This is a genomic window from Candidatus Clostridium eludens (assembly GCF_045310515.1).
Classification (GTDB): domain Bacteria; phylum Bacillota; class Clostridia; order Clostridiales; family Clostridiaceae; genus Clostridium_B; species Clostridium_B eludens.
In genome coordinates this window covers 57672-145657 of record NZ_JBJHZX010000007.1, presented here as the reverse complement: position 1 = coordinate 145657, position 87986 = coordinate 57672, and the positions used below count along the sequence as shown (strand labels likewise).

81 protein-coding genes, 1 pseudogene and 7 riboswitches (1 of these 89 only partly in view) are annotated in these 87986 nt (G+C 32.1%); of the genes and pseudogenes, 60 read left to right on the top strand and 22 right to left on the bottom strand.

Going from position 1 to position 87986, the window contains the following annotated elements; translation table 11 throughout:
• The first annotated feature begins 353 nt into the window (after positions 1-353).
• The 4 genes and pseudogenes from ACJDU8_RS06910 (at position 354) to ACJDU8_RS06895 (ending at position 2966) form a co-directional block, all read left to right on the top strand.
• Positions 354-713 (top strand): hypothetical protein, encoded by a 360-nt coding sequence (locus ACJDU8_RS06910; protein ID WP_406791419.1) that lies wholly within the window; start codon positions 354-356, stop codon positions 711-713.
• Between the two features lie 577 nt (positions 714-1290).
• Positions 1291-1488: a cold-shock protein gene (locus tag ACJDU8_RS06905; RefSeq protein WP_406791418.1), complete on the top strand. Its 198-nt coding sequence runs from the start codon at positions 1291-1293 to the stop codon at positions 1486-1488.
• A gap of 828 nt (positions 1489-2316) precedes the next feature.
• Positions 2317-2514: pseudogene (locus ACJDU8_RS06900) on the top strand (alpha/beta-type small acid-soluble spore protein).
• 317 nt (positions 2515-2831) lie between these two features.
• Entirely contained in the window at positions 2832-2966 is a 135-nt protein-coding gene (locus ACJDU8_RS06895) for a hypothetical protein (protein WP_406791417.1), read from the top strand.
• A gap of 308 nt (positions 2967-3274) precedes the next feature.
• Here ACJDU8_RS06895 and ACJDU8_RS06890 read toward each other — a convergent pair whose 3' ends face one another.
• The 9 genes from ACJDU8_RS06890 to thiS form a co-directional block, all read right to left on the bottom strand.
• Complete coding sequence (locus ACJDU8_RS06890) at positions 3275-3445, bottom strand: hypothetical protein (protein ID WP_406791416.1); 171 nt, start codon at positions 3443-3445, stop codon at positions 3275-3277.
• Between the two features lie 47 nt (positions 3446-3492).
• On the bottom strand, positions 3493-4461 hold the full coding sequence (locus ACJDU8_RS06885; RefSeq protein ID WP_406791415.1) for a P1 family peptidase: 969 nt from the start codon (positions 4459-4461) through the stop codon (positions 3493-3495).
• An 867-nt stretch (positions 4462-5328) separates the two neighbouring features.
• Positions 5329-6294, bottom strand: a complete 966-nt coding sequence (locus ACJDU8_RS06880; protein WP_406791414.1) for a sulfide/dihydroorotate dehydrogenase-like FAD/NAD-binding protein — start codon at positions 6292-6294, stop codon at positions 5329-5331.
• Between the two features lie 312 nt (positions 6295-6606).
• Complete coding sequence (locus ACJDU8_RS06875) at positions 6607-6807, bottom strand: hypothetical protein (protein ID WP_406791413.1); 201 nt, start codon at positions 6805-6807, stop codon at positions 6607-6609.
• 239 nt (positions 6808-7046) lie between these two features.
• Positions 7047-8276, bottom strand: a complete 1230-nt coding sequence (locus tag ACJDU8_RS06870) for an O-acetylhomoserine aminocarboxypropyltransferase/cysteine synthase family protein (protein WP_406791412.1) — start codon at positions 8274-8276, stop codon at positions 7047-7049.
• Positions 8277-8539: 263 nt separating this feature from the next.
• Positions 8540-10855 carry a sulfurtransferase TusA family protein gene (locus tag ACJDU8_RS06865; protein ID WP_406791411.1) on the bottom strand — a complete coding sequence of 772 codons (2316 nt, stop codon included), beginning with the start codon at positions 10853-10855 and terminating at the stop codon, positions 8540-8542.
• A gap of 27 nt (positions 10856-10882) precedes the next feature.
• Positions 10883-11302 (bottom strand): M67 family metallopeptidase, encoded by a 420-nt coding sequence (locus ACJDU8_RS06860; RefSeq protein ID WP_406791410.1) that lies wholly within the window; start codon positions 11300-11302, stop codon positions 10883-10885.
• Between the two features lie 4 nt (positions 11303-11306).
• Positions 11307-12137, bottom strand: a complete 831-nt coding sequence (locus tag ACJDU8_RS06855; protein WP_406791409.1) for a HesA/MoeB/ThiF family protein — start codon at positions 12135-12137, stop codon at positions 11307-11309.
• Positions 12124-12342, bottom strand: coding sequence for a sulfur carrier protein ThiS (thiS, locus tag ACJDU8_RS06850; protein ID WP_406791408.1), 219 nt, complete (start codon positions 12340-12342; stop codon positions 12124-12126). The genes ACJDU8_RS06855 and thiS overlap by 14 nt, the downstream gene beginning before the upstream one ends.
• A gap of 151 nt (positions 12343-12493) precedes the next feature.
• Positions 12494-12597: riboswitch (SAM riboswitch) on the bottom strand.
• A gap of 355 nt (positions 12598-12952) precedes the next feature.
• On the opposite strand from thiS, the gene ACJDU8_RS06845 reads away from it, so the two are divergent.
• The 31 genes from ACJDU8_RS06845 to ACJDU8_RS06695 all read left to right on the top strand — a co-directional run bounded on the left by ACJDU8_RS06845 (position 12953) and on the right by ACJDU8_RS06695 (position 45907).
• On the top strand, positions 12953-13969 hold the full coding sequence (locus tag ACJDU8_RS06845) for an ROK family protein (protein WP_406791407.1): 1017 nt from the start codon (positions 12953-12955) through the stop codon (positions 13967-13969).
• 96 nt (positions 13970-14065) lie between these two features.
• A riboswitch (SAM riboswitch) is annotated at positions 14066-14167 on the top strand.
• A 365-nt stretch (positions 14168-14532) separates the two neighbouring features.
• Positions 14533-15405: a nucleotide-binding protein gene (locus ACJDU8_RS06840; protein WP_406791406.1), complete on the top strand. Its 873-nt coding sequence runs from the start codon at positions 14533-14535 to the stop codon at positions 15403-15405.
• Between the two features lie 82 nt (positions 15406-15487).
• A complete protein-coding gene (locus ACJDU8_RS06835) occupies positions 15488-16507 on the top strand; it encodes an ABC transporter substrate-binding protein (RefSeq protein ID WP_406791405.1) in 1020 nt (339 codons plus the stop codon).
• A 266-nt stretch (positions 16508-16773) separates the two neighbouring features.
• A complete protein-coding gene (locus ACJDU8_RS06830; protein WP_406791404.1) occupies positions 16774-17190 on the top strand; it encodes a GNAT family N-acetyltransferase in 417 nt (138 codons plus the stop codon).
• Positions 17191-17343: 153 nt separating this feature from the next.
• A complete protein-coding gene (locus ACJDU8_RS06825; protein ID WP_406791403.1) occupies positions 17344-18345 on the top strand; it encodes an ABC transporter substrate-binding protein in 1002 nt (333 codons plus the stop codon).
• 45 nt (positions 18346-18390) lie between these two features.
• Entirely contained in the window at positions 18391-19200 is an 810-nt protein-coding gene (locus tag ACJDU8_RS06820; RefSeq protein WP_406791402.1) for an ABC transporter permease, read from the top strand.
• A 16-nt stretch (positions 19201-19216) separates the two neighbouring features.
• Positions 19217-20008, top strand: coding sequence for an ABC transporter ATP-binding protein (locus ACJDU8_RS06815; protein ID WP_406791401.1), 792 nt, complete (start codon positions 19217-19219; stop codon positions 20006-20008).
• A gap of 30 nt (positions 20009-20038) precedes the next feature.
• Complete coding sequence (locus ACJDU8_RS06810) at positions 20039-21454, top strand: nitrogenase component 1 (RefSeq protein WP_406791400.1); 1416 nt, start codon at positions 20039-20041, stop codon at positions 21452-21454.
• Between the two features lie 3 nt (positions 21455-21457).
• On the top strand, positions 21458-22774 hold the full coding sequence (locus tag ACJDU8_RS06805) for a nitrogenase component 1 (protein WP_406791399.1): 1317 nt from the start codon (positions 21458-21460) through the stop codon (positions 22772-22774).
• Between the two features lie 104 nt (positions 22775-22878).
• Positions 22879-24141 (top strand): MFS transporter, encoded by a 1263-nt coding sequence (locus ACJDU8_RS06800; protein WP_406791398.1) that lies wholly within the window; start codon positions 22879-22881, stop codon positions 24139-24141.
• Positions 24142-24220: 79 nt separating this feature from the next.
• Complete coding sequence (locus ACJDU8_RS06795; protein WP_406791397.1) at positions 24221-24676, top strand: pyridoxamine 5'-phosphate oxidase family protein; 456 nt, start codon at positions 24221-24223, stop codon at positions 24674-24676.
• 175 nt (positions 24677-24851) lie between these two features.
• Positions 24852-24960: riboswitch (SAM riboswitch) on the top strand.
• 300 nt (positions 24961-25260) lie between these two features.
• Positions 25261-26457: a methionine adenosyltransferase gene (gene metK, locus ACJDU8_RS06790; protein WP_406791396.1), complete on the top strand. Its 1197-nt coding sequence runs from the start codon at positions 25261-25263 to the stop codon at positions 26455-26457.
• Between the two features lie 28 nt (positions 26458-26485).
• On the top strand, positions 26486-27667 hold the full coding sequence (locus ACJDU8_RS06785) for a radical SAM protein (RefSeq protein WP_406791395.1): 1182 nt from the start codon (positions 26486-26488) through the stop codon (positions 27665-27667).
• A 65-nt stretch (positions 27668-27732) separates the two neighbouring features.
• Positions 27733-28497, top strand: coding sequence for an SDR family NAD(P)-dependent oxidoreductase (locus ACJDU8_RS06780; RefSeq protein WP_406791394.1), 765 nt, complete (start codon positions 27733-27735; stop codon positions 28495-28497).
• Positions 28498-28542: 45 nt separating this feature from the next.
• Entirely contained in the window at positions 28543-28668 is a 126-nt protein-coding gene (locus ACJDU8_RS06775; protein WP_406791393.1) for a hypothetical protein, read from the top strand.
• 263 nt (positions 28669-28931) lie between these two features.
• Positions 28932-29951, top strand: a complete 1020-nt coding sequence (locus ACJDU8_RS06770; RefSeq protein WP_406791392.1) for an ABC transporter substrate-binding protein — start codon at positions 28932-28934, stop codon at positions 29949-29951.
• A 29-nt stretch (positions 29952-29980) separates the two neighbouring features.
• The gene (locus tag ACJDU8_RS06765) at positions 29981-30769 is read left to right on the top strand and encodes an ABC transporter ATP-binding protein (protein ID WP_406791391.1); all 789 of its coding nucleotides are present in this window, start codon (positions 29981-29983) and stop codon (positions 30767-30769) included.
• 13 nt (positions 30770-30782) lie between these two features.
• The gene (locus ACJDU8_RS06760) at positions 30783-31568 is read left to right on the top strand and encodes an ABC transporter permease (protein WP_406791390.1); all 786 of its coding nucleotides are present in this window, start codon (positions 30783-30785) and stop codon (positions 31566-31568) included.
• Positions 31569-31645: 77 nt separating this feature from the next.
• Positions 31646-33106 (top strand): aryl-sulfate sulfotransferase, encoded by a 1461-nt coding sequence (locus tag ACJDU8_RS06755; RefSeq protein ID WP_406791389.1) that lies wholly within the window; start codon positions 31646-31648, stop codon positions 33104-33106.
• 153 nt (positions 33107-33259) lie between these two features.
• Positions 33260-33372, top strand: a riboswitch (SAM riboswitch).
• Between the two features lie 366 nt (positions 33373-33738).
• Entirely contained in the window at positions 33739-34320 is a 582-nt protein-coding gene (gene cysC / locus ACJDU8_RS06750; protein ID WP_406791422.1) for an adenylyl-sulfate kinase, read from the top strand.
• A 37-nt stretch (positions 34321-34357) separates the two neighbouring features.
• Entirely contained in the window at positions 34358-36049 is a 1692-nt protein-coding gene (locus tag ACJDU8_RS06745) for an adenylyl-sulfate reductase subunit alpha (RefSeq protein ID WP_406791388.1), read from the top strand.
• The gene (locus ACJDU8_RS06740; protein ID WP_406791387.1) at positions 36030-36344 is read left to right on the top strand and encodes a 4Fe-4S dicluster domain-containing protein; all 315 of its coding nucleotides are present in this window, start codon (positions 36030-36032) and stop codon (positions 36342-36344) included. The genes ACJDU8_RS06745 and ACJDU8_RS06740 overlap by 20 nt, the downstream gene beginning before the upstream one ends.
• A gap of 24 nt (positions 36345-36368) precedes the next feature.
• Positions 36369-37403, top strand: coding sequence for an aliphatic sulfonate ABC transporter substrate-binding protein (locus tag ACJDU8_RS06735; RefSeq protein ID WP_406791386.1), 1035 nt, complete (start codon positions 36369-36371; stop codon positions 37401-37403).
• Between the two features lie 191 nt (positions 37404-37594).
• Positions 37595-38434, top strand: a complete 840-nt coding sequence (locus ACJDU8_RS06730) for an ABC transporter ATP-binding protein (RefSeq protein WP_406791385.1) — start codon at positions 37595-37597, stop codon at positions 38432-38434.
• Positions 38367-39143: an ABC transporter permease gene (locus tag ACJDU8_RS06725; RefSeq protein WP_406791421.1), complete on the top strand. Its 777-nt coding sequence runs from the start codon at positions 38367-38369 to the stop codon at positions 39141-39143. The genes ACJDU8_RS06730 and ACJDU8_RS06725 overlap by 68 nt, the downstream gene beginning before the upstream one ends.
• Before the next feature lie 44 nt (positions 39144-39187).
• Positions 39188-39988: a sulfate adenylyltransferase subunit CysD gene (gene cysD / locus ACJDU8_RS06720; RefSeq protein ID WP_406791384.1), complete on the top strand. Its 801-nt coding sequence runs from the start codon at positions 39188-39190 to the stop codon at positions 39986-39988.
• Between the two features lie 63 nt (positions 39989-40051).
• On the top strand, positions 40052-41884 hold the full coding sequence (locus ACJDU8_RS06715; protein ID WP_406791383.1) for a GTP-binding protein: 1833 nt from the start codon (positions 40052-40054) through the stop codon (positions 41882-41884).
• A gap of 331 nt (positions 41885-42215) precedes the next feature.
• Positions 42216-42713: a hypothetical protein gene (locus ACJDU8_RS06710; protein WP_406791382.1), complete on the top strand. Its 498-nt coding sequence runs from the start codon at positions 42216-42218 to the stop codon at positions 42711-42713.
• 27 nt (positions 42714-42740) lie between these two features.
• The gene (locus tag ACJDU8_RS06705) at positions 42741-43469 is read left to right on the top strand and encodes a hypothetical protein (RefSeq protein WP_406791381.1); all 729 of its coding nucleotides are present in this window, start codon (positions 42741-42743) and stop codon (positions 43467-43469) included.
• Positions 43470-43485: 16 nt separating this feature from the next.
• The gene (locus tag ACJDU8_RS06700) at positions 43486-43944 is read left to right on the top strand and encodes a pyridoxamine 5'-phosphate oxidase family protein (protein WP_406791380.1); all 459 of its coding nucleotides are present in this window, start codon (positions 43486-43488) and stop codon (positions 43942-43944) included.
• Between the two features lie 141 nt (positions 43945-44085).
• A riboswitch (SAM riboswitch) is annotated at positions 44086-44188 on the top strand.
• A gap of 81 nt (positions 44189-44269) precedes the next feature.
• The gene (locus ACJDU8_RS06695) at positions 44270-45907 is read left to right on the top strand and encodes a methyl-accepting chemotaxis protein (protein ID WP_406791379.1); all 1638 of its coding nucleotides are present in this window, start codon (positions 44270-44272) and stop codon (positions 45905-45907) included.
• Between the two features lie 54 nt (positions 45908-45961).
• Here ACJDU8_RS06695 and ACJDU8_RS06690 read toward each other — a convergent pair whose 3' ends face one another.
• The 4 genes from ACJDU8_RS06690 to ACJDU8_RS06675 all read right to left on the bottom strand — a co-directional run bounded on the left by ACJDU8_RS06690 (position 45962) and on the right by ACJDU8_RS06675 (position 49423).
• Positions 45962-47665: a GMC family oxidoreductase N-terminal domain-containing protein gene (locus ACJDU8_RS06690; protein ID WP_406791378.1), complete on the bottom strand. Its 1704-nt coding sequence runs from the start codon at positions 47663-47665 to the stop codon at positions 45962-45964.
• Positions 47666-47684: 19 nt separating this feature from the next.
• Positions 47685-48356 carry a hypothetical protein gene (locus ACJDU8_RS06685; RefSeq protein ID WP_406791377.1) on the bottom strand — a complete coding sequence of 224 codons (672 nt, stop codon included), beginning with the start codon at positions 48354-48356 and terminating at the stop codon, positions 47685-47687.
• Positions 48357-48537: 181 nt separating this feature from the next.
• Entirely contained in the window at positions 48538-49026 is a 489-nt protein-coding gene (locus tag ACJDU8_RS06680; protein ID WP_406791376.1) for a DUF6803 family protein, read from the bottom strand.
• 265 nt (positions 49027-49291) lie between these two features.
• The gene (locus tag ACJDU8_RS06675) at positions 49292-49423 is read right to left on the bottom strand and encodes a hypothetical protein (RefSeq protein ID WP_406791375.1); all 132 of its coding nucleotides are present in this window, start codon (positions 49421-49423) and stop codon (positions 49292-49294) included.
• A gap of 394 nt (positions 49424-49817) precedes the next feature.
• Here ACJDU8_RS06675 and ACJDU8_RS06670 point away from each other — a divergent pair, with 394 nt between their 5' ends.
• From ACJDU8_RS06670 to ACJDU8_RS06660, 3 genes are all read left to right on the top strand, one after another.
• Positions 49818-50465 (top strand): HAD family hydrolase, encoded by a 648-nt coding sequence (locus tag ACJDU8_RS06670; protein ID WP_406791374.1) that lies wholly within the window; start codon positions 49818-49820, stop codon positions 50463-50465.
• Positions 50466-50657: 192 nt separating this feature from the next.
• Positions 50658-51527, top strand: a complete 870-nt coding sequence (locus ACJDU8_RS06665; protein ID WP_406791373.1) for a GGDEF domain-containing protein — start codon at positions 50658-50660, stop codon at positions 51525-51527.
• Between the two features lie 232 nt (positions 51528-51759).
• Positions 51760-53622 carry an APC family permease gene (locus ACJDU8_RS06660; protein WP_406791372.1) on the top strand — a complete coding sequence of 621 codons (1863 nt, stop codon included), beginning with the start codon at positions 51760-51762 and terminating at the stop codon, positions 53620-53622.
• Between the two features lie 91 nt (positions 53623-53713).
• Here ACJDU8_RS06660 and ACJDU8_RS06655 read toward each other — a convergent pair whose 3' ends face one another.
• Positions 53714-54445, bottom strand: a complete 732-nt coding sequence (locus ACJDU8_RS06655) for a LysE family translocator (protein ID WP_406791371.1) — start codon at positions 54443-54445, stop codon at positions 53714-53716.
• 278 nt (positions 54446-54723) lie between these two features.
• Here ACJDU8_RS06655 and ACJDU8_RS06650 point away from each other — a divergent pair, with 278 nt between their 5' ends.
• From ACJDU8_RS06650 to ACJDU8_RS06640, 3 genes are read left to right on the top strand one after another with little or no spacing between them, the layout of a single operon-like run.
• Positions 54724-55161, top strand: coding sequence for a MarR family winged helix-turn-helix transcriptional regulator (locus tag ACJDU8_RS06650; RefSeq protein ID WP_406791370.1), 438 nt, complete (start codon positions 54724-54726; stop codon positions 55159-55161).
• 41 nt (positions 55162-55202) lie between these two features.
• Complete coding sequence (locus tag ACJDU8_RS06645; RefSeq protein ID WP_406791369.1) at positions 55203-57428, top strand: ABC transporter ATP-binding protein; 2226 nt, start codon at positions 55203-55205, stop codon at positions 57426-57428.
• Positions 57425-59284 (top strand): ABC transporter ATP-binding protein, encoded by a 1860-nt coding sequence (locus tag ACJDU8_RS06640; protein ID WP_406791368.1) that lies wholly within the window; start codon positions 57425-57427, stop codon positions 59282-59284. Before ACJDU8_RS06645 ends, ACJDU8_RS06640 begins: the two co-directional genes overlap by 4 nt.
• A gap of 97 nt (positions 59285-59381) precedes the next feature.
• Here ACJDU8_RS06640 and ACJDU8_RS06635 read toward each other — a convergent pair whose 3' ends face one another.
• From ACJDU8_RS06635 to ACJDU8_RS06620, 4 genes are all read right to left on the bottom strand, one after another.
• Complete coding sequence (locus tag ACJDU8_RS06635; protein ID WP_406791367.1) at positions 59382-60764, bottom strand: FAD-binding oxidoreductase; 1383 nt, start codon at positions 60762-60764, stop codon at positions 59382-59384.
• Between the two features lie 94 nt (positions 60765-60858).
• Positions 60859-61734, bottom strand: a complete 876-nt coding sequence (locus ACJDU8_RS06630; RefSeq protein ID WP_406791366.1) for a DMT family transporter — start codon at positions 61732-61734, stop codon at positions 60859-60861.
• 132 nt (positions 61735-61866) lie between these two features.
• Positions 61867-62469 (bottom strand): hypothetical protein, encoded by a 603-nt coding sequence (locus tag ACJDU8_RS06625; protein WP_406791365.1) that lies wholly within the window; start codon positions 62467-62469, stop codon positions 61867-61869.
• Positions 62470-62481: 12 nt separating this feature from the next.
• The gene (locus tag ACJDU8_RS06620) at positions 62482-62778 is read right to left on the bottom strand and encodes a hypothetical protein (protein WP_406791364.1); all 297 of its coding nucleotides are present in this window, start codon (positions 62776-62778) and stop codon (positions 62482-62484) included.
• Positions 62779-62972: 194 nt separating this feature from the next.
• On the opposite strand from ACJDU8_RS06620, the gene ACJDU8_RS06615 reads away from it, so the two are divergent.
• The 19 genes from ACJDU8_RS06615 (at position 62973) to ACJDU8_RS06525 (ending at position 84925) form a co-directional block, all read left to right on the top strand.
• The gene (locus ACJDU8_RS06615; RefSeq protein WP_406791363.1) at positions 62973-63665 is read left to right on the top strand and encodes a response regulator transcription factor; all 693 of its coding nucleotides are present in this window, start codon (positions 62973-62975) and stop codon (positions 63663-63665) included.
• Positions 63666-63684: 19 nt separating this feature from the next.
• Complete coding sequence (locus ACJDU8_RS06610; RefSeq protein WP_406791362.1) at positions 63685-65106, top strand: sensor histidine kinase; 1422 nt, start codon at positions 63685-63687, stop codon at positions 65104-65106.
• A gap of 99 nt (positions 65107-65205) precedes the next feature.
• Positions 65206-65403, top strand: a complete 198-nt coding sequence (locus ACJDU8_RS06605; RefSeq protein WP_406791361.1) for a hypothetical protein — start codon at positions 65206-65208, stop codon at positions 65401-65403.
• 352 nt (positions 65404-65755) lie between these two features.
• Positions 65756-67363, top strand: a complete 1608-nt coding sequence (gene glgP, locus ACJDU8_RS06600; RefSeq protein WP_406791360.1) for an alpha-glucan family phosphorylase — start codon at positions 65756-65758, stop codon at positions 67361-67363.
• A 149-nt stretch (positions 67364-67512) separates the two neighbouring features.
• Positions 67513-69003, top strand: a complete 1491-nt coding sequence (locus ACJDU8_RS06595; RefSeq protein ID WP_406791359.1) for a glycosyltransferase family 4 protein — start codon at positions 67513-67515, stop codon at positions 69001-69003.
• Positions 69004-69033: 30 nt separating this feature from the next.
• Positions 69034-71478: a sugar phosphate nucleotidyltransferase gene (locus tag ACJDU8_RS06590; RefSeq protein ID WP_406791358.1), complete on the top strand. Its 2445-nt coding sequence runs from the start codon at positions 69034-69036 to the stop codon at positions 71476-71478.
• A gap of 95 nt (positions 71479-71573) precedes the next feature.
• The gene (locus tag ACJDU8_RS06585) at positions 71574-71831 is read left to right on the top strand and encodes a hypothetical protein (protein ID WP_406791357.1); all 258 of its coding nucleotides are present in this window, start codon (positions 71574-71576) and stop codon (positions 71829-71831) included.
• A gap of 215 nt (positions 71832-72046) precedes the next feature.
• Entirely contained in the window at positions 72047-73765 is a 1719-nt protein-coding gene (locus tag ACJDU8_RS06580; RefSeq protein WP_406791356.1) for a methyl-accepting chemotaxis protein, read from the top strand.
• A 63-nt stretch (positions 73766-73828) separates the two neighbouring features.
• Positions 73829-73936, top strand: a riboswitch (TPP riboswitch).
• Between the two features lie 90 nt (positions 73937-74026).
• Positions 74027-75340 carry a phosphomethylpyrimidine synthase ThiC gene (gene thiC, locus ACJDU8_RS06575; RefSeq protein WP_406791355.1) on the top strand — a complete coding sequence of 438 codons (1314 nt, stop codon included), beginning with the start codon at positions 74027-74029 and terminating at the stop codon, positions 75338-75340.
• 229 nt (positions 75341-75569) lie between these two features.
• A complete protein-coding gene (locus ACJDU8_RS06570) occupies positions 75570-76820 on the top strand; it encodes an EAL domain-containing protein (RefSeq protein ID WP_406791354.1) in 1251 nt (416 codons plus the stop codon).
• A 166-nt stretch (positions 76821-76986) separates the two neighbouring features.
• Positions 76987-77075, top strand: a riboswitch (glycine riboswitch).
• Positions 77076-77194: 119 nt separating this feature from the next.
• On the top strand, positions 77195-78280 hold the full coding sequence (gene gcvT, locus ACJDU8_RS06565) for a glycine cleavage system aminomethyltransferase GcvT (protein WP_406791353.1): 1086 nt from the start codon (positions 77195-77197) through the stop codon (positions 78278-78280).
• Positions 78281-78292: 12 nt separating this feature from the next.
• Positions 78293-78673 carry a glycine cleavage system protein GcvH gene (gene gcvH / locus ACJDU8_RS06560; protein ID WP_406791352.1) on the top strand — a complete coding sequence of 127 codons (381 nt, stop codon included), beginning with the start codon at positions 78293-78295 and terminating at the stop codon, positions 78671-78673.
• Between the two features lie 17 nt (positions 78674-78690).
• Positions 78691-80010, top strand: a complete 1320-nt coding sequence (gene gcvPA, locus ACJDU8_RS06555; protein ID WP_406791351.1) for an aminomethyl-transferring glycine dehydrogenase subunit GcvPA — start codon at positions 78691-78693, stop codon at positions 80008-80010.
• On the top strand, positions 80007-81470 hold the full coding sequence (gcvPB, locus tag ACJDU8_RS06550) for an aminomethyl-transferring glycine dehydrogenase subunit GcvPB (RefSeq protein WP_406791350.1): 1464 nt from the start codon (positions 80007-80009) through the stop codon (positions 81468-81470). Before gcvPA ends, gcvPB begins: the two co-directional genes overlap by 4 nt.
• On the top strand, positions 81471-82466 hold the full coding sequence (gene lplA, locus ACJDU8_RS06545; protein ID WP_406791349.1) for a lipoate--protein ligase: 996 nt from the start codon (positions 81471-81473) through the stop codon (positions 82464-82466). It begins immediately after the preceding gene.
• 12 nt (positions 82467-82478) lie between these two features.
• Positions 82479-83849 carry a dihydrolipoyl dehydrogenase gene (gene lpdA / locus ACJDU8_RS06540; RefSeq protein ID WP_406791348.1) on the top strand — a complete coding sequence of 457 codons (1371 nt, stop codon included), beginning with the start codon at positions 82479-82481 and terminating at the stop codon, positions 83847-83849.
• 52 nt (positions 83850-83901) lie between these two features.
• On the top strand, positions 83902-84039 hold the full coding sequence (locus tag ACJDU8_RS06535) for a hypothetical protein (RefSeq protein ID WP_406791347.1): 138 nt from the start codon (positions 83902-83904) through the stop codon (positions 84037-84039).
• Between the two features lie 56 nt (positions 84040-84095).
• Positions 84096-84455, top strand: coding sequence for a LexA family protein (locus tag ACJDU8_RS06530; RefSeq protein ID WP_406791346.1), 360 nt, complete (start codon positions 84096-84098; stop codon positions 84453-84455).
• Between the two features lie 38 nt (positions 84456-84493).
• Positions 84494-84925, top strand: coding sequence for a GTP pyrophosphokinase (locus tag ACJDU8_RS06525; RefSeq protein ID WP_406791345.1), 432 nt, complete (start codon positions 84494-84496; stop codon positions 84923-84925).
• Positions 84926-84936: 11 nt separating this feature from the next.
• On the opposite strand, the gene clpP is transcribed toward ACJDU8_RS06525, so the two are convergent.
• From clpP to ACJDU8_RS06505, 4 genes are all read right to left on the bottom strand, one after another.
• On the bottom strand, positions 84937-85521 hold the full coding sequence (clpP, locus tag ACJDU8_RS06520) for an ATP-dependent Clp endopeptidase proteolytic subunit ClpP (RefSeq protein WP_406791344.1): 585 nt from the start codon (positions 85519-85521) through the stop codon (positions 84937-84939).
• Between the two features lie 37 nt (positions 85522-85558).
• Positions 85559-85936 carry a helix-turn-helix transcriptional regulator gene (locus ACJDU8_RS06515; protein ID WP_406791343.1) on the bottom strand — a complete coding sequence of 126 codons (378 nt, stop codon included), beginning with the start codon at positions 85934-85936 and terminating at the stop codon, positions 85559-85561.
• A gap of 185 nt (positions 85937-86121) precedes the next feature.
• On the bottom strand, positions 86122-87708 hold the full coding sequence (locus ACJDU8_RS06510) for a serpin family protein (RefSeq protein WP_406791342.1): 1587 nt from the start codon (positions 87706-87708) through the stop codon (positions 86122-86124).
• Positions 87709-87849: 141 nt separating this feature from the next.
• Positions 87850-87986, bottom strand: the 3' portion of a protein-coding gene (locus ACJDU8_RS06505; protein ID WP_406791341.1) for a multidrug effflux MFS transporter. The gene runs 1090 nt beyond the window's last position; 137 of the gene's 1227 nt are visible here — the last part of the coding sequence; its start codon lies beyond the right edge, outside the window; it ends in the stop codon at positions 87850-87852.

The following is an 87986-nucleotide window of genomic DNA, read 5'->3' as shown; positions in this document are numbered from 1 at the left end:
GAAGGTACAGGGTAAAGAACATAAGTATAGTGAGTTGATTATTATGAATCATTAGGAAAAGAGTAGGACCTGCTGGGATTTTTCTGACAGGTCTTATTTTTATTGTCAGTACTTGTCCTTTTTGGTAAGATGTAAATGATTATTCAGATTTTATATTAAGTTCTATATATAATATATATTATAGGAATAATAAAATTAATATAGTATTTAATATCGAACGGGAAAAAGATATAGATGCCATTGAGCTTTCAAAGTTTATTTATAATGCCTCCAGTCTTATAAATTTATTTGATAATGATATTAGGGTATATACAAAAACAAATTTGAATTCTCCAGGAGATTTAAGTTTAATATTGCAACAATATTCAAATCATGCAATAAATCTTTTGAATTCTCATAATACATTAATAGGAGTTGTGTTTATTTGGTGTGCAGCATTTGCTAATAGGATTGGAAAAGTTAAGGTTTGTAGTATTATTGATATGATAATTAAATTCAGAGAGCACAGCTCTAAACTAAAAAATGAAAAATTAGATAGGGAATTAAAAAAGATTCAAATTGAGGAAGAAAAGTTAAAATTAGAAGAACAACGAGCTAAATTGATGAAATATCAAGAGGAAATAAGTTCATCAGCCTCAAATTTAGAAATAAATTCAGATAATGCAAAAAATATTATTGATTTTAATAAGTATCATCAAAAAGATGATAAGTAGGTGGTTTGTAGTATTTTACAGTAATGTATATTGCAAATAGAATATTAGAAGCTAATAGAACTATATTAATATATCCATAAAACATAATAGTTCACTTATTAAAAAAAATTTTTAATAAGTGAACTATTAAAAAGGTACTTAAAGATAGAAGCATTAAAAATGTAATTATATATGAAAATATTATATATAGTTTTCTTATATATTTTTTCATTTCAACTTCCTCCTTATTCTAAGTATATTATCAATAATCAAAAAGATCAATACATTAATTTGTATATAAGTATAAATATACCAACACAAACGCGAGTTTACATTAAGAACATGCCTAATAAGCATTAAAATACCTAAGCATAGTTTCAAACCCCCCTAAAAAAGCCCTTGCCAACCCAAGGCTTTTATCAATTAAAACATATTGAGGAACCAATATGAGTATTCTTATGAGCATTAATCATTATGCCAACTTACTATATTTATTTTCCAGGCATTCATACAATTACCTAGAATATCTTTTACACAAATGTACAAACTTATTACAGAGAGTTTAAGAAAAATAAAATTTCGGAGGCGTACATTATATATGAATGGTATAGTTAAATGGTTTAATGAAGGTAAAGGATTTGGATTTATTACAGGAGAAGATGGAAGGGATATTTTTGCACATTTTTCTCAGATAAATGCAGATGGTTACAAATCACTTCAAGAAGGCCAAAGAGTTTCCTATAATATAGCTAAAGGCCAAAAAGGACCTCAAGCAGAAAATATTACTGTTCTTTAATTAGTGAATTTCATTCCTTAGATATCATAACTATTTAAGGAGCTTTCAGGCGTTTAAAATTAAAATTGTGATTATAATAGATATTTTTATATAAAACAATGCTGTAATAGATTCACTCCTAACAAAAATATGAGGAGGAAAATATACAAAAGTCCTCCTTAAACATATTGTGTCCTTTGTTAGGGGTTTATTTATTTTAAGTTATTAATATAACTATTATTAGCAAAAAAGCTGACCAAAGGCCAGCTAAAAAAATTTTGAAAGGAATAAAGTTACTTAATAGTATAACCAAAATTTTAAAATTGCATACAGTATATATAATAATTAGATGTAGTATATAGTGATAAGGTTATAGTAAAAAGCCCTGAAATTAACCAGGGCTTTTTACTGTGTATGCACTATGCTAAATGTTATATAATAACTTAGGCTCCTAGTTAATGTTATGCCAATCTAATTTATTTTATGAATGGTTTTTACACAAAAAAGCTGCCCTATGGACAGCTAAAAAGAAATTATGAGAGACGATTGTATTTATATTGTATCCAAAATTTACAAATTACATACAATATAAATGAAAGCAAATTTATTCCTCAAATCCTAGATAAAAACCTTTATGATAAAAGCCCTGGCTAATTCCAGAGCTTTTATCAATTAAAACATATTGAGGAACCAATATGAGTATTCTTATGAGCATTAACCATTATATCCAATTTACTATATTCTATATTTATTTTCCAAATGTTCATCCAATTGACTAGAGTATTTTTTATAGAACTGCACAAACTTTAAATGTAGCATTAAAAATTGCTCTAAAAAGAGGTGTCGATTATGCCAGGTGACAGTAATAGATTACTAGTACCAGATGCTAAGGAAGCTTTAGGTAAGCTTAAAATAGAATCAGCCCGGGAAATTGGAGTGAATTTAAAAAAAGGCTACAATTGAGATTTAACTACTAAAGAAGCTGGCTCTGTAGGTGGGAATATGGTTAAGAAAATGGTCAAAGCTTACGAGCAGGATTTAAAGTAAAATATGATAAGGAGCTTAGGGTGGGTAAAACTGTCCTAAGCTCTATTTTTATTTTTTTGTAAAATATTAGAAGGGATATTAAAACTTATATAGAAATAAATACATAAGCTAAAGTTGAAATATCAAAGATATAGGAAAGTAGACATGTAAGTTCAAAGGATCAAATAAAATTAAAACAAAAAAGCCCTGGTTAATTCCAGAGCTTTTATTGTACTAAGGTAAAACTATTTAAGGTATTAAAATATTTTTATGGTATTAATCATTATATCCAATTTACTGTATTTTATATTGACATAGACACGGCTAAAAGAATAATTATGGCTGTAGAGCAGATGGACAAAGAATATAACTGGGAAGGAGCTGTTAAACATAGCAAGGCTGTAGAGAAAATTACAGCTCAAATTGGACTAAGTTCTGGAGATATATTTGATATTATAAAGGCTACTGTTTAAGAGACAAGTAAAGATAAGAAAGCTTCAGCTACGCAAACCGTATAGTAATAATTTTAAGCTTAAAAAAGCAGTTGAAACTATTTTGGAGGTATATGATTAAAGCTATAAAAAATTTGAATTGCGGCAGAAACACTATAAAATTCAAATTTGAATAGTATAGTGTTCTAGCAAATCGTTCGTTTTTCTAATTGTGGCACTAAATAAGAATAATGTGATATTTTAAACTTATCAATATAAAGAAATTTACCAATTATAAATTTTCAAAAATAACTTAGCAATAGATTTATGATTAATATATTACATCTGAACTAGTCGTTTTCCCAACTCAACGCATTTTTGCAATCTTGTGGAAATACTTTTTTCCTACATTTTAACTTTTTATTAGCATCAAAGGCTGTTGCAACATATTTTGAATAATCATCAAATTGATAAGTATCAGTTACAAAAAGTGATTCTACCTTTCCAAGAATTCTTTCCATTAGAAATTCAGTATCCTTTTTGTAAACTGCTTTTAGTTCAAAATAATTTATAAATAATGGTATATTTGGGGTTGTGCCGCTAATGCTCCACGTACAATGGCTTCCTCAAGTACTACAGCAGCAACTGTACCTACCTGCGTAATGAGTTCGTCACTTGTTAGATTGCTGGTATAGGAACCCGTGGAGAGGCAGAAAATAGTGTCACCATCCCATTGGGTGTGGTCAGGGGAGATGGCCCTAGCCATCCCATCTTCAGCGAGCATTACTACGCGGTTGGCTTCTGTCTTTGTTAGTCGCGCTGTTGTAGCTACTACAGCGATTGTGGTGTTCAGAGTTTGTTTGGTTTGCGGTACAGGAACGCCCTCCAGAATCGCCCGAGTCTGATTGACAAAGCATCCATCAGGTCGCAGAGCTCCGACAACAATATGCCCTTTATCCCATACGTCTCCGAGGGGATTAACTACTGCTAAAGCTGCCACAATGGGACCGCCGGGAATGTGATGGGAGGCAGTGCCCAGTCCAGACTTCATAGGCCTTCCGTAGATTTTTCCAGCTGTTGCTCCGGCTCCGGCTCCTACATTTCCTTCTGCAACGGGACCATCATTTGCAGCCTGGCAAGCGGCATACGCTAGTGCTGCATTAGGCGGGGGTGAGCCCTTGGCGTAGAGAAGGTCGTTAATTACTGCAACAGGCACGAGAGGTAAATCGGTAATCTTTTTCTCAACAAGCCAGCGCATCACTCCGCCCGCTGCTGGTAGTCCGAAATAACTGCCACCTGTGAGGAGTAGGCCATATACAGGATACTCTAAGGTACCGGGGCGAATGGCATCGGTATTTTGAGTACCAGGGTTACCTCCTGTTACGGATACACCGGGGACTGCTCCATCCGGACAGAGAATCACCGTGCATCCCGTGCGGCCACTTTTGTCTACAGCATTTCCCACCAGGATACCATGAACATCGGTAAGTCCTCCTTTTTTTGATTCTTTCACTTCATTAAATATTCCATTATTCAATTATCTCACTCCCGTTATTAAAGGTTTAAGAAAAGAAGAGTTTTTTCTATTTCAAATTAGTACATTACATAATATTCTTAAAATAAAAATAGTGTGCAATTGAGAAAATCAACAGTAGAAAGCATTTATGGGAAATAATATAATATCGGATATTTGGAGGTGAAACATAAAAAATAATCATGTTGAAGGACTTCGGATAAATAGTATTTAATAAGAGAAGATTATCCAATTTTGCGAAAATGTATAAACTCATGACCCCTCCCGACCACCTAGAAGACCCCCTTATAAAAACTCAATAATTGCGCGTTACAGTATTATCTCAATGCAACAACACATGTTGAGTGTGTGGTAAGGATAGAGCGGAAATAGCTTGATATCAAAGGTTTTAAAGGGTTTTAAGTAAATATTGAAGTGTGTTTTATGTTTTCTCAGATACCCCCTGTTGAACCTTAACACAATAACTAGAAACATGGTTAAAAAATGATTGAATCATATGAATAGGGATTAAGATAAGAGCATGATGAGGGCCTGTACCTTTTTATAAGGTGCAGGCTTTTAAATGGTAAAAATATAGGAACATTTCGCATTTATCTTCCAAATATTTGTGATATAATGTAAAAAAGGTTTTCAGAAGCTAGCCGTGGAAATTATAATCAAACTAAGAATGGTTTTTGACCTCTGAAATAGGGTGGATTATTTTATTGTGTACCTAGATTTTAGGCTCCCTATAGGGAAAATATAAAAACTCCAGCTAAAATAAAGCTGGAATTTTGCTATTTATTACATAAATAAATAGAGGTTATTTTAACTGTACTGTACATCCAGACCAACCGGAACCAATTATTATTACTTTCATGAAAGTACCTCCTATATAAATTTTCTGTTTTTAAATAAATCTCGTGGATCCATCTGGAGCTTGCATAACCGCTTAATTTCATTATTTCCATGGCTGTTAGCACAGCTTGCACATATTCCTTCACCACAGTTCATTTTAGCATTATTACAACAGGAAAAATTTATAGAATCATCTACTGAATCAATAATTTTATAAGTTAATATGTCAGAACCACCACAGTGAATTATATTTACATTTTGAGCATCCATGACTTCCTTTAAGATGGATTTAAATTCTTTTGTGAGGTTTCCCTCATCTAGTATAGTGCAATGTGTCATTTCAGAACTGTAATTTTTAAAGTATTCTTTGCTAAAATCATCTTGAAATTGTGTATCTAAAATGGATATAATTTTGTTATTATTGTAATATAGTTTTTTCATAACAGGAATTGAAGGTGAGATACCTATGCCGCGAGCTATAATTAAAGATGTACCTCCTTTAGCATTATAAATATTTGATAATCCCATTATTCCATTTGAAAAAGGGCCTCTAAGTAGTATTTTTTGATTTTTATTTAATTCAAATAGTTTTTTAGTTTTTATACCAATTAATTTTATTGCAACTTTTAAGAAAATTTCATCTGTATTAGCTTCCATTATTGATATTGGAACATCATAGTAACTTATACTTTCTTCACTTCTCATAAATACAAAGCTCCCAGGAGAAGTTAATTCTTTTACCAGGTTTTCAGGAGCTTTTAGTGTAAATATACATAAATCATCTTGGAATACTTCTTTTTTCAATATATATGAGGTATAAGTCTCTCTTAAATTTTGTGCTTTATTTCCATTTGATATATATTGTTCGTATATACATATACCATGCCAATTTTTACATTGACAGAATTTTTCACCACAAAGTTGAGAACAGGCCACGCAGTCAAGAGTTTCTGCAAGATGACATGGACAATAATTACTTCCAGCATCAATACAATACATGTAAACAACCTCCGTCTATTATTTATTGTGAATTTCTATTTTTTATAAAACTGTGTATAATATTAGGTTATTTTTTAATATAATGTTTTGTTACTTTAAAATACATAAGAATAGTAATTTGTTTAACTTGAGCATGTATTAGGAAGATTATTTAATTGTATTTAAATGTTTTGGGGGATAAATGAGAGATTTTTAAAGAAATATTTTAGAAGAATTATAATATGAAAAATAAGCACTGGTATAAACTAGTGCTTATCTTTTATACTATTCTAAACTAAGTAAATTTTATGGAGTGAGCAGTATTTTTTAGTATTAATACCAATCGTCGTAGCCGTCATATGGCAGTACTACTGGCAGAATGAATGCCATAGAGTAAGGCATGTGATGGATTCTACGTCTACGTCTGCGTCTACGCCTGCGTCTTCTAGGACCTTTAGGACCTTTAGGGTTTTTTCGCCTATATCCGGCATCAAAATCATCATCAAAGTCATCATCATCTGGAGCTAGGTCCATATATTCATCCTCCATTGATCGATCATAGGGCATTGAGTAGTATGGACAATATATAGGGGGGTCAAAGTCATAGGAATCTTCAAAATTTTCTTTACTAATGTTGTCATTAGAATCGCTAATGCTCATTAGGTACCTCCGTAAATTTATTTACAATGTATACTATGAATAAAATAGTATATTTGTGAATAAAAGTAAAGAAATATTTAAAAGAAAACACCAGTGTGAAAATAAAAGAAATTTCAAATATATTTTAAGGCATTTTCAATGTCTTCAACTATATCCTCAGAATCGTCTATTCCAACGGATAAACGGAGTAAATCATTATAAACTCCCATTTGTTCTTTTTCTTCTTGAGTGTTGTTAGCACATATAGTGGATGAAGGGTGAATTATTATGGACTTAGTATCACCTATATTTGTAAGATTTAAAATGAGATTTAAATTATTTACAAACTTAAAAGCCTTTTCTTTACTTTCAAGTCTAAAGGTCAAAATACCGCCGCTTCCATTTTTGTAGTATTTTTCAATTAAATTATAGTATCTGGAACTTTTTAGGCCAGGATAACTTACATCAACTACTTTATTATTTTGGCTTAAATACTCAGCAACAATTAAAGCATTTTTACAATGTTCTTTCATTCTAAGGGAAAGAGTTTCTATTCCTGTAAGATTTAAAAATGCATTAAAAGGGGAGAGGGCGGGACCTATGTCTCTTTCTATTGTCTCTTTTAGCTTAGCTGTAAATGCCATTTTTCCATATTTTTTAGTGTAATTTTTAAAGTTTTTGTAATTTGAAGCACTATATTTATCACTACCACCATCTACTATAATCCCTCCTATGGAATTAGAAGTACCATTTATATATTTAGATGTTGAATGTATTACAATATCAGCACCATACTCTAAAGGTTTTATAAGATAAGGGGTAGTCATAGTAGAATCTACAATTAGAATTATGTTATTTTCTTTGCAAACTCTTGATACGGTTTCTATATCTAGAACATCCAATTTAGGATTACCTATGGTTTCTGTGAAAACTAATTTGGTATCTTTATTTATAGCATCTTTTAAGGTTACTTCATTTATATTTTCTAAAAACTGTACTTTTATTCCTAACAACTTTAAGTTTCTTATTAATGTATAGGTACCTCCATAAAGACCAGTAGATGCAATTATTTCATCTCCAGGTTCTACTATGTTCATTATTGAAAGATAGATGGCACTCATACCGGATGCAGTAGATGTAGCAATTAATCCATTTTCTATGCTGGCAATCCTTCTTTCAAAAGAAGTAACTGTGGGATTTGATATTCTCGTATAAGAATAACCCATTTCTTTGCCTTTAAATATGTTCTCAAGCCTTTCTGCACTATTATGTGCATAAGCATTTGATAGATATACAGGAACATTTGTGGCTCCTGTTGTGTCTGTTTTTAAGTTTCCGTGTATAAGTTTAGTATTAAATTTCATAGTTTCACCTCAATTTATTACAACTGACATAATCAAGTGATTCTAAGATTCAGGTAGAGTTTTCCCATACTAAATGTTTTTCTCCATCTGAATCTTATTAACAGTATTCTTAGTGTCCTTAGCACTTAGAATACGCTATCCCTTAGGGGAAGAACTTATCCCAGGTACGCAGCAGTTCTTATCTCCCACTTTGAATGGGAGTGTTAGAAGTGGTAGCGTTCAGATAAAAACACAATTACGTCAGCTGATTGTGAACTTAGATATTATTTTTCTACAACTAAAAGGTTATAACCATCATAATTTGTATCTATGGAAATTATTTTGTGTCCTTCCTTCTTGATACTTTCTGGAACATTTTTTATTGGATCACCATCATCTATATAAAAGCCTCTTTTTTCACCTGGCTTAATTTTAGATAATTCAATTTTAACTTTTACAAAATTCATAGGGCATTTTACACCTCTAAAGTCTATGATCTCATAATTATCTTTTTCCTTAATTTGTTTCTTGTCATGAGATGTTGCATCTGTTTGTTCTTCTTTAGGAAGTGTTATTTCAAGTTTTCCATCTAAGGACTGATACAGTGCATCAACTTTCTTATATAAATATTCTATTTCAGAAAATTTATCAGATATATCTTCTAAATCACCAAGTTTATAATCTATCAGATTTTCAAATAGTTCCTTTACTGAAGATTTAACATAGCCTGTATCTATAAAGGCCTTCTGAAATTCTTTAAATATTTCCCTAGGCTTATTTGTGTCTATTCCCCTAAGTACCAGAAGTGTCCTGGCAGAGGATACTGCGGATGCATAAAGGTCTTCAATTTTTTTAGATTTTATATATTTATCCAGAGAAGATTTAGCATTTGATAAATCTAGTTTAATTACATCCATTACTCCGCTGCTGCATTCACCAGGTCCACGATCTTTTAGGGAAAATTTCTCACAAGCTCCGAAATCAAAGAAAATATCTGATTCATTAATGAATTTTTCAACATTTGTGTATTGACTTATCAGTTTTTTTATGTCAGAAGATTTGTAGGTTAAAAATTCGTAAAAATCCTCATAATTTGAAGCAATCTTTAATTTGGATAACTCATGGAGAAATGCAGGAACCTTTTTAGCTGGAATGTCTCCAAAGGCATCGCCCATCTTAGCACATCCCGAACCCACTTTTCCGCCTAGAGAAACGGAATACATAGGTATAAGTCCTCCTTCAGTTCTCCTGGCTCTTCCATGAAGTCCTATCTGTCCTTTTTCGTGTTGGGCACAAGAGTTAGGACATCCTGATATATATAATCTTGGAAGAGATGATTTTATTTCTGGAGAAGTATTTTTGAATTCTTCTTTTATGGCAGTTAAGAGATTTTGTGAAAGACAAAGTCCTAACTGGCAAGTGGAAGCTCCAACGCAGGTGAGGGAGTTATCTATATTATAAATGGAAGTAAAATCTTTAATTATATCCACTAACTTTTTAGCATCATCTTCTTTAAGATCTCTTATAAAAAACCCTTGAGTATTTGTTACTCTAATGGATGTTTTGTAATTCAAATTTTTTACAAATTTAAGCATACTGTCTAAATTATCTGTGCTTAAATGACCACTTTGTGGATGTATATAAACAGAATAATACCCTGACTGTTTTTGAGGAAACAATATATTTTCAAGTTCCTTAGACACACTCACCTCTTTTACTATATTAGCTGAGGTATTTAATAAAAACTCATTTTCGTCCACGTCTACATCTAGATTTACAGATGATTTTAATTTGGCTACTTCTTCGCTAAATAATTCAATGAATTTTTCCTGTCCCAGCCGTTTAACTATAAATCTTATTCTGGCTTTGCTTTTATTGGTTCTGTCTCCTTCCTTTTCAAAGAGATTTTTCATGGCTTGTATATAATAGAGAATATCTTTTGCTTCTATAAAATCCTTTAATTTTAAAGACACTGAGGGGCTTCCTCCAAATCCACCGCCTCCATATAGTTCAAATCCTTTTTTATTATTTAATATTTTAGCTATAAATCCAAGATCTGATACTGTAGCATTTGCGGTGTCTTCATTACTATTTGAGAAAGCTATTTTATATTTTCTAGGAAGATTCATTGTAGTTGGATCTTTTATTAAATAATTAGTAGCAGCCTTTACATAAGGAGTTACGTCAAATACATCATCTAATGAAACCCCGGAAAGAGGGGAACATGCTATATTTCTTACAGTATTTCCTCCAGTACCTTTTGTAATAATTCCTACTTCTATAAGGGATTTCATTATAGGGTATATATCTTCTAAATTGACACTTTGAAATTGAATATCCTGTCTTGAAGTAAATCTGATTTTACCTTGGGAATATTTTTTTCCCAGCTCACTTATATGCTTAAATTGATCTAAGTTTATAACACCACCGGGTATTCTGGTTCTTACCATATAAGTTTCCTTTGTTCTTTGCTCATATACCCCCATAGAAACTCTAAAAGCCTTGAATCTTAAAGGGTCTATTGTACCCGACTTATATTGTTCTGATTTATCCTTAATGTCTTCTATAGATTTATAGTTATCTTCATTTATAGCTATCATATAAATATCACTCCCACTAATTTACTTTTAAAAATGTGAAACAATTTTATATTGAAGTTTTTCCACATTTTTGTCTTTGTCTATTTTAAATAGATTAAATACATGCTCAGGTTTTTCAAGTGATAAAATTCCATATAATATTTCAGTATCGAAAGCAAGTCTTTTATCTTCTTCAGAAGGTCTGGAGGGGGAATAAGGATGTGAGTGATAATTCCCGACGATCTTAAGTCCCGCATTATTTATAGATTTTAAAGCATTGAACTGTTCTTTGGGATCCATGGAAAAATGTTCACTGCTTTTATCTGTATTTGTTAAAGGATATATTTTTTTTATAAATATATCCTCTTCGGATGTACTTCCTGCCAAGTATCCGCAGCATTCATTAGGAAATTCATTTTTTGCTTGTTCTACAACTTTTTCATATTCTAATTTATCTATATAAATCATATAATCACCCTTTTAGCTGACCTGTCTTTAAGTCACAGGCTGCTTGTTCATAATCTATAAGATTTTTTATGGTAGGATGTTGTCCACATACTCCACAGCTTTTATTTTTGCCTAGTTTTATTTTTCTAAATTCCATAGTAAGTGCATTATAAGTTAAAAGATATCCAGCCAGAGTATTTCCAAGATTAAGCAAATATTTAATTGCTTCCGTTGCTTGGAGAGTGCCTATTACACCCCCCATAACACCTAGCACACCTGCTTCTCTGCAGGTAGGTACTACTCCAGCAGGTGGCGGCGATTGAAAAATACATCTATAGCAAGGTGTACCATTGTTTGGTATGTATGTGGTGAGTTGTCCGTTAAATCTTATTATTCCTGCATGAGAAAAGGGTTTTTCTGCAAGAACACAAGCATCGTTTATTAAAAATTTAGCTGGAAAATTGTCGGTACCATCTATAATAAAATCGTAATTTTGATCTTTTATAATATCTAAGATATTATGAGAGTCTACCAATTCGTTATAAGTAATTACATTTACATCAGGATTTAGGCGGTTTACAGTCTCTTTACCTGATTGAACTTTAGGTTTTCCTACATCGTTGGTTTCATGTATTATCTGTCTTTGAAGATTGGAAAGATCTACGACATCTCCATCTACAAGACCTAGGGTTCCTATTCCTGCAGCTGCAAGATACATGGCCGCAGGTGCTCCAAGACCTCCAGTTCCAATTATAAGTATTTTGGAATTAAGAAGTTTTTCTTGACCTTCTACGCCAACCTCTGATAAGATTATGTGTCTTGAGTATCTTTCTATTTGTTCTTCACTGTAATTCAAAAGTTCCACCACCCATAAAATATAAGAAATCTATTTTGTCATTTTCTTTTAATACAGTACTTGAAAAGTTATCCCTGTCCACAAATTCATCATTCAATTGTACTGAAACCATATCTGGCATTTCCACATTTTCAATTTTTAAAATTTCTGTTACTGTTAATTCATCTTTTATTTCTTTAGGTTCTCCATTTATTTTTATATTCATGACGTCCTCCTCATTTATTTTTGATGTTAAATAGCATAAGAAAATTTATACCATTTAATGTTTTGACTATTTTGGTAAAAAGAAAACATAAACTTATAACTAAAATAAAAACCTTCTTGCCATGAGCTACAAGAAAGTCTTTCATTCAAGTTTCTCATCTGTCAAGCAAATACATGCCTGCTGGAATTAGCACCATTGAAATAATCAGGTTGCCGGGTATCACAGGGCCAGTCCCTCTACCTCTCTTGATAAGAATTTAATATTTAATTATTTAAATACTAACATACTTAAATTAATATTGTCAATAATATATATTTAGGGGGTTATAGTAAAAATTTATATTGAGAAATATCGTTTTTAAAATGAATAGGTTTCTATTCTGAAATATATCAAATTCTTGAAATTTTACACTATTAAGAGTGTTTTTCATTAAAAAAGTACTATACTATTGACATAGATCCATATTTCAGTTTATTATAATGATAAGTTTTTTTGTGCTTAATTTTTATAATTATATTTAAAATCCAATATTTTTAATAGTTTAGATATAATTTTGTAGGATGTTATTTTGTATGATAAAATAGTAAAAAGTATAAGATGTTAATAAGGTATGATTATTATGGTGGACAGTTATAAATTATTTAAAGATTTAAACTCTGATGAAAAAGATCTATTTAATTTAATTCAAAAAAATGGAGCTATGACTAAGAATGAAATTTTGCTTAGAACAGGAATGAAGTTGACTTCATTGAATCGAATGATGGCTCCTCTAGAAAAAAAACGTATGATAGTACAGAAATGTATAGGAGAATCTACAGGAGGTAGAAAACCTGTTCTATATGATATAAACATATGTAGATTTTATATCATAGGGATAGACATATCTAAAACTTATGTACAAGTTTCTATAGTGAATTTAAGGATGGAAATTTTTTATAAAAAAAGTTTTTATACTAATGCTCCTAATTCATATGATGAGGTTGTGGAAGAAGTTGTAAAAATTATAAGGAATGCTTATGTAGAGCTAAATTTGGAGTTTGTTGACCTTATTGGAGTGGGACTTGGAATTGAAACAGACATATGGAATGATATAGATATAGGTGAAATGATTGAAAAGAGATTAGAATGTAGTATAGTTAGTGAAAGTGGCGCAAATTCGGCTGCTATTGCAGAGTATTTGTATGGTACTGGAAAGCAATTCAAAAATTTAGCTTATTTTAATTGTGGATTGAGAGTAAGAGAAGGGACAATTTTACAAGGGAGAATTATAAGAACAGCAGATGATAATGAATATGCTTTTGAACATATGCTTATCAATACAAATCAAGATGTTGATTTTAATAAGGTGTGCTCTGCAGCCCAAAAGAATGATGAACTGTCTGAAAAGATAATTTTTGATGCTGCATATAAGTTTGGAAAAAGCATAGAACTTTATATCAACTTATTAGATTTGGATTGTATTATATTAAGTGGAGCTTTAATTAATTTTGATCTGTTTTATGAAACATGTGTAAAATGTGTTCCTAAAAAAGTCACATTTAAAAGAGAAGGGTATTTCAAAAAGGATGCAATTTCAATAGGAGCCGCGGCTGTACTTTTGGAAAAATGCATTGATAGTAAAATATGATGAAAATAAAAAATAAACTGATAAATAAAAATTTTATGTTGACAAGGTATTTTAAAAGTTATATTATGTATGTAAATTAAAAATGAATTAAATAATTTCTTATCAAGAGCGGCAGAGGGACTGGCCCTATGATGCCCGGCAACCTGATTATTATATTCAACGGTGCCAATTCCAGCAGGAATATCCTGAAGATGAGAAACAATAAGGATACAACTTCCTGTGGTTTCTCCATAGGAAGTTTTTTAATTGACTGACTGGAAAACTAGAGGTCAAGCTAACTTATAATGGGTTATGCTTGACCTCTTTTTATGTATTCAGTAGATAATAAATAAGAATATGGGAGGTATAGATAAAGGGATTATGTATATATCATATAAGATTTTGGATATAAAGTTAAAAAATTGAGAAATAGAAACAAATATACTTCACACCAAAAAAGTGAAAAGTATAGTAATGATAAAATTAAGCACACATTACAATAAATTAATAAAAATAATAATTTAAACATTTAAAAACATAATTACTAAATTGATATTATTTGAGATGAGAAAGGAAAATTTATTATGAGTAAAAAGACAAAGCATATAGCTATCTATGGCAAAGGTGGAATAGGAAAGTCTACCACTACTTCAAATATCAGTGCTGCTCTAGCTGAATTAGGATATAGAGTAATACAAATTGGATGTGATCCAAAAAGTGATTCCACTAACACTCTAAGAGGAGGAAATTATCTTACTACAGTGTTAGATAGTTTAAGAGGAAGTAATGATGTTAAGTTAAGAGATATTTCTGAAGTGGGATTTGGCGGAGTTCTATGTATTGAAGCTGGGGGACCAGTTCCGGGGGTAGGTTGTGCAGGTAGGGGAATTAATGCAGCAGTTTCACTTCTACAGGAATTAGATTTGTTTGAGAAATATAAAGCAGATTATGTATTATATGACGTTTTAGGAGATGTTGTATGTGGTGGATTTGCAGTACCAATAAGAGATGGCATTACCGATAGAGCATATGTTGTGACATCATCAGATTTTATGGCCATTTATGCTGCAAATAATCTTTTTAAGGCAATAAATAAATATGCACCCACTGGAGGCGCAAAACTCGGCGGGATAATTGGAAATGGATTAAGTGCAAGCTATTCTAGTGCCATAGTAAATGACTTTGCTAAAAGAACAGGTACTAAAGTAGTAGGATATGTTCCAAGGTCACTGATAGTGTCTCAAAGTGAATTTTATGGAAAAACTGTAATTGAAGCTAATCCTAAATCCGAACATGCTGATATTTACAGAAAACTAGCAAAATTTATAGCAGAAGACGAGGATTTAAGCATACCTAATCCATTAAATGTTAATGAACTTAGAGATTGGGCTAGAGATTGGGGGGATAAAATATATAAGTTTGACCCTAAAATTGTAGAAAGTCCTGCATCCATTTAATAAGTTAGGACAGTGTTAGTTATTCTTATATAAAATTTAAGTAGGAGGATTTTTGAAATTAATATAAAAGGGGTAGATATTAGTGAAAATTAAAAAATTATCTTTAATCATTTTATTTATTATTGCAATAATGGTTACGGTTACTGGATGCGGCAGCAGTTCACAAAATGGAGGGGCATCAGGTTCAGCAAAGAAGGAAGTGACAGTTAGAATTGGAGCAGATTCCAGTGCCTTTTCAACTGCCTTTTATGTTGCTAGAGATAAAGGATATTTCAAAAAATATGGTATTGATGCTCAAATAAATCCATATTCCTTTGGAATTGATACTATAGATGCTGTGCTCACTAATCAGGTTGATATTGGATTAGCAATGGATTTTGCAGCACTTTCTAGGTTAAGCAGTGGAGATTTAAAAATTTTTAGCTTTATCCAACAAGTTGATTCAAGTAAAGAAAAGATGGTGACTCGTGATGGAATAAATTCTCCTGAAGAGTTAAAAGGAAAGTCCATTGGAGTTAAAAGAGGTACTGTAGATGAGTATGCTATAGTGAGGTATTTAGAAAGATATAACATAAAAATCGGTGAAGTGAAAAAACAGGGATTTAGTTCAGATGCAGAAATTCTCTCGGCATTTGAAAAAGGAGATGTTCAAGCAACATTTTTCTCTGGAAACCTGTTAAATAAAGCTTTAACTGTAAAAGGAGCTAAAGTTATAGGAAGTAAGGCAGATATACCATTTGCATCCCGTGGATTTTTAGTTGCTAATAGTAAATTACTGGCACAGAAAGATGTGGTAAAGAACATACTACTAGCATTGAATGATGCTAACAAATATATAAATGAAGACCCATCAGGGTCAGCTGAAGTAATGGCTAAAGCTTTAAAAGCTCCAAAGGATAGCTTAGAAAAAGATATTAAATCACGTTCAAATGATATAAGATTAAATGACGATGATGTTAAACAGCTGCAGGATGTGTATAAATATTCTTCAACTAATAAATTGATTAAAGCTGGGTTTAATTTAAAAGATAAAATAGATACAGATGCTTTAAAAGAAGCACTTCCACAAAAACTTACATATAAACCTGAAAATATCAAGTGATTCTAAGGTATAAATTAAAAATCAACTTTGTATTGGTTAAGGAGGTAAAAAATATTTAAATAGTATGTAGGGTAAATCTAATATCTTAGTTGGCCGACTAGAAAAACTGGAGGTCAAATTGAACTTATCTGTAGAAACTGAATTTTGAGGTAGGTGAGATTTGACTTCTTTTTGTGGAATAAATCTTCAGTAGCATTAGATAAAAGCTACCTAAGTCATAGGCATAAATTGGGAATAAACTTTATTCGAGGCAGGAGATGGTTCTAATGGATAATTTACATATTGTTCACAAAATACCTACCGTAGAAGAATTTATTTATATAAGAAAAGAAACTGGTTGGGACACATATGATTTTAAAGCAGCTGAAATAAGCTTGAAGAATTCTCTTATTGGTGTTTGTGCAAATTATAATGAGAAATTAGTTGGATTCGGACGAATAGTTGGTGACAAAGGGATGTATTTTTATATCCAGAATATGATTGTAATTCCTGAATTTCAAGGTAGAGGAATAGGAAAACTTATAATGATTGAACTGATGGATTATATAGATAAAAATTGTCCTAAGGGTTCATTTATAGGATTAATGGCTAGTAGAGGCAAGGAAAAATTTTATGAAAAATTTGATTTCATAATAAGACCTAAAGGAAAATATGGAGCAGGTATGTTTATGGTGAAACATTAGAACTAAAATATATTAAAAATATAAATATTATCCTGTAAAAAATAACAATGAAACATTATCAAAGCGGAGTATAAAGTATGAAATTTATTCCACCTTCAAGATAAGAAGTAAAATAAATTTTTATAAAATATAAGTAGAGGTAGGGCGATTACAATGAGAAAAAATCTATTAAGTAGAATTTTAGTTGGGGTTTTATCAATTTCCCTAGTGACAATTACAGCATGCTCCAACAAGCAAAGTAGTAATAAGCAAGAGACTGGAGGCAAGCAAAATATAGTTATAAAATATGGATATCAACTAGGACATACCCAAATTATAGTAGCAAGGGATAAAGGATGGCTTAAAGATGAATTTGAAAAAGATGGCATAACATTTCAACTACAAAAATTTTCTTCAGGCCCACCGATGATTGAAGCAATGACTGGTAAAAGGTTAGATTTTGGCCAAGTTGGAGATCAACCCGCCATTCAGGCAAGGGCAAATAATGTGGATATTAAAGTCATAGCAGCTTATGGGACAAGTGAAAAAGCCGATGCACTAATTGCAACAAAGAAATCTGGGATAAATAAAATATCGGATTTAAAAGGCAAAAAAGTAGGTGTTACTATTGGTTCTGTGGCTCAGCAGCTTTTATATATATATTTAAAATCAGTTGGTTTAAAACCCGGTGATATTCAACAGGTAAATCTTCAACCTGCAGATATAAAATCAAGTTTATTATCCAACAATATTGATGCGGCAGTCATTTGGGAACCCGTTGTTACACAGACCGTAAGTACGGGTACGGTGGACCAGATAGCTGACGGCACGGGATATAAAAAAGAAGTTGATGTGATTATTGCCCAAAATTCATTTTTAAAACAGCATTCTGATATAGCTGTGCGACTGTTAAAAGTTCTGAATAAGACAGCAAAGTGGATAGAAGCGAATCCAGAGGAGACTATAAAGATAATTTCTAAGGATACCGGGGTAGCAGAAGATGTTTTGAAACCTGGATTTGATAAAACCTCACATAGCCTTAATATTACAGATGAAGGTATACAATCAGTAAAGGATACAGCTAAATTTTTAAGGGAAAACAAGATTATAAGAAAAGATGTAAATGTTGATGATTTAATAGATTTAAGTTATGCAAAGAAAGCAGGTATACAATAGGCAAGTTTTTTATAAAGGCATAGTTAAAAAAGGAGGGCCACTGTATTGATAGAGATAAAACTAAAGCCTAAGAAAGTTAAAAAAATTAAAGGAAGTATAAGTGGAATTTCAGACTACATTTTGATGCTGTTAATACCAGTATTTATTTTAATAATATGGCAGATCTACAGCAGCAAAGGTTTAATTAACATATCCGTATTGCCGTCACCGAGTATAATTTTTAGCACCATAGTAGATTTGACTAAAGGTGGAGATCTATTTAGGGATTTAGGAATAAGTTTATTAAGGGTAATAAAGGGCTATGTTTTTGGCTGTGTATTTGGTATAACACTTGGAACATTGCTTGGGTTGAGCAAAAAACTTGATAAAGCATTAGTTGTTTTGATAGGAATCTTGAGACCTATACCAGTAATTGCCTGGGTGCCAGTGCTTATATTGTGGCTGGGTATAGGAGAAACATCTAAAGTTGTAGTTATATGTATAGGTACATTCTGGCCAGTCCTTCTCAATACAATTCACGGAATTAAAAATGTGGACAAGAAATATATGGAAGTAGGGAGTATACTTGAAAAAAAGAGATTTATAATTCTTACTAAAATTATATTTCCATCAGCTCTTCCTTCTATATTTACAGGCCTTAGAATAGGAATAGGAAGTGCATGGATGAGCGTAGTTGGAGCTGAACTTATTGCGGCATCTTCAGGTATAGGTTATTTGATTTCTTATGCCAGAGAGCTGTCCCAGCCGGATGTAATGCTTGTTGGGGTGTTTTCAATAGGTATTATAGGACTCCTTATTGATACATTTATAAAAATAGTGGAAAAAAGAGTTTTGAAATGGAATATTAATTCATAGGGTTAGGAGTGATCTCATGAGCTCGAAAAATACTTCCAATGGTGTTTTGAAAATTCAAAATCTATATAAAAGATTTATTATAGATTCAGGAAATATAGAAGTTCTCAATAATATAAACTTGGAAGTTTATAAGAATGAATTTATATGTATTATTGGGGCAAGCGGGTGCGGCAAGAGTACCTTGCTTAGAATAATCGGCGGACTTGAACGGGAATATGAAGGGAAAGTATATTCTAAAGATAAACTAATAGAAAAACCCGGTGTTGATAGAGGAATAATTTTTCAGGAATCAAGACTTTTTCCATGGCTTAATATTGAAAAAAATGTTGAATTCGGACTGCAGGAAAAATTAAATCATCATAAAAAAGATAATATTATTAAAAGGCATTTGGAACTGGTGGGATTAGAAAAATTTGCAAGAGCATATCCTCACCAATTGTCAGGTGGGATGCAGCAGCGTGCAAGTATAGCTAGGGCATTAGTTAATAATCCTGATATATTATTACTGGATGAGCCATTTAGTGCCCTGGATGCATTTACTAGGATGAGTATGCAGCAGGAGATATTGAAAATCTGGAAAAAGGAGAAAACCACAATGATTCTGGTTACCCACGATATTGATGAGGCTGTTTTTCTAGCTGATCGTGTAGTCATCCTATCAAGCCGTCCTGGTACTATAAAAAAAATTGTAAAAGTTGAAGTGCCAAGATCAAAAAAGCGCAGTGACTATGACTATATAAAGATTAGAAATGAAATATATAATGAGTTTTTCGGAGAGTTTAAGGATGATGTTGAGTACTATATTTAAATTTGGAATTGAAAGGTAGGAGGAGTTTGAATGGGATTATTGAATAAGAGAAAACCTCAAATAAGAGAAAAAAGGTTGAATACTTTAAGTGCATATTATGGAGATATCAACCAAGTTTTAAATAGTATAGAAGAAGGAAAAACAAATCAAAAAATAAGAACATTTTCTCAAGCCTCATTTGATGAAATTATATATATTCTTCAGGCACTTAACGGTATTGAGGATGCAGGTATAATAATTCATGGACCACTTGGCTGCAGTTCAGTTCAATTGAATATCTTATCTAAACGTAATTCTAGAAGATGGATTGTTACTAATCTAAATGAAAAAGATTCAATTTTGGGCAGTGGTGAAAAATTAGAATTGGCAATAAGAAAGTTATATAAAAGTTATAAACCTAATGTAATCTTTATAGTGGCCACACCTGTAATAGCCATAAATAATGATGATATTTTATCTCCTATAATTGAACTTGAGGATGTATTAAATATAAAAATTGTTCCTATTTTTTCTGATGGTTTTAAATCTAAAACTAGAATATATGGAAGTGATATTGTATTTCATGCCATTTGTAAATATTTAGTTACAAGTAAAAAAGAAGAAACTCAATCTAATCTTATAAATTTAATTTCCATATCTGAAAGTGAAAAAGAATTAGATGAAATTAAAAATTTGTTAAATAAAATAGGTATTGAAGTAAATGTATTACCACAATTTTCAACATTAGAAAATATATATAAAATACCTAAAGCAGCACTTTCTGTTAGCATAGACAAGGATCAGGGAGATTATTTTGTTAAATCATTAGAAGAAAAATATCAAATACCATTTTTGCTAAATTTATATCCTATGGGTATACAAGGGACAAGCAACTGGCTTATAAGTATAGGAAAAGCTTTAGGATTAGAAAAAAATGTAGAAACTGTGATCTTCGAATATTCTGATGATTTAAAAGAATATATAAATAAAAATAAATTAAATGGATTGAGAGTATATATAAATTTACCTACTTCTAAAGCATTTTCAGTTGTAAAGCTAATAAAAGAATTGGAAGGAAGTTTAGCAGGAATAACCGTGGATCATATAGATGATTTGAATAAAGAAGATTTAATTTATATTGAAAAATTAGATGAAAACATAAAATTTCATGTGGCAAATGGGCAGCCTTTTGAAGAAGAAAGTATTTTAAGTAAATTGAATCCTGATTTATATATAGGATTAAGTCATCATAGTGTTTTAGCCGGAAAGCTTGGAATCCCTTCTGTTGCTATAGATAATCTAGATATATTAGGGTTTAATGGCATTAAAAATCTTGTAAAGACCATTAATAAAGCAATTAAAAATAAAAAATTTGTGGAGAAACTTGCCAAAGCAGATAGATTACCTTATAACAAAAATTGGTATAATAGAAGCATTAATTGGTATATAAAACAGGAGGTAAAATAAGGTATGGATATAAATAATACTAGTATAATTGACGCTTCTAGAAATAGCTGCGCATTGTCTGGAGCACTTCAGACAGTTGAAAATATAGAAAAAGCTGTACCCATCGTACATTCAACGGCAGGTTGCGCAGTTCAGCAATATTTAGGAGTAAACAAAGTAAGCGGTAATAGAGGTTCAGGATATACCGGTGGTATTCAGGTGTCTTCTAGCAATGTCATCGAAAAACAGGTGATCTTCGGAGGAACATCCAGATTAAGGGAACAGATAAAAAATACTATTAAAGTGCTAGATGCTGATTTATATGTAGTTTTAAGTGGATGTGCTACTGAATTAGTAGGTGATGATATACCAGCTATGACGAAAGAAGCTCAGGAACAGAGGTATCCTGTTATAAATGTACAAACTCCTGGATTTAAAGGAGATATACACTATGGATATGAAATTACAGTAAGAACCTTAATTGAACAGTTACCTAAAATTTATGATATATCTTCTAAAAGGCAAAAAGAGCTTGTAAATATATTTGGAATTATTCCAAATCAAGATGTATTTTGGCAGGGAAATTTATTTGAATTAAAAAGAATTTTAGAATCTATAGGATTAAAAGTAAACACTTTATTGGGATTTCAACAAGATATCGCAAAATGGCAGCAGATTCCTAATGCCGGATTAAATTTAGTATTTTCATCTCGAGGAATAAAAGCAGTAGAATATTTAAAAGATAAATATAATATACCTTATTTAAATTTTAACAGTTTGCCTGTGGGTTTCAATACAGGTTCTTTTATAAAAAAGGTCGGTAAACAGCTTAATATAGATAAAAAGGTATTAGATGAATTTATAAAGGCTGAAGAGAATAGGCTCAATTATTATTTAGAAAATATAGCAGACTTTTATTATGAATACAATTTACAAAAAGAGTTTGCAGTTGTTTCTGAATCAAATTTGGCGTTGGGGGTAAGTGGTTTTTTGGAGGAGTTAGGACTTATACCTAAAACTATTATTATTACAGATAATCCAGAGGATATTTATAAAGAGCATTTAAGAAAAGAAATAGGAAATTTTTTATCTTCACAGGAAGTAGAGTTATATTTTGAAGAAGACCAAGGGAGAATAAATAAAATCATTGAAAATAGCGAAATTGAATTGATACTTGGAAGTTCATTAGAAAATGAAATTGCAGGTAAAATTAATGTTCCTATTCATCATATATCCTTTCCTATATGGGACAGTGTGGTTTTAGATAAAACATATATGGGATATAAAGGTGCGGTTACTTTACTTGAAGATATAGCTACATTGGTCAGAAATTTTAGCTAGTGATATAGGGTATAATAATTCAAAATTTGGTCTTTTGTTTTTATTATTTTATATAATAAACTAAGTTTTGTGCCTTGAGCATATTGAAGGGAATGCGGGTTTTTATGTACAAAATATTGAATACTAATAATAAAATAGTACTAGGCTTTATATTACTTAATATATTATCAGGAACGGCTAGCGGAATACTCCAAATGATAGTGCCACTTTATGCTTTGAGTATAAATGCTAATACCGCTCAGGTAGGCTTAATAAAAGGAATTTCTGGACTTGGATTAATGCTATTAGTCTTGCCTTCTGGATTTTTAATTGATCATTATGGCTCAAGAAAATTATATATAATTGGAGGCGTTATTTTTTCTACAACGATTTTTTTATTTCCTTTTGCTGTGTTACCAATATTTATAATGATTATTATGCTTTTTCAGGGATTTGGCAATTCATTAAGAATGACCTCTCTAAATGCTGCTTTTTTTAAAAATTTAAAATTAATAGGTAAAAAAAGAGCAGGGTGGTATAAAGGCTCCATGTCCATTGGTTTAACTTTTCTAGGCCCTCTTATTGGTGGGTATATTGTTCAATTTATTAGTTATAAAAATATTTTTGTTTACATTGGTGTAGTTACTTTAATACCGATTATATTATTGATATGGCTAAGTGAAAAACATAATACTTCAGTTCATATAAACATAATAGATATTTTTAAAGAACAGACCTTAGATTTTAAATTAACTTTAAATAATAAAATTATAAGGCAATCTATATTAATAGAGAGTTTATCAACAGCAGCTTTTTCATGTTTTGTGACTTTTATAGTTATTTTAATAGTGAAAAATTATCATCTTCCATCTTATTATGCCTCATGGTTAATAATATTAGAGGGTGGAGTCTTTATTTTAGTTGTATTTACAGCTGGGGAACTTTTGGATAAATATAAAATACACAATTTATATATAAGTAGCTTTATTTTGAGTATTATAGGCATGATATTTATAGTGTTAACAAGTAATATGGCATTTTTAAGTGTGGGCACATTAATTATGGGTTCTGGATTAGGTATGACTAATTTAATTACGTATTCTCAAATAGGCGAGATAGAAGGTAAAAAAGGCAAGATATCTGCATTGTTTGCTGCTTGTACAGGTATAGGTGCAGCTTTTGGTCCTATTTTGGGAGGATTTATTGGTGAGACTTTTGGTATACAAGCTATATTTTTAAGCTTTATTCCTATTTTTGTTTTAAGTGGAGTATATATTATGTTAAATGTATACTTTAATCAGTATAGTCTTGACAAGAGAGATATATATGTCAAATTTTTTACATCTAACAAAAGGACAAGTAAAACAAAAATTATGAGAGAAAAATAAATTACTCCTTGTTCTTGAAATTGTAGAATATTTGATATAAATATAAATATAAATTAAATACTATAGGAGGTATGTATAAATGGCAATTGATAAAAATTTTGTAGAAGAATATTTAGCTAATACAAAGTATATAGTATTGGCTACGGTAGATGGTGAGAATGCACCTGCTTTGAGAACTTTAGGTGCTTTTGGTGTAGATGGGTATAGCATTTATTTCTCAACTGGCGAAGGAACTATAAAAGTCAAACAAATAGAACATAATTCAAATGTTTCAGTTTTTTTTCAACATGAAAATCAAGAAGTAGCATCTTTTATTAACGTTACAATAAAGGGTAAAGCTGCCAAAGTTACAGGTGAAGGAGAGATTACAAAGGCTATTGAAGTGATAGCTAAAAAAAATCCCAGGTTCAAAGAAAGAATTAAAAAAAATGGTTTAGGTAACAATATAATATTTCGTGTAGATCCATCAGAGTTGAAAATATTGGATTTCAATAAAGGCCAGGGAGCAAGTGGCATTGAAGTTATTTTGCCATAAGATAAAAAATTACCATGGAATGCAATTGGATTTTAAGAGCGTACTTGGGTGTCAGTAGTTATATATGGATATTATGATATAAATTTTGAAAATTAGAATTATTTTTTAAATTTGTATTGACAAAACAACTAAAAGGCTGTACAATACATTTAAATTGAATAATTAAATATAAAATTTCTTATCAAGAGAGGCAGAGGGACTGGCCCTATGATGCCCGGCAACCTGAATGTATTCACATTCAATGGTGCTAATTCCAGCAGGTAATATAACCTGAAAGATGAGAAGCAAAAGAATGTAACTTCTTGTGGTTTCTCTACAGGGAGTTTTTTATTTGGACTGACTAGAATACTGGAGGTCAAGTTAACTTATCCGTTAGGCTATGGTTATACTTGGCCTTTTATTGTACATTTTTTAGTAGAAAATGAATAAAAAGTTGGGGGTGGTTAAGATGAAAGGATTACATGGGTCATATAAATTTTTAACTATGAGTAAATATGGAATTAAAAAGATATAAAAGCAAATAGACTTTTTACTAAAGTGGTAATAAGGAAAGATAAAATATAGAAAAAAGGAGATTGATAAAAATGAGTAGATTATTCACATCAGAATCTGTTACAGAGGGACATCCTGATAAAATATGTGATCAGATATCGGATGCAATACTGGATGCAATTACTGAACAAGATAAAAATGGAAGGGTGGCTTGTGAGACAGTTGTAAATACTGGGCTTGTGATTTTAGTGGGCGAGATATCAACTAAAGCTTATGTAGATATACCAAAGATAGTGAGAAAAACTATAAGTGATATAGGATATAATAATTCAAGATTTGGATTTGATGCAGCTAGCTGTGCAGTGTTAACATCCATAGACGAACAGTCTTCAGATATTGCACTTGGGGTGGATGAGTCCCTAGAATCTAAAAAGGGTGAAAAGGAAAATATTGAGGCAATTGGAGCTGGAGATCAGGGAATGGTATTTGGATTTGCAACAAATGAAACGCCAGAATATCTTCCGCTTCCAATAGCACTGGCACACAAGCTCTCAAGAAAGCTTGCGGAAGTAAGAAAAAAAGGCATAATTCCATATTTGGGACCTGATGGGAAAACACAAGTTACGGTAGAGTATGAAGGAGATAAACCTATAAGAGTTGATACTATACTTATATCTTCCCAGCATGAGAAAGACATAAGCCATGACCAAATTGAAAAAGACATAATAGATGAAGTTATTAAAGTGACAATACCAGAAGAGTTGATAGATTCAAATACAAAATATCTTGTAAATCCAACAGGAAGATTTGTAAAAGGGGGGCCAGAGGCTGATTCTGGACTTACAGGAAGAAAGATAATAGTTGATACCTATGGAGGATATGGAAGACATGGTGGTGGAGCATTTTCAGGGAAAGATCCAACCAAAGTTGACAGATCTGGGGCTTATGCTGCAAGGTGGGTAGCAAAGAACTTAGTGGCAGCAGGAATATCCGATAAAATAGAAATAGAAATAGCCTATGCCATAGGTGTGGCAAAACCAGTATCTATAAGTGTAGACACTTTTGGTACAGGAAAAATAAGTGATGACAGGATAGTGGAAATAATAAATAAGTTGTTTGATTTAAGACCAGCTGCAATTATAAGGGATCTTGATTTGAGAAGACCTATATATAAAAGTACAGCTGCTTATGGACACTTTGGGAGAACAGATATAGATTTGCCTTGGGAAAAACTTGATAGGATTAATGAAATTAAAAAAGAATTAGAGAGTAGTATTGTCTATTCTTAAATAAAATTAAGTAGGAGGATTTTTTCGTATGAGTAATATAAAAAAACAGCTTCATGGAGAATTGGCCATAAAAAATGCAGCTATGGTTGAAGGAATAAAAGTGGATCCTGCCATATTCAAACATTTGGATTTTGATAGAAAATATCAAAAGCAAATCCATACATTGTTTGAATATGACCATGATCCCCATGTAGGAATTGAATTTCCTACTGGATTTAGTACACCAGGAGGATTGAAGGTAGGCTTTAGATGGGATAATAAGTCCAAGTATGAGATTAAGTATGAAAATGATAAATACTATCTCATAGAAAATCAAAATGAGATATTTCCAATAGAATTTTTAAGCCATCCTAAATATTATGATTATAAAACTTCCGATGGTATGGATATGTCAAATGTAGCCACTTACAATAGAGAAGGTACAATTTTTGTAGCCTATAGTAATGAATGTGCATTAAAAGATAAGGGATTAGATTGCCTATTTTGCAATATAAATGCTACAAAAGATACTTATGCAGAAAAGGAGGGAATAGAGTGGAAGTATCCTAATCAGATAGGAGAAACGGCAGCAAAAGCTTATAAAAATGGTGCAAAACATATTACTATAAGTGGGGGTTTTGTAGCAGAGCGAAGAGAGGTAGAGTATTACATTGATGTAGCTGAAGCTATTAAAGAGTATACTGGTCTAGAGGACTTCAATGGAACGGGAGTTATAGGAGCTCCACTTGATCTTGAAGTGATTGACAAGTATAAGGAAGCGGGATATAGGACAATTGCAATGAATATAGAAATTTGGGATAAGAATATTTTTAAAAGTATCTGTCCGGGTAAAGTAGAACAATGCGGCGGTTGGGAGAACTGGATAAAAGCTCTAGAGCGTGCAGTAAAGGTGTTTGGTTATGGTAGGGTAAGATCAAATATAGTTGCCGGAATTGAACCTAAACAATCTACCTTAGAAGGAGTGGAATATCTTGCGTCAAAGGGAGTAATATGCTTAGCAGGAGCATGGTGTCCGAATCCAGGCTCGGCTTTGGAGGGACATCGTACACCAGAACCTGAATGGCATTTGGATATGGCATATAAAGTTTATAATATATTTAGAAAAGCAGGATTTACTTATGATCAACTGTACGATTGTAACGCTGCGCCTACAACGCTTTGCCATGATTTATATAAAATAGAGGATGAATTATTGCCTATATTTAAATAAATAATTATAAATTAATTGAGGGTATTGTGATTATCAGATGATATATTTTATAGGAGGAGGTTGAGATGAGTTTTAAAGGGAAAGTTGTAGTTGTTACGGGTTCATCTAAAGGTATAGGCAGAGAAATAGCTTTAGAATTTTCTAGTAGAGAAGCTGTGGTTATTATAAATGGAAGAAATCAGGCTGAAGTACAAAAAATAGCAGATGAGATAAATGATAATGGTGGTACTGGCTATGGAATAACAGCTGATGTGACTAAAAAATCAGAGGTTGAAAATTTATTTAGATCCGTAATTGAAAAGTATGGCAAAGTAGATATACTAGTCAATAATGCAGGTGGTGACAGCGGTTCAAAAACAGTGAAAGATTTAACAGAAGAAGAATGGGATGCTGTTATTGATAGAAATTTAAAAAGTGTTTTTCTTTGCTCTAAAGCTGTTATTGAAAGTTTCAAAAAGCAAAAGCAAGGTAGGATAATAAATATCGCATCTCAGGCAGGTAGGGCAATATCAATTCTTGGAGGACCTCATTATGCAGCTGCAAAAGCTGGAGTAATAGGTTTTACAAAACACTTGGCAAGAGAATTAGTGCATTATGGTGTTACAGTGAATTCAATTGCACCAGGTATAATTATAAGTGGGGAAAAATTGGAGAACAAATGGAATTCCCATACTGAAGAAGAAAGAGAGAAGATTCTTGAAGATATACCACTGAAACGATTAGGTACCACAGGGGAAATTGCAAAAGCAGTTTTGTTTTTAGCATCAGAAGATGCCAGTTATATCTTAGGAGCTTGCTTAGATGTTAATGGCGGTAGATGGATGTTGTAATAAAAAATTCTAAAGGATATTATAAAACTAGCATGGCCAACTATAATGGAACAGATGTTCATTATGATGGTTGGCATAGTTTCAACTATATTAGTTTCAAAGCTTGGAAAAGAATCTATTGCAGCAGTTGGAATGGTCAACAATTGCTTTTTTAGGATTTGTATTTTCTAATCAAATAATAATTACCTTATATATTGACAAAAGAATTGGTGGGTTGTTCTATAGGAAGTTTTTTATTGGACTGACTAGAAACACTGGAGGTCAAGTTAACTTATAGTGGAGATTAAATCATATATAAATCTCCATTCATAGGTTATGCTTGGCTTTTTATTGTGCAATTTTTAATAAAAACCAAATTAAAAATTGAGAGGTAATGAAGATGGCAAGGTGAGTGGAAAAGAATTTTCAAAATGAATATGAAGGAGTAGATGTTAGTGAAAAGTATAAAACTATCTTTAATCATATTATTTATTGTGGGAATGATGATTGTAGCTGCCGGGTGCGGCGGCGGTTCGCAAACTCAAAGTAAGTCAAATTCATCCAAAAAGGAAGTTACAGTTAAAATAGGAGCAGATTCTAGTACTTTTTCTAGTGCCTTTTATGTTGCCAGGGACAAAGGTTATTTCAAAAAACATGGTATTGATGCCCAAATTAATCCATATTCTTATGGAATTGATACTATAGATGCGGTGTTAACAAATCAGGTTGATATAGGATTAGCTATGGATTATGCAGCACTGTCCAGATTGAGCAGCGGAGATCTGAAAATTTTTAGTTTCATTCAACAATCTGATGCAAATAAAACTAAAATGGTAACCTATGACGAAATAAATTCTCCAGAGGAGTTAAAGGGACAGCCAATTGGAGTTCAAAGAGGAACTGTAACTGAATATATTTTGGTTAGGTATTTGGAAAAATACAATATAAAAATAGATGAAATAAAGAAACAGGGATTTAGCTCAGATGCAGAAATTCTTGCAGCATTTCAAAAGGGAGATGTTAAAGCTGCCTTTTTTAGTGGAAATCTGTTAGATAAAGCTTTAACAGTAAAAGGAACTAAGGTCATAGGAAGCGTGGCAGATATACCATTTGCAGCCCGTGGATTTTTAATGGCCAATAGTAAATTTTTAGAACGAAAAGATGTAACAAAGAATATATTGCTGGCATTAAATGATGCAAGTGAGTGGATAAACAAAAATCCATCAGCAGCCGCTGAAATCATGGCTAAAGCTTTGAGACTTCCAAAGGATAGTGTACAAAAAAATATTGAAGCCGCTAAAAGTGATATAAGATTAAATGACGATGATGTGAATCAGTTACAGGAAGTATATAAATACGCATCCACTAACAAATTAATTAAAGGTGGTTTTAGTTTAGAAGATAAGATAGATACGGAGTCTTTAAAAGAGGCACTTCCGCAAAAACTTACTTATAAGCCTGAAAATATAAAATAAATTATATATGAAATAGGGGGAAAATTGGAATGTCAAAAACAAATTCAATAATAATTAAAAATTTAAGTAAAAGTTATGGTGATTCTAATTATATTCTTAAAGATATAGATCTCAATCTACAAGGGGGAGAATTTTTTATTCTATTGGGACCCAGCGGGTGTGGAAAATCTACTTTACTTAATATAATTGCAGGCTTTATTGAAAAGACTAAAGGGGAAGTATTAATAAATGATAAGGAAGTTGTAAAACCTGGGAGAGAAAGGGCAGTTGTATTTCAGCATCCTGATGCATCACTTTTTCCATGGCTTAATGTAAAAGAAAATGTAGAATTTGGATTAAGAATGAAAAAAGTAGCAAAAGAAGAAAGTAGTTCTATATCCCACAAGTATATAAAATTAGTTGGATTATCCGGTCACGAAAAGAAATTTCCTAATGAGTTGTCAGGCGGGATGAAACAGAGAGTTCAAATTGCACGAGTACTTGCAAATAATCCAGAAATATTATTAATGGATGAACCTTTTGGAGCATTGGATGCTCAGACCAGAAGAATAATGCAAAAAGAATTGGTGAGAATATGGCTTGAAACTAAGAAAACTATTATCTTCGTTACCCATGATATTCAAGAAGCTCTCATACTTGGACAGAAAATAGGTATTATGTCTAGAGCTCCTGATTCTAAAATATATAAAACTTATGATGTGAATTTTCAATATCCAAGAGATGTAACTAGTAGTTCATTTAATAAAGAATATAAGACTCTTTTGAATGAATTTGAAGGAGAAATGTATATTCAAAAAAAAGAGAGTGCACTGGCATAAAGGAGGAAAATTGATGAAAGGTTTTAATAAATTATTAAAGTGGGGTGTGATATCTTGGGTTTGTATAATTATAATCTGGGGCATAGGATCTAAATTTTCAAATCCAGATTTTTTTCCGGGTCCTTTGAGAGTAATATTTGGTGGAGAAGATTTAATTAAGGATGGAAGTCTTTTTCAATTTATTGCTATAAGTCTTGGTAGAATTGTTTCAGGATGGATTTTAGGAAATCTAATAGGTATCCCCATAGGCGTATTAATGGGGAGAATCAAAGCAGTTAAAATGTTTGTAGATCCTATTTTGAATTTTTTTAGATTTGTACCTGCACTTGCATTTTTAACATTATTTTTACTTTGGTTTGGTGTAGGTGAGGAGGGGAAAATTATCTTAATTATGTATGCTACTACTTTTACTGTTATGTTGAATACAGAAGCTGGAGTGTCTAGTGTACAGAAAGAAAAAATAAGGGCAGCTAGATGTCTTGGAGCTTCTGAATATCAAATAATGTTTAATGTAATAATTCCGGCGGCTATACCTTATATATTTACAGGAGTAAGGCTGGCTATGAGTGGCTCATTTGCTGCCATTGTAGGTGCAGAAATGCTTGCTGCAAATAAAGGTATAGGATATTTGATATGGACTTCAAGGTTATATTTTAAGACAGAATGGATATTCATAGGGCTGATATGCTTGGGGCTTATGGGATATTTCACAGACAAAATATTGGTTGCTGCAGCAAGTTTGACTATGAAAAAATATGGGATAGTTAATAGTAAAGATGCTATAAAAAGAGTGGCTTAAGATATAACTAATTTTTATTAGACTTTATGCAAATAAAAATTAATAACACAATCTAGATTTGAATGGAGGAAATTACTATGGGATATCCAAGTGTTTATCCTACAGGGGTAACAATTTATAATTCTGAAAAGGCATGGAGTGGTTATACTATTTTTCAGGCAGTAGATGAAGGAGCATTGCTAATAGATATGAATGGACATGAACTGCAGTTGTGGAAAAATTTACATGGATTTCCTAATAAGCTGCTGCCAGGTGGATATGTTATGGGAAGTACAGGAGAAAGAAACCCTGACTATGGGTTCCAAGATATGATGGATTTAGTACAAGTAGATTGGAATGGAAATATTGTTTGGAAATTTAATAAAAATGAATTCATAGAAGATCCAGGAGAAAGGCCTCAATGGATGGCAAGACAGCATCATGATTATCAAAGAGAAGGCAATCCAGTTGGATATTATATACCAGGATTAACACCAAAAGTTGATAAAGGTAATACACTTATTCTTACGCATGAAAATGTAAAAAATCCTAGAATATCTGATAAAGTACTTTTGGATGATAAAATTATTGAAGTTACATGGGATGGAAAAATTATTTGGGAATGGCGGGCAAATGAACATTTTGATGAATTAGGATTTAACGAAGTATCTAAAAATGTTCTTTATGCTAATCCCAATATAAGGACAGCGGGTGGTGGTGTAGGAGATTGGCTGCACATTAATTCTATATCTTTACTTGGACCTAATAAATGGTTTGACAAGGGAGATAAAAGATTTTCACCAGAAAACATTATTCTTGACAGTAGAGAGTCCAATATTATAGCTATTATAGATAAAAATACAGGAAAAATTGTATGGAAGATAGGACCTTATTACGATATAAGTGATGAGCTTATAAAATTGGGGTGGATAATAGGACAGCATAATGTGCATTTAATACCTAAAGGTCTGCCAGGAGAAGGAAATATTCTTATATTTGATAATGGAGGTTGGGCAGGTTATGGTTCGCCTAACCCAGGTTCTCCAAAAGGGAACAGGAATGCAATTAGAGATTATTCCAGAGTATTGGAAATTGATCCTATTACCTTAAAAATAATATGGCAGTATACTCCAGAAGAAGCTGGGTTTATACAACCCTTAGATGCTGTTAGATTTTATAGCCCATTTATAAGTAATGCACAGAGACTTCCAAATGGAAACACGTTAATAACGGAAGGATCAGACGGCCGTATATTTGAGGTTACAAAAGATCATGAAATAGTTTGGGAATACATAAGTCCCTATGAAGGCAAGGGAAAATCAAAACTAAATATGGTATACAGAGCTTATAGGGTTCCTTATGAATGGATTCCTCAATTGCATAAACCCTTAGAAATACCTATAGAGAAAATCAATAAAAGAGAATTTAGGGTACCAGGAGCAGCTGGTTTAGGACGTAAAGTAGAAACAGAAGTAAAGGGAACCCAAGAATATAAAGGCAGAGAAAGACTTGATTTTTGTATTATAACAGATAAAGAACTAAATAAAGAAAATAAATAATTATCAAAATTCTTCTTATTAAGCATAAATTTATATCTATGAGTAATGTGCATTTTCACTAAACATAGTAAACTTTATATTGACAAAAAACTTAAAAGGTTATATATTATATATAACCTTTTTTACAATACAATATAAAATTAAATATGAAACTTCTTATCAAGAGAGGCAGAGGGACTGGCCCTATGATGCCCGGCAACCTGAATGACCATTTTCATTCAATGGTGCTAATTCCAGCAGGTAACATGTCACCTGAAAGATGAGAGAAAATAGGATACAACTTCTTATGGGTTCTCTCCATAGGAAGTTTTTTATTGAACCAATTAAAAAGGGTAGAAGTCAAATTATTTATTATAAAGAATGAAATTATGTAAATCTTAACTAGGTAAGTACTTAATGTATGGATTTTAAATAAGAATAAAATGTAGAAAAGGTTCAAGGTGTTAGATGTAAAAATGCTATATATCTTATAAAACTTAAATGTGTTATTAACTAAAAGTGAACATACTTCTTACTAAAATGGTGAAAAGCATAAGAATAGTAGGATTAGTATAACATTATGTAATTTTATACTGCTGAAATGTAAGCTTATAAGTACTTATTTTGAATAATGGGAGGGAGATTTTTTGAATATGAAGTCAACTAACATAGTGTGGCATAAGATGGATGTAAATAGAAGGCATAGAGAAAAATTATTAAATCAAAAGGGAATACTTATTTGGTTTACAGGATTGTCTGGTTCAGGCAAATCTACCTTGGCTTCCGCACTTGAAAGTAAATTATATTGTATGGGTAAGCTTACCTACTTGCTAGATGGAGACAATCTAAGACATGGTTTGAATTCGGACCTTGCATTTACAAAAGAAGACAGGGTAGAAAATATAAGAAGGGTATCAGAAGTATGTAAACTTTTTGTGGATGCAGGAATAATTACAATTGCCACTTTCGTTTCACCTTTTAAAGAGGATAGAGAGAAAGTTAGAAAACTGCTTGGAAAGGATTTTGTAGAAGTATATATAAACTGTCCCATTGAAGTCTGTGAAAAAAGAGATCCCAAGGGAATTTATAAAAAGGCTAGAATAGGTGAGATAAAAAATTTTACAGGCATAGATTCCCCTTACGAGATACCTGATAATCCTGAACTTACAATACCTACTCATTTGAAAGGTTTAGAAGAGTGTGTGGATGAAATAATAGATTATCTAAATTTATAAAAGCACAAGTAAGTTTCGTAAAAATAGGAGTGATGAAATGAAATTAAAACTTCAGGTTTTATCTACTGATATTTTAATAGTGGGGGCAGGCACTGCAGGTTGTTTTGCAGCACTCAGGGCGGCTGAAGATTCAAACGTGAGTATTATAATGGCAGAAAAAGCAAATATAAAAAGAAGTGGTTGTCTGGCTGCGGGAGTTAATGCCTTAAATGCATATATAACTGAAGGTGAAACTCCAGAGTCCTTTGTGGATTATGTAAAGAGAGAATTTAATCAGGTTGTAAGGGAAGACTTGGTTTATACTTTAGCTCAAAAACTGAATGAAGTAACTGAAAAAATAGAGAAAATGGGACTTCCAATTTTGAAGGATTCAAAAGGGAACTATGTGAAAAGGGGAAAAAGGAGTATAAAAATAAATGGTGAAAATATTAAGCCAATACTTGCAGAAGAAGTAAAAAAGCAAAAAAATATAGAAGTTATAAACGGAATAAATATTATAGATTATATACATAAAGATGAAGAAGTTATAGGAGCCTATGGATTTTCAATCTATGAGGAAAAATTTTTTGCCATTTATTCAAAGGCTGTAATATGTACAACTGGAGGAGCATCAGGACTGTATAAACCTAATAATCCTAACTTTTCAAGACATAAAATGTGGTATTCACCCTTTAATACAGGGGCAGGTTATGCTATGGGAATACGGGCAGGAGCAGAGATGACTACTTTTGAAATGAGGTTTATAGCACTAAGATGTAAAGATACAATAGCACCTACAGGTACTATTGCTCAGGGCATTGGAACTTGTCAGATAAATGGAAATGGAGAAGAATATGTAAAAAAATATGGAAAGGAAACTACAATAAACAGGCTCTGGGCTACAGTAATGGAAAATAAAAATGGGAAAGGTCCTTGTTTCTTGAAAACTAAAGATATAAATAAATCAGAAGAAAAGGATTTGTTTAAGGCTTATTTAAATATGGCACCTTCTCAAGTACTTAAGTGGATAGATGGTAAGAGTATGCCTTCTATGGAAAATGTAGAGATTGAAGGAACAGAACCTTATATAGTAGGGGGTCACACTGCCAGTGGATACTGGGTAGATACAAAGCGGTGTACTACTTTAAAAGGACTTTACTCTGCAGGAGATGTAAGCGGTGGCAGCCCTAAAAAATATGTTACAGGGTGTTTTGCAGAAGGAGAAATAGCGGCAGATTCAGCAGTGAAATATATTAAAAATAGGAAAATTCAGCACTTGGATGATGTAGAGTTAAAAACTAAATTGAATGTAGTTAATAGTTTTTTTGAAAATGAAGATAATATTTATACAGTTGAACAATTAGAAGAGGCTATGCAAAAAAACATGGACGAATATGCAGGTGGTATATCACAGGGCTATAGTTATAATGAAAAAAAATTAAATATAGCTGAGAAGAGAATAGGTGAATTACTTAAAATAAGTAGTACTTTAAAGGCTTGTGATTGTCATGAATTAATGTTTATATATGAATTAATTGATAGATTATATATATGTAAAGTCCTTATAGCTCACTTAAAGGCCAGGCATGAAACTAGATGGAGATGTTATGAAGAAAATGCAGATTTTCCTTATGAAGATAATAAAAATTGGATTAAATATGTAAATTCAGTTTATAGAAAAGGGAAGATAGAAATTATATTTAGAGATATAGTCAGGAAGGACGAAGTATATGAGCATAAAGATTCATAGAGAAAAATGTATAGGCTGTCTTAAGTGTATGGAGGTTTGTCCAGGAAGTTTAATATATAAAGATCAGCAGGGTAGGGCATATATAAAATATGAAAAAAATTGCTGGGGATGTGCAGCCTGTATTAAAGAATGTGTAAGCAGGGCGATTAAATATTATTTGGCATCGGACATAGGAGGAAATGGCTCCTGCCTATACGTAGAACAAAATGCTGATGAATTAAAATGGCATATAGTGGATGAGGAACATAATGAGAGTATATTAAGTACTAAAAGAAAAGAGGCAAATAAGTATTAAATGTATTTTTAAGGAGGGTTTTTAATGAAAATTAAAAGAATAATATCAATTTTAGCTGTAATATCAATTGTAGGTGTTTTAGCAGGCTGCGGCAGCAATAATCAGCAATCTAGTGAAAGTACAAGGGTGGCAATAGGATTTTTCCCGAATATAACTCATTCTCAGGCATTAGTTGGAAAACACAATAAGAGTTTTGAAAAAGCTTTAGGAAATAATGCAAAAGTTGAGTGGAAGCAATTTAATGCAGGATCTTCTGAAATAGAGGCATTTTTAGCAGGAGCTTTAGATATCGGGTATATAGGACCAGGACCTGCTATTAATGGGTATAGTAAATCCAAAGGTGATGTTCAAATTATTGCAGGAGCTACAGATGCGGGGGCTATATTGGTTTCAAGAAAAGATGAACCAATAAAAAGTGTTAAGGAACTAGCTAATAAAAAGGTAGCAGTACCTCAATTCGGGAATACCCAGGATTTATCACTTAGAAATTTGTTGAATGAAAACGGGTTGAAAGATAAGACTAAAGGTGGAAATGTAGAGATAGTACAGGCAGACAATCCTGATATAAAAACTCTTTTAGTGAATAAGCAGATAGATGCAGCTCTTGTACCTGAACCATGGGGTTCAAGATTGGTAGTAGAAACAGGAGCTAATATAGTGCTTGATTATAATCAGGTGTGGAGAGATGGAAAATATCCTACAGCTGTAGTTATTGTTAGAAAAGAATTTTTACAAAAGCATGCTGATCTTGTAGAAAAGTTTCTAAAAACTCACGTAGAATTAACTAGCTATATACAAAAAAATAATAGTGAGGCAAGTAGTATAGTAAATGAAGAGATCTATAGTCTGACTAAAAGTAAACTTTCAAATGGTGTGTTAAGTTCTGCTTTTAAAAGAATAACTACAACAAATAATCCAGAAAAAGATGCTATAAATGAAATGGTAGATTTATCTGTAAGTACAGGATTCTTGAAAGAAAAACCTGATACAAGTAATATTATAAATTTCGAACTGTTAAATAAAGTGCTAAAAGAAAAAGGAGAAAAAGAGATCCAATAAAATTATAAGGCCAAGGCATCTTCAAATAAATAACTAGTCAGTATGGTAGACTATTTTCCATAATACTGCGTCAGCAGAACCCTATGATAGCACCACTATCAAAGGAACCTGCTTCCTTATCTTATGAAAAATAGTCTTACCATCTTTGATTTGCTATTTATTTTCAGATACCTAAAAGAGGAGGGTTAGAATTGTCGTTAACTATAAAAGATGTAAGTAAAAAATTCGTTACAAAGGAAGAAGAAAACTTAACTTTAGATAACATAAATGTTCATTTCAAGGACGGGGAATTTATATGCCTTTTAGGACCTTCTGGATGCGGTAAATCCACTCTTTTAAATATAATTGCAGGCCTTGAAAAACCCACTACTGGTGAAGTTCTATTGGATTGTGAGATAATAAATAATGTAGGGGTAGACAGGGCTATGATGTTTCAGGATTCAGCACTTTTTCCCTGGCTCAAAGTTATAGATAATGTAGAATTCGGAATGAAGATGGCAGGAGTGCCTAAAGTACAGAGAAGAGAAACAGCCATAAAGTATCTTAGAATGGTTCACTTGACTAAATTTCAAAATTCTTATATTCATGAACTTTCCGGGGGTATGAGGCAGAGGGTGGCCCTTGCCAGAGCCCTTACCCTGGACTCTAAAGTACTTTTAATGGATGAACCTTTTTCTGCACTGGATAGTCAAACTAGAAGTATACTCCAAGTACAACTTCAAAGGATATGGATGCAAACTAAAAAGACTATAGTTTTTGTAACTCATAATGTAGAAGAAGCAGTGATGTTAGCAGATAGGGTTATAGTAATGTCTGCAAATCCGGGAAGGATAAAGAGAGAATTTAATATAAAACTAGCCAGACCTAGAACTGTTGAAAATATTGATTTAGCCTATGTAGTTGCCCAGGTCATGAAGGATCTTAAAGAGGAGGTAGAAAAAGTTGCAAAAGCTGAGTACGATAATGATTGGAGTATTGAAGAAAATAGTATTCTACGTGATACTGATAATAATATGGGAACTGGTATATAAATTAGGTGTAGATGTACTAGGGGTGTGGAAACCTTATACGTTTCCTTCACCTATAGATGTAGGCAAGACTTTGATTAGGCTTGTAAGCGATAATACTCTGGCAGTAGCTATAGCTACCAGCTTAAGAAGGCTTGCAATAGGATATTTTATATCTTTAGTCATAGGTGTTGTTATAGGACTCCTAATTGTAAAGTACAAATATATTGATGAAAATTTTAGTTCTTTAATACTTGGATTACAGACGCTGCCAAGTATATGCTGGCTGCCCTTTGCCATTCTATGGTATGGGCTAAATGAAAATGCAATAATATTTGTAATTACAATTGGTTCTACCTTTGCCATAGCCATAGCTACAGAATCTGGCATTAAAAATATAAATCCACTTTATATGAAAGCTGCAAGAACCATGGGGGCTAGAGGCATAAAATTATACTTAAATGTAATAATACCAGCAGCACTGCCTGCAGTTATTACTGGAATGAAACAGGGATGGTCTTTTGCATGGAGAGCACTTATGTCGGGTGAAATGCTTTCTGCTACTAAGGGATTAGGACAAGTTCTTATGGTAGGAAGAGATTTGGCGGATATAAGCCAGGTAATGGCAGTTATGATTGTAATACTTATATTAGGATTGGCATTTGACAAAATTATATTTGGCAAGCTGGAAAAGAATATAAGGCATAAATGTGGATTGGATAATACGATTTAATTATAATCATAGAATTTCAGAATTTACAGGGAGGAATATTATAAATGAATCATTTAGATAGATTAGAAGCACAAAGTATTTATATTTTTAGAGAAGCCTATAAAAAGCTTGGAAAGCTTGGAATGTTATGGTCCATAGGCAAGGACTCCACAGTAATGTTGTGGTTGGCACAAAAAGCATTTTTCGGAAATTGTCCATTTCCGCTTATACATGTGGATACCACATTAAAGATTCCAGAAATGATAGAATTTAGAGATAAAGTAGCAAAACAGTATAATTTAAATTTAATAGTACACACAAACACTAAAGCACTAGAAGAAGGTATGGGACCGGAAAAGGGAAGACTTGTTTGCTGCAGGGCACTAAAGACAGATGGACTTCAACAGGTAATAGATAAGCACAAATTTGAAGGTCTTATTGTAGGCATTAGAAGAGATGAGGAGGGTTCCCGCTCAAAGGAGAGGGTATTTAGTGAGAGAAATGCAGAATCTAAATGGGATTATACAGATCAACCACCTGAACTCTGGGATCAATTTAAGACTGATTTTAAAAAGGGTAACCATATAAGAGTACATCCTATTATAAATTGGACTGAATTAGATATATGGGAATATGTAAGGAGAGAGAATATTCCAGTAGTGGATCTTTATTTTGCGAAGAATGGTAAAAGATATAGAAGCCTTGGATGTGCACCTTGCACAAATCCTATTGATTCCAATGCTTCCAGTTTAGATGAAATAATAGAAGAGCTTAAAAATACCAATGATACAGAAAGATCCGGAAGAGCTCAGGATAAAGCAGATGCCCATGCACTTGAAAAATTAAGAAAAGAAGGATACATGTAGGCAATGCACAATTGACAATTCACAGTGCATAATTATGAATTGAATAAAATAGGAGGCATTTAAATGGCAAAGGATAGAGAAAATTTAAATATAGTAGTTGTTGGACATGTAGATCATGGAAAGTCCACTTTAATAGGCAGACTGCTTTATGATACTAATTCACTGCCTGAAGGTGAAATTGAAAAAGTAAAGAGAATATCTGAAGATAATGGAAAAAAGTTTGAGTATGCCTATTTGTTGGATGCTTTTGAAGAGGAGCAAAAACAGGGTATAACCATAGATATAACTATGCTTCAATTTTTTACAAAAAAAAGAGATTATGTAATTATAGATGCACCAGGACATAAAGAATTCTTAAAAAATATGATATCAGGAGCTGCCAGTGCAGAGGCGGCTATTTTAGTTATAGACGCTAAAGAAGGTGTTCAAGAGCAGTCGAAGAGACATGGATATATTCTTTCGCTTATCGGTATCAAAAAGATATTTGTAGTTATAAATAAAATGGATTTAGTAGATTATTCGGAAAAGAGATTTAATGAAGTCCAAGTAGAATTTAATGAGTTTTTAAATAACATAAATATATATCCAGAAAAATATATACCTATTTCTGCTTCAAATGGCGAAAATATAGCCAGTAAATCAGATAAGATGCCTTGGTACAATGGGCAAAATGTTTTAGAAAGTATGGATAGTATAGAAAAAGATAAGGGAATTGAAGAAAAAGAGCTTAGATTTCCTATCCAGGATGTATATAAATTTGACAGCAGAAGAATTATAGCAGGTAGAATTCAATCAGGTACTTTAAAAAAGGGTGATGAAATTATAATTTATCCTTCAGGGAAATCCACAAAAGTAAGGAGTATTGAAGTATGGCAGCAAAAGGATAAGACAGATGTAGTAACTGCGGGAATGTCTGTGGGAATTACCTTAGAGGATGAATTTTACAATAAAAGAGGAGAAGTTATATGCCATAAAGATTCTCCAATTACTGTAGGAAATGTATTTAATGCTAATGTATTCTGGCTTGGAGATAATAAATTGGTAAAGGATAAAATCTATAAACTGAAGATTGAAACTCAGGAAGTAGAGTTTAAAATAATATCTGTAAATAAGATAATTGATGCAGCCACATTGACCAGCAGTGAAAATCTAGCTTTTTTAAAGAAAAATGATGTAGCTGAAGTTACTATAAAAACCCAGGAGCCTATTTGTTTTGATAAATTTAATGAGTTTCAATCTACGGGAAGATTTGTAATAGTAGAAGACTATGATATAAGTGGAGGCGGAATTATTTCCAATATAGAAGATTCATTAAAAAGGGAAATAAAAGATGTGAAAAGTAAAAACATATCCATAAGAAAGAGGCTTGTATCAAGAAAGGATAGAGAATTAAGATTGGGCCAAAGAGGAAAAGTTATATGGCTTACAGGACTTCCGGGATGCGGAAAAAATGAAATAGCAGTTAAACTTGAGAAAAAACTCATGGATTTAGGAAAAAAGGTGTATTATCTTGACTCATCTCATTTAAGGTTTGGACTTAGCTCTGATCTTACATTCAATTCTAAGGACGCCCATGAACAGACCAGAAGAATTGCTGAGGTGGCTAATTTGTTTGCAGATAGTGGAACTATAACTATAGTTACATCTGTAAGCAGGTTTAAAGAAGATAGAGAGTATGCTAAAAATATAATTGGAGCAGAAAATTATGCGGAAATATTTATAGATGCAGATAGTGAAGTGTGTAAAAAAAGGAATCCTACTGTTTTCAGTGAAGATAGTGATAATATATTTAAGTATGAAAGATCTGATTATCCTGTGATAATGCTTTATATAGATGATGCAGAATTTAATTCAGATGTAAAAGTTAAAGATATTATAAATACAATTAGTTATTGATAAATTATAGTCTTAGTGTATATGATAGGTAGAACCTATTTCAGTAAACAGGCTTTTTGTTTTGCCTTATTGAATCTAAAGATCTAATAAAGAATAGTTGACCAGAAAACTGGAGACTAGGATATTTCTTCTAAATGTAATTTTAGAAGTATGTCCTAGTTTTTTTTATAAATGAAGACTGTTTATGAGACAGAGGTATCAGTCTTTTAATACCGAGGTATGTCTCAAGGAGAACTCGACGTCACTCAATCTAATGATAGCTATTATACAGTTAATACAGGGTTATGGGTTACCTTTATCAACCTAAATTTATTATAGAGGGAGAAAGTTTATGATAGTTACAAACAATTATGAAAAACAACTTAGCTTTGAGGAGGTCGTAGAAAAGTATACTGAAATTCCAAAACTAATTATTTTAAAAACTGATGTTCAGCGAAGAGGTGTACACTATACAGAAAAAGCTTTAGAGAAAATTGATCCTGATGTTTATCAATTAATAGGATCAAATGTATTCTTTGCTTCACTTGGGGCTAGGGACCAAAAAACAAAATCAGTTCCAGAATCATTAATTTTAAGGGATGGAACAACTATAATAACAGATCCAACACCTTTGGACCAAAATCCTTATAGTGTAGACTATATAGATGGTAAATTCGTACTAGTTGATAATGAAAAAATAATAGAAGAAGTTGATTTCTGGGAGAAACCAGATTACTATGGAAAAGTTACTAGTAGTGGTACACCAATGGATTCAGTAGTATTTGCAAGACCTCAGAGATTAAATATAACGCCATCATCATATTGCTATTTTTGGAAGAATAATCATTGATGCAAATACTGTGATTTGGTTCCTCATTTGAGTAAAGATGGAGTTATAAAGAAAAAGTTAACACCTCAGGATGCATATGAAACAGTAAAGGAGGCATTAAAGCAGAAAGGGAGATTTACAACTATATGCATGACTATGGACTCAGATACCAATGGTGTGGTACCATTTGATGCTGAGGCTGATTATTACATTGAGATTTTAAAAGCAATAGGTCAGAACTTTAAAACAAGGAGATTCCCAAGCCAAATAATAACAACTGCATTAAATGAAGAGCAACTAGGGCGTTTATATAATGAAACAGGGTTAACAAGTTATACTTCTGATATAGAGGTTCTAAATAATGATTTATTTAAATGGATTTGTCCTGGTAAAGAAGAGTGGGTTGGATATAATGAATGGAAAAATCGTCTTAAAAGGGCAGTCAATATTTTTGGGAAAGGAAATGTAAATTCAGGAATTGTTGGAGGCGTTGAACTAGCAAAGCCAAATGGGTTTAAAACTGAAGACGAAGCACTTAAAAATACACTTGAAGAAGCGGAAGATCTAATGAGCAGTGGTGTATCAGTCGTATATATTGTTTGGGTTCCAAGACCGCTTTCATTTTTTGGAGATCAGAAGAATGCATCACTGGAATATTATGTAAGGTTAGCTAAAGGCCTTAATGATATTAGAACAAAATATGGATTAACAATAGATTTTGACGATTATCGCAGATGCGGGAATCATCCTAATTCTGATTTACAGAGAGTGTTATAAAGGGGTGAAGAATGAAATGGCAAACATAAATGATATAAAGAATATTATTAATAATTCAGAGACCACAAAGATACTTGCAACTGTTGGAATAAACGGCATACCTCATACCAGTGTAAAGCAGACCATCCATATTAATGAAGAAGGGAATATTGAATATGTTGAACTTTTTGAGTCGTCACAAAGTTATAGAAATATAACAGGAAGTATATGGTATGATAAAAAAGTTTCAATTGCAATATGCGGAAAAAATAAAGAAAGCTATACAATAATTGGCAGACCAGTGAAAATACTCATTACAGGGAGATATTTCGAAGAGATATATTCAGATATCCTTGAAAAATTAGGATTTGATATGGCAGCGGTTGTTATTATTGAACCCGAATCCATAGAAAATCAATCTCCAAGAGATAAGTTTGAAAAGCAGGAAAAAGATAAGCCATTCTTTAAGCATTTAGATAGAATTAAAAAGGCCTAGAAATAGATTAAGCAATGGTTTCGTTGAAGAAGCATTTATATATTTAATATAAACAATCTCTATAATGTTTATAAAATTATTGACAAATTGTAGCTTTAATGTATATAATTTATTGTAATAAAAATGAATACAATATATACTCTCTTATCAAGAGTGGTGGAGGGACTGGCCCTGTGAAGCCCGGCAACAGCTAGAAGTCTAGAAATGTGCTAAATCCTGAAGGATATTTCCTTGGAGATGAGAGGATGCTGTAGTTTTTTGGCCTCTTCTTATTGTTATGAGAAGAGGCTTTGTATTTTAATTTTACTTTGGGGAGGGTTTGAACATGGAAAATAAAAAAATAGGGGCCATATTTGGTACGATTTCAGTATTTTTAACAGCAGTAGTTTTTATTGTTTCCACTATTGTAGGAGGAAGAGGCATTATATTAAATAACATTATATGGGTTCTGGCAATTATAATTTTAGTTACAACTATTCTGACAATGTTAAAATTGAATCTTAAATCATTGTCAGATATTGACAAATCTATAAAAGAAATATCTCAGGGAGATTTAACGAAAAAAATAAAAGTACATGAAAGAAGCATATTTAGTGATTTATGCTCCAATATAAATGTATTAATTCTAAGTATGAGAGGATTTATAAATGAAACAAACATAATGACTGATAAAGTTGTAAACCACTGTGAAGATTTAAGTTCAAATGCAATGCTGGTGGAAAGTTCGGGAGAAGAGACCAGTTCCGCTATAAACAATATATCCCAGGATATGATAGAGCAGATGAATGATGTAATTACAACAGAAACGCTTATTAAAGAGTTTATAGAAGGTCATAAATCTATATCAGAAAATGGGGGATTAATTGAAAGTAATGCTTATTCTATGATGGAAGTAGTGAAACATAGTAATAAAATATGTGAAGAATTAATTAAAAAGATGAATCAGTCTTCAGACTTAAATGCAAATTTAGTATCAAAAGTAAAAAATTTATATGAAAAAGCTTTTAAAATTCAGAATATAGCAGATGCAGTAAATAATATAAGCAAAAACACTAACCTGCTTTCTCTAAATGCTTCTATAGAAGCTGCAAAGGCAAAGGAAAGCGGTTCAGGTTTTGCAGTAGTGGCAAATGAAATAAGAAAACTAGCTGCTATATCTTCTAATCAGGCCAGAGAAATACAGTGTATAATAGACGAAATTAAATCAGAAATAACAAATATATCTTCTAGTATGGATAATGAAGTGGAAATATTTAATGAAACCATAACATTTTCTAATGCCACAAAGGAAAATTTAGATAATATATATAGGGAAAGTAAAAAGTCTATAGATTCCATAGAAAGTATAAATAAAGTTATTAATATACAAAATAAGAAGATAATTGATATAAAAGATTTAATGGGACAAGTATCTGAAATATCGGAAAATACTTCTGCAGCTACCCAGCAGGTTGCTGCAGCTTCACAGGATCAAGTATCTGCCATGAAAAGTGCATTTGAATCTATTTCGAATTTATCAGATATGAATAAAAAGTTAAAAGAAGGTATTTCCTCTTTTGCTAAAGACTACAAAGTAGATGAAGAAGTATACAACAATATAGAAATGGGATTAAAAGAACTCAGGCGAATAGCACAAATTGAGGGCTTGAGTACCATGGATTATAATATTTGTACTGAAATATTAACAAAAAATATAGATAAATGTCCTTATTTTGAACTATTTGGATTAGTACAAAAGGATGGACTTAGAAAGGCTATAACCCTGGATTATAAAGAAGAAGATGTATATACTAGTTTTTTGCACAGACCTTATTTTAAACAATCAATAACAGGCAGAGAATATCAATCCCAACCGTATATATCTGTAGATACTAATAATTACTGTATAGCACTTTCAGTTCCGGTTATAGATAAGAAAGGTGAAATTGTAGGGGTGCTAATGGGAGATTTAATATTGGGATAATAAATATAAGACTTATCTCAAATACTGCCATTGATAACACCCCTATCATCAAAGCTAACTAAAATATTTATCCGCTATTTTTTCAGCTGTACGTGCTGCCAGAGCTTGTGTTGTAAGGGTGGGATTAGCCCCACCCAAACCATTATAAAGTACACTGTTATCTGCAATGAATAATCTTTTAACTTGTTTGGCTTCGCAATTTGTATCAGTAACATACCCCATACGCATAGTGCTGTGCATATGGACCAACAGGTTGTGTGTGCAGTCTGTACGTATAATTTTATTAGCGCCTGCTTTTTTAAGTATATCTGCCGCAATAGCAGCAAGCTTATTTCTTTTTTGTATGTCGTTTTTGCATGGAATATATTTGATTACAGGAATAAAACCATTTTCATCTTTTATAAGATTATCCAGCGTAACTGTATTTAGTATACTTGCCTCGTCATCAGTAAATAGTAGAATACTTAGTGTCCTTGGGTATTCCATCATAATTTCTTTAAGCTCCTGTCCTACTATCCTGCCTCTAATATCCCAGGACTCTTCGGCATTAGGTTTATGTAAAAAGTTGTAACCATAGTTACTTAATGAATATGATAATGTGGAATATATCCCAGGACTTACCCCTAGTCCCTGAAGTGCACCGAGTCCCGGATAGTCAAATCTAGCTGCTGAATTTTGTCCTGCATAGGGTTTTACATCAGGAGTACCTAATATGTCCATTAAAACCTTTTCGTCAAATATACCAGATATGCAATCAAACCAGTGGTTTGTTAATCCTTTTCCTACCCAAGGATTGTTTGGAAGCTTTGAATTAAGCCACAACCTAGGAGATTCAATAGCTCCAGCTGCCATGACTATAACTTTCGCATTAAGTTCACCCTTTTCTCCTGTCCATGTATCTTTATATTTAACACCTACGGATTTTAAATCTCCACTTGTATCTTTTTCTATTATAATTTTGGTGGCAAATGTATTGGGCCTGACTTCTACATTACCAGTTTCTAAAGCTAGGGGAATATAACTAACTAGTGTAGAACGTTTTGCTACTTTTTCTACAGAAGGTCCAATACGACAACCGTTAATACAATGGCCGCAAAGGGTACAGCCCTCTGTACTATATTCAAACTTAAAATCTGAATTTTTTACATTTGGATTGGGAGGTAAAATTGCATTGGGTTGGGGGCGGTATCCTGGATTTGTTACGTTAAGTGTTTTTAAAAGTGGCCATCCTGTTTTCTTGGCACCATAAAAAAATAATTCTTCCTTATCTGTCATTGGAGCCTGAGAAACAGGAAGTGTTGATTCAACTTTTTCATAGTATGGAATTAGTTCCTCATAGGAAATTGGCCAGACATTATTCATAGAAATAGGAAAAGCCCTAGGAGAGTTTCCGAAATAGAGCAGTGTAGATCCTCCTATGCTGGAGCTTTGCCAGGCGAAACCTCCTTGTGGAATTTTTCTAAACCAAGCAGGCCTGCTTCTATCTGCAGGTCCCCAACGAAATCTTCCAATTATATTATCGTTTGTATCTCCTTCATAATCTGTAAAACATCTATGTAAAATTTCAGCACTCAGATCCTCAGTGCTAGTGGAGCTTATATCTCCATGCTCTTTAAGTGGACTAGGCCATTTTTTATTTCCATACCATGTTCCTGCTTCTAGCAATAAAACTTTTATACCCTTTTCTCCCAATTCTTTTGCAACCACGGCACCTCCACCGCCTGCACCAATAATTATAACATCAGCATTCTTTGTCATAAAACAGCCCTCCTGTTTTTTATTCGGTAAATTTCTCCAACAAATAGCCGCGGAAAGTATGATATCCCTTGGAAGGTCCGGGGTATCCAACTTGTTCCCAACCTATTGGGAAATATTCTATTTTTCGTTTGTTAGGTGTTTCCATACTGGTTGAACCATATGCTGACCATTCAGTGTAGTAGCCTATTGTAACAAACATAATTATTGCACCTATTATAGCAATTATAACACCTGGATTATTGTAAAAAGGTATAGGTAAATGTGCAGGGTTCACTTTTAATTCTTCCAGAAGAGTTATTGCACGAAAACGATCATCTGGTGCTAGCGATGCAAATATACATTTGTGAGCAAATAATTTTTCATCTATAGAATTCTTATTCTCTTTAGAAGTAATCAATTGTCTAGCAGCTACATCCAGCATTTTTGCAGTGGCATTAGCCAGATAAATGTTAAAATTTGATATGGGTGTATGTAAAGAAATAAAATTATTTAACAGCCATATTTCATATCCATGGGTATTACAGTCCAGTGCCCCGAATAATTGAATAGGCCCCTGATTTTCTGCTAATTTGGGGGTCTTTGGTATTGTAGCATCTACTAATGCTTTAAAGGTTATTTTGGTACGGGGCAGGGGATATTTGCTTTGGTTTTTTATCATTTCAGGAAAAAGTTTAAAAATATTTAAATTCATATATTTGGCTCCATTGATATTAATAATATAATTTTCATTTGATAGATTGCTTAATAGACATAGTTTGTCGTTAATATGAAATTTTATTCATAAGTAGTATTATATTCAGATTATAAAAAAACAAAAACAGGCTTTTATAGCCCGTTTTTATATAGAATTTCAGTTTCCATTCATTTAGCCCCTACATCTTGTGCATTGCCGGCATGTTATTTATAATTTTAGGATCTACCATACCGAAAATCATTGCAATGTGTGCCACTATTAAAAAACCTCCTACAAGGATGAAGTGAATTCGCATTTTTTCTTCTGCTGTTTTATCTTTAAATAGTATATTTAGTTCCATTAATGCTATGGGGAGTAAAAATACTACACCACTTAAATAAAAACCTACTGCAACTACATCTATCCATGTATACCATCCGCTAGTTTTGGTAAGTGGGATTACTGCATTGAAAAAGAGATAAATGAATATTCCGGTAAAGTAAAATCCATCAAATATACCAACAATTTTGTTTAAGGTTCTTAAACCCCCATTTTTAATTCTGTAGAAAATTATAAAAAATTCTGTTATAGTAAGTGTTTCAGCGCATATTACAGGTATAGCCATAAAAATAATTAAATTCCAGGGTTGATTAGCAGCTAATAATAACATATAATGAGTCATACTCACAGTTTTTACCTCCTATTTTATATTTGTATTCTGTCATTTAATTTTTTGTAAAGTGTTGTACTGTGGTATAATATCAAAAATGTATGAAGATCTTATGAAGATGGATTATAATCATAGATAGTTTTTTAGCTAGGGTTTACATTGGAGATTTCTCGTATTTAAAGGGGAGGGTATAATTAGATAGGAAATGCTGGAAATAAAAAAAGACCTTTTCATACATCTATTCTATTTTTTTTCAAAAATAGAATAGCGTATAACAAAGGTTTCATTTTAAATGATTTTTATTTTTCTTATGTGATAAAGTATTTTTTTCTACAATATCAAAAGATTCACACAAGCACTCTTCAATAACGTCAGAAGTCATTAATACTGATTTTTTATCATTTATTTTACTCAATATTTTCACCTTCCTTTTGCTTTTTTTTATTATATATCTATAATATGTGTATGTCAATTAAAATTATACTAAAAAATAAAAAAAAAATATTTATTTCTTCTAAAAGTCAGAATTTATGAATTTTTCTTATAAATATTCATGAAGTGTTAATATTAATTATATTAAGGAGTTTAGAGGGTAAGCTATATTTATTTATTTAATTTGTGGAACTTAATTTGTGAAATTTAATTTATATATATGTATATTTAAGAATATTTCAAATATTCGGACAAGTATTTATAAAACGTTTACAGTTTTACCAACTTAAAGATAGCTTCAGTTTTGTATAGTTTAATTATTGTTATAAATAATTTATAATATTAATAAATATTTAGACATTATAAGGGGGATTAAAATGATAAAATTAATAATTTTTGATTATGATGGAGTAATAGTGGATTCTTTTTCTAATGTTTACGACATATATAAAATTATAGGCAGTGAACTAAATGTAAAAATACCGTCTACAATTGAAGAATTTAGAAATGTATATGGATATGATTTTCATGAATGTTATAAAAATCTTGGTATGGATGTAAATAAACAAAAAAAAGCTGTAGAAATATTTAAAAGAGAAATTATTACTAAAAAGCCAGATCTTTTTCAAGGAATTAAAGATGTTTTAAAATGGGCATATAATAATTATAAGTTAGTATTAGTATCTTCAAATTATAATGATGAGGTAGTACAAAAGCTTACAAGTCATAATATAGATAAATATTTTTCTGGCATAATAGGACATAAATATGGGCAGTGTGAATTGGATAAATCTAAAGAATTTAAATCTATGCTTGATAAATATAATGTCAATAGTAATGAAGCAATAGTAATTGGTGACAGACTATGTGATTATGATTCAGGAATACTAGCGGGAATAAATAATATAATTTTAGTTGAATATGGTTGGGGATATGATAAAAATAAATTTGAAAATAATAATAAGCTTATTATAAGTAAACCAATGCAATTGATTGATGCTATTAAAGCAATTGATATCTTATAGAAAAAATATCAATATACTTTAATACATTTAATGCATTAGAAAATAATAATACCATTATTTTCTAATGCATTTTATTTTTATATGGGAAAAGTGAAATAAATATAAAAAAAAGTATTATAAAGTAGAAAAAACATTATTTATGGGATATAATTTTTTATTATAAGGATAGTTTTACTGGTTGGTGGTGAATCTATGAGTAAAATAGATGAATTAATTAATAGCTTAAACAAATTATGTAATTTAGATGATTTATTTATTTCGCAAAAAAATATTAATAATTGTAAATATATAAAAATTAAACTCCATTATTCAAGTTATTATTTATATATTTCAAAGCATGCTGATGGTAATACGGTAAGCTGCATTAAAAGCATTTTAGAACTTTTTATAAGGGAAAACTATGAAAATAAATTTTATTTGAAAGAATTAAAGAGTATAAATTTAAAATTAGAAAAAATAGTAAAATATAGAACAAGAGAAATTGAAAATAAAAATAAGTTGTTAGAAAGAGAAAAACGTAAACTCAATGAAGCAAATTTTAAGTTAACTAGGTTAAATATGTATTTAGATAATATGTCTAGGACCGATCCTCTTACAAGATTATCTAACAGAAGAGATTTGAGACAAAAGTTTGAATATGAAGTAAAGAAAAACAGGACAAGGCCCATATCATTTTCATTAGCAATTGGAGATGTTGATTTTTTCAAAAGTATCAATGATACATACGGACATGGATGCGGAGATCTGGTTCTAAAAAAAATAGCGAGTATATTTAAAAAAAATTTAAGAAAAGAAGATGTAATTTCAAGATATGGAGGGGAAGAGTTTGTGATTTTTCTTCCAGAGACAGATTTAAAGCATTCCTTTTACACAGTGGAAAATATTAGAACTGTAATTGAAAAACAAGTCTTTCAATATGATGGGAATATATTTCGTATGACAATGAGTTTTGGACTAGTTAATTTTAACTACAATATTAGTTTTACAGAATGTATTGAAAGGGCAGATGCAGCCCTTTATGAGGCAAAAGTCAGAGGGAGAAATAGAGTTGTTTTAATATAGTTTTAATTATGATTATTTAAATACTTCTTGAATTATAAATATTCTTAAATTATACTAAATTAGAGAATAAAGCTAAAAAACAATTAAATTGTTTATTTCACCATGGTAAATAGGGTAATTTGATTGAAAACAGGCTTTAAATATGGAAAATAAAGCTATTATAAAATTGAATAATAATATATAATCGTCTCATACTAAAGTTAAGAGAAAATTTACTTTTAGAGGTGCAAAAATGTTATCTAAATTAGGAAGATTATTAATAGGTAAAAGTTTAAAAACTGCAGAGCTGAAATCTGAAAAGTTTAATGTATTTTGGGGATTGCCTATCCTATCCAGTGATGCAATATCATCTGTAGCTTATGCAGGAGAGGAAATATTATTGGTACTTATACCAGTTTTAGGTATAATGTCATATAAATATATGCTTTATGCATCTATGTGTATTGTATTTTTACTATTTATACTTACGATCTCATATAGACAAACTATAGATGCTTATCCTCAAGGCGGAGGAGCTTATATTGTTGCAAAGGATAACTTGGGAACCATTCCAGGGCTTGTAGCAGGAGCATCCCTAACTATTGACTATATATTAACTGTAGCGGTAAGTGCATCGGCAGGTACTGCAGCTGTGATTTCTGCAGTACCCTATTTATTGGATCACAGGGTTACTATAACTTTATTATTCATACTTATTATAACTATAGGAAATCTTAGGGGAATAAGAGAATCCTCTAAATTATTTGGCATACCTACTTATTTGTTTATAGTTTCTGTATTATTTATGATTATATTTGGAATATTTAAAGTAAAGATAGGAGGTTATGTACCTGAAGCTGCCAATAAAATACCACCTGCTGTTTCTGATATAACTATATTCTTATTTCTTAGAGCTTTCGCATCAGGGTGTACTGCATTAACAGGTATAGAAGCAGTAAGCAATGGTATTCCAAATTTTAAAGAACCTTCACAAAAAAATGCTAAAATAGTTTTAGGATTGCTTTCTCTAGCTATTTTAGCTATATTTGGCGGGCTTTCTTACCTCGCTACCCTTTATCATGCACTTCCTAACCCGGATGTGACTGTAATTGCACAAATTACATCCCAAGTGTTTGGAAAAAATATTATGTTTTATGAAATTCAAATAGTTACTACTATTATACTTATAATGGCAAGTAACACTGCTTTTACAGGTTTGCCGTTATTACTAGCCTTTATAGCTAAAGATGGATTTGCACCAAGGCAATTTACTAAGAGGGGAAAAAGACTTGGTTATTCCAATGGAATTATAATGCTAGGAGTAATATCATCTGTACTTGTTATTTTATTTAGAGGAGAAACTCATAGTTTACTGCCATTATATGCAGTGGGAGTGTTTATATCCTTTACTTTGTCCCAGGCAGGAATGTTTAAAAGATGGATAAAACTAAAAAATTCAGGGTGGAGACACAAGGCACTTATAAATGGAGTAGGTGCAATAGTTACTTGTGCTACAGCTATAGTTATAGGAATAACCAAATTCTTACATGGTGCATGGATTGTTTGTATATTAATACCTTTAATTGTGTATGTTATGAAGAGAATAAAAAGTCATTACTGCGAAGCATCAAAGCAGCTTAAGCTTACAGTAAATGAAAGGCCTAAAGAAATAAATTTTTCAGAACAGAAAAGGTATGTAATAGTTCCTATAGATACTTTAAATAAATCTTTTCTAAAGGCACTAAATTATGCTAGAACAATATCAAACAATATAATAGTTTTTCATGTTTCAGTAGATGATGAGGCTACAGATAAACTTTTAAAAAAATGGCATGAGTATAATATAGGTATACCTATAATAGTGAAAAAATCTCCTTATAGGAGTATAGTTGGACCTTTGGTTAAGTTTATAGAATCTGAGGAATATACTGCAGGGTCTAAGGATACTGTGACAGTTGTTTTGCCTCAATTTGTAGTTACCAAGTGGTGGGGAAATATACTTCATAATCAAACTGCATTATTTATTAAAACTATGCTGCTTAGAAGGAGAAATATAGCAATAGTTACAGTGCCTTATATAATCTTTGAAGATCATGAAAAACGCTCAAAAAAATAATTTGATTATTTAATATTTCATGGTATTTAGCAAATAGGTTTCTCTAATATCACAATTATTAGAGAAATCTATTTTTTATATCTTTTACTTATTATCTATGGATATGGAAAGGTATTTTAGATTTTACATTTAAAAATAGTTCAAATAATTTTGAATGTAAAATAGGCGGTCTTCTTATACTAAATGGATTAAAAGCACCTAAAAATATTATGATTCCTGAAAATATAATTATTGAATTTAAAGCTTTATTTATAGATTTTGTATTTTTGGTATTAAGTTTATTGCTGAATTTATGGGCAGTGAAAATTAATGCAAGCCACCACAGCATGCTGCCTATAAATACTCCTAATATCAAAAGTATTCTGCTGGTCATATCCTTTCCTATGTGTACTAAATGCAATCCTGTAAATACAGCCATAAATGAAAAAACAGTGGCTGGATTTGCAAATGCCATTAAAAAAGTTGAGGTAAAAGCTTTAAATAATGAACTGTTATTTGAAAAGGATTTTGTTTTCAACGTTTCATGTACATCTTTAGCTGGCTTTTCTCTTATAAAAGCATATGCTCCAAAAAAAATTAATACAATTCCACCTATAATACGAAAGTATAATCCATGTAAAAGGATAAACTTTTCTATTATTATAAAGCTTAGGGAAGCTAATGATGCGTAAATGCTATCTGCCAGTGCTGAACCTAGTCCTGAAATTAGACCATATGTATTTCCAAAAGCAAGAGTATTTTTAAGGCATATTGCACCGATAGGACCTGCTGGCATTCCTGTTATTAATCCTATAAGCACTCCTCTAAACAAATTTGTTAACATAAAATTTCCCACTTCCAATTATTGTGATTGATATTTAGATTTATATGTTATTATTTTATATTTAATATGCCATATGTTCAATAACTATATGTATTTTACTAGTTTTTATAAAAAAATTTATTAGGACATAAATATTACCAAAATTTATATTTTAAATTTTTCTTTAATAGAATTTAAAAATATTGACTTACAAGAATATAAGTAGTAGAATATTTCATAGTCGAAAAGTTTGAATGCGAAATATTTCTATGCGAAATATTTTTGAAGGAGGTGAGGCCATGGACTATGAGAATAAAGGTATTTTGATAATAAAAAAAATGAAGGTAATATTATTTTCTTTCAAAAAAAATATAGCTAATAGATTTAATCCTTTTAATCTTACGGGAACTCAAGGAATGCTCATTGGAATATTACATAGGCATGGTGAGATGAAGATAAGTGATTTAGGCAAAAAAATGGGATTATCTAATAGCACTATATCTGGAATTGTAGATAGACTGGAAAAACAGGAGCTAATTAAGAGAACTAGAAGTGAAACAGACAGGAGAGTAGTATATATTAGTGTAACTCCAAAATTCGAAAAAAGCTTTCAAGAGAATTTTTGTAACATTGAAAAAAAGTTTGAAGAAATAGCAGATAAAGTTTCCCCTGAGGAAATTGACATAATACTTCGGGGATTGAATGTACTAGAGAAGTTGGTAAATAAATGGGAGTGATTTTAAATTTATATGACTAAATGAGGAGAGTAGATGTAATAATGATGAAATTAATAAAATATTTAAAACCATTTATTGTGATGATTATTACTGCAGTGCTGCTTTTGTTTGTGCAGGCCATGTGTGATCTTGCACTTCCAAACTATACCTCTGATATTGTAAATAAAGGTATACAACAGGGAGGTATTACAAGTGCTGTTCCCCAGGCAATAAGACAGGGTGAAATGAATAAAATACAAATACTTATGAAGGAAACGGACAAAGAAGAAGTTTCTAGAAATTATACTCTTATTGATAAGTCAAGTGGGGATTATGATAAGTATTTAAAAGATTATCCTAATCTTAAAAATGAACCAATATTTGTGCTTAAAAACATAAATCAAAATGAAATAGATAGACTTAATCCTATAATGGGTAAGGCAATACTTGGGGCTTCCGGTATTGACAAAATTAAATCCACTGCAAAAAATGGAATAATTTCTTTTAATGGAATGAAGATACCTGCTAATGTGAATTTGTTTGAAATAATTTCTAAGATGCCAGAGGTGCAGCGTGTAAAAGTAATTGATGATATAAATAAAAAAGTTTCAAGTTTAGATAACAATATGATTGTTCAATCTGCTGCTTCATCCATTAAAGCTGAGTATAAGGCCCTTGGAATGAATACGGATAGAATTCAGAATAAATATATTATAAATACAGGAATAGTTATGCTGCTTGTGTCATTACTGGGTGGTATATGTACTGTCATAGTGGGATTTTTAGCTGCTAAGACTGCGGCAGGACTTGCAAGAAACCTTCGTAAAAATATATTTGAAAAGGTTGAAGGATTTTCAAATGGAGAATTTAATGATTTTTCAACAGCCTCTCTTATAACAAGGAGTACTAATGACATAACACAAATACAAATGCTTATGGTAATCATGATAAGAATGGTATTCTATGCACCTATTATGGGAATTGGAGGTATAATAAGAGCTGTTGAAAAAAGCAGATCCATGTCATGGATTATTGCAGTTGCAGTTATAGTACTTTTAGGGTTAATTCTTGTAGTATTTGCAGTTGCTTTTCCAAAGTTTAAAATCATACAAAAACTTATTGACAGACTTAATCTGGTAACCCGTGAAAGTCTCTCAGGTATGATGGTTATAAGAGCCTTTAATAACCAACGATTTGAGGAAAAGCGTTTTAATAGAGCAAATACAGATGTTACCCGTACAAGTCTCTTTGTAAATCGTGTAATGGTCTGTATGATGCCTGCTATGATGCTTATTATGAATGGAGCTACACTGCTTATTGTATGGACGGGTTCCCATCAAGTTGCAGATGGAAATATACAGGTAGGGGATATGATGGCGTTTATGCAGTATGCAATGCAGATAATTATGGCATTTTTAATGCTTGCAGTAATGTTCATTCTCATACCTAGAGCATCTGTTTCAGCCCAGCGTATTGATGAAGTGCTGAAGAAAAAGATTTCAATTGAGGATCCTAAAAATCCAAAGCATTTTGATGACAATATGAAGGGTATAGTTGAATTTAATAATGTATCATTCAGGTATCCGGGAGCTGAAGAAGATGCACTGAAAAATGTAAGTTTTAAGACATTACCTGGTAAGACTACTGCATTCATTGGCTCTACAGGTTCTGGTAAGACTACTCTTGTAAATTTAATTATGCGATTTTATGATGTAACGCAGGGAGAGGTACTTGTAGATGGTGTAAATGTAAAGGAAGCATCCGGTTATGAGCTTCGTGATAAAATTGGATATGTACCTCAAAAAAATTATTTGTTTAGTGGCACAATTGAATCTAATCTCAAATATGCAAATAAAAATGTAGAAGAAGTAGATATGCAAAAAGCTGTGGAAATTGCTCAGGCGGTAGAGTTCATAAATACTAAGCCGGGAGGATTTAAAACTGAAATTTCCCAAGGAGGTTCAAATGTGTCTGGAGGTCAGAAGCAAAGACTATCTATTGCACGTGCACTTGTAAAGGAACCTGAAATTTATTTGTTTGATGATAGTTTTTCAGCTCTTGATTTTAAAACAGATGCGGCACTTAGAAAGGCACTTAGAAAAGAAACAGCATCATGTACATTCCTCATTGTAGCACAGCGTATTTCAACAATTATGGATGCTGATCAAATAGTAGTTCTTGACAATGGCAATGTAGTGGGAATTGGTACTCACAGAGAGCTTATGAAAAATTGTGACATATATAAAGAGATTGCATTGTCACAGCTTTCAAAGGAGGAATTGGCATGAGTGAGAAACAAACAGTAAAAAAACCTGCTGTACATCGAGGACCTGGCGGTATGATACAGGGCGGTGAAAAAGCAAGTAACTTTAAGGGTACAATGAAAAAGCTTATAAAGTATATGAATGAATATAAGGTTTCTGTTATTATTGTGTTTATATTTGCAGCAGTTAGTGCAGCATTTTCCATAGTAGGCCCTAAGATGTTAGGTCACGCAACTACAAAGCTTTTTGAAGGAATTGTGGGTAAATTTTCAGGTACCGGCACAGGGATAGACTTTAACTATATTGGAAGAATAATACTCATACTTGCCGGATTATATGCAGTAAGTTCACTTTTTGCCTATGTTCAAGGATGGATAATGTCTGGAGTTTCTATGAAAGTAAGTTATAAAATGAGAAAGGAAATTTCAGAGAAAATAAATAAAATGCCTCTTAAATACTTTGATGGTATAAATCATGGTGAAGTATTATCCCGTGTTACTAATGACGTTGATACTTTGAGCCAAACACTTAACCAGAGTCTTACTCAGATTATTACATCAATTACAACTATAATTGGAGTATTTATTATGATGCTCAGCATAAGTTTTTTTATGACTCTGGTAGCACTTTGCATAATTCCTTTATCTATGATAATTATGATGTTTATAATAAAGTATTCTCAAAAGTATTTTAAGCAGCAGCAGGATTATCTGGGACATGTGAATGGCCATGTGGAGGAAATGTATGGCGGACACATAGTTATGAAGGCCTTTAATGGAGAAGAAGAAAGTATTAAAAAATTTGATAAGCTTAATAATACTCTTTATAAATCCGCATGGAAATCCCAATTTATAACTAGTATGGTAATGCCTGTTATGAATTTTGTCAGCAACTTAGGTTATGTAGGTGTATGTGTTCTAGGCGGATGGCTTGCAATAAAAAAGACTATTGAAGTAGGTGATATTCAGGCTTTTATACAGTATGTGAGATCATTTACTCAGCCAATTACTCAAATTGCCAATATATCAAATGTACTTCAACAAACAGCAGCTTCTGCAGAACGTGTATTTGAATTTTTAGAAGAGGAGGAGGCAAGTCCTGAAACTGAAAATCCTGTAAAGCCTAAAAATATTAAAGGAAGTGTTGAGTTTAAGAATGTTCAATTTGGATATAATCCTGACAAGGTTGTAATTAACAATTTTTCAGCTGAAATAAAGCCAGGAGAGAAAGTTGCAATTGTAGGACCAACTGGTGCAGGTAAAACTACTATGGTTAAACTTTTAATGCGTTTTTATGATGTCAATAAGGGTGCTATTTTAGTAGAAGGACATGATGTAAGAGATTATATAAGAAGTGATTTAAGAGACATGTTTGGTATGGTTCTTCAGGATACTTGGCTTTATAATGGAAGTATAATGGAAAATATCAGATATGGAAGACTTGATGCTGCAGATGAAGAAGTGAAAGCTGCAGCAGAGGCGGCACATGTGGATAGCTTTGTAAGAACCCTTCCCGGAGGATATGATATGATACTTAATGAAGAGGCTTCAAATGTATCACAGGGTCAAAAACAGCTTCTTACTATTGCAAGAGCAATACTTGCTGATCCTAAAATACTTATTCTGGATGAAGCTACTAGTTCTGTAGATACACGAACGGAAGTGAAAATAAAAAAGGCTATGGATAATCTTATGAAAAACAGAACAAGTTTTATTATTGCACATAGATTATCAACAATTCGTGATGCTGATTTAATTCTTGTAATGGATAATGGAGATATTGTAGAACAGGGAAATCATGAAGAGCTTCTGAAAAAGGGAGGATTTTATGCCAGCCTTTATAATAGCCAGTTTGTCTCTTCAACAGTTATTGAAAGTTAAAAGTTCAAAGAGGAAAGTTCAAAAATGGAAGATTTCCGGGTATGCCGGAAATCTTTCGTTTTTGAACTTTTATGTATTTTTCTAGTGACAAGCTTCATTAATCAACTATAGTACCAGGATTAAGAATTTTATTAGGATCAAAAGCCTTTTTAATTCCGCTCATAATGTCAATTTCTCTTTGGGTAAATTGAAGAGGCATATATTTTTTCCGTGATTTTCCAGTACCATGCTCTGCAGTTATGGTGCCACCGTATTTTAATGCAATCTTATACATTTCTTGCTTAAATTCTTCGTAATAAGAAGGTAATTCACCGTTATGGCTCATAATAAAATTATGAATATTTCCATCTGCTATATGACCTACTGCAGGAATTATGGTATCGTATTTTTTTGCAAGCAATGTTATGTCATCAAAGAAATCAGGCACAGCTGACGGGGGCACTGCCATATCAAGACCATCTGCTACATGCTCTTTAAAAGGAGTATATGCATTGCTTCTTATATCCAAAAGATTTTTTTGTTCTTTTGCAGTTTCTGCTATGATACTATCTACTGCATTGTGTTCTTCGCATATTTCTACAATTTTTTCACTGGTAGAATATAGGTCATCTTCAGTAGCTCCATCCAGCATAAACATCAAGTCTACAGAACCTTTAGATGCAGGCCAGGTGGTTCCTAAATGCTGGGCAGCTTTTTCTGAAATAAATCTATCCATATACTCAACAGCCAAAGGTGTAATTCCTTCTTGAAGTATTTTAGGCACTGCATCACAAGCTTCTCGTCTTGTATTGAATGAAATCAATAATGTACCTGTGTAATTATTTTTTGCATAAAGTTTTAGTGTTACTTTTGTAATAATACCGAGAGTTCCTTCGCTTCCAATCATCATGTGAAGCAAATCATAACCCATGTTGTTTTTTATGAGTTTTCCACCAAGATCAACTATTTCTCCTGTGGGAAGAACTACTTCCAGTGCTTTAACATGGTTTCTCATAATTCCGTGTTTTACAGCTTTTGTTCCACCGGCATTTTCCATAACCATACCCCCAATCTGGGCTCCTTCATCTCCAGGATGTATTGGGAAAAATAGTTTGTCTTGTTTATCTAGTGTTTGAAGTAAATCTGCTAAAGTAGCTCCTGCTTCAAGGGTAATCATTAAATTTTGTTCATCTAGTTCTATAACTTTATTTAATCTTTCCAGGGAAAGAACTATACTAGGTTTTATAGGTACTGCTGCACCACAAACACCTGTGCCGCCTCCTCTAGGAACTACAGGTATTAACATTTTATTGGCATATTTTAATATTTGGGATATTTCTTCTGGTGAGCCAGGCTTAACTACTATACAATCTTCTGATGGTTTAATACGAATTAAAGACTCAGTTTCATCGTATAGATAACTTTTCATTTGTGATAAGTTATTTGTGGCCCAATCTTCTCCTACAATTTGCTTTAAGCTTTCAATGATTTCTTCTTTCAATATTTTTGCCTCCTTTTAATAATTAACGATTTATATTTTTTGAATTTGAAAATAAATGTTATAATGCATATTATATAGATTGTATGTAAAACATTCAATTACTATCGAAAGTCTTCCATCTTTCACTTAAGAATGTAGAACCTAAAATAAGTATACCTCCAGCTATCTGAACAGGAGCCATAGTTTGCCATAAAAAAACTGCAGCAAAAAACACTGCTGAAATAGGATCTATATAACTTAAAATGGCTATAGATTGACCACTTAATTCTTTTATAGAGGTAAAGTATAATAAGTAAGCAATACCTGTATGGATAATTCCTATTACAATTATAAAAGTCCAGGTTTTATGGCTTATTACTGATATGTTAAGGCTACTTTTATATAAGATACTCAGAAACAATGTAATACATGCCATGATAAGCTGAATTAATGTAGTCTCAAACCCTGATAAATTCCTAATGAATTTATTCATCAAAATTACACTGGCATATAGTACTGCACCTAAAAGTCCATAAAGGATTCCTTTTAAATCATTATAAGAAGCAGTCATATCATTTCCAGTTAGGTTGAGAATTAGGAACAACCCCACAAGAGCCATAATAATGCACATGATTTTTGTCCATGTAAGTTTTTCCTTAAGAACAATAGGGGATAATATTATCACAAAGATAGGTGCAAAATAATAGCTTAAGGTTGCCTTTGGTACAGTTGTATATTTGTATGCCTGAAATAGAGAGAGCCAATTTAATCCTAAAGCTATACCAGATACAATAAGCAGTAAAAGATTATTTGATATTGATTTAAAAGATATTTTCTCATTTCTGAAAAAAGCAGCGGAAATTAGAAATAAACTTCCAATAGCAGCTCTGAAAAAGGCAACTTCCGCCGATGGTAAGTTTATATTGGTTACGAAGACTCCAATACTTCCGAATATAAGCATGGAGGTAATTATTTTGATTTTAGAATTCATAGTTACTCCCCTTAAAGTTTATAATTAAATTTACTATATTTAATTATATGGGAAAAAGTTCTTAAAATAAAGTTTGTTTAAATAAAATAAATAACCTCCTTAGTAAATAATCACTTACTAAGGAGGTTATAATTAAGTAGTTGATGAAGTACCTGAAGATGGAGACGTTTTGGCATTAGCTTCAGCGGATTGAAGAATACTAATAAGAGCATCCATATCAGTATTTAGTTTTGTAAGATCTGTTGTTCTTGTATTTTGTATTGATATTATAGTATCTAATTGAGATTGGGCATCCTGGTAATTTTTATTTTTCATATCATCTTTTACCTTTTCATAAGCCGTATTTATAGTACCTCGTAAGCTTTCAAGTGAAGAAACATCCCCATCTATAATTTTTAATTGTTCTTGTATTTTAGATAAATCATCGGAAGTTAATTGCTTATTATTGCTTTTGATGTCCTGTCGCATACTTTTAACAGAAGCTCTTTTTTGTGATATTTCTTTTCTCAGGGCTTCATTAGTAGCGTGATTTTGTTTTATAGTGTCTTTTTTAGGCAGCATAGCATCCTTTGCCTGCTGTCTTTCCTGGCGATTTTCAATACGCTGCTGCTGATTTACTAGAGCAGTTTCAATTTTACTGTTGGTTTCTTTAGCAAATACACTTGCAGTACCCAGAGATACCATAAGAGAAGCGGCAGCTAGTGAAGAAATTAATTTGATTTTCACACTTTTCATTATTATCAACTCCTAATTGTTATTTATTATTGATTCAATTTCATTTATATTGTTAGTATCATCCATATTCTTTAACGTTTTATCTAAGTTGTCCATAGAATTATCCAGACCAGACATTTTTGTTTCTGTTTGGCTGATGTTTGCTTTTAATGAAGAGTGGGTACCCTCATTAGAAGAATTATTAGCAGAGGTATTGGAATTATTAATTGAATTTGACTTATTAAGTGCTTTATTTGTATTTCTACTACAGCCTAGGAAAGAAAATAAAACAAGAACTATTATTAAAGGTAGATAAAATTTTCTCTTCATCCATTTAAGCTCCTTTTTAATATTTTACTTTGAAAATTTAACCTATCAGTTTTTGCTAAATTAAGTTTAACATTTAAATTTAGGCCAAATCTCCGATATATTGTGGCAAAATTGTGGCAGAGGTTGTGTTAAATATGCGGTATACAATTTTACTGTGATATAATAAAAATAAATTGGAATAAAGGTGATGAAAAATGCAGAATAAGCTTATATATATTGCTGACGACGAGATAAAAATTCAGGAATTGATAAAGATGTTTCTTAAAAAGGAAGGTTATGAAGTGAGAACTTTTTCAGATGGTAAATCACTTTTGCAGGCATTTAAAGAAAAGCCCGCAGATATGCTGCTGCTTGATATAATGATGCCTGAACTAGATGGTTTTGCACTGTGTACTGAAATACGAAGGGAAAGTAATGTGCCTATTATTATAATATCTGCTAAAGATGAAGAGGCTGATAAAATTGCAGGACTTATGCTTGGCAGCGATGATTATATGACTAAACCTTTTAGCCCTGTGGAACTAGTTTTAAGGGTTAAGAGCATATTTAAACGTATGGAGATTGAAAGAACTGCCTCAAGTAGTATGGTAATACATATTGAAGATATAACAATATATACAGAAGGAAGATATGTACTTTGTAATAATAAAAATTTAAAATTTACGCCCATGGAATTTAATCTTTTATTATATCTTGCAAAAAATAAAAATAAAGCTGTTTCTAGAGAGGAACTTTTAAATAAAGTTTGGGGATTTGACAGGGAAGTTGATACAAGAGCTACAGATGATATGATTAAAAGAATTCGTAGAAAACTTACAGCTGTGGGTTCTAATTTAAAAATAGAAACATTATGGGGGTTTGGATTCATTATTTCAAGTCATAAATAATTACGAGAGGAATGCTTTTATGATAAAATCTAAAAGAAATATTAAAACTAGGATATTCTTTTCACATATAATTATAATTATGATATATGTACTTATAACATCTATGGTATTTAGAGTTTCTCTAAATGTATATATTAGAAGACAAATAAAGAAACAATTGATTTCAGCTGGAGAACTTATTAAGAGATCAATGAGTATTGAAAATTTTAATTCAAAGAATACTGAAGATAAAAGAGATATACAAACACTTCTAAAAACAGAAAGAATGTTAAAGCAAACCAAAACCTTTCTTGATTTGAATTATGCTGTAATGGATAAGAACAGCAATGTAATTTTTCCACAAAAAGAAAATTCTAGACAATATAATTTAGTTAACAATAATATTATACCTATAATGTTTAAAAGAAGAATATTTAATTTGATTAATAGGAGCGGAATCAGGTATTTTCGTGTACAGGGAAAGCAATATTGTGCTGTTATATATCCTATAAAGTCAAATAAGAGTGAAAATACTTCAGCAATGCTCATTTATGCTAATATGGATAAAAGCAAAAATATGATCTTTAAAGTTAATATAATATTATTTACTATTCTCATTATAACTGGATTAATAGCAATATTTGCATCTAATGTTGTGGCTAAAAAATTTTCCAGACCCATTATAGAATTGAGTAAATATGCTAAAAAAATAGGGGAAAGACAATATCATTCTAAACCTGGAATTTATGAGGATGAAGAGATAAACCAGTTATCTGAGACCATGTATGAAATGTCCCAAAAACTTTCAATGTATGATAATACTATGAAGACATTTTTGCAAAATGCTTCTCACGAGTTACGTACTCCTCTCATGTCCATACAGGGTTATGCAGAGGGAGTAAAATTAGGAGTTGTTGATGATAAAGAGGCAGCTATAGATATTATTATCGAGGAAAGTAAAAGACTTACTACCATAGTGGAAGATTTATTATATTTATCAAAAATAGATTCTATGCAGGAGTCAATAAATTTTGAAGATTTGAGTGTGGAGGATTTAGTTAGAAGCTGCATTGAAAGGGTGAAAGGGATGGCAGTTAAACTGGATAAAACTATTGAGTTTTTTAACTCGGGAAAAGATATATTAGTGAAAGGTGATGAAGAGAAGCTTTCCAGAGCTATAATTAATGTACTTGGAAATTGCATCCGTTATGCAGGCAAGGAGGTGATTGTAAATTTTAAAAGTGAAGATTCAAAATTAATTATAAATATAGTGGATGATGGACCAGGTGTTGATGAAAATGAATTAAAAAACATATTTGATAGATTTTTTAAAGGCAAGGGCGGCCAGCATGGTCTTGGACTGGCCATAGCTAAAAGCATTATTGATAAACATAATGGCAGTATAACTGCAGAAAATAATACCCATACAGGTGCATGCTTTAAAATAATACTGCCTTTGTAGAATTTGAAAACGGTGAATTTGATATTCTACCATAGTATTATATTGTTTCTATTGTAAATAATATTAATGAAAATAAACTTACAAGGAGGAACTGATAAAATGAATTCACAAGCAAGAGATAATATTCATAAGGCCAAAGAATCATTAAAAAATGCTCAACAAGGTTTGCAGGTGGCTGCAGGCCAGGTTGAAAATGGAAACATAAAAAAACAGATAGAAACTCAATTGACCCAAGTTGGTAACTGCCTTGAAGAATGTCAGAAAATAGCTTCTGGGCTAAGCACACATAAAGCTTAAAAGAACTTATTCAGAGGCGTAGTAGTACTTATCCCCCATCTTAAAGAAGCTGGGGGTTTTAGAAATGGCAACTAGCCTTTGGATAAATATTTATCATGATTCTTTTAAACTAAATGATATACCGCATTAATTTGATACAAATACTTTCCTTTAACTGCTTTAATGTATAATAAACTTTATTATACATATAATAAAAAAGTAATATTATGTAGTATATAAATATAATAATATTACAATTATGGAAATGTATAAAATAAAATAATATTTTATGAAATATTATATAACTTGAAAAAGATATAATAGGTGCTAAATATATCTTCTACAAAAAAAGGGAAAAGGAGATGTTAAGATAGTGAGTAAAGATTGTCCGAAGGTTGCTTATTTTTGTATGGAATTTGGATTACATTCTGATTTTAAAATCTATGCTGGTGGACTTGGAATACTGGCTGGAGATTATCTTAAAGCTGCTAAAGAAAGTAATCTTCCTGTAATCGGGATAGGAATAAGGTGGAAACAAGGATATGTAGAACAGCATATAGATAATAAACAGAGGATAGTGGACTCTTTCTACAATTATGGTTATGACTTCCTTGAGGATACAGGGGTAAAGGTAAATGTAAAAATAAGAGGAAGAGTTGTACATTGTAAAGTGTGGAAGGTAGATTGTTTTGGTAATTCAGAACTTTATTTACTGGATACAGACCTGCCAGAGAATTCTGACCGATGGATAACAGGTCAGTTATATGGATGGTTTGAGGAAGAGAGAATAGCGCAGGAAATAGTACTTGGAGTAGGTGGAATAAGGGCATTAAGAGCATTAAACAAAGATGTAGATATATACCATTTCAACGAAGGACACGCTGTTTTCGCAGGATTTGAACTTATAAGAGAAAGAATTGGAAGAGGAGAAGAGGCTTATGAGGCATGGAGAAAATGCAGAAATAGTATTGTGTTTACCACTCATACTCCTATTGTAGAAGGAAATGAATCCCATGGTCTTGATATATTACAATATATGGATGCTTATGATGGGTTAGATAGAAATTTTATAGAGCAAATAGGAGGAAACCCATTCAATATGACTGCAGCAGGACTCAGGCTTTCTAAAAAGTCTAATGCAGTTTCAGCTATGCATGGAAAAATAGCAAATGAAATGTGGAAAAATATTAATAATAGAAGTGAAATTATAAGTATAACAAACGGAATAAATGTAAAAACCTGGGGCAATGAACATATTATAGAAGCTGCAAAGAGAAAAGAAAATCTACTAGAACTTCATATGAGAAATAAAGTTAAGCTGATAGAGTATATACAGAATAAGAATGGAATAAAGCTGGATGAAGACAACCTTATTATAGGCTTTGCAAGAAGAGCGGCACCGTATAAAAGAGGAGATTTAATATTTAGGAATGAAGAAAAAATTTCATCCCTCTTAAAAAGAAAAAGAGTACAGATAATAATATCATTAAAAGCACATCCTCTAGATTTTACAGGTAAGGAAATAATAAAACATATTTTGACCATACAAGCAAAATATCCTGAATCTGTAGTATTTTTAGACAATTATAATATGGAAAAGGGAGCACTGCTTACAAGGGGTGTGGATGTATGGCTTAACAATCCAAGAGTTACCAAAGAAGCCTGTGGTACTTCAGGAATGAAAGCAGCTATAAATGGAGTGTTAAATCTAAGTACTTTAGATGGATGGTGGCCAGAAGCTTGCTGGGATGGAGTTACTGGATGGCAGATAGGTAATGGATTTATAGGTAAAAATGAGGTGGAGCAGGATATTCACGATGGAGAAAGTCTCTATGAAGTTTTAATCAATAAAGTTTTAGATGTTTACTATAATGATAAAAATAAATGGAATGAAATGATGATAGCAAGTGTAAATGCAATGGTGGAAAGATATTCAGCTAATAGAATGATTATGGAATATTATGATAAAATGTATAAGTAAATTAAAACGAATTATAATAAGTGTATAGTAAAAATTTTTGTTTTTATATAAGTTCTAGAATCATAAAAAACAAATTATATTAGTAAATTTTTGTGTGATTTTACTAATAGCTTTTAAAGATAAAATTTTATAAAGAAAAGAGTGATATAATGAAAGTTTTAATGATTTCCTGGGAATACCCACCTAAGACTATAGGTGGATTATCAAATCACGTGTATTATTTATCTCATTCTCTTTGTGAGAGAGGAAATGAAGTTCATGTGATCACCTGTGAAGAAGGTACAGCACCTATAGATGAAAATGATAAGGGAGTCTTTGTTCATAGGGTTACACCTTATGCTATAGATACCCAAGATTTTACTAAATGGGTAATGCAGCTCAATTTTGCTATGGTGGAAAGAGCCGTTAGATTAATAAATGAATCTGGAGAGTTTGATTTAATACATGTTCATGATTGGCTTACTGCTTTTTGTGCTAAGACTTTAAAATGGTCTTTTAGAATACCTCTAGTATGTACTATACATGCTACAGAATATGGAAGAAATGGCGGTATAAATACTGTAACTCAAAGATATATTTCTGCTACAGAATGGATGCTTACCTATGAATCATGGAAAGTAATTGCCTGCAGTAACTATATGAAGAATCAAATAAATAAAATATTCTCAGCTCCTGAAGAAAAAATATGGGTTATTTCAAATGGAGTTAATGTAGAAAAGTTTGAATTTGAATTTGATTGGCTTTCATTTAGAAGAAAATATGCCATGGATAATGAAAAAATAATTTTTTGCGTAGGAAGACATGTTTTTGAGAAGGGAATACATCTTCTTATAGAAGCAGCTCCTAGTATAATAAATAGATATAATGATTCCAAATTCATAATAGCAGGTACAGGTCCAATGACGGAGGAATTAAAAGATAAAGTCAGATATTCTGGACTGGAAAGTAAGTTTTTATTTACAGGATATATGGATGAAATGGAAAAAGATAAATTATATAGAGTTGCAAATGCAGCAGTATTTCCATCCCTTTATGAACCTTTTGGTATTGTAGCTTTAGAAGCTATGGCGGCAGGATGTCCTGTAGTTGTTTCTGATACAGGTGGGTTAAGTGAAATTGTGGAACATGGCAAAAATGGGCTTAAGTGTATAAATGGAAATGCTAACAGTATAGCGGATAATGTAGTTGGACTTTTATATGATGAGGAATTTTCCAAATATATTAGTGATAATGGAAAAGATACTGTAAAGGATGAATTTACCTGGAACAAAATAGCAGATCTTACTCTGAGAATGTACCATCAGGTTTTAGAAGAAGCCGGCGGTACAGAATGGAGAAAATTAAGCAGTGAAAATAATCATTCTGCTTTTAGGGAGGATTACATGGTATATAAAAGTTTAAATGAGGAAAATGAAGCTTTAAAGAAGATTGCAAAACCTGATGATAACGAAGATTTAAAAGATAACTTTAACGAAGGAGAAATTTTAGAATACTATGAGGATCTTAAAGTGAGTAGGAAACAAGATAAAAAAGAAAATCAGGATATGAAAATTAAAGTAGGTGCTGGTGCTAAAAGTAAAGGCGGAACTACTACAAGAAAGAGGAGCAGTACTAAGAATAAAGAGAAGAGCAAGGTTTAAATATTAAAATGGATAAAGGGTGTGATGGTTATGAAAGCTATAATAATGGCCGGAGGAGAAGGAACCAGGTTAAGGCCCTTAACCTGTAACATACCTAAACCCATGATGCCTATAATGGGGAAACCCATAATGGAATATGCCTTAGAACTGCTTAAGAATACTGGAATAGAGGATATTGGAGCTACCTTGCAATATTTACCTGATGAAATAATAAATTATTTTGGAGATGGTAAAGATTTTGGAGTAAATATAAGTTATTTTATAGAAGAAACTCCACTGGGTACTGCAGGAAGTGTTAAAAATGCTGAGGCATTTTTAAATGATACTTTTGTTGTTATAAGTGGAGATGCCCTTACTGATATAGATCTGTCAAAGGCAATTGCCTATCACAAGAGTAAGGGCGCTGTGGCAACTCTCATACTTAAAGAAGAACCGGTACCTCTGGAATTTGGTGTTGTAGTTACAAATGCCCAGGGCAGAGTAACTGGCTTCTTGGAAAAACCAGGGTGGGGAGAAGTATTCAGCGATAAGGTAAATACGGGAATATATATTTTAGAGCCGGATATATTTAAATATTACAATAAAAATAAAAAATTTGATTTTAGCAGTGATCTTTTTCCGCTTCTCCTGAAAGAAAAAGTACCTGTGTTTGGATATGTGGCAGAAGGGTACTGGTGTGACATAGGAAGTATTGACCAGTATATGAAATGTCATTTCGACATATTAAAAGGGCTTGCGCATATAAACATAAAGGCACAAAAATACAGTGAAGATATATGGATAGGTGAGGATTGTGAAATAAGTCCTGAAGCTAAAATTTCAAGACCGGTGTATATAGGAAGCGGCAGTAAAATATATAACAATGCACAAATTGGCCCCTATACCGTATTGGGTGAGAACAATATTATATCTCCAGATGCCACCATAAAAAGGAGTATACTTTTTAATAACTGCTATATAGGAGATAAGGCACAGATAAGGGGTGCCGTACTCTGTAAAAAAGTTCAAGTTAAATCTCAATGTTCTGTATTTGAAGAAGCTGCTGTGGGAAATGATACTATTATAAAAGATAAGGCCATAGTAAATCCAGGGGTTAAGATATGGCCAAACAAGATGATAGAAAGCGGCACTATGGTAAGTTCCAATATTATATGGAGAGAAAAGGCTTCTAGATCTGTTTTTGGTAAAAATGGTATTAGTGGAGAGATAAATGTAGATATAACTCCAGAATTTGTATCAAAGCTGGGTTCTGCCTATGGTTCTGTTTTAAAGACAGATTCTAGGGTGGCTATAGCCTGCAGTGACAATGGAGCGGCACAGATGTTTAAATATTCTCTGGCTACAGGACTTTTATCTATGGGTATGGAGGTTATGGATTTAAAACAGATGCCAATGGCATTTATAAGGCAGTCTGTTCTTTTCTTCGGAGCACAGGCAGGAGTCTATGTATGTGTAAATGCTAGTGCACCGGAAAAGGTTACTATAATATTTATGGATAAAAACGGGTTGAATATAGATAGAGCTATGGAGAGGAAGATAGAAAGCAGTTTTACAAGGGAAGATTTCAGGAGAGTAAAACCAGATAAGTTTAAGCATATGGAAAATATATATAACTGCCTGGAGTATTATGCCAGGCAGCTTATAAATGGACTTTCACTTGAAAATATAAAGAGCCAAAAGTACAGGGCAGTTTTAAGCATAGAAGATCCTATGATTCTTGAAATAATGAAAGGGATTTTAAAGGAGCTTAAAGTAGAGATGAAATTCTATGATAAGTTCGGTGATACTAAGGGTTTGGCAAGGAAGGTTATGGAGGATAGTGCCAATTTGGGAATTGAAATAGATGAAGAGTGTGAAAAACCGGTTATTATAGATGAAAAGGGAAACATAATAAAAGACAATTTGTACGATGCTTTAAATGCATTGGTTATGTTAAAATCTCATGACATAAAAACTCTGGTAGTTCCTGTTACAGCCTCTTCCACTATGGAGAAATTGGCTAAAATGTGTGGGTGTAAATTTATAAGGACTAAAATAGCGCATAAATTTATACTGGAAACTTATTTAGAAAATGTATCCAATATAAGTGAAAGGGATATGGTAAGTGCATACCTCATGACACTGGACGCGGTAAGTGTGTGTACAATGACTATTAATTTTATGGCAAACTGCAATAGGTCTCTTTCACAGATAACTTCCACTATTCCTCAGTATTACAGCATGAAAAAAGAAATAAAATGCCCCTGGAATATGAAGGGAAGGATAATGAGAAATCTAATAGAGGAAAATAGTTCAAAATCTATAGATTTAATTGAGGGTGTAAAACTTAACTTTGAGGATGGATGGACATTGGTGCTGCCAGATGCAGATGAACCTTTATGTAAGGTATATACAGAGTGCAGGGACTATAAGAAGCTCAATCAGCTTACAGAAGATGTTTTGACTAAAATTACAACTATAACTAAACAATGTTGAACAATTAAAATAAAGGATTAAAAGTTAAGAGTTATAGATGAGTTCTTTAACTATTCTTAACTTTTAATTTTTAATTTGCAGGGGGATGTAAAAATATGAAATCTAATATAAATTCCGAGTATTATATGGAAGCAGAAAATAAATATTTAAAATTAAGACAAATTTTAAAAAAATGTAGAGAGGAAAATAGAAGAACTTTTGAAGATATATCAAATAGCTGTAGATTTAACCAAGAGGAATTAGAAAATATAGAAAAAGGCATAGATAAAGATATAACTCATTTTTTAATATATGCAAAGGCATTGGGTATTAGCATAAATTTAAGTTATAAGGAAAATTATAAACTTCGCTAAAGATTTTAGCGAAGTCATTTTATGCTCATTTTTAATTTGTAGAATCCTGTCGTATTTAAAAATTATATTTTTGTGCAATGTATATTAAAATAATAATAAAGTTAGACAAATGTGTGTCGATATATATAAAAAATCATTGTTTTATGTATGATTATAGGATGCATTTTTGCAAAATATACAGCGATAATGGTTTAATCTCAAAAGGGGGGATTCATATGAATTTTAACAAAATAAAGCTTTCTAATAAATTGAGGATTGGATTTTCATTAATGATTATATTAATAGTAGGGGTGTGTTTATTGTCGATATATGGACTAAATCAAATTAACCAGAATATTGACCAGCTTGTGAATATAGAAAATAAAAAATTGAGTTTGACATATGATATGAGGGAATGTGTAAATAAAATAGCTGTCAGTGTAAGAAATATAGCTGTTACCAGCGACATGAAATATATGGAGGAACAAAAGAAAATAATAGATAAAAATACAATTCTTTATAAACAAAAGGAAAAGCAACTTGAAGCATTAATTTATACTGAAAAAGGTAAGACGCTTTATAAAAATATACGAAATAATGACGACAGTGCATTTTTACAATTTGATAATTCAGTTAAACGAGGTATGAAAATTGATGTAACAAATGAGGAGCTTCAAGATATACTTAACGGATTAAATAAGACGGAAAATAAACTATTATCAAGTATACAAGATATGGTGGATTTTCAAGAACAATTAGAACAATCAAGAGCTGAGATTTCACAAAAAACAGTAAATAATTCTTTAAAGGAAATAGTGGCTTTTTTAATAGTAAGTATTTTAATGGGTATGTTGTTTACACATTTTATAAGGAAGAGTATTTTAACTCAGATTAAAGAGGTAGTAGATGGTGCATCTAAATTGGCGGAAGGCAATTTGAATTTTAAAATGAAGGTAGTTTCTAATGATGAAATAGGACAAACTATTAAAGGCTTAAATAGTGCAATTGAAAAGCTTAATAAGAGTATGATTTCCATAAGGAGTGAAAGTGATAGTATTCTTGGAAGCAGTGAATTAACAAATAAAATGTTTTCAGAGATAAGTTCTGAAATTGAACAAATATCAGCTTCTACAGAAGAAATATCTGCAGGAATGGAAGAATCCTCTGCTGCAGTTGAAGAAGTAACATCCATGGCTACTACAGTGAAGGAAGAAGTGAAGATCACAGAGCAAAAATCACAGGAAGGATTAGAAATGGCCTTAAATATACAGGAAAAAGCAGTTGCTATCAACAATGATTCTATTCAATCAAAAAAAATTGCAGAAGAAATATATATAAAAACAAGGACAAGTTTAGAAAAGGCATTAAAAGAAGTCACTGTTGTTAATCGAATATCAGAAATGGCATTAAGTATAGATGAAATATCAAAACAAACTAATCTGCTAGCATTAAATGCAGCAATAGAAGCTGCAAGAGCTGGTGAACAAGGAAAGGGTTTTGCAGTTGTTGCAGAAGAGGTGAGAACACTTGCGGAAGAATCATCAGAGGCAGTAGCACAAATACAAAGTGAAGTTCATATGGTTTTAGCTGCAGTTGAAAAGCTTTCCAGTTCATCTAGAGATATTTTGGAGTTTATAGAGAAGGACGTTTTAAAAGATTATGACAAACTAATTTCCACTAGCAATGAATACAAAAAAGATGGGGATACTTTAAAAGATATAGTTGCTAAATCTGCAGAATCTTCTAAAAATATTTCTGATTCTGTTGATCAAATTGCAGCAAGTATGGAAGACATAGCAATTTCGGTATCAGAAGTGGCTAAGACCACCGCAGATATTGCTTCAAGTGTGAATCAGGTTAATAATAGAAATGAATCTGTATTAGCAGAAACTAATAATAACGAGGAAAGTGCCATGAAATTAGGAAAGCTTATTAAAGGATTTAATTTAAATTGAAATATATTTTTTACTTGATTACTAATAAATCCTATGATACCATTATGTAATAAGAAAATTGAATATTATGTACAGGGGGGCTGGTGTTTCTGGCTGAGATTAAGAAGTAAATTCTTTGACCCTAAACCTGATCTGGGTAATGCCAGCGTAGGAAGTTGTTTGTGTAAATATGTTACTGATAAAAGCATAAGTCTACGGATTTATGCTTTTTGTTGTACATATGATTTTTTTATAAAATTTACCAGGAAAGAGGATGAAACCATGAATTTTACTACTCAAATGGATGCTGCTAAAAAGGGAATTATTACAAGAGAAATGGAGGTAGTATCCACAAAAGAAAGTATGGATGTAGAAGTTTTAAGAAATCTTGTAGCTGAAGGTAAAATAGTAATACCTGCAAATAAGAATCATAAATCATTAGATGCCCAGGGTGTTGGACAGGGATTAAAGACTAAAATAAATGTTAACTTAGGTATATCAAAAGATTGTGCTAACATAGATATGGAACTTGAAAAGGTGAAAACTGCAATTGAAATGAAGGCAGAAGCTATAATGGATTTAAGCTCCTATGGTAAAACTGAAGAATTTAGAAAAAGAATTGTAGAGATGTGTTCTGCCATGATAGGCACAGTACCCATATATGATGCAGTAGGATTTTATGATAAGGAACTAAGTGATATATCTCCTGAGGAATTTTTAGCTGTAGTAGAGAAGCACGCTAAGGATGGAGTAGATTTCATGACCATACATGCGGGAATCAACAGGGAAACTGCAAAGGTATTCAAAAGAAATAAAAGGCTTACAAATATAGTTTCAAGAGGAGGAGCTCTTTTATATGCATGGATGGAACTAAATAATAAAGAAAATCCATTTTATGAATACTATGATAAAGTTTTAGATATATGTGCAAAATATGATGTAACTATAAGTCTTGGAGATGCCTGTCGGCCAGGCAGCATTAATGATGCCACAGACGCCAGCCAGATAAAAGAACTTATAACTCTTGGAGAACTTACAAAAAGAGCTTGGGAGAAGAGTGTACAGGTCATGGTTGAAGGACCAGGACACATGTCTTTAAATGAAATAGCTGCCAATATGCAACTTGAGAAAAAGTTGTGTCATGGAGCACCATTTTATGTGCTGGGACCTTTAGTTACAGATATTGCACCGGGATATGACCACATAACAAGTGCCATTGGTGGAGCTATAGCAGCTGCAAATGGTGCGGATTTCTTATGTTATGTTACTCCAGCAGAGCATTTAAGACTTCCCAATCTTGAAGATATGAAAGAAGGTATTATAGCTTCTAAGATAGCAGCACATGCTGCCGATATAAGTAAAAATATAAAGGGCGCAAAGCAATGGGATTATAAAATGAGCAAGGCAAGAAGAGAGCTTGATTGGGAAACAATGTTTAATCTAGCTATTGATCCGCAAAAGGCAAGGAGATATAGAAAAGAATCTATGCCAGAGCATGAAGATACTTGTACTATGTGTGGAAAAATGTGTGCTGTGAGAAATATGAATAAGGTGATGGAAGGAAAGAACATAAATATTTTAAGGGAAGAAGATTAGGGCTGTTTTTAAACTCACATGAAGTTTTTTAACTTTGCGTGAGTTTTTTACATCATCTTAATTTGGCATCTGTACATAATAATTATATCTTTATTGTAATAAAGAATATAAAAAAATTTTAAAATAAATGGTATAATATTCACTGTAAATATGACAGATATGGGAAGTTGCAGGTACTTCATTGATATTTAAAGATTTTTGCTTGAATAGTATAGGGGAGCTATAAATTATGATTGAATATGACGGTTTTAATGAAGTTAGTATTATAAGAGAGGTTATAGATAATAAAAGAATACTTGTTAAGTATCAGCCAATTGTGTCCTTAGTAAAGAAAAAAATAGTAGCATTTGAAGCGTTAAGCAGAGGAATAAATATTTTAAATTCGGAAATTATACCTCCACTTAAAATGTTTGAATATGCTCGTAATAATGGCCTGTCAACTATACTTGATAGATTATGTAGGGAAAAGTGTATTGAGAATTTTGAAAATGTGTACAACATGAATGATGAGTGGTATTTGTTTATAAATGTAGATGCCTCTGTTATAGAAGAAGCCGAAGGCTCAAATCATCTTTTTAACCAGGTATTAGAAAATAGGGTTTCACCTAAAAATATTGTAATCGAAATTAATGAATCTCGTGCCAGTAATTTAAGTGCTCTGGAAAGGTTTACTAATAATTATAGAAAAAAGGGATTTCTAATTGCTTTAGATGATGTGGGAACAGGTTTTTCAAATATGGATAGAGTTTCAATTATAAAACCTGACATCATAAAATTAGATTCATTACTGGTAAGGAATATTCAGGATAGTTACCATAAACAGGAGATATTTAAATGTATTGCAGGTTTAGCTAATAGGATAGGTGCAGTAGTTGTTGCTGAGGGAATAGAAACTGAGATTGAACTTAATTATGTAATTGAATTTGGAGCTCACTTAATTCAAGGATATTTTTTTTCAAAACCTGAGTTTATAAATGGCAGCGTAATTAAAAGAGTTAATGCTAAAATTCAAAGTGCTGCACTTAGTTATAAGGAATATGTAATTTTAAGAGGCAAAGAAAATAGATTATATAAGTATAAAATTAATAAGTTTTTAAATAATTTTATTGGAGAACTTAAAATAAATCCTATTAGTAGGTTTGATAAGTTTATTTCAATGTTTATTAATAGGTATAAAGATTTAGATATTGAATGTGCGTACATTCTTGATGAAGCTGGAATTCAAATTACCAATACAATTTTTGCTAAAGAAAAAAATAGTATACAACGTGAAGGCATTGTATTTTCTCCTGCAATAAAAGGAGAAGATAATTCTCTAAAAAGATATTACTATGAACTTATGAATTCTAAGATGCACAGTTATTTTTCTGAGCCATATATATCTTATGCCACAGGGGAAATTTGTATAACATTATCTAGAATATTTACACATAATAACTATAAGAAATACATATTATGTGTAGATATTACAAGAAGTTGAAAATTATATGAATTTATCAATAATTTTATATATTAATTTTTTTATTGCAAATAATGATTGATAAAATTTAGGAAATTAATACAAAATTTTATTGACACCATAAAAAGGCTATGCTAATATTTTATTAATAAAAATTTCATTTTAGTCTATAAAATATAATACTCGGATGATGAATTTAGGAGAGACTGCCACAATATGGCAGCACCGAAGGGGAAGCTGCAGTAAACTCTCAGGTAAAAGGACTGGATTTTGACGAAACTCTGGAAAGTAATAATTCACCGAAGAAGCTAAAATCTTTCAGGTATAAAGACAGAGTGCATAAATAAACAGAGTGTTTATTTATGCACTTTTTTTATTGAAAAGGGGATGAAGCAATGGAAAAAAAGACACCACTTTATGAAAAACACATAAAGTACAAAGGGAAAATGGTACCTTTTGCCGGTTACCTGCTTCCAGTCCAATATGACAAGGGAGTGATAGCAGAGCATATGTCAGTACGGAAAGCCTGTGGTTTATTTGATGTGTCTCATATGGGGGAAATTATTTGCAGGGGTGAGGATGCATTAAAGAATCTGAACTATATACTTACTAATAACTTTGAAGGAATGTATGACGGTCAGGCAAGATATAGTCCCATGTGCAATGAAAAAGGCGGCGTAGTGGATGATATGATTGTATATAAAGTAAAAGATAATACTTATTTGCTGGTTGTTAACGCTGCAAATAAAGATAAAGATTATGCCTGGATGAAAGCACATCAGCAGGGAAATGTAGTATTTGAGGACATTTCCAGCGAAGTAGCACAAATTGCTCTGCAGGGGCCTGGCGCACCGGCAGTTATAAGTAAGATAGCAAAATTAGATGAAATACCCAAGAAATATTACAGCGGCAAATTTGATTGTACTATAGCAGGCATAAAATGCATGATTTCCAAAACTGGATATACAGGAGAGGATGGATATGAGCTTTATATGAAAGCTTCAGATGCACCAGAAATGTGGGAATTTCTTTTAGAATCCGGCAAAGAAGAAGGGTTAATTCCCTGCGGGCTGGGTGCTAGGGATACACTGCGCTTAGAAGCTGCCATGCCTCTATACGGCCACGAGATGAATGATGAAATAACACCTTTAGAAGCAGGACTTGGGATGTTCGTTAAAATGGAAAAAGAAAATTTTATCGGTAAAAATGCATTGAAAGAAAAAGGACCGGTGAGAAAGAGGGTAGGATTGAAAGTTACAGTAAGGGGTATTATAAGAGAACAGATGGAGATTTATGCAGGTGATGACCTCATTGGAATAACCACATCTGGAACCCATTGTCCATATATTGGCTATCCGGCAGCTATGGCATTGATTTTTCCTGATTACAGCAAACCGGGAACAAAAGTGACAGTGCTTGTAAGAAGAAAAAAAGTAGAAGCAGAAGTAGTAGGTTTGCCATTTTATAAAAAGAATAAATAGGAGGAATGAGATATGAATTTTCCAAAGCAACTTATGTACACTAAATCACATGAATGGGTAAAAATAGAAGGAGATAAGGCTTTAGTTGGTTTAACTGACTATGCTCAGAGTGAACTAGGAGATCTGGTATTTGTCAATCTTCCAGAAGAAGGTGATGAAGTTACCGTAGGAGAGGTATTTTTAGATGTGGAATCTGTTAAGGCTGCGTCAGATGTATATGCACCAGTAAGTGGTGTTGTGGAAGAAGTTAATGAAGAGCTTTTGGATAAGCCGGGGTGGATTAATGAAGCTCCTTATGAAGCATGGCTTGTAAAAATTGCTGAAATTAGTGATAAAGAAGAATTATTGACAGCTGAAGAATATGAGGCAGTTGTAAATAGTGAAAAAGAATAGCAAATGGAGGTAATCCTATGGGAACTTATGTGCCAAATACAAAAGAAGAACAGCTGGAAATGTTAAATGAAATAGGATATAAAAACTTTGATGCATTGTTTGCCGATGTCCCAGAAGAAGTAAAGCTTCAGGAGGAATTGAAATTGCCTCAAGGAATTTCTGAAATGGAGACATCAGCTAGAATGGAAGAAATAGCTGAAAAAAATCGTATTTTTAAATATATGTTCAGAGGTGGCGGAGCGTATCATCATTATATACCTTCTATTGTAAAAAGTGTTACGGCAAAAGAAACATTTCTAACTGCTTATACTCCCTATCAATCAGAAATCAGTCAGGGAATTTTACAGTCCATTTTTGAATATCAGACCATGATTTGTGAACTTACTGGCATGGACATTTCCAATGCATCAGTTTATGATGGGGCCAGTGCAGCAGCAGAGGCAGTAGCCATGTGTAGAAATAAAAAAAGAAAAGATGTATATGTATCCCAAACTATAAATCCACAGGTTATGAGTACTATTAAAACTTATTGCTTTGGCAGCGGTACAAACCTTTTTATTGTACCTGAGAAAGATGGTATTATGGACAATGAAGCACTTAAGGAAATGCTGGACGATAAAGCAGCATGCTTTTACATGGAGCAGCCAAATTATTATGGCATTGTAGAAGATGGGGAGAAAGTGTCAGAGCTGGTGCACGAAAAAGGAGCCAGCTTCATTATGGGTTGTAATCCTACTTCTCTTGGTATTTTAAAAACACCAGGCGAATGTGGTGCGGATATTGCAGTGGGAGAGGGTCAACCCCTTGGTATGCCTTTATCTTTTGGGGGACCTTATCTTGGATTTATGGCAGCTACTTCTAAAATGATGAGAAAACTTCCTGGACGTATTGTAGGAGAGACTGTGGATATGGATGGAAAGAGAGCTTTTGTACTGACTCTGCAGGCAAGAGAACAGCATATCAAAAGGGAAAGGGCAAGTTCCAACATTTGTTCCAATCAGGCACTATGTGCAATGACTGCATCAGTTTATATGGCTGTTATGGGAAATGAAGGTATAAGGCAAACGGCTATTCAATGTACATCCAAGGCTCATTATCTTCAAAAAGAATTAGAAAAAGCGGGATTGAAATTAAAGTATCCATATGAATTTTTTCATGAGTTTGTAACAGTTTCAGATAAGAATGCAGAGGAAATCCTTAAGGAACTGGAAAAGGAAAGTATTCTAGGAGGACTTCCTATTGGAGAGAATGAAATACTGTGGTGTACAACAGAATTAAATGCTAAAGCACATATGGATAAATTGGTTCACATTGTAAAGGAGATGCATAAAAAATGAAATTATTATTTGAAAAAGGGAGTGCCGGAAGAAGTACCAGCATTTTACCTGAAAATGACGTGCCTTGCGTAATTCCTGACAGTGCACTTCGAGAGACAAAAATGCATCTTCCAGAACTATCAGAGAGTGAAATCAGTAGGCATTATGCCAGTCTATCCAAGAGATCTCATGGGGTCAATGATGGATTTTATCCCCTTGGATCTTGTACCATGAAGTACAATCCAAAGATTAATGAAGATATGGCATCACTAACCGGTTTTACGGGTATACATCCTCTGCAGCCGGAAGATACGGTACAAGGCTGCCTTCAGGTACTTTATATGGCAGAGCAGTATTTATGCGAAATAACGGGAATGGATGCTATGACCATGCAGCCTGCAGCCGGTGCACATGGAGAGTTAACAGGACTGCTTTTGATTAAGGCCTATCATGAGGGCAGGAATGATGAAAAAAGAGATAAAATTATAGTACCGGATTCAGCACATGGAACTAATCCTGCAAGTGCTGCTATGGCTGGATTCAAAGTAATCAGCATTCCTTCTGGTGAGGATGGATGCGTGGATATAGCTAAATTAAAGGAAGTACTTGGTGAAGATACTGCAGGTCTCATGCTTACTAATCCAAATACCCTAGGTTTATTTGACAAAAATATTCTGGAAATAACCCAGATGGTCCATGAGGCAGGGGGATTAAATTATTATGATGGTGCCAATTTAAATGCCATTATGGGCATTGTAAGACCTGGAGATATGGGGTTTGATGTTGTGCACATTAATCTGCACAAGACATTTTCTGCACCTCATGGAGGAGGAGGACCTGGAAGTGGACCTGTAGGCTGTAAGGGTTTTTTGAAAAAATTTCTTCCAGGTAAAAAAGCTATAAAGCGGAAAGATGGGACTTATGTATTAAATAAGGCAGCAGAAAGTATAGGAGATATGAAGTCATTTTATGGGAATTTCTTGGTAGTTGTAAAAGCTCTTACTTATATTATGATGCTGGGAAGAGAAGGAATTCCAGAAACGGCTGGAAATGCAGTACTAAATGCCAATTATATGAGGGTAAAGTTGTCTGATTGCTATGATGTGGCTTATGACAGAACTTGTATGCATGAGTTTGTTGTAACCATGAAAAAAATTAAGAATGAACTTGGGGTTTTAGCACTGGATATTGCAAAAGCTCTGCTTGATTATGGTATACATCCGCCTACAATATATTTTCCATTGATCGTTCATGAGGCGTTGATGATGGAGCCAACTGAAACTGAGACAAAAGAAACGCTTGATCATGCTATTTATGTTTTTAAGGAAATATATAAAAAAGCAGAAGAATCACCAGAAAGGATGCATGAATATCCATATAATACATTGGTTCGCAGGCCCGATGAAGTACTTGCAGCCACAAAACCTAAACTTCGCTATTATATAGAAGACAAAAATACTGCTGGAAAGGATGGTTTATAAATGGTAGAAAAACTATTGTTTATAAAGGGAATAGAGACTTATCCCTATAAAAATCTGGCACTGGAAGAATATCTAACCTTCCATGTGGGAGAAAAAGAGTGTATTTTGTACCTCTGGCAAAACCGTCATACAGTGGTTATAGGAAGAAATCAAAATTGCTGGAAGGAATGTAAAGTAAAAGAACTTGAAAATGACGAAGGATACTTGGTCCGCAGGTTATCAGGAGGCGGGGCTGTATATCATGATTTGGGTAATCTCAATTTTACATTTTTAATGAGAAAGGATAATTATAGTGTAGATAGGCAGCTTCAGGTGATTGTGCAGGCTGTGAAAAAGCTGGGAATTCATGCTGAGAAAACAGGCAGAAATGATATTACGGTAGATGGCAGAAAATTCTCGGGAAATGCTTTTTATAAATCTGGCGATTTTTGTTATCATCACGGAACACTTTTGCTTGATGTAGATATGGCGAATATGTCTAAATATCTTAATGTTTCAAAAGAAAAACTGCAATCTAAAAGTGTAAGTTCTGTAAAGTCAAGGGTGGTAAATTTAAAAGAATTTTATCCTTCTCTTACAACCCATAAGATGTGTGAAAAGCTTATAGAAGCCTTTGGAGAAGTATACGGATTAAAGCCTGAAGCCTTTGATGAATCACACATAGATAAAGAAGAATTTTTCACTTTACAGCGGAAGTTCGAGTCCTGGCAGTGGAAATATGGAAAGAAACTTGAATTTCAGCATGAGATGTCCGGACGTTTTGCTTGGGGAGATATAGATTTACAGTTTCAAGTACACGGCGGTAAGATAAAATCATTAAATGCATTTTCGGATGCAATGGATCAGGACTTGATTTTAAGAATTCCTGAAATACTCATTGGATGTACTTATGAGGAAAATGCAATAAAAGATGCATTAAGTAAGAAACTTGTTCATAAACCAGAGGATGCGGCTGTTGCTGGGGATATAGAAATGCTGATTCATAATAATATGTAAAGGAGAAAAGGTATGTTTCAGAAATGTGATTTAATTGTAATAGGAGCTGGCCCCGGCGGCAGTACAGCAGCACTTGAGGCGGCAAAGTTTGGGATGAAGACGGCAGTTATTGAAAAAAGTGAATTGGGTGGTACTTGTTTAAATAGGGGCTGTATTCCAATTAAAACTTTATTGCATGCAGCAGATATTTACCGTAAAACAAAAGAAAGTGAAAAGTTTGGAATACAAGTTGAAAAAGTGACAGTTAATATTCCTGCTTTGTTGGAGTACAAAGAAGAAGTAATAAAGAAGCTTTCTGGCGGCATAGAAATGCTGTTTCAAAAAAATAAAATTGATCTTTTTCATGGCACTGGAAAAATTATTGCTTCACACCAGGTAGCTGTTAACCAAAATGGGGAGGAAAAAATTATTGAATCAGAAAGAATTCTTATAGCTTCTGGTTCTGTTACTGCAATTCCTCCTATTCCTGGTATACAGTTGAAAAATGTTGTTACAAGTCATGAACTTTTGAATAAGAAAGATGGATTATATAATCATCTGCTTATCATCGGCGGCGGTGTTATTGGAATGGAATTTGCCGCCCTATATAGTGCTTTTGGATCCAAGGTAACCGTTATTGAAACCATGAACAGGGTACTGCCTGAAATGGACAGGGAAATTGGTACCAATCTGAAGCAGATTTTAAAAAAGCAAGGTGTAGATATTCATACATCCTCTAGTGTGGAAAAACTGGAACAAGCAGAGGAAGGAAAACTCTTATGCACTTATAGTGAAAAGGAAAAATTGCAGCAGGTTGCAGCAGATGGTGTGCTTGTGGCAACTGGAAGAAAGCCTCATATAGAAGGTTTATTTGATGAAGGTTTTACCGTTGAAACACAAAAAGGAAAGATTTTAGTAGATGAATATTATAAGACCAGTTGTCCTTCTGTCTATGCCATTGGTGATGTTATTGGAGGTGTTCAGCTTGCCCACGCAGCTTCTGCTGAAGCACTTTGTGCAGTAATTCAGATGATTGGAAAAGAAGAACCTGTAAATATAAAGGTAATTCCCGGCTGTGTCTATACCAATCCTGAAATTGCTGTAGTAGGTATTACGGGTAGTGAAGCAAAAGAGGCAGGACTTGATGTAATCACTAAAAAATATCCTATGATGGGAAATGGAAAGTCAGTTTTGACAATGCAGGAAAGAGGTTTTATGAAGGTAGTTGCAGACAGGGAAACGGAAAAAATACTCGGAGCACAGCTTATGTGTGCTAGGGCAACGGACATAATTAGCGAATTTACATCAGCTATTGTAAATGGACTGACTCTTTCACAAATGGCTCATGTGATTCATCCTCATCCTACTTTTTCTGAAGGAGTATGGGAACTGGTAAGAGAATAGTTAGTCACAGTAATTGCAAACCCCTATGTTAACGAACATAGGGGTAAGAAAGATGCCTTTAATTTTTTTCTATCATATTAATAATGTTGTATTTTTGAAGCATGATAAGAGATTAACAATTGCATTTGATTTGGATACTCCTGATGAAATAATTGTAAAAGAAGATGGCAGGAGCTACAATATACAGTAGAAAATCTAAGTGCATTTAAAATATACAGCAGTATAGCAGCAGGAATACCTATTTTTATGAATTCACATTGTGAAGATTTATTAAAGCTTCCTGCACATTGGTTTAATAATAGTGAAGAACATTTTGTGCTTAAGGTAAAAGGAGATAGTATGTTAGGAGCAGATATAGATAATGGAGATTTAGTGATTATAAGAAAACAAAATGCTGCAGATAATCGTGATATTGTAGCAGTTGCAGTGGATACAGAAAATGCTACCTTAAAAAGATTTATGAAAATGGGAGATACAGTACTTTTAATACCAGAAAATGAAAAATATGAGCCAATACAGATAATAAGTCATCAGGTCAAGATACTTGGAATAGTTGTAGGAGTTATGAAGAAATGTAGTTTTTCAAAAAATGAAATTGTACAGTAAATTTTCTTTTTAATTACAAGTTAAAGGAGATTTTGCACATGTTAAATAAAGCAATCCAAATAGCAGTTAAAGCTCACGAGGGACAAGTTGATAAGGGAGAAAATCCCTATATTTTACATCCCCTTAGAGTAATGCTTTCCTGTAATAGTGAGATAGAAAGAATATGTGCTGTACTTCATGACGTTGTAGAGGATACTTCTGTGACCCTCGAAGATATAAGAAAAGAGGGATTCCCCGATGAAATTGTAAATGCCTTAGATTGTTTAACCAGACGCAGGGGAGAGAGTTACGAGGATTTTATTGAAAGAGTACTTAAAAATAAAATTGCCTGTAATGTAAAACTTGCTGACCTAAGTGATAATATGGATTTAACTCGCATAAGCAATCCTACAGATAAAGATGAAAAAAGAATAAAAAAATATAGGAAAGCATTTTATAAAATTTCTAAAGCATTAATTGTAATGAAATAGGAGGACATAATTTACTTTAAAAGAATTTTGTCTATTAGTCTATAAGTTACGGCTTCTTCCGCAGACATAAAGTAATCCCTTTCCATATCTTTTTCTATTTTTTCAATGGGTTTTCCGGTTTTTTCACTATATATTTTATTTATTTTCTTCTTAGTTTTTAAAAGCCATTCTGTATGAATTTTTATATCTGTAGCCTGACCCTGAAAACCTCCGTATACTGATGGCTGGTGTATGAGAATTTCACTATTTGGCAGGGCATATCTTTTTCCATGAGCACCCGATGCCAGTAAAAATGACCCCATACTTGCGGCCATACCTACGCATATTGTAGATACATCTGGTTTTATATATTGCATTGTATCATATATTGCCATGCCAGCAGTAATGGAGCCGCCTGGACTATTTATATAAAAATGAATATCACTATCTGGATTATCAGATTCAAGAAACAGCAGTTGTGATACAATTACACCTGCAGTTGCGTCTGTTACTTGATCATTTAACATAATTATTCTATCTTTAAGTAATCTTGAATATATGTCATAGGAACGTTCTCCTGAATTTGTATGTTCAATAACTATTGGTACATAACTCATTAAAATCACCTCTTAAAAGTATTATTTTATCTAATTATTAAGCTGCCATAGAAAGTAAATCTGTAATTTCATTTTTAGGGCTGTTTACATTGAGTTTGGTTTTTCTAAATTGTTTTGGAGGCATTCCATAAATCTTTTTAAAGGCCTTTGTAAAGGATTCTTGAGAGCTAAACTGATATTTTAAAGCTATATCCACAATTTTGTTGTTTGTGTTTAACAGTTCATTTGCTGCTTTTATAAGTCTTTTCCTTCTTATATATTCAGCTACAGGTTCTCCTGCAATAGCGTGAAAGACCCTGTGAAAATGGTATTTTGATAGAAATACTTTATCTGCAAGATCTTTAAGTTCTATTTTGTCATTTAGATTATGTTCAATATATTCAATAGATTTTTTTATACAAGAGTTATAATTCATGTTAAGATACCTGCTTTCTTCAATATTTGTTTATATTATATCTTAACTTTAAATATGATTCCTGTCTTTTTTTGCTCATATGATATACTAGTGTTCTAAGACTTAATATAGTATTAATTCCATATTGTGAAAAATAAAAGATTTATCCCATTACTAAATTGAGATAAATCTTTTTGTTTTATATGTTAATTTGCTGCATCTGTATCTGATGTACCTGGTTTTTCTACCTTTCCCATAAAAGATATAACTCCAGTTTTATTGTCCCTTATGATAAAGAAGAAAGGTTTGTTTGCTTTAAAATAAATTGGATTGTCAGGAAGTGAAGCAGTAGGATTCATAATTACCGCTGTAGCTGCAGCTGCTTCTGTACCCTGTTCATCTACGCTTATGTAGGCTTTGTGCCTTATTTTATTTACGTATAAGGAAGCCTGACTTGTCATAGTATTAGTCGTAAGTTTTGTAAAGTCTGCTTTTTCAGGGTCAAAGGCCTCATTCATTCCTAAGGCTTTTAATGTTTCATTTAAGTCTACATCATAGTACATTTTAAATTTAGGAATTTGCTGAAGTACATAAGTGTCTTTAAAGTTATTTATCCATGCATCAAATTTTTCTTTAGTAATACTTTGGGTAAAATCATTTATGTTTATACCTTCTTTAGGTAAAAATATATCCATTTCCATATTGTCATAATAAGGCAGTGAAATTGCTTGGAAAGTAGGTTCCTCCAGATAATTTACATAAGAAGTATTCTGCATAGTATCTATATTTATTTTATTACCATTAGATAAAGTAAAATATTCTTTTTTTGTATTACTAGTTGAAAATTGATCTTCCCATGTCCCTTTAAAGCACAGAGAATTAATTAAAATAGCTCCGGTATCTTTATCTATGCTGTCTATTATTTTTTGAATTTGACCTCCTGTATGATCGTTAACCCATTTATTTATTTTCACTAAAGTATTTGCATCCTCAAAATCTTCAGAACTTACCTGGGAATCATAATATTTTTCAGCTGTGTTTTTAAAATCACTGTTGAGAGCTATTTGCTTATTTGTCCATATAGAGTTTGCCATTTTCAAGTCAGTGGATTTTAAATTATTGTAATGGTCCAATAGACTGTAATACTGTTTATTAATATCACTATCACTTATATTTTTAAGATCTATGCAATTTAACATTTCCTGTTTTGTTTCTCCAGCTGCTCCATTTTGGGTCATGGCAAGTATGCTGGATATACTTAAAGGAGAAATAATCATGTTTTCGGTTTCATCTTTTGATATTAAATTCTTCATTAAATTAAATGCAAAAGTATTGTTTGCTGTAACTATGGAAGTAGTTTCATCTATGTTTATAGTACCTATATCATTGGTGGTAAATTTCATCTGTATGTCATTCTTTAGTGATTTGCTTGGATCTTTAAATACTGTATTTTTGGAGATATTAAGATAGTATGTTTGTCCCATCTTATAACCTTCTTCTGGAGGAGCTATATAAACATATTTTCCAGAATCGCCTGTGGAAACTTTTACATTCATAGAGCCTCCTTGAGAGTCTGTTACATTTATAAACAAGGAATTTTCATCTATTGGTGTTTTGAATTTTATGGTCCAAGTTTTCATTGTACTTATATTTTCCTTGTCCTGCAATTGAATTATTTGTGATTTTTCGTTTGAGTCTGCACGTACAGCTGGGGTAAAATGGGTATATGTTGTAGTAAATAACATAAGAAGAAAAAGTGGAACAATTTTTTTCCCCTTGCTTTTATTGAGCATATTACATCACTCTCCCTTATTCCTTATAATATTCCATATAATATTATAATAATATGAATAGGCTTTTAAATCAAATCTAAAGTTGTAGATAAATAGCTGTAATAGTCAATTTTCACAAAATCAAAAAGAAAAGCAGATATTTTAAATAATATTGGAGCTGTTTTCTGGAATTTGTCTGTTTAGATATAAGTAAAAAATTAAAAATGCACTAATATCACAAACTAAAATAAGTACAGCCATAGGTACATAAGTGTGACTTCCACCTATACCTACCAGAG

Coding starts and splice junctions, on each gene's coding strand:
- ACJDU8_RS06905 (WP_406791418.1), top strand. CDS start 1,291: ATGAATGGTATAGTTAAATGGTTTAATGAAGGTAAAGGATTTGGATTT.
- ACJDU8_RS06895 (WP_406791417.1), top strand. CDS start 2,832: ATGGCTGTAGAGCAGATGGACAAAGAATATAACTGGGAAGGAGCTGTT.
- ACJDU8_RS06890 (WP_406791416.1), bottom strand. CDS start 3,445: ATGGAAAGAATTCTTGGAAAGGTAGAATCACTTTTTGTAACTGATACT.
- ACJDU8_RS06880 (WP_406791414.1), bottom strand. CDS start 6,294: ATGTATTGTATTGATGCTGGAAGTAATTATTGTCCATGTCATCTTGCA.
- ACJDU8_RS06875 (WP_406791413.1), bottom strand. CDS start 6,807: ATGGACCTAGCTCCAGATGATGATGACTTTGATGATGATTTTGATGCC.
- ACJDU8_RS06870 (WP_406791412.1), bottom strand. CDS start 8,276: ATGAAATTTAATACTAAACTTATACACGGAAACTTAAAAACAGACACA.
- ACJDU8_RS06865 (WP_406791411.1), bottom strand. CDS start 10,855: ATGATAGCTATAAATGAAGATAACTATAAATCTATAGAAGACATTAAG.
- ACJDU8_RS06860 (WP_406791410.1), bottom strand. CDS start 11,302: ATGATTTATATAGATAAATTAGAATATGAAAAAGTTGTAGAACAAGCA.
- thiS (WP_406791408.1), bottom strand. CDS start 12,342: ATGAATATAAAAATAAATGGAGAACCTAAAGAAATAAAAGATGAATTA.
- ACJDU8_RS06845 (WP_406791407.1), top strand. CDS start 12,953: ATGATTATTATGGTGGACAGTTATAAATTATTTAAAGATTTAAACTCT.
- ACJDU8_RS06840 (WP_406791406.1), top strand. CDS start 14,533: ATGAGTAAAAAGACAAAGCATATAGCTATCTATGGCAAAGGTGGAATA.
- ACJDU8_RS06830 (WP_406791404.1), top strand. CDS start 16,774: ATGGATAATTTACATATTGTTCACAAAATACCTACCGTAGAAGAATTT.
- ACJDU8_RS06825 (WP_406791403.1), top strand. CDS start 17,344: ATGAGAAAAAATCTATTAAGTAGAATTTTAGTTGGGGTTTTATCAATT.
- ACJDU8_RS06815 (WP_406791401.1), top strand. CDS start 19,217: ATGAGCTCGAAAAATACTTCCAATGGTGTTTTGAAAATTCAAAATCTA.
- ACJDU8_RS06810 (WP_406791400.1), top strand. CDS start 20,039: ATGGGATTATTGAATAAGAGAAAACCTCAAATAAGAGAAAAAAGGTTG.
- ACJDU8_RS06805 (WP_406791399.1), top strand. CDS start 21,458: ATGGATATAAATAATACTAGTATAATTGACGCTTCTAGAAATAGCTGC.
- ACJDU8_RS06800 (WP_406791398.1), top strand. CDS start 22,879: ATGTACAAAATATTGAATACTAATAATAAAATAGTACTAGGCTTTATA.
- ACJDU8_RS06795 (WP_406791397.1), top strand. CDS start 24,221: ATGGCAATTGATAAAAATTTTGTAGAAGAATATTTAGCTAATACAAAG.
- metK (WP_406791396.1), top strand. CDS start 25,261: ATGAGTAGATTATTCACATCAGAATCTGTTACAGAGGGACATCCTGAT.
- ACJDU8_RS06785 (WP_406791395.1), top strand. CDS start 26,486: ATGAGTAATATAAAAAAACAGCTTCATGGAGAATTGGCCATAAAAAAT.
- ACJDU8_RS06780 (WP_406791394.1), top strand. CDS start 27,733: ATGAGTTTTAAAGGGAAAGTTGTAGTTGTTACGGGTTCATCTAAAGGT.
- ACJDU8_RS06775 (WP_406791393.1), top strand. CDS start 28,543: ATGGAACAGATGTTCATTATGATGGTTGGCATAGTTTCAACTATATTA.
- ACJDU8_RS06765 (WP_406791391.1), top strand. CDS start 29,981: ATGTCAAAAACAAATTCAATAATAATTAAAAATTTAAGTAAAAGTTAT.
- ACJDU8_RS06760 (WP_406791390.1), top strand. CDS start 30,783: ATGAAAGGTTTTAATAAATTATTAAAGTGGGGTGTGATATCTTGGGTT.
- ACJDU8_RS06755 (WP_406791389.1), top strand. CDS start 31,646: ATGGGATATCCAAGTGTTTATCCTACAGGGGTAACAATTTATAATTCT.
- cysC (WP_406791422.1), top strand. CDS start 33,739: ATGAAGTCAACTAACATAGTGTGGCATAAGATGGATGTAAATAGAAGG.
- ACJDU8_RS06745 (WP_406791388.1), top strand. CDS start 34,358: ATGAAATTAAAACTTCAGGTTTTATCTACTGATATTTTAATAGTGGGG.
- ACJDU8_RS06740 (WP_406791387.1), top strand. CDS start 36,030: ATGAGCATAAAGATTCATAGAGAAAAATGTATAGGCTGTCTTAAGTGT.
- ACJDU8_RS06735 (WP_406791386.1), top strand. CDS start 36,369: ATGAAAATTAAAAGAATAATATCAATTTTAGCTGTAATATCAATTGTA.
- ACJDU8_RS06725 (WP_406791421.1), top strand. CDS start 38,367: ATGATTGGAGTATTGAAGAAAATAGTATTCTACGTGATACTGATAATA.
- cysD (WP_406791384.1), top strand. CDS start 39,188: ATGAATCATTTAGATAGATTAGAAGCACAAAGTATTTATATTTTTAGA.
- ACJDU8_RS06715 (WP_406791383.1), top strand. CDS start 40,052: ATGGCAAAGGATAGAGAAAATTTAAATATAGTAGTTGTTGGACATGTA.
- ACJDU8_RS06710 (WP_406791382.1), top strand. CDS start 42,216: ATGATAGTTACAAACAATTATGAAAAACAACTTAGCTTTGAGGAGGTC.
- ACJDU8_RS06700 (WP_406791380.1), top strand. CDS start 43,486: ATGGCAAACATAAATGATATAAAGAATATTATTAATAATTCAGAGACC.
- ACJDU8_RS06695 (WP_406791379.1), top strand. CDS start 44,270: ATGGAAAATAAAAAAATAGGGGCCATATTTGGTACGATTTCAGTATTT.
- ACJDU8_RS06690 (WP_406791378.1), bottom strand. CDS start 47,665: ATGACAAAGAATGCTGATGTTATAATTATTGGTGCAGGCGGTGGAGGT.
- ACJDU8_RS06685 (WP_406791377.1), bottom strand. CDS start 48,356: ATGAATTTAAATATTTTTAAACTTTTTCCTGAAATGATAAAAAACCAA.
- ACJDU8_RS06670 (WP_406791374.1), top strand. CDS start 49,818: ATGATAAAATTAATAATTTTTGATTATGATGGAGTAATAGTGGATTCT.
- ACJDU8_RS06665 (WP_406791373.1), top strand. CDS start 50,658: ATGAGTAAAATAGATGAATTAATTAATAGCTTAAACAAATTATGTAAT.
- ACJDU8_RS06660 (WP_406791372.1), top strand. CDS start 51,760: ATGTTATCTAAATTAGGAAGATTATTAATAGGTAAAAGTTTAAAAACT.
- ACJDU8_RS06655 (WP_406791371.1), bottom strand. CDS start 54,445: ATGTTAACAAATTTGTTTAGAGGAGTGCTTATAGGATTAATAACAGGA.
- ACJDU8_RS06650 (WP_406791370.1), top strand. CDS start 54,724: ATGGACTATGAGAATAAAGGTATTTTGATAATAAAAAAAATGAAGGTA.
- ACJDU8_RS06645 (WP_406791369.1), top strand. CDS start 55,203: ATGATGAAATTAATAAAATATTTAAAACCATTTATTGTGATGATTATT.
- ACJDU8_RS06640 (WP_406791368.1), top strand. CDS start 57,425: ATGAGTGAGAAACAAACAGTAAAAAAACCTGCTGTACATCGAGGACCT.
- ACJDU8_RS06630 (WP_406791366.1), bottom strand. CDS start 61,734: ATGAATTCTAAAATCAAAATAATTACCTCCATGCTTATATTCGGAAGT.
- ACJDU8_RS06625 (WP_406791365.1), bottom strand. CDS start 62,469: ATGAAAAGTGTGAAAATCAAATTAATTTCTTCACTAGCTGCCGCTTCT.
- ACJDU8_RS06620 (WP_406791364.1), bottom strand. CDS start 62,778: ATGAAGAGAAAATTTTATCTACCTTTAATAATAGTTCTTGTTTTATTT.
- ACJDU8_RS06615 (WP_406791363.1), top strand. CDS start 62,973: ATGCAGAATAAGCTTATATATATTGCTGACGACGAGATAAAAATTCAG.
- ACJDU8_RS06610 (WP_406791362.1), top strand. CDS start 63,685: ATGATAAAATCTAAAAGAAATATTAAAACTAGGATATTCTTTTCACAT.
- ACJDU8_RS06605 (WP_406791361.1), top strand. CDS start 65,206: ATGAATTCACAAGCAAGAGATAATATTCATAAGGCCAAAGAATCATTA.
- ACJDU8_RS06595 (WP_406791359.1), top strand. CDS start 67,513: ATGAAAGTTTTAATGATTTCCTGGGAATACCCACCTAAGACTATAGGT.
- ACJDU8_RS06590 (WP_406791358.1), top strand. CDS start 69,034: ATGAAAGCTATAATAATGGCCGGAGGAGAAGGAACCAGGTTAAGGCCC.
- ACJDU8_RS06585 (WP_406791357.1), top strand. CDS start 71,574: ATGAAATCTAATATAAATTCCGAGTATTATATGGAAGCAGAAAATAAA.
- ACJDU8_RS06580 (WP_406791356.1), top strand. CDS start 72,047: ATGAATTTTAACAAAATAAAGCTTTCTAATAAATTGAGGATTGGATTT.
- thiC (WP_406791355.1), top strand. CDS start 74,027: ATGAATTTTACTACTCAAATGGATGCTGCTAAAAAGGGAATTATTACA.
- ACJDU8_RS06570 (WP_406791354.1), top strand. CDS start 75,570: ATGATTGAATATGACGGTTTTAATGAAGTTAGTATTATAAGAGAGGTT.
- gcvT (WP_406791353.1), top strand. CDS start 77,195: ATGGAAAAAAAGACACCACTTTATGAAAAACACATAAAGTACAAAGGG.
- gcvH (WP_406791352.1), top strand. CDS start 78,293: ATGAATTTTCCAAAGCAACTTATGTACACTAAATCACATGAATGGGTA.
- gcvPA (WP_406791351.1), top strand. CDS start 78,691: ATGGGAACTTATGTGCCAAATACAAAAGAAGAACAGCTGGAAATGTTA.
- gcvPB (WP_406791350.1), top strand. CDS start 80,007: ATGAAATTATTATTTGAAAAAGGGAGTGCCGGAAGAAGTACCAGCATT.
- lplA (WP_406791349.1), top strand. CDS start 81,471: ATGGTAGAAAAACTATTGTTTATAAAGGGAATAGAGACTTATCCCTAT.
- lpdA (WP_406791348.1), top strand. CDS start 82,479: ATGTTTCAGAAATGTGATTTAATTGTAATAGGAGCTGGCCCCGGCGGC.
- ACJDU8_RS06535 (WP_406791347.1), top strand. CDS start 83,902: ATGCCTTTAATTTTTTTCTATCATATTAATAATGTTGTATTTTTGAAG.
- ACJDU8_RS06530 (WP_406791346.1), top strand. CDS start 84,096: ATGAATTCACATTGTGAAGATTTATTAAAGCTTCCTGCACATTGGTTT.
- ACJDU8_RS06525 (WP_406791345.1), top strand. CDS start 84,494: ATGTTAAATAAAGCAATCCAAATAGCAGTTAAAGCTCACGAGGGACAA.
- clpP (WP_406791344.1), bottom strand. CDS start 85,521: ATGAGTTATGTACCAATAGTTATTGAACATACAAATTCAGGAGAACGT.
- ACJDU8_RS06515 (WP_406791343.1), bottom strand. CDS start 85,936: ATGAATTATAACTCTTGTATAAAAAAATCTATTGAATATATTGAACAT.
- ACJDU8_RS06510 (WP_406791342.1), bottom strand. CDS start 87,708: ATGCTCAATAAAAGCAAGGGGAAAAAAATTGTTCCACTTTTTCTTCTT.